We start from the raw sequence: 115,343 nt of genomic DNA, 5'->3' as shown, positions 1-115,343 counted from the left end.
ACTAGTAAGTACAAATTCAACTCCAATGCTTCTTAAATCAGTTGCCGCCAACCAATTAGAACCTAAAAAGCTAATTACGCACCGCTTTAAGCTAAATGATATTTTAGAAGCTTATGAGGTATTTGCTAATGCATCGAAGGAACGTGCGATAAAAGTGATTATTAACAATGAGTAACATGCAACACCCATAGAGCAAAAGAGGGTATACCAAGTGAATGGCTTGGACCCTTTTTTTGCGTTTACGTTCTTTTTTTAATACCCGCATCTCCAATAAAAGAAACTAAATATTATGTTAGGAATAGTATGACGGAACGATTGTGTAGACTAACCGGCAGCTTGACTGGATCCTATTTCTTGTTTAACTTGATAAGTGTAAGGTATTAGTAAATAGAGGTGATAATAATGAAGGTTACTCTTACGATAGATGCAAAGCAGCAGCTGAAAAATGTACTGGGTGAAGCGCCGACCATTAAGCTGAATGAAATCAGAACAACTGGTTGAGGTGCCACGTATGTGTACGAACTTGCTCAGGTTGAGCAGGTAAAGGATGAGGAGATTTTTCAAGTTGATGGAATTACAATCTTACTTGACCCATTGGTGATGAACCATCTAGAAGATGATATCATAATCGACCACAAACAAAATTATGGATTTATTCTTAAAAATAGCTATGAAATCTTAACCTTTGGCATGATTTTTAGGAAGCAATCTAAATAAAAGGATCTAAAAGAATTGGCTCAGTTCACTATACTGAGTGATTTCTTTTATTGATTTCTAACTTTTCCCCACCGACTTCGGGAGTTACAAACTTAAGCTAATGGGGGCATGGATCCATCTTGGATTAATGCCTCCATTTGTTTAAGAGTATCCCTTCACAACCTCGCATGTTTATTGATGCACTATTTGTTAATAACAATGGATAATTTGTAGTTCACCAAATTGCTCAAACCTGTCAAGAATTCATCTAATATTCCATTGTCTGGGAATTTACATTCGAGAAGATAACAACTTTCTCCACTGACTTTGTAGTTGTTTATGACGAATTGATCTTGTTCTTTTATAAACGACAGATAAGGTTGATGATTCGTGCTTTTCGTATAAATATGTATAATTGCGTGAACAAGATACCCCATTTTTACTTGATTCACTTTAATGGTGTACCCCTCAATAATCCCATTGTCCTGTAATTTCGCCACCCTAGCTGAAGTAGCCGGTCCAGTCAAATGGACTTTTTCTCCCAATTCTTTCATTGTAATCCGACTGTTCTTAGTTAGTTCCTTCAAAATATGCATATCTGTGTTATCTATCATTTATTTAACTCCTTTCATAAATAAAGTCAAACCGCCAAAAGACTTTACTTAATCTATGTATCTGTCATATGTCCATAGTGTAGACTATACATTGTTCTAATGAAAATTCAAAAGCTAAAGGGGTTAATATATATGAATATCCATCAAATTCGTAATGCAACAATTGTCGTTGAATATGCGGGAAAGAAGTTTTTGATCGATCCAATGTTATCAGAAAAAGGGACTTACCCGCCTTTCCCTTCATTAAGACAAAACAACTCAAATAATCCTTTAGTTAGTTTACCAATATCCATTGACGATATCATTCATAATGTTGATGCTGTTATTGTCACTCATCTACATTATGACCATTGGGATGATGCTGCGAAAGAATCGCTGCCCAAAGAGATTAAAATATTTTCCCAAAATGAAGAAGATGCGACTGAACTTCGAAATGCAGGCTTCCAAAATGTAGAGGTTTTACAAGAGAATACAGTATTTGAAGGAATCCAATTAATTAAAACAAAAGGCGAGCATGGAAGAGGAGAAATCCTAAAGGCTACTGGACTAGTGTGCGGCGTTGTCTTCAAACACTCAAATGAGAAGACTTTATATGTAGCTGGAGATACTGTTTGGTATGAAGCTGTTCAGGAAGTAATTGAAACACACAAACCAGAAATCATTGTTGTCAACGGCGGGGATGTTCAACTTTCTGAAGGTGGTTCTCTAATTATGGGGAAAGATGACATTTATGAAGTTTATAAAGCTGCTCCACATGCAAAAATCATTTCTGTCCATATGGAAGCTGTCAATCATTGGACATTATCAAAAGAAGAATTAAAAAGCTTTATAAATGAAAAAGGAATCTCCTCGAATGTTTTAGTACCTGAAGACGGAGAATCATATTCATTATAAAGAATCAAAGCAGATAGAATTTTATTTTGTGCAGTTTCTAAGCATTTATTTGTTCTGTAGTGATACAAGGAGCTCATGATTATGCAGTCGGATAATCATGAGCTCCTTAATTATTTATTGAACAAAACCTTCTAAAGCAAGTATTGAAGAGAGGTATTTCACATCAATGATTATACAGAAAGAGGTGATTATAGATGAAGAAAACAATTAAAGAACAAAAGTTGGTATTAATTATTCTTTTAAGTAATCTATTCATTGCATATCTAGGTATAGGTCTTATCGTCCCCGTTATGCCGTCTTTTATGAATATCATGCATTTATCGGGAAAAACGATGGGCTATCTTGTCGCCGTACATGCTGTGGCACAATTACTTATATCACCGCTCGCAGGACGTTGGGTTGATCATTATGGCAGAAAGAAAATCATCATAATCGGCTTGTTTCTTTTTGGTGTTTCAGAACTTATCTTTGGTTTAGGTACGAATGTATCAGTGCTTTATCTATCAAGGATTCTAGGGGGAATTAGTGCCGCCTTTATTATGCCAGGTGTTACTGCATATGTTGCAGATATTACATTTGTTCAGGAACGGTCAAAAGCGATAGGCTATATTTCTGCCGCCATTAGTACTGGCTATATTATCGGACCTGCCATGGGTGGCTTTATTGCAGAATACGGTATACGTATGCCTTTCTTCTTTGCAGCAGGCATTGCCTTTTTAGCATGCATTTCATCAATATTTATTTTAAAAGAGCCGCTAACAAAGGAACAGCTTGCAGAAACTTCTGCTAATACAAAGCAAACAAACTTTATAGGCGATTTCAAAAGATCATTTAATCCACGTTACTTTACTGCCTTTATCATTGTATTTGTACTTGCTTTCGGTTTATCAGCATATGAAACTGTTTTCAGCCTATTTTCTGATCATAAATTTGGCTTCACGCCGAAGGAGATTGCCGCTATTATTACAATCAGCTCAATCTTCGGAGTTGTAATCCAAGTATTTATGTTTGGAAAAATGGTAGATATACTTGGTGAGAAGAAACTGATCCAATTATGTTTAATTATAGGTGCAATATTGGCAGTGGCGTCTACTGTAATCTCTAGCTTTTTGGCTGTGCTGGCAGTAACTTGCTTCATCTTCCTCGCATTTGACTTGCTTCGCCCGGCATTGACGACTTTTTTATCAAAAGCTGCCGAGAAAGAGCAAGGATTTGTTGCTGGTATGAACTCAACCTATACGAGCCTAGGTAATATCGGTGGCCCAGCGATGGGTGGAATTTTATTTGACGTAAACATCGACTATCCTTATCTTTTCGCTGCTGTTATTATGGTCATTGGCTTCGGTATTACAATTATGTGGAAAGAAAACCAATTGGGAGAAAGCTTAGCAAAAAATTAGAAATGGCTTGCAAAACTGATGTCAGTTTGCAAGCCATTTTCATTGTCATTTATATGATAGGCACCTTAAAGCGGAACCCGTTACAAAAAATCGATAAGGGGATTTTTTAGCTCGTGAAAGCAATTTTTAATTGACATGTTTTTTCCTGAGGATTAAAATGTTTCCTAAGGTAAACTTTTTTAAAGTTATGACATATATATGATTAAAGTAAAATGTGGTAAAATTCCACGTTATTTTTTTAATTAAAAGTTGCGCTAAGTAAACATTTTTATACAAATGAAAACACTAGATATGAAGGAGATGATTATGAATGAATTCAGCGCTTTCAGTGAAAAGTTTGTTTGTGTCCTACCATGGAAATGAAGCGGTGAAAAATGTCAGTTTTTCAATTGAACCAGGTAAATTAGTTGGGATTATTGGTCCGAATGGAGCTGGGAAATCAACGCTATTAAAGGCATTGTTAAACCTTATCCCGAAAGATAACGGCGAAATTCAAATATACGGAAAAAGTTTTCATGAGCTAAGAAAATCCGTTGCCTATGTCCCGCAAAGGAGCAATATTGACTGGGATTTTCCAATCACTGTTTTAGATACTGTCTTACTCGGAACGTATCCAAAACTAGGTTTATTCAAAAGACCAAAAAAGTCAGAAAAAGAATGGGCGCTACAATGTTTACAAAGGGTTGGTATTGCAGAATTTAGTAAGCGTCAAATCGGAGAACTTTCAGGGGGACAGCAACAACGAGTTTTTTTAGCAAGAGCACTTGCTCAAGAATCTGAAATGCTCTTTCTGGATGAGCCTTTTGTGGGTATAGATGTATCAAGTGAAGAAACCATTATGACTATATTGAAAGAATTAAAGAATAGTGGCAAAACGATTCTGGTTGTTCATCATGATCTAAGTAAAGTCAGTGATTATTTTGACCAACTTGTTCTGTTAAATAAAGAACTTATTGGTTTTGGAGATATAACTCAGGTTTTAAATGCAGAGGTTTTGGCTAAAGCGTATTCTGGACAATTTTCGTTTCTGGATGGATTGGGGGTGAAGATTTAAATGACTTTTATTGAGGCTGTGATTCAATACGGATTTTTACAAAAAGCTCTTTTAACCTCTATAATGGTTGGAATTATTTGTGGAGTAGTGGGCTGTTTTATCATTTTAAGAGGAATGGCACTAATGGGTGACGCCATTTCTCATGCTGTTCTTCCAGGGGTGGCAATTGCTTACATGCTTGGAATCAATTTCTTTGCTGGAGCCGTTATTTCAGGTGTTTTGACCGCAATGTCAATCGGTTTTGTCAGCCAAAATAGTCGTATCAAAAATGATATTTCCATTGGAATTATGTTTACGGCTGCTTTTGCATTAGGGATTATTCTAATCACTCTTATGAAAAGTAGTACGGACCTTTATCACATCTTGTTTGGGAATGTATTAGCAGTCCGACCTTCAGATATGTGGACTACACTGGGAATAGGAATATTTGTGTTAATTTCGATTTATTTGTTCTACAAAGAACTGCTTGTGACTTCTTTTGATCCAACCATGGCAGAAGCGTACGGACTACCAATTAAAATTATCCATTATTTTTTAATGACGCTGCTGACAATGGTTACGGTTGCTTCTCTACAAACGGTGGGAATTATATTGGTAGTGGCCATGCTGATCACACCAGCAGCAACAGCCTACTTATTAACCAATCGATTATGGGTAATGATTTACCTTTCAGCAAGTTTAGGAGTAATTGCATCGGTTGTGGGGTTATACTTTAGCTTCACTTACAACTTAGCTTCAGGAGCAACCATTGTTTTAGTTTCAACAGCCCTTTTTCTATTAGCCTTTTGTTTTTCACCAAACCAAGGTATCTTATGGCGTTTCTTAAATGCACGAAGGAAAAAACAAGCCCTTTCATAAAAATTTAGGAGGAATAGCAATGAAATATATTTTACAATTAGTCATAACAAGTCTTTTGGCAATTGTCATTCTGGCAGGATGTGGTGTAAGTAAGGAGACAGGTAGTGAAGCAGGAAAAGAACCTAAAGAGGATAAGTTACAGGTGGTTACGACTTACTCCATTCTTTATGATATCGTAAAAAATATCGGTGGCGATCAAATAGAGATTCATAGTTTAGCTAAAGTAGGATCTAATCCGCATGAATATGACCCACTACCATTAGATATTCAAAAAACAACAGATGCAGATATCGTTTTTTATAATGGATTAAATCTTGAAGCGGGTAACTCTTGGTTTGAGAAACTTATCCAAACTGCGGGAAAGTCTGGTGAGGATGCGCCTGTTTTTAGACTAAGTGAAGGAGTAGATCCTAAATTTTTAACATCAGAAGGAAATGAAGGTGAAGAAGACCCACATGCATGGCTTGATATTCGAAACGGAATTAAGTATGCAGAAAATGCAAGAGATGCCCTGATTGAAATAGATTCAGAGAATGCAAATATTTACGAAAAAAACGCTAAAGAATATATTTTGAAATTAGAAAAACTTCATCAAGAAGCGTTAGAAAGCTTCAATAAAATTCCTAAGGAAAAGCGTTTTTTAGTTACAAGTGAGGGCGCTTTTAAATATTTTAGTGCTGCATACGAATTTGAGGCAGGTTACATTTGGGAAATCAATGCAGAAAATCAAGGAACACCCCAACAAGTAAAGCAAATTGTTGATTTAATTAATGAACAAGAAATTCCAGTATTATTTGTAGAAACGAGTATCGACCCTCGCAGTATGGAAATGGTTTCAACAGAAACGGGTGTTCCAATTGGCGGGACATTATTTACAGACTCTCTAGGAAAACCAGGTGAAGAAGGAGATTCTTATATTGGGATGATGGAATGGAATATCTCTGTTATATTTGAAAACTTAATGGGAAATTAGGGATATGTTTCCATTGGGACGGTTCTCAAGGATCAAAGTGCCTGGCACCATCCTATTGAAAAGAGTAAGCGAATGGTACTTGAATAGTATCATTCGCTTTTTTATTTATGGTTAAAGTTACGAATCTATTATTTTTGACAATTCGGCTTGATTTGAGTAAGGTAATTTAGTATCAAAAAACAATATGCGCAAAGAAGCTTATACTTTATAAGAATTTTCCTAAAAATGTGCGTAGTTGAGATAAAGTATACTTTCATTGATAGGAGGAATTATTGTGGCAAACTCTCAAACTTTAGAAAAACTCGAGCAGCAAATGTTCTTGGATGTTATTCGTGAACGTCGATCTGTTCGTACCTTTGATCCATCAGTGCGGATATCCCGCGAGGAAATGACCGAAATACTGGAGCTAGCAACATTGGCTCCTTCGTCATCGAACCTCCAGCCGTGGCGTTTTCTAGTCATCGATAAACCGGAGTTGAAGGAAACGCTATTGCCAATTGCGTTTAACCAACAACAAGTAGTCGAAGCTTCTGCTGTTATAGCAGTCCTTGGTGATACAAAAAGCTATGAGAAGGCTGAAAAAATTTATGGACAGGCAGTAGAAGCAGGCTTTATGCCAGCTGATACGGCTAAATCATTCATCGAACGTACGGTCGGTATGTATTCCACATTACAGCCTGAAGTGGCTCGCCAAATTGTATATACTGATGGTGGCCTTATCTCGATGCAGCTTATGCTTGTCGCGCGATCCAAAGGTTACGACACGGTTCCAATGGGTGGCTACGATAAAGCAAAGTTTGTTGAAGCTTTTGGGATTTCTGAGCAGTTAGTGCCGGTTATGCTCATTGCAATCGGAAAAGCAACAAAACCTGGACATCCTACGACACGTCTTCCGATTGAGGATGTTGCATTCTTTAACGAATTGCCAACGGAATAAGCCTGCTGGTTTCAATTTTTCAAATCAAAGGTCGAACCGTCTCCATGGTTTTTATAATAAAAATCCCCAAATCCAAAAGTGGATAAGGGGATTTTTTTTGGTATTCTGCACACGATTTGATGTTTAACGAGAAATGGTGGAGCAAAGCTTCTAAGGAAAACTTGATCAATGGTTGGAGGATTCACTTCAATCCATTTCATCGACAATTCTCAACATAAATCTGCTATAATAAAATCTAATAAAAGAAGGAGGTGAGGAAAAGTGGAAAAAACGCTTAATTTAATTTTAGCAGAACAGAAAAGACAGGGTGAGTTATTGCATCAATTAATTAACACTGTTGCCGCAACAAATGTAAAAGTTGCTGATTTAAATGGAAAAATAGTTGAAATGGATAGAAAAATAGTCGAAATAGATGGGAAAATAGTTGAAATGGATGGAAAAATAGTTGAAATGGATAGAAAAATAATCGTAATGGATGGGAAAATTTCTGAAACAAATGAAAAAGTTACTGAAATAAACGGAAGAGCGACCGCAATTGAAAAAAAACTAGATTCCGTTTTCGAGGAGGTTAAAGAAATAAAGGCGACAATGGCAACAAAACATGACCTCGAATACTATGACCAAATGATTTCAGAGCATTCTAGGGAAATCTATAAACTAAAAAATCATTAAACCTCTCCAATGAGACTCCTCAATAATATACTTAATTCAATCTAAGAAATTCCTAACCTACTTTGAGTTTATACCTTAACACAAGGCATGGCCACTATGTTCATCCAACACTTATACAAAATAACAGACAAGGCTACAACCAATTAAAAGGAAGTCCCTGCGCATTAACTAAATAGAAACCTAATATAATTCAAGCAATACCTAGTGCCAGGCACATCCCTAAAAATGAGGTTGCCTGGCACTTTTTATTCTTTTAAGTCGGTGCTCATGGTGCAAGTTAGACAAAAAGGACCGCTAGAACCGTCCCCATGGTCTACTTCCTCATTTTTGTGTAAAATAGAAGTGAAAATAAAAAAGAATAGGTGAGAACATGAGTCAATTATCTGATTTTGTATCCAAGCATCATCATCAAAATGTTGAGGAATTAAAAGAATTACTTCGTATTCCAAGCATTAGTTCCTTATCAGAGCATAAAGAGGACATGCAAAAAGCAGCTTCCTGGATCGCCAATAAGTTACAAAACATTGGAATGGAACACGTTGAAATCGTACAAACAAAAGGACATCCGATTATTTATGCAGACTGGCTTCATCAGAAAGATGCCCCGACTGTATTAGTATACGGTCATTATGACGTACAGCCCGTTGACCCGATTAACTTATGGGAAACCCCTCCGTTTGAACCAGACATCCGAGATGAAAAAATCTTTGCCAGAGGGGCAACAGACGACAAAGGGCAGACATTCTTACATATTAAAGCGGTCGAAGCACTACTGAAAGTAGAAAACAAATTACCAGTAAACCTAAAATTTTGCATCGAAGGAGAAGAAGAAATCGGTAGTCCTCATCTTCCGCAGTTTTTAGCCGAAAATAAGGAAAAATTAGCTTGTGATGTAGTGGTCATATCCGATTCTGATATGTGGGATAGAGGAGTTCCTGCGATTACATATTCTCTAAGAGGTCTTTGTGCTCTTGAGGTTTCCCTTCAAACGGCAAATACGGATTTGCATTCTGGCATGTTCGGCGGGGGAGTTCAGAACGCTAACCATTTATTAGTGCAGCTGCTTTCTACTCTTCATGATGCAAACGGAAAGGTAAATGTGGATCAGTTCTATGATGATGTTTTAGAATTGACAGAATTTGAGAAGGAACAAATTAAAGCACTAGGCTTTGATGAAGAAAAGCTAAAAAAACAGTTGGGTCTAACAGAATTAACGGGGGGAGAAACAAATTACCCATACCCTGAGAAAATCAGTTCTCGACCAACTCTAGAATTAAACGGCATATGGGGCGGATTTCAGGGGGAGGGTACAAAAACCGTCATTCCGAACGAGGCACATGCAAAAATCACCTGCCGTCTAGTTAATAATCAAAACCCAGAAAAAATCCAGGGCTCAATCAAAAAGCATTTAGAAGAAAAAGCACCAAAAGGATGCAGTGTAAAGGTAACACTTCAAGATACAGGTAATCCATTCCTAACCCCAATCGATCATCCGATGATTCAAAAAGCGGCTGAAGCCTACGAACAAGTTTATGGAAAAGCACCTGTTTATAAAAGAGAAGGGGGTTCCATTCCGATTGTATCGGATTTCAACCATACCCTAAATTCTCCTGTTGTCTTAATGGGATTCGGCTTGCCGGATGAAAATCTCCATGCTCCGAATGAACACTTTAACTTAGAAAACTTTGACAAAGGGATCTTAACAATTTGTTCATTTTTGGAATTGATCTGAATAGATAGGCAAAGAGGGATTGCATAGCATCCCTCTTTTTTGCTGTGAGTCATTAAAGGTATATATAACAATCAACTGTTGAGTGAGAAATTCCTAATCAATAGTAAATTAAATTACGATGCAAAGTATGAAAAGCGGTGTCTAAATAATCTCATTTCATTTTGTGATACAATCAGAGTAAAAATGGATAATTGAAGAACAAGAGAGTATTGAAAAAGAAATAGATTAAGATGCATTAGATGTAATCAAGCGGTTATATGACAAGACTTTTAAATCGTTGATGAAACATATTTATATATGAACTTAAGAGGGTGAGATAAATGTTAATCCAATGTACGAAAGCCTTGCTTGATCAGCTTGGAATAAAGAATAGTGAGCTGCATCCTCCAGAAGGACATGAGCAGTTTCCTAATAGCTTCATGGCATGGCACGCTAACTTTGCCACGATTGATAGAAAAAAAGTGATTGTTTTGATGAATAATGAAACAAGGTATTCAATCGTTATCTACAGACCAAGTAAAAAGGATTTTTCCAAAATAAATGAATTAATTCCTGAGGCAATCATTACGGCTTTACGTATGGAAGGTATCCGTAAAGAAGTCATTGAAGCATATATGGAAAAAGCGGGTGCTATTACATTTTCGAAAACAGCTAGTAAAAGCATAGTAGGAAAGATGAATAATGCGGTACGTGAAATTGAGTTTACGCAAGAATATTTAGATAAAAAGATAAGAATTCAACGATATATTAGCATGATAACCGGTAGATTTATCCAATTATCTGGAAACAATCCAGGGTTTTATCCGATTGAAAAAATGCTCGAATGTCTCAGCCTTATTTATGGGCAGGAAGGTCATCATGAAGTTGTGGAGGATGTTCTTGCAATCGACCTCTATCAACTGAAAATAAAAATCAAGCTAGAGTGTCATGAAATATGGCGACAAGTTTTAGTGCCTTCCACTTATTCGTTTAGACATCTACATAATATTATTCAAACCGTTTTTGATTGGCAGAACGCTCATTTACATGAATTTGTTGTGGAAAGAGCGAAAAGGAAGGACCTTAAAATTGTGATGGATGATGACCCCGAGACGATGGAATATTTGAATTTTGATGAATTTGAGATTCGTCAGGAGCGATTAGTTGCTCTTGAAGAAATCTTTCCAACCTATGGTGAAGTCGTATATGAATACGATTTTGGAGACTCCTGGGAACATACGATAACTTTGGAAAAAATCGTAAAATCAAATGAGTTTCGTGCAACATTTGTTGAAGGAATCGGCGAGAGACCTCCTGAAGATGTAGGAGGAGAAGGAGGCTATGAAGAATATCTACGAATTATGGCAGATGTAAACCATCCAGAACATGAAGATATGAAAGAATGGTCCGATAATCAAAAGGAAAGAAACATAAGGAAGGAAAAGATTAACCATAGACTTAAACAAGTAATCAAAGGCTATCATTTTTCGCATTTTTTGTGATTTTATTGATTGAAAAGGTAGTATTTTACTCACCAAACCTTTATCTTTCAAGGAAAATTGCAGTGCGGTCAAAAGAAGTGTATCCGTAATGTCAACTAAAGGATACATAAAATCTTCCTTCTGATTTGCCACACATGTCAATGTCACCAGCTTTCTAGTCAATAATCAAAAGTCTAGGAAACATAGACAAATAATCCTAATATGGTATTCTTTTGGTGTATGTAAAGATTGAAAGGTTGAATGTGATGTACAAGAAACAAGATTTAGTAAAGCATCTGAAAGAATTGGGAATCGACGAAAATGGAACATTACTTGTTCATTCATCAATGAAAAGTATTGGACAAGTAGAGGGTGGGGCCGATACTGTCCTTGATGCACTTTCAGAATATATGAAAAATGGTCTTTTGGTTTTTCCTACCCATACATGGTCGTATATTAAAGCGGAGAATCCTCGATTTGATGTCAATGACTCACCATCTTGTGTTGGATTATTAACGGAACTGTTTCGAAAACGTCCGGGTGTTGTTCGGTCATGGCATCCAACGCATTCCGTAGCAGCCCTGGGAAAAGAAGCACATGAATTTATTGCGGGTAATGAACAATTCGACACACCTTGTGCACGTGAATCGAGTTGGGGGAAATTACTCGACCAGAAGGCAGCCATCTTGTTAATAGGAGTCGATTTACGTAGATGTACATATATTCATGGAGTCGAGGAATGGCTTGATATACCAGGTCGATTGACTGCTGAGCACGAAATGCTTTACACCATATTACCGGATAAAACGGAAATTTCCATACCGCAAAGAAGACATTTTGGGCATACCTCTGAAAAATACGATCGAGTTGAAGATGTTTTTCTGAAAAATAAAGTTATGTACAAAGGACAATTTGGCGATGCAACAGTAAGGGTATGTGACACCGTAAAAATGACAGACTTGCTAGAACATTTACTAAAAGAAAAACCTGATTTATTTTCTTGACTGGTTTATTTTTAGCAGAGGAATGGGGAAACACCTATGTTAGCTTCAATTTTATGGTTAAAATGATGGTGTTTATGTAGAAGGAGAAGGCTCTATTTTCATTAAAAATTGTTATATAAAAATGCTTGGAGTCATGATATGCTCCAAGCATTTTTCCTTGAGAATTCACTTACTATATTGCCTGCCGATAGTGGAATTCCGCTCGTCCATACTTAGCATTAAAATTAAATAGAAAAATTCACTAGAATCCTATTTATGAATTAAATGAATAAGAATTATTATGAATTTTATTAAATAAACCTATTTTGAATATATTGAAAATTTGGAATATATGTGTTTAAATCGAATTATGAGTTTTTTGTCCCTTCATCTGGTACGGACATTCCGACGTTGGGATTAGCGAAATTCTAATCCGAAGGATGAAAATCTCTATCTTAAAAGAATGGATGTGAAAAAATAAAGATTGGGGTGCCAAAGGAAATTAAAAATAGCTCCATTATTCTAGCTGCTGTATCAAGACTCCACCACTTACACTCAGTCATACTCCAGCAATTGACCTCTCTTAAAAAAATTAGAGAACTTCTAATGGATTCCTACAAAACATTCTTTTCGAATTGTGCTTTGGAAGTAAATGTAAACGCATTCAAAGTTCCGACTTACTAGTATCAAAACGGAAAGACGCACACTTGGACCATCGTAATAGTTTAGAGCTAACAAGAGGAGTTTAGGTGGTTAATACTAAACTCTTCCTTTTTATTAAAAAGGAGTGATAGTAAATGAAAGTAGATCTTTTATTTAAAAATGGAAAGGTACTAACTTTGGATCACAACAATCGCCGAGCAGGATCTGTAGCGGTATCACAAGGAAAAATAGTTGGAATCTGGGAAACAGCAGAACCCCCAAAAGATGAAGTTGAAATAACTCAACAGACGAATGTGGTTGATTTAGACGGAGCAGCGTTATTACCTGGTTTTATCGATACCCATAATCATATGTTGATGTATGGTCAGACAAGGGACATGGTGAATTGCAGTACACCGCCTAATAAATCTATCAAAGACATTCTAGATACTATTGGTAAAAAAGCAAAAGAAACACAAAATGGAGAGTGGATTCAAGGATTTGGTTATGATGATACATTAATTTATGAAAAACGCCATCTAACAAGAGTAGACCTTGATCAAGTAACACCTAATAATCCAGTTTTCATCTCTCATGCTTCAGGTCATTTGGCGTACGCAAACACACTGGCTATTCAAATGGCTGGGTTGCAGGATACTATTTCAGACCCGCAAGGCGGCCATTATGGCCGGGATGAGAAAGGTCGACTAAACGGAGTGTTATATGAACCTGGTGCTCAACAACCAATTAGTAGTCTTATCCCTAAACCAACAGTTGGGGAACTGGTTCGTATCTTAGAGAAAATATCTAAAGACTATGTTGCACAGGGAATTACAACTAATTCAGATGCAGCCATCATTGGACTTGATGATTTTGAAGCACATCTTCAGGCATCAAAACTTCGTGTGAATCCAATGCGTATGCAATTAATGATGATGCACTATCTCTTAAGTGACGGAGCTCCATATGGAGGGTATACGTCTGAACAATTGGATATTGAAATCCAAGCTAGATCTGGCGGCTGGGCTAAATTAGATAGTGCCAAAATGTTCCAAGATGGTTCGATTCAAGGCTTAACTGGTGCATTACGGGAACCGTATTATCAAAATCCAGATGTTTATGGAGATTTTATACATCCACAGGAATTTTTGAATGAAGAAGTTTTAAATCTTCACCGTCGAGGTTATCGAATGACGACACATGGAAACGGTGATCGTGCGATTGGATCTATTTTAGATGCGTATGAATATGCATTGAAGCAGCATCCTCGTACCGACCACCGCCATCGGATTGAACATGTTCAATCGGCGACAACTGAAGATATCGCTAGAATGGGAGAACTTGGTGTAGCTGGCTCCTTTTTCATCAATCATGTTTATTATTGGGGAGATAGACATGAAAGGATTTTCTTAGGTCCAAAGCGTGGAAGACGAATCAGTCCATTAGCAGAAGCAGTGGAACACAATCTTTTGTTTGCCTTGCATTCGGATTGTCCTATTACTCCCATTTCACCGCTGTTCTCCGTTTGGGCAGCAGTTAATCGAATCACGAGAGAAGGTCATGTTTTGGGGCCTGAACAGCGAATTGATGTCGTCACAGCCTTAAAATCGATGACCATTTATGGAGCAAAATTTATTTTTGATGAGGATCATTCAGGAAGTATCGAAATGGGGAAGAAGGCAGATTTTGTCGTGCTAGAGGAGGATCCAACAATGATTAATCCTCTGGATATAAAAGATGTTTCCATTCAATCTACCTATATTAATGGTGAGCCTGTCTATGGGCAAAAAACAGTAAAAACTACTTAGTTTCTATTAAAACAATAAAACGAAAAGAGGAGAATTCGCATTTTGTAAATCTCCTTTTCTTTTTAGACTAAAAGCGATTCACTCGTATTAAAGTTATCGAAAGCGTTTCTGTTAGATAAAAAGGAGGAGATTTCTTTGAGCTTTATGATAGCTTTTGGGATAGCTAGTATAATGATCTGTATTGGTATGATCATTCGGACAAAGGTTCCATTTATTAGAAAAATGATAGTTCCTGCGAGTGTTATTGCTGGTCTACTAGGCTTGGTTCTCATGAATACGGGACTTATAACATCTACTGACTCAGCAATGTATGTAAATATAGTAAGTTTCTTATTTACTATTACGTTTATTTCCATTGGATTGACCAGTAATCCCAAGTCAAGCTCTTCAAGCTCTGCCGGAAAAAGTATTGCAAAAGGTTCTTTAGGTTTAGGTTTTCTTTGGAATATTTTATATGCCCTTACTCCTGCTGTTGGCGCTATTCTCATCTTGGGGATTGGCGGTTTCTTTGGGATGGATCCAGTCTACGGGTTACTCATTCCATTTGCTTTTGCACAAGGTCCAGGACAATCTGCTGTTTTTGGTGGGATTATGGAGCAACAATATGGAATTGTAAACGCTGCTACCGTGGGAATTACATTTGCAGCAATTGGATTTTTAGTTTGTTTTTTCGTTGGTGTCCCCTTAGCGAGATATGGTATAAAAAAAGGATTAGCCAAAAACTTGAGCAAATCGGGAATCGATGGTTTTGTTGAAAGAGGCTATTATGTAAAAGATGAAAAGCGTCAATCATTAGGAAATGAGACAATATTTAGCGGAAATATGGATACAATGACTTTTCATTTTGCGATTATCGGCCTCTGTTTTATGTTAGCTTTGGGTATGGCGAAGGTCATTTCATTCATTCCTGGTGTTGGCCCAACTTTTAGCAGTATGCTATTTATATTCGGAATGTTGTCTGGGTATCTGATTAAATTCATCATGAAAAAACTACGGATAGACCATATGCTCGATAATACGTTCCAATCCAAGATTACCGGATGGACAACAGATTATTTAGTGGTTGCATCATTTATGGCTGTACCACTTAGTGTGTTAAGTGAATGGATGGTTCCGATCATTATTGAGGCTATTGTGATCACGATTTTAACAGTAATTATATGCATTTATTTTGGCCAAAGACTTGGCGGAGAAAATGATTTTGAAAGAACCCTTGGTTTATACGGTACTGCCACTGGAACCGTACCAAGCGGTATTGCTCTTGTGAGAATTATTGATCCTTCTTTAAAAACTTCTACAGCAGTCGAATTAGGTTTGATGAATATTGCAATGATGCCTAGTTATGTGACAGTTGCTACGATTATGGCAATTGCTTCTGGTGCATTATCTATGAGTAATGGAATCCTTTTGCTATTAGCACCGATTCCAATTTATTTAATCATATTAAAAGTTTTTAAAGTATGGGGTAAGAAAACGTACGATTTTAAACCAGAAACTGTAAATGTAGAGAGTTTAGAAACAGTTCCTGTTGAGTAATGAAATGAAAAGGGGGAATTTATTTTTGAAGAAATAATAACTAAGATGTTATTTTCTTTGAACGCCATTTTGGTGAGATAAAAGAACTTGAAATGATTATTGACAATTGGAATGATGCTGGAAAATCACTTTCAGAAGAAAAGAATTCAATAAATCTACCGAGATCAATGCTGCTGAAATAGTATAGGGAAAATTATCATGAGGCAGCGGATAAACCGTTGTCTTATAAGAATGCTTGGAGTCATGATAGGCTCCAAGCATTTTTCCTTGAAAATTCACTTAATATATTGCCTTCTGATAGTGGAATTCCGCTCGTCCGTACTTATAGGTGAAGCAATGACATTAATAAATAATATGTAGACCGGAAACAGCAAGGCAGACCCAAAAATTAAAAGACTAAATCTAGGAAAAAGGATCACTCCTGTATTAAGAGGAACGAAGACAGTGAAAAAGTAGAATAACACAATAAAATAAGGTACCCACAGAATAAGTGTCCAATGATGGTGTTTTCTGCCTGACATCCACTTTTTTGTTATGCTAAAAAAGATAAAGGTCGCAAGAAGTAGTCCAATAACATTAATAACAGCAATGACAATGTAAACATGATCCCATTCAAAGCCATATACTTGACTAATATGAGAAACATTTATAATGAGTTCGATGGCAATAAACAGCGCTAAGGCGTATAAGGCACTGATGGTATTTAACTTTATAAAAAACTTCATCCTAACCTCCGTCATTCAGATAATTTCGTATTCCATTATACATCTTCTTAAAGGAAATGGGTCTAAATTCGAATTTGGTGTCCAGAGGGACGGTTCCTATGGTACAAGTTAGACAAAATGGACCTCTAGAACCGTCCCCATGGTCACACATTGGCATTTTTCACTTCAAATACAAGTTAGTTGGATATGCCCCGCTAAAGCAGGCGATACAGCGGCTGCTGGTGTCTGCTAAATCTACATCAACCGCCTCTAATAACCCTTCCGTACTTAAAAAAGCTAATGAATCTGCTCCGATCACTTTCCCCATTGCTTGTTCTTGTTCATGTTTATTAGCAAATAGTTCTTCTTTTGTAGGCATATCCACTCCATAAAAACAAGGATTTTTTACCATAGGGGAGCTGATTCGTACGTGGACCTCTTTGGCACCTGCTTGACGAATCAATTGAACAATGCGTTTACTTGTCGTTCCCCGAACAATTGAATCATCAACCAGCACAACTCTCTTATTCTCGAGAATTTCTCGTACTGCGCTTAATTTTAGACGAACTGCCAGGTCGCGCAATTCCTGGGTTGGTTCAATAAAGGAACGGCCCGCATAAGGGTTTTTGATGATCCCCATTTCATAAGGAATTCCTGATTGTTGTGCATACCCCATCGCTGCAGGAACACTAGATTCTGGCACGGCGACCACAACATCTGCTGGTGCTGGATGTTCTTTTGCTAGAATTTGGCCTAACTCTTTCCGGATGGTTAAGACACTTCTTCCATGAATCACGCTATCCGGTCTTGCAAAATAAACAAATTCAAAAGAACAAAGGGAAACCTCGCCTTTTTCAGCAAATCTTCCTGTTTGAACCCCCTTTTCATCAATGAGAAGCCATTCACCCGGTTCAACGTCTCTCCAGAACGTAGCATCTACCGCATTTAACGCACATGTTTCGGAAGCTGCGACAATAGATTCGCCAATTTTTCCGAGGCTAAGGGGGCGTAATCCGTGACGATCCAGGGCAACGAGCATTTGTTTTTCTGTCATAATTAGTAAAGCGAATGATCCGTCAATCCGCTTAAGAACTTCAGGTCCAGCTTGATTAAAATATTTTTTACTTGAACGAGCGATAAGGTGGGCGATAATTTCTGTATCCGTTGTTGTCTGAAAGATGGCCCCTTGTTGCTGGAGCACTTTCCGTTCGATATTGGCATTCACAAGATTCCCGTTATGGGCAACGGCCAAATCACCCTCACTGTATTTAAAGACGAGGGGCTGAGCGTTTTGTAATAAACTTGCACCAGATGTTGAATAACGGACATGGCCAATGGCCATATTTCCGGTTAATCCATCAAGGGTCTCACGGGTAAATACCTGCGTAACTAATCCCATTCCTCTGTGATGCCTGAATGATTTCCCATCAGCAGCCACAATTCCTGCACTCTCCTGTCCGCGGTGTTGAAGTGCATGAAGTCCATAATAGGTTAAATGGGCTGCTTTGGGGTGATTAAAAACACCAAATACCCCGCATTTCTCCTTCATTTCTGAATCCATTTTGTCTGCCTCCCGTGATGTTCATTTCCTTATTTTTGGCGAAAGAAAAATTTCTATCCTTTTATATTCATTTTCTAGTAGTCAGCGTGTACTGATAAAATTTTGTTAGTTAATAAAAGTAAAGGATTGACATTCAGGATAACTTAAAATCAGTAGTAAAAAAAGTTGGTCTGATTTTAGGAGGAAAGTTTGTTCGGTAAGATTGAGTAAAGGAGAATTATAATGGAAAAATTAGAAATGCTTTATGAAGGTAAAGCGAAAAAGGTATTTAAAACATCCGAGTCAGGAACGTATTGGATTGAATATAAAGATGACGCCACTGCCTTCAATGGCGAGAAAAAAGGACAAATTGCCGGAAAAGGAACGTTAAATAACGAGATTAGTGCCATTTTTCTTAGTTTGTTGAAAGAAAAAGGGTTGGACAATCATTTTATAAAAAAAATCTCATCAACCGAACAGATTGTCCAGCAAGTGGAGATTATCCCCATTGAGGTGGTGGTTCGAAACATTGCGGCAGGATCACTTGCAAAAAGGCTTGGATGGGAGGAAGGGAAGGAACTCCCTCAAACGATAATGGAATTCTACTATAAAAATGATGAACTAGGGGACCCTTTGATTAACCATGATCACATCGCCATTCTTCGCCTAGCAACAGAGGAAGAATTAGCAGACATTCGAAACCAAGCTTTGAAAATCAATGAAATCTTGAACGAATTTCTATTAAACAAAGATATTATCTTAGTTGATTTTAAATTGGAATTCGGTAAAATTCCAGCTGGAGATATCATCTTAGCGGATGAAATCTCCCCTGATACGTGTCGATTTTGGGATGCCCATACAAAGAAAAAATTAGATAAAGATCGGTTTAGACGGGATTTGGGTAATGTCGAGGAAGCATATCAGGAAATCTTACGAAGAATCGGGGGTAGTGTCAATGTTTAAAGCAACGGTGTATGTAACATTAAGAGAGAGTGTGTTAGACCCACAAGGGAATGCAGTTCACGAGTCGCTGCATTCTCTTGGCTATGATGAGGTTGGAGAGGTACGGATAGGGAAATACATGGAGCTTGTGATTAATAATGATGATCAAAAGGCAGTAGAAGAACGAGTAAGGGATATGTGTGAGAAGCTGTTAGCTAATACCGTGATTGAAGACTATAGGTTTGATCTTAACAACCAGGAAGGATAGGAGGGATTAAGTTGAATTTTGCTGTACTGGTTTTTCCGGGTTCAAACTGCGATGTGGATATGTATAAAGCAGTTTTAGATACGATTGAACAGTCTGTCGAATATGTATGGCATCTAGAAACGGATCTATCAAAATATGATGCGATTCTTGTTCCTGGAGGATTCTCCTATGGCGATTATTTGCGGCCAGGGGCTGTAGCGAGTCTGTCTCCTGCTATGGAGCAGGTGAAAATCGCAGCGGAGGAGGGGAAATTGATTCTCGGTGTCTGCAATGGATTTCAAATATTGACCGAAGCGAATCTTTTGCCAGGTGCATTAAGAAGAAATCAACGTTTGAAATTTCATTGTGACACCATTGATCTAATAGTAGAAAACAACCAAACTCCATTCACATTAGACTATCAGGAAGGCGAAATGATCCGTATCCCTATTGCCCATGGTGATGGAAATTATTATTGTGATCAAGAAACGCTGAATCAGTTAGAAAACAACAATCAAATCGTATTCAGGTATAAAGGGACGAATCCAAATGGATCGATTTCTGAAATTGCTGGGGTAATCAATGAGAGAGGCAATGTTTTAGGATTAATGCCCCACCCGGAACGTGCCGTTCATAAGTGGCTGGGAACAGATGACGGAAAACGTATGTTTTCATCGATTTTAAGCTACTGGAGGAAACAACATGGCACAGCTTAAAGAACCAACTCCTGAACAAATTGTGGAGCAGAAGGTATATCGGGAAATGGGATTGACGGACGAAGAGTTTGATAAAGTTATCGAGATTCTCGGGCGGAAACCGAATTATACCGAAACGGGTATCTTTAGTGTGATGTGGTCCGAGCATTGCAGCTATAAAAATTCGAAGGTAGTCCTCAAGCGTTTTCCGACTTCCGGCCCTCATGTTCTCCAAGGTCCTGGTGAAGGAGCGGGGATTGTCGATATTGGAGATCAACAAGCAGTCGTGTTTAAAATTGAAAGCCACAATCATCCATCGGCCATTGAACCTTATCAAGGGGCTGCTACAGGTGTTGGAGGGATTATTCGTGATGTTTTTTCCATGGGTGCGCGACCGATTGCGCTATTGAACTCATTAAGATTTGGCGAACTTGATAATCCAAAAACCAAATATATATTTGAAAATGTGGTCGCCGGTATTGCTGGATATGGGAATTGTATGGGCATTCCTACGGTTGGCGGCGAGATCTACTTTGATTCTTCTTATGAAGGAAATCCCCTTGTTAATGCTATGTGTGTGGGGTTAATCGATCATAATCAAATTCAAAAAGGCGTGGCGAAAGGGATTGGTAACCCCGTTATTTATGTTGGCGCCGCTACTGGAAGAGACGGCATTCATGGAGCGACCTTTGCATCAGAAGAGTTGAGTGAGAATTCCGAAGCAAAGCGTCCGGCTGTTCAAGTGGGCGATCCTTTTATGGAAAAATTGCTGCTGGAAGCGACTCTCGAATTGATAGCTTCTGGCCATGTGGTAGGGATACAGGATATGGGGGCAGCAGGATTAACGAGCTCCAGCTCCGAAATGGCAAGTAAAGCGGGAAATGGCGTTGAATTGGATCTTGATCTTGTTCCACAACGCGAAAAAGGAATGAGTGCCTACGAAATGATGCTCTCAGAATCACAAGAGAGAATGCTGGTGGTTGCGAAAAAAGGAAAAGAAGAAGAAGTAAAAAAGATTTTTGACAAATGGGGACTTCACTCTGCTGTGATTGGCCGGGTAACAGATGATAACCAACTTCGTTTACTTCACAAAGGAGAGGTGGTGGCGGAAATCCCGGCAGACAAGCTGGCAGAAGATGCGCCGGTCTATTGTAAGACTTCTAAAGAGGCTCCTTATTACGCACAATATTCATCATTAGACCCTGCTCAAACAATAGAAGAACCAAATGACTATAATACCGTTTTAAAGCAGCTGCTAGCATCCCCTACGATTGCCAGCAAAGAATGGGTGTATAAACAATATGACTATATGGTGAGAACCAATACAGCGGTCATACCTGGATCAGATGCTGCGGTCGTTGCCATCCGCGGCACAAGGAAAGCATTGGCGATGACGACAGATTGTAATGGAAGATATGTTTATCTTGATCCGTTCGTTGGGGGAGCGATTGCTGTTGCAGAAGCAGCCCGAAATGTCGTTTGTTCCGGTGCAGAGCCTTTAGCGATTACCGATAACTTAAACTTTGGCAGTCCGGAAAAACCGGAAATCTTCTGGCAGTTTGAAAAGGCAGCTGATGGCATAAGTGAAGCGTGCCGTCAGCTTAATACGCCAGTTATTGGCGGGAATGTCAGTCTTTATAATGAGACAAAAGGAGAAGCGATCTTTCCGACACCGACCATTGGAATGGTGGGTTTAATAAGAGATACCAATCATATAACGACTCAGGAATTTAAAAAAGAGGGAGATTTAATCTTTTTAATGGGGGAAACCAAGGAAGAGATAGGTGGTTCAGAATACCAAAAAATGGTGACAGGAAAAATGGAAGGGCGACCACCGCAGTTAAACCTAGAGTTAGAAAAGAATATTCAAGTTTTTACCCTAAAGATCATTCAAGAAGGATTGGTGGATTCCGCCCACGATACGGCCGAAGGCGGTATCGCAGTTGCTCTAGCGGAAAGCTGTATTGGTGGGAAGCTGGGAGCGGTCATTCATTTAACGGAAGAACTTCGATCAGACTTTAATCTTTTTAGTGAATCTCAATCTCGTATTATTATTTCGGTCTCACCGGAATATGGTGAAAGGATAAAGGAAATGGCGAAACAGCTCGAGGTACCAATAAAAGAAATCGGCATGGTTAAAGGGACGGAATTATCGATTACACATCATGGTAAGAACGTGATTTCTCAGCCGGTTGCTGAATTGGATAGGGCATGGAGAAATGCCATCCCAGACATTATGCGTTCGGGATTATTAAAAAAAATCAACACGCAGGAAATCTCTGCAAGTTTACCGTAAGGAGGGAAACAAATGAGCGATGCGTACCGCCAAGCAGGAGTCAATATAGATGCGGGCAATGAAGCGGTTGAAAGAATGAAAAAACATGTGAAAAAAACCTTCCGTCCTGAAGTATTAACTGGATTAGGAGGTTTTGGGGCTCTTTTTAAACCAGACTTAACGGGGATGGAAGAGCCGGTTTTTGTTTCTGGTACAGATGGTGTTGGGACCAAATTGAAAATAGCCTTTGCTATGGACAAGCACGATACCATCGGGATTGATGCAGTTGCCATGTGTGTAAATGATATCATCGTCCAAGGGGCAGAGCCGCTTTTTTTTCTAGACTATCTAGCCTGTGGTAAAATCATCCCCGAAAAAATTGAATCGATCGTGAAAGGAATAGCAGATGGCTGCCTGCAGGCAGGGTGTTCACTCATTGGCGGCGAAACAGCCGAGATGCCGGGGATGTATCAGGACGAGGAATATGATATCGCTGGTTTTACAGTTGGGATCGTCGATCAAAAACATGTGATTGATGGATCCAAAGTCAAGGAAGGTCAGGTACTGATTGGATTAGCTTCAAGTGGTATACATAGCAATGGGTTTTCACTTGTCCGAAAAGTTCTTTTGGAGGATGCTAAGCTGTCCTTAGGTGATTATTTGGATCAATTGGGAGCTGAATTGGGGGGCGTGTTACTCGAACCGACGAAAATTTACGTAAAATCGGTCCTTTCAACGGTGCGGAAATATCCTGTCTCTGGTCTGGTACATGTGACAGGCGGGGGCTTTTACGATAACATTCCACGCATTTTACCCGAAGGCTTACAGGCAGAGATAAGGGATGGATCATGGAAGATCCCACCCATTTTTTCCTTTATACAAGCAACAGGCAAAATATCCGATTATGATATGTTCCGAACTTTTAATATGGGAATCGGGATGATTCTACTCGTTGATTCTGCAGACTCACGTGAAATTTTGGAGCACCTACAATCGTTAGGTGAAGATGCGTTTGAAATTGGTACAGTCCAAAAAGGAACCGAAGAAGTCGTATTTAAAAAGGAGTAAGTATGAAGATTGCGGTTTTTGCTTCTGGTACAGGTTCTAATTTTACAGCGATTTTGGAAGCCATCCAGTCTAAAAAAATTACGAACGTTCAAGTCGCTTTACTAGTCAGTGACCGCCCTCAAGCCCTAGCAGTCCAGAAAGCAAAAGATCATTCAATCCCGGTGTTTACTTTTAATGCGAAGGATTATCCTAACAAACAAGCTTATGAAGAAGAGATTCTTGAAAAGTTAACCCAAAGGCATGTGGAGTTTATCGTGTTGGCTGGCTATATGCGACTGCTGGGTCATGTTTTACTCAATGCTTATGGTAGAAAAATCATTAACATACACCCATCCTTATTACCCGCTTTCGCAGGAAAAGATGCCATTGGCCAAGCCCTCGATTATGGGGTAAAGGTGACGGGTGTTACCGTCCATTATGTAGATGAGGGAATGGATACAGGTCCTGTTATTGCACAGCGAGCCATTACAATCGATTTAGATGAGACAAGAGAAACCTTAACAAAAAAGATTCAAGAGCAGGAGCATAGCTTGTTACCGGAAGTGATCCAAAGTCTTGCGAATAAGGAGGCAGCAAATTGAAAAGGGCCTTGATAAGTGTGTCAGATAAAACCGGAATCTTGGAATTTGCACTGGAATTACAAGCCCTTGGAGTCGAAATTATCTCAACGGGCGGTACAGCCAAAATGTTGGCTGAAAAAGGCGTGAAGGTAACAGGGATATCGGAGGTTACTGGTTTCCCGGAAATATTAGATGGACGGGTGAAAACCCTTCACCCCAATATTCATAGCGGTCTTTTAGCGATAAGGGATAAGGAAGAACATCGAAAGCAAATCGAGGAACTGGGCATTCAGCCGATTGATTTAGTTGTGGTGAATTTATATCCCTTTAGAGAAACCATCTCAAAACAAAATGTCACATATGAAGAAGCGATTGAAAACATTGATATTGGCGGTCCGACCATGCTGCGTTCATCAGCTAAAAATCATGCCTTCGTTACGGTTGTAGTAGATACTTTGGATTACCCTGCCATCTTGAATGAAATGAAAAATGGCGGTGTCACTATTGAAACGAAAAGACGCTTGGCAGCGAAGGTATTCCGTCATACTGCTGCTTATGATTCCTTAATTTCAAATTATTTAACGAAGCAAATAGGGGAAGAATGGCCGGACCAATACACCGTTACATTCGAGAAAGCCCAAGATCTGCGATACGGAGAGAACCCTCATCAAAAAGCGGCGTTTTATCGTAACCCATTAGCAAAGTCCGGAACATTGTCCACCACTGAACAATTACACGGAAAAGAATTGTCATACAATAATATCAATGATGCCGATGCGGCTTTAAAATTAGTAAAAGAATTTGATCAGCCGGCTGTGGTGGCGGTGAAACATACAAATCCATGCGGAGTGGGTATCGGAAAAACGATCTATGATGCTTATCAAAAGGCTTATGAATCTGATCCAGTTTCCATCTTCGGAGGGATCATTGCCGCTAACCGTAAAATTGATAGGCCAACAGCGGAGAAGATGAAAGAAATATTCCTTGAAATTATTATGGCACCTGATTTTGATGAAGAGGCATTGGCCGTGTTGAAGGAAAAGAAAAACCTTCGCCTACTTCGAATTGGTGATGTAAGAATAGAAACAGAACCAGAATGGCTGCTTTCTTCTGTTTCAGGAGGAGTATTAATTCAAGAAGAAGATGTAAAGCAAATTCGTTCGGAGGATCTTCGAGTGGTAACCGAAAGAAAACCTTCGGAAGAAGAGTTGGAACAGCTTCTTTTTGCATGGAAAGTAGTGAAGCATGTAAAGTCCAATGCTATTGTGCTGACAAAGGATTTTCAAACAATCGGTGTTGGTGCTGGTCAAATGAATCGGGTAGGTTCGGCGAAGATTGCCATTGAGCAAGCGGGAGCAAAAGCAGCCGGTTCTTTCCTAGCTTCTGATGCCTTCTTCCCGATGTCGGATACCGTCGAGGAAGCGGCGAAAGCAGGTATTACTGCCATCATTCAACCAGGTGGGTCAATTCGAGACGAAGATTCGATTGAAGCAGCAAATAAACATGGAATCGCCATGGTGTTTACGGGCATAAGACATTTTAAGCACTAGGAGGGTAAGACGAAATGAAGGTGTTAGTTGTAGGGGGAGGCGGCCGTGAACATGCTATTGTTTGGAAACTGTCTCAAAGTCCTAAAATAAAGAAATTGTATTGTGCTCCTGGCAATCCTGGAATTGCAGAATTAGCTGAATGCGTTTCGATTGCTGTTTCAGAAATAGAGAAATTAGCAGATTTTGCAAAAAAAGAACAAATCGATCTTACTTTTGTAGGACCAGAAGAGCCACTTTCATTGGGAATTGTAAATTATTTTAAAGAGCACAGATTAGCGGTCTATGGCCCATCAAAGGAAGCGGCACTGATTGAGGGAAGTAAGGCGTTCGCTAAGGAATTAATGATAAAGTATCAGATTCCAACTGCGAAATATGCGGCATTTACAAACTATGAAGAGGCACTAGACTATGTTCGCAGCGAAGGGGCACCCATTGTGATAAAGGCGGATGGTCTAGCTGCAGGAAAAGGTGTTGTTGTGGCAAAAAGCTTAGAAGAAGCTGAGGACGCACTTAAAAGTATGATGAAAGATGTTACGTTTGGTGCGGCAGGGGTGAGGGTGGTTATTGAGGAATTTCTCGAGGGGGAAGAGATGACCCTGCTCTCTTTTGTGAATGGGTCTACTGTGAAACCAATGGTGCCATCACAGGACCATAAGCCAGTGTATGATGGTGACAAGGGACCTAATACAGGCGGTATGGGAACGTACGCTCCTTTGTCGCATATTGATTCCTCCATAACTGAGCGGATTATTGAGACAATCGTCCAACCAACCGCCGAAGCGATGGTTGCAGAAGGAGTGCCTTATGAGGGAATTCTCTATACAGGTTTGATGCTGACAAAAGAAGGGCCAAAAGTCATTGAGTATAATGCACGGTTTGGCGATCCGGAAACCCAGGTTGTGCTTCCTTTATTAGAAACAGATTTAGTTGACATTGTGACTGCCAGCCTCACCGGGGAATTAGAAAATATAGAGGTGAAATGGAAAGACAAGGCGGCAGTTTGCGTGATTATGTCTTCCACTGGGTATCCCGGACCTTACGAAAAAGGTGAAGTCATTTATGGATTGAATCAAGTCGTTAATCCATCAATTATTTTTCATGCGGGAACCGCTGAAAAGGATGGCGAAATCATCACCAGTGGCGGCCGTGTTCTAGGAGTGACTGCTGTTGGAGAAACGCTCAAAGAAGCACGAGAATTAGCTTACCAGTCAGTAGAAAAGGTATCTTTTAATGGTGCTCATTACCGAACAGATATAGGATCAAAAGCATTCCATTGATTGGTTTGTAATCTTAAAAGGGTTTGTGAAACGGGATGTTATAGACCGAAGGTTGATGACCACCAGCTGAACTCGCTACTTCATGAAGGAACTCTAATAAACTACTTAAACCATCAGTATTGTGTTTGATACTAAAGCTCTTACGATATGGTTTGCCTTTATCTAAAAATGCTTGAACCTGACTTTCACCTTTTGAAACATCCAGACCAATGACTGGATTCATAATCAAATCTCCTCCTCTGTAGTTAACAATTGTCGGTATTCCCTAAGGCTTCTTATAATGACATAGGTTCGCTTGTTAAACGGGATCCGTGTCCCAACCAGCCTGAAACATGTTTATACAAGTAGGGGGTGAACAGTTTAGCTAACGGGATTAATTCCCACGGGTGCGACGTTCTACCCCGACTACCGTTATCATAAGACCATATGAAAAAAGGTCAACCAGAAAAATGGCTAACCTTATATTACGAACGGGTGCAATAGTAAAATGGCAGCGGAGTCCGTTGCCTTTCCATTTTTAAAAATATTTTCGATAAACATTCTCTTCTAATGCTTCCACTTAGCTGTGCATAAATCCTAGTGGTCTCACTTTTTTCGTGACCTAGTAAACTTTGAATAACATCAATAGGAGCTCCGTTGTTTAATCTGATTTATAAGAAACCAAATAGCAAGTGGAGAAAAATAGTCCGTTTTTCTCCACTTGCATATTTTAGGCACTTGTCAGGCAGCCCCTGTTAAAGTCACAAAGTTAAAGAAAAAAGCCGATCTTCCAACTACTAACCAAGGGGAGGTAAGAAGTTTTTCCACTTTCAAGAAAAGTGGGGTGTACTAAACCTTGCTCTTATTCTATTCACTTACATCATTTGATCTTGGATACGGTTATAAATTACATCAGGAACTTCCTGTAGTGAATCTACTGTTATAAAATCACTACTATGCTCAACGTTTACTTCAACCATGTTATATTTCCATTCGTTTTCTGCCGGAATGTATATGGCATGGATATCCATTTCCAGTGCTGGGACAATATCCGTTCTTAATGAATTTCCATCCATCCATGTTACATTGGGATCAGCCTTAATGGTTTTTAAAATATCGGATAAAGCTGTTGTATCTTTATGTTCCGAAATAAAAATGCGATGTTCAAAAAAAGTAGTCAATTCTAACTGGGAAATTTTTCTGCGTTGATTAGCCTCATCTCCTCCTGTGTGCAAATATAATTCATGTCCCTCTTTTTTTAAGCGTTGTAAAGTTTCATTCATGTACGGAATAGGTTCAACAGGGATCTCGAACACCTTAAAACCACACTTTCTTAAATATTGAATTTCATCTTTTTTCTTTTCCCTCCCTGTTAAGTCACAATAGTATTTATAGGTACCAACAAATGACTCGGGAAACCGCTCAGACTTTAGACCGTGCTCACTTATTGCTGCAAGATCAAGTTGAAGCTGTTTTTGTTTTATATCTTCCTCGGTAATCGAGTCAAACCACACCATCATTTGGTCAGCGAACTCGTCTATAACTAGGCTAAAATATCTATTACAGTATGATAATGTGTCATCAAGGTTAAATAAGATGTTTTGTTTTAGCATTTTTAACTCCTTCTCAAGTATATTGCTTTAACTATTGTTCCACTATGACTCAGTTAATATTTACTGAGATAAGTAAGCAGGATTTTTAACTAACGGATTGCGTTTCTGTAATATGTAGTGACGCTTTGTCACTAACTGGGAGGTTAGTGCAAAAAAGAAAAGGGAGTTGTTCTGTATATTTTTCAACATACATCAAAGAATAAAAGATGAAAGAAAAACAATGGAGGAATAGACAATGAAGGAAAGTAATCGAAATCCTGAAAATAAAATGAAAATATTTAAAAACATAAATCAATCAGCTTTAAACTACGTGCAGCCAGCTATTGAAAATGCCGCAGAGTCGTCTCGAGACGCAACTCAAAACTTAGTTAACAATACAATCAATAACCAAAAAAGGTAATAGTCTAAGTCATTAACACTTGTGATTCCTCGTAACACTATCAGAGGTAGATTATTTAGGGACTGGCAGGGTGAGGATATAATTAAGAAATAAAAGCGTAATAGACTGATTATCTTATAGAGCCAGCATTCAAACCAGCTTGATGACCCAGAAATCCAAAAAGCAAGTGGAGAAAAATGGTCCGTTTTTCACCACTTGCTTATTTTAGGCACTTATCAGACAGTCCCTATAAAAATCTTATTTATATTATTTCGTTTTTTCGTAAATCTAAATACTGAACGGTCTTTCTATCTCGATCAATCTGAACAATTAATTGGTTTTTATTAAATTAATAAATGATTTGTTCACAAGTGGCACTTTCATAGCAGCTGACGATTTTTATTTCATTCGGGTTTAGAATCATATTAGACGGAGAAATTTCGCTTAATTAGTAAATATTAGTAAAAAATAGCTTAAATAAACGGAGAGATTCCGCTTATTGACCCGAAAACATGCAAATGGAGGATTTTGCTTTGCATAACCGGAAAACCTCCCCTTATTTCCCCCGAAACAGGCTCCATTCCGCATTTAACCGGAAAGTCTCCGATTATTTCACTTTCGCTGGTTACTGGTGCTCAAATCAACAGCCTTATTTAACAGAGCCATTAAATAAATGGCGATCTCTGCTTTTTTGTATCGTACTGCGAGGCAAGTTTTATTCGTTTTTGAATAATAGGTTCCGGAGGTCAGGTTGATGCATAATGGCAGCATTTTTATTATCAAAGAAGATAACACGTTAGTGAAAATGGAGGAAACTTCTTATGACTCTGAGGAGATTCTTCAAGAACTACTAGATAGCTATCCTGATCTCCTTGCGGGTGATCAAATGAATCGGGAAAACCCGAGAAGATGGATACCGCTTGCTAGAGAGTTTGGGATACCTTCGGGAATGAATGGAACTTCCCAATGGCGCATTGATCATTTCTTCATTGATCAGGACTGTATACCCACATTTATTGAGGTAAAGCGGAGCTCGGATACCCGAATTCGAAGAGAAGTGGTGGGGCAGATGATGGATTATGCAGCAAACGCCACCAAGTACTGGCCAATTGAGTTCATCCAAAATGCTTTTACAGAAAAGTATGTAAAAGATGGGAAAGATTCGATTCAGGTTCTGAACGACTTCCTTGGCATAGAAGCAGAAGACGAGGCGGACATTGAAGAATTTTGGTCCAAGGTTCAGGAGAATCTGCGTAATGGTGTAATCCGAATGGTATTTGTAGCAGGTGAGATTCCAGAGGAATTAAGAAGAATTATTGAGTTTATGAATGACCAGATGACAAAATCGGAGGTCCTTGGTATTGAAATTAGACAATTCTTAAATGTAGACAATAATTTCAAAACACTTGTACCGCAGGTGATTGGTTTAACCACCAATGCAAAACTAACGAAGAAGCCAGCTTCAAAACACCAATGGAATGAAGAACTTTTTATGAATGAGATTAGTAATAAACTAGGCAATGAGGCAAGAGAGGTCTACCAGGATATTTTCAATCATCTTTCAAGCGGCACTTATCGTATATGGTATGGCCAGGGTCAAAAAAGTGGCTCGATTTTCTTTTTATATGAAGGTGTAAATAGTCATAACTTATTTTGTATGTGGACCTATGGTGCATTTGAACTTCAATTTCAGCATTTGAAGTTTCATCCACCGTTCTCAGAGTTGGAAAAGAGAATGGAGTTTCAATCTAAATTAAAGGAATTATTGGGTGTTGAACTCACAGATAATAGTTTAAACAAACGGCCTTCATTTTCATGGGAAAAATTAAAAACCGAGGATGCTAGAAAGAATTTCTTTGAAATATTGGATTGGGCTGTAAAAGAAATAAAGATCTATGAGAAGGGGAATCTAAAGGGGTGGGAAATTTGAAATATATTATTGTGTTGCTTTCTTTAATGTTATTAGTTGCATGTAGCGATGAAACAACATCTAAAAATCCTGAAGTAATAACCAGACTCTTCCACCAGTTTGATTACCAACAAATGGTTCTTGTTCTGGCTTTGAGGCCCTTGCTAATAAGATCGAAGTGCCAGTTGAACCAGGTGGTGCAACGACTACCCATCACTTACTGAAATTTTGTTTACACATGCAATGATTAAAGTATTTGATACATAAAGTACTTCACCCTAAATCCTCGTAGCACTAATTGATTTTTAGAATTTCCCTTAATTGTAATCTACATTCAGAGTAAAGCAGCATTCATAGACAGTTAGTTCTATTAATCATGAATGGTGATTTTGGTACAAATGTCCTGGTTAAACTTCTATTCCACGATACGAGTCCCTAGTACTATCTATCGATTTGATTCTATTAAAATCGTAAGAATTGATAGAATGATTTTAATTTTCAGTTTTTCCCCCGAGGTTAAAATGTATTGCATTCATAACTTGATAATTTATTACAAAATTTCACCCATACACCTTAAAAATATGCTATTTTTCACAGGTTTTCGTGCTTTATTGACACGTATTTAAAATATTTTTTAGATGAATGGGTCAATGGAATCGCATGGAAATCCCCCAATTGACGCTGTTTTAAGGAGTAGGTACAATGTGAATTGCAATAATTTTCAGACAGAAGGGAAGGGGATGTGATTTAGAAGAAATAATATTCTCGGGCAAGATGGCTCTAATGCCAAATTGAAAAATGTAGGAGGAATTTTGTTGAAATCAAAATTGTTAAAGCGCAATTTCTCAGTTCTATCGCTTTTTACGCTTATAATACAATAATTTCGTTACGATCTTTACAAATTCTTAGCAAGAAAGAGGGAGCCTATGAAAGAGAGAAAATATCGTTGGTATAGTAAAACATCGAAGACTTCAACTGCCATTGCTTTATCATTGGGTTTACTTTTCCTATCCGTCCAGTTTGGGAACGGACATGTTTCGGGTGCAACTGGTAAATCAGCGGAACAAATCTTAGCATCGCTCACCCCAGAACAACAAGCGGCCTTAAACCAACTCGAGATGACAGAAAACTATGGCTTGCAGGGATTTTCAGATGAAGATCTGAAATCAGACAAAGATATTTCTGTTATCGTACAATTTAAGTCCAAGCCAGGAAAAGTAGCTGTATTAGAGGCCGCTCTGAAAGGCAAAAAAGTAACCAAACATGAAGCCAACGAACAGGTAGATCAAGAACATTCCACATTCCAAAGTGATCTGGAAAAAATCTTACCTGCTGCCACTTCTTCTTCAGAAGTCAAAAGTGCAGAACCTTCTTATAAAATCACCCGTTCCTACAAAACTTCTTATAACGGGGTGGCTCTTACCCTTGCTGCGAACCAAGTAGAGGCGTTGATGAAATCGGAAGTGGTCCAATCCGTACACAAAAATATCACCTTTACGGTAGAGCCCCCTTCCATCGCACAGGAAGAATCTAATAACGCTTCGACGCAATCGGCTAGTGTTCCCTTTGTAGGAGTAGACAAGCTTCATGCGGAAGGAATCACAGGGAAAGGCGTAAAAGTAGGGGTCATCGATTCAGGGGTCGACTACAATCATCCTGATCTAAAAGATGCCTTCAAAGGTGGCTATGACTTTGTCGATAATGACAACGATCCGATGGAAACCACCTACGCAGATTGGAAAAAGTCAGTTGACCCGGAATTCAATAGCGGAATCTCCTACTACACGGAGCATGGGACTCACGTATCTGGAATCATCGTCGGTCAAGCTAAAAACGATAGTGAAGTCTCTGTCAAAGGAGTCGCTCCAGATGCTGACCTCTATGTGTACCGTGTCCTTGGACCATATGGTAGCGGTACTTCGGAAGCCGTATTGGCGGGGATCGACCGAGCCGTTGCCGATGGCATGGATGTCATTAACCTTTCCTTGGGAGCAGGAATTAACGATCCATACTTTCCAACGAGTACAGCCGTGAACTATGCGGTATTAAGTGATGTCACTGCCGTGGTGGCTGCGGGTAACTCAGGACTTAACTCTTACACTCTCGGCTCTCCTGGAACTGCTGCACTCGCTCTCACCGTTGGAGCCAGTGATGTATCCATTTCTAATTCGTCCATGAAAGGGGCGATCGGAACACTCAGTGGGCTGGAACTGCGTAACATGGCGAAATCCTTCACTGATAACCTATCTACTCTAGAAGGAAAAAGTTTAGATCTAGTAGACGTAGGTCTTGGTGGTAACGCGAATTACACGGGCAAAGATGTGAATGGCAAAATCGCTTTCGTTGCTCGGGGAACATATGCATTTACAGATAAAGTGAAGTTTGCGAAACAACATGGCGCGGCGGCTGTCTTAATGTATAACAACGTACCGGGCCATATTCCTACTTACTTGGGAGAAGATCAAAACTTTATTCCTACTTTCTCTCTTACTCAAGAGGATGGACTCAAGGTGAATGAGCAACTAACTGCAGGAAATAAATCCTTCACATTTAGTAATTTAACTGTAACCAAAACACAAGGGGACACCCTAGCTGATTTCAGTTCTCGTGGACCAGCCAAAAGAACCTATGACATCAAGCCAGAAGTCACCGCTCCTGGAGTCAGTGTGATGTCTTCTGTACCCGCTTACATCGGGAACCATGACGCACCAACCGATTACAAATATGCGTATGCTCGTTTCTCAGGTACTTCCATGGCGACGCCAAATGCGGCTGGTGTAGCAGCACTCTTATTACAAGTCAATCCAACGTTACAGCCTGAAGATGTAAAAACAATCATGATGAACACCGCTGATCCACTGAATGGTTCCTACAGTGTATTTGAAGTGGGAGCAGGACGCGTGGATCCTTATCAAGCCGTTCATACGGGGATGAAGATTCAAGTACAGGATACGACCCTAGTTCCTAACGCTGATGTAATCACTACTATCAAAGAAAAAACAGGTGGCATTGCGTTTGGCACTCATTATGCAGGTGAAGATCTTAGCGTTACCAAAAAGTTGAAATTTCAAAACCTAACTGATAAAGTAAAGAATTTCAATTTGAACGTTCAGTTCCAAGCGGTGAAAGGTAGCCTAGATGCCGTAGCCAACCAGGTACAAGTGAAATTCCACCCAACCTTAACAGTGGATCCAGCTTCTACCGAAAGTCTACATGTTACCATCGAAGTACCTAAAGCTGCTGCTGAAGGAATTTACGAAGGTTACCTCTTAGTGACCAACCAAGAGGATCAAACCGAGCAATATCGGATTCCATTTAGTGTTCGTACAGCGGAAGACAACTTCAAAACACTGGATATCGGAGATAGTAATATCTTTTCCCCAGCCTACTATCGCTATGATCACTATGGTAAATTTAATACACATTCTTTGGTTTATGCGCTAATGAACTTGAAAACACCGATGAAAACCATGGACATGATCTTAGTAGACTGGAAATCGGGGCAAGAGCTTGGTTTCGTTGGACGACACAATCTGGTTGGAAAAAACATCGATACAAACTATGCACTAGTTTTGTTTAATGGAAACTACTATCCGTTTACAGTCGATGGAATCTCCACAGAAACAGTACAAGCAAAACCGGGGCAATACCAACTGAAAACGATTACGACTACTGAGGCTGACAAAGTTCTTACCAAATCCTTCGATCTATTAGTAGATATTGATCTACCTACTTTTACAAGCTCATTGGATCAAGAGTCTCCGATCCTTGAGTACAAACCAGGTCAAACTACTTATCCATTTGAAGTGCAAATCTATGACAAAGAAATTGAAGCGGCAAAACAAGCAGGGATGGCAGTTGACCAATCCAAAAACTGGCTCGAGTGGTACCGGAACAGTCCATTACCCCACCCTGTCCGTATGGACACAGCGGGAAAATGGAAAGAAGAAATACTGATGGATGAAAAAACTCCGGTCCTAAGCTTTAAGATGGATGGATTTGATGGAGGTGGGAACATAGGTGGAATGAAAGCCTACTACTTTGTTAAAGAAGGTACTCCATTTGCTTATGGAACCAGTAAACAAAAATCGATCGCATTAGGGGAAACGATTACCACTACCCTCACACTGGACAATGTACAAAAATTAAAGTCAGCCACTTGGAATTTGTTAGACTATGACTATTATGTTCCTAAATTTGGCACTCAACTAGAAGTGGTTGAGGCAAAACCCAATGCAGCATTAAGTGAGTTTGGTGAAGGAACAGTAACCGTTACCTATACGAATGGAAAACCATCGATCAAACTAGATGTAGCATCTACGAAAGAAGTTTCTGGCAAAATCCCTGCTGTAGACGTAACTATTAGGGTGAAAGATACTGCATACACTACAGTAGCAGGATTTAATGCAAATGTTTCTTATGTGAATGAAGCGGGCACATCAACCAATCTCTTCTTTGCACCATTTTCTTGGAACGTCACCCCTACGTTCTCTGAAGCATTTGGCTATCTTACAGCAGAAGGTTTTAGAAAGTATGTATCTGGTCAAGTTATAGTCTGGGGTAAAAAAGATTGGGTTCAAGCTGGGGCTAAAGTAATCTTTTCCGATGCTATGGGTAAAGTCTACGATGCAACTATAAATAGCAGATTCCAACCAGAGTTCCTTGTGACTAAGCTTCCGTTAACCGATCAACTATTTACCAAAGAAGTACACCTACCCGGGCACTTTATTACGATACAAAAAAATCAAAAAGTTGGCTTCTTACGCAACGGTGTGTGGTATGGGCAAAATATGTACATTGACAACAAAGAAGCAGTAGCAGGTGATGTAAACCAAGACCAAGTAATCGACATTTACGATGCACTGGCGATTCAAGAAGCTTGGGGCACAAATAAACGCGAAGCAGATATTAACTTTGATGGTATTGTTAATGCAACAGACATCGGATTTGTCAAAACCAACTACTTAAAAGTAAATCCAGATGTAGAAAACACGCCAAAACCTGCAGATAATGTGAAGAGTAAAAGATTAGATGATATTTTAAGAGAACTTGGAGTTACACCTTAATTCAATTTGCTTTGGGAGTCCTGATCAGATCAGGACTCTTTTTTTTTATCATTTTAGCTCTTATTTGGACTGATAGCATGGTCCACAATAAATTCTCCATAGGCTTCAAACGTTTCATTAGACTCTAAACGTTGATTGATACAAATTATACTTATGCAGTTGGAAATGAAGGTTTAGCACCAAATGATCGAAAAACATACCAAATAATGTCTCCTTACTATGTAGATGTAAAAGGGTGTGAATACTTTATATCTGATTATGAGTAATAGAAAACTAATGTCAGAGATAAACACGAGTGTCTGAATTGGTCACTTTTTCTTGTGTGGACCACGGGAAAAAAATAAAAGCAACCCGGAGGCTGCTTATTACTTTACGTAGAAACTACTCTTGATAATAATAAATCTGAAGTATATTCTCTGTGTCAGTGACCATGTAACTCATCTCATTAAACTTGCTACCATAAAGCTCCTGAGCCTTAGCCTCCACCTTGAATTATTCAGTCCAATCCATGAAATACTCTAGGCTATAGCCTTCAAAATGGATAAGAATCATATCTCCACCTACCCAGTAATCAGGAACATACTCTACCTTAGTAACTCCTCTACTTAGAGTCTCCTCAGTAAACTTTTCAAGCTGAACCTCTGCTCCCAACGGAGGTTCAATTATAGGTGGAGGAACTTGACCTTCAATCTTCTTAACTTGTCCATATCCAGTTCCTTTACCACCATATTCTTTACCAACCGCTTTACCGTTGTTAGTTTTGTCAGATACATTAGATACGTCATATGTTGTGTTACCACTGATTTGTTGTTTTTTTGTGTCAGTTTGATTACATCCAGTAAGTGCTAAAGCTAATACAAGTACAAGTCCAAGAAGTCTCATTATTTATTAAATACTTCCACTTTAGTTAGTACTCAAATAGTTTTCTTAATTTCGTTGTTTCTATTCAATAAAGAAGGTATCTAACTATCATTTGTACATTGCGCATACTTGTATGGATTTGTAACTTATAAAATACAAAATAAACCTTTGGCTCAACATCTTTGGGATTTTAATTCAAAGGGATATATTTCCTTAATGAAATTAGGGAAAATGATATACCAGTCTCTTTTATTCAACAAGATAACGGGAGGGGAAACAAATTATCCATATCCTGAAAAAATCAGTTCTCGGCCAACATTAGAATTAAACGGCATATGGGGCGGATTTCAGGGGGAAGGTACAAAAACCGTAATTCCAAACGAGGCACATGCCAAAATCACTTGCCGTCTAGTCAATAATCAAAATCCCGAAAAAATCCAGGGCTTAATCAAAAAGCATTTAGAAGAACAAGCACCAAAAGGATGCACAGTAAAAGTAACACTTCAAGATACAGGTAATCCATTCTTAACCCCAATCGATAGTCCGATGATCCAAAAAGCGGCTGAAGCCTATGAAAAGGTTTATGGAAAAGCATCTGTTTATAAAAGAGAAGGGGGCTCCATTCCGATTGTATCGGATTTCAGCCATACCTTAAATTCTCCTGTTGTCTTAATGGGATTCGGCTTGCCAGATGAAAATCTCCATGCTCCGAATGAACATTTTAACTTAGAAAACTTTGATAAAGGGATCTTAACGATCTGTTCGTTTTTAGAATTAATCAATAGCTAGGAAAGGGAGGGATCGAATAGCATCCCACTTTTTTTCGGTACAAGTGTCAAGCTACTTCCAAATTTCGGTTGCATTTTTCTAAAAAGGACTAACCAATCGAGGTTAGTCCTTAATTTCTAGCTATATTAATTAATGCTTCGCCTTCAGTTTGGAATTCATTACCAGTATATTTATTGGAAGGTTTAGGCTTAATAAAAAAAATGAAATAAGGTGTGATTACGTTGACAAGAGAGAGTGTCAACAACTCTAACTCCGTCAGCTTCTTCAACTATCTTTACGCCTTTCGTTAATTTTACCGCTTTATCGACGCATTTTGTACCGAAACTGACAAGGGCAACCTCTCCAAAAGCGCGCCCAAACCGATTGGATTGTATCGGATTTCAACCAAGTCTTAAATTCTCCTGTTGCTAAAATAAAAACTAGATTTATTTTCATGACTGGTTTATTTTTATCAGAGGTATGAGGGAACACCTTTGTTGGCTGTCAATTTTCTGGTTAAAATGATGATTTAGAGGGAGCAAGCCTAGAATCATAAAATATGGTACTGGCTATGTTAGACGATCTCTTAAATAGTAACCAAAAATTAGCAACGGTTTTACAAGAAAAGTGCTAGGGGTATCCCTTTGATGGGCCCTTGCACCTTTTTTTCTCTTGTTATTCCCACGAATAAACAAAATCAGAAAATTGACATTTCTAATCAACGTGCTAATATTATCCATGTAGTGTAATTATTTCAAATGAATAGATGAATCAAATCCGCTAGAGGTGCCTTTTTAAAAGGCTGAGATTGAAGTGCTACTTCGGGACTCTATGAACCTGATCTGGGTTATACCAGCGTAGGGAAGTGGGAAATTCGATATTTGGAGAGCGAATGCTTTTATTTCAAATTTTTCGACCACTTTCTTACTATAGGAAGTGGTTTTTTGTTGTTTCCTTGATTTCATAGAACAGTAGAATCTTCAAATAGGAGGGACTTGTATATTAACGAGTGTTAAAGGGAACGAGTTACATATTATATCCAATGGTAAAATGGCAATCGAACAGTTAGGGGAAATTGTAAGTGATATTCATCCATATATAACGGCAATTCATATACGAGAAAAACAAAAAAGTGCTAGGGAATTATTTCAAACCGTCGAACTTTTAACAAAAAATAACATACCACTATCAAAGATCATGATTAATGACCGGGCAGATGTTGCACTCGTAACAGGGGCCAGAGGCGTTCAATTAGCCTTTCATAGTTTAGATACAGCCAGTGTAAAAGAAAACTTTCCTCAACTTAGGATAGGGAGTTCTATCCATTCCTATCAGGAAGGTCTAAAAGCAAAAGAGAAGGGTGCAGATTACGTTCTATACGGACATGTTTTCCATTCTCAATCAAAACCAGGTAAGAATCCAAAAGGTCTTGAGGAATTAAAAATGCTTTCAAATTTAGATATTGATGTGATTGCCATTGGAGGGATCACATCTGATAATACGGAGCAGGTTCTAAAGGAAGGGGCAATAGGGATTGCTGTCATGTCAGGTGTTTTAGATGCGCGTGACCCATTATTGGCAGTAAAGGCTTATCGTAAGGCATTAAATCATGGAGGTGGATAAATTGGAAAATTCATTTGATGTTGCCATAATCGGAGGAGGAATTAACGGAGCCTCGATTGCCTATCAGCTATCAAAGATAGGAAGAAAAGTAATCATAATTGAGAAGAATCAATTGGCTTGTCAAGCTTCAAGTGCAGCTGCGGGAATGCTGGCAGCACAAGCGGAGCTGGAACAAGACGGCCCCTTATTCCAGATGGCTTTAAAAAGTCAGAAGATGTTTTCTGATCTCTCTAGTGAGTTATTTGAATTCAGCGGAGTCGATATCGAGTATGTGAATAAAGGAATGTTAAAAATTGCAGAATCCGAAGAAATCGCATTAGCAGTAAAAAAACAGGTCACCTTTCAAAGAAAATGGGATCCAGCAATAAAATGGCTGGATACAAAGGAATTAAGAGAAATGGAGCCATCCCTGTCACCCAGTTTAGCTGGTGGGATGTACCTCCCAAATGATGGTCATGTGCAGCCAGCAAAGTTAACACAAGCTTTTGCAAAAGCAGCTGTCCATTTTGGGGCGGAAATACGCCAAAATACGGAGGTCCTTTCTTTTAAATTTGAAAACAGTCAGGTGAGAGGCGTTATAACCACCAATGGAATCGTAAACTGTGATCAAGTTGTCGTTGCCACTGGAGCTTGGTCTGCAAAATTAATGCGTGAATCAGGAATTGATATTAGCGTGTTTCCAGTGAAAGGCGAATGCTTTTCGGTTAGGACGGAAAAGCCGATGATCAACACAACGATTTTTTCAGATAAACGATGTTACCTCGTACCAAAACGGAATGGGGAAATTTATATCGGTGCGACCATGATTGAAAATACATATGATAGCTCCGTTACACCTAAGGGTATCGCAAGATTAATAGAAAGAGCCACTCAACTGGTTCCGGAGATTAAGGATGCTGCATGGGAGCGAGTATGGTCTGGAATTCGACCTCAGACAGGAGATGGACTTCCTTATATTGGTGAGCATCCAAGATGGAAGGGGTTATTTGTAGCTGCTGGGCATTTTAGAAATGGGATTTTATTAAGCCCTATGACAGGGAAACTAGTAGCTGATTTAGTAGCAGGCAGTTTGCTAGATGAGGATCTACTCTCAGCTTTTCACTTAGAAAGACCCAAAGAAACAATAGGAGGTATAACATGAGGGTAATATTAAATGGGGAGTTAATCCAATTACCAGAACATGTAGTATTTATTTCCGATGTTCTGAAACATTATGAAATCCATAATAGGGTCGTTATTGTGGAAGTAAACGGTGAAATCGTAAACAAGGTAGAACACCAAAGTACTAGATTATCAGATAAAGATCGAATCGAAATAGTCCATTTTGTAGGAGGCGGTTGATATGTTAAAAATCGGTTCATTATCCTTTCAATCTCGTTTGTTACTTGGAACGGGAAAGTATCCAAGCTTTGACATCCAGAAGGAAGCGGTGGAAGTTTCTGAAGCAGAAATTCTCACATTTGCGGTTAGACGAATGAATATTTTTGAAGCAAGCCAGCCGAATTTTTTAGAACAGCTGGATACCAATAAATATAGGTTGCTGCCAAATACTGCAGGAGCGAAAACAGCAGCAGAGGCTGTCCGGATCGCAAAACTAGCAAAAGCTTCAGGCCTATGCGATATGATTAAAGTGGAAGTGATCGGCTGTGATAAAACCTTACTTCCTGACCCGATTGAAACCCTAAAGGCAACGGAAGAATTGGTGAAGGAAGGCTTTATTGTCCTCCCCTATACCTCCGACGATGTAGTTTTGGCTAGGAAACTTCAAGAAGCAGGCTGTCATGCGATCATGCCAGGGGCCTCGCCGATAGGTTCTGGTCAAGGTATCATCAATCCTGTCAACCTTAGCTTTATTATTGAACAAGCGGTTGTTCCTGTTATCGTGGATGCTGGTATTGGCTCACCAGCTGATGCTGCATTGGCTATGGAAATAGGAGCCGATGGTGTGTTATTAAATACGGCTGTATCAGCAGCCAAGGATCCGGTAAAAATGGCAAAAGCAATGAAATTAGCGATTGAAGCTGGACGATTAGGCTATGAAGCCGGCCGAATCGAGAAAAAGAGATATGCTGCAGCAAGCAGTCCAAAGGAAGGAATGAGTATCGGGTGAATAATCGGTACTCACGACAAGAACTATTTTCACCTATTGGTAAAGAGGGACAACAACGAATTTTCAATAAGCATGTACTCATAATAGGAGCTGGGGCACTTGGAACAGCAAGTGCCGAAGCACTCGTCCGTGCTGGGATTGGTAAACTAACCATTGTGGATCGTGATTATGTAGAATGGTCTAATTTACAGCGGCAGCAATTATATACAGAGGATGATGCCAAAAATCGAATTCCAAAAGTAATCGCTGCTAAAAATCGCTTAACAGACATTAACTCTACTGTGGACATTGAGGCAATCATTGCGGATGCCTCAGTCGCAGAGCTTGAAACGTGGGCTGAAAATGTGAATCTTATCATTGATGCCACTGATAATTTCGAAACAAGAATGATCATAAACGATGTTTCACAAAAGGTTGGAGTCCCATGGATCTACGGTGCTTGCGTTGGAAGCTACGGAATATCCTACACCATTATTCCAGAAAAAACGCCTTGCCTATCTTGTATACTAGAAACCGTTCCGCTAGGAGGATTAACGTGTGATACAGCAGGAATTATTAATCCAGCGGTTAACATGGTTGTTTCTCTTCAAATAAGTGAAGCATTAAAAATTTTGGTTGGTGATTGGGATTCATTAAGAAACAAACTGGTTTCTTTTGATTTATGGAAAAATCATTATACTTCCATAAATGTAGATAAACTGAAAAATGAGGATTGCCCTACTTGTGGCGTAAAACGCTCTTATCCATTTTTATCCTTTGAAAATCAAACAAAGTCAGCTGTACTTTGTGGAAGAGATTCTGTCCAGATACGACCTTCCGTTCCTGTTGTACGTAATTTGGAAGCTTTAGAAAAACTATTCATGAATCAAAGGGGAACGGTACAGCGAAATCCTTACCTATTATCTTATACAGTGGATACTCACCGATTAGTCATTTTTAAAGACGGAAGGGTTTTAGTGCATGGAACAAAGGATATTACTGAAGCAAAGTCGCTATACCATAAATACTTGGGTTAATTAGCATGAACAACCGCTGACTTTTGATTCGTAGTCATAAAGGTGCCTGTCACTTCTCGAATGCGACAAATTTCGAATAGTGACAGGAATTTTTATATAGACTTCCTATATTTAATCAGGGATATTTTGTTTGAATAATTGGTGATGTAACACCGATTCTGATAGAGGAGACTTTACCTTATGGTGTCCCTATCACTGAGAAAGCTTTTAAAGGGGATGGTTTTCCTGTTGTTACACTAATAGTAGGTGTTTCAAGAAAATATGGTAGACAAGAAGCGTCTGTTAATATACTATAAAGAAAATCATATACATATTTTAAACAGGTGTTATGCATGTAAGAATGTATAGCTTAATAGGGAAGTTCGGTGAAAGTCCGACACGGTACCCGCCACTGTAATCCGGAGCGACTTGCACAATGTCACTGCTTTATTTTAAAGCGGGAAGACGCAAGGAGCATCGATGGTAAGTCAGGAGACCTGCCTGTTTAGAAAGTACGACGTGACCTACGGGATATAGGGATGTGTTTACGGAGACGGAAGTATGCTTTTTTTATGAATAAAGCAGAACATACCAGTGTTTTTTGTGAGCATTTAAACCCAACAGGTTTAAATGCTCTTTTTAGTTTGGTTACTATTTTAACGATGGAGGTAAGTTTAAAGTGAAAAAAAGATCATTATGGTTTTCATTTGTTGTACTGTTAGGTTTAACAAGCTATTTTTGGACGAATTCTTATCGTCCAGCCTATGCGATGCATATTATGGAAGGATTTCTACCATTGGGTTGGGCTGTTTTTTGGTGGGGGATCACCATTCCATTTGTTGCCGTTGGAATACGATCGATTACGAAGAAATTAAAAGAAAATCCTGAACTGAAATCAATCCTAGGTCTGTCTGGTGCATTTGCATTCGTATTATCTGCGTTGAAAATTCCTTCAGTGACAGGTAGTTGTTCCCATCCAACGGGTGTAGGATTGGGGTCAATTTTATTTGGTCCAACGGCGATGAGTGTTTTAGGAACAATAGTCCTTTTATTTCAATCACTATTGTTAGCACATGGTGGAATTACTACTTTAGGCGCGAATGCATTTTCAATGGCTGTCGTTGGACCTTTACTTTCTTACGGAATATACAAGTGTGGAAGAAAAATGAATGTATCCGTCGCCGTTTCAGTCTTTTTAGCTGCAATGTTAGGGGATTTGGGGACATATTTAGTGACATCGGTTCAATTAGCTCTAGCTTTCCCTGCTGAGATAGGTGGATTTATGGCTTCATTTGTAAAGTTTGCTAGTATCTTTGCTTTTACACAAGTACCTTTAGCGATTAGTGAAGGCTTACTTACGGTTATTGTGATGAACTTACTCCAAAAATATAATATGACAGAATTAAATCAATTACCTACACTGAAGGAGGTAAGGTAACATGAGAAATTTAGTATTATTTTTATTCGTGATTCTATTAGCAATTATTCCTTTAATTTTTTTAAAAAATGCTGAATTTGGTGGGGCAGACGGGCAAGCGGAGGAAGTGATTACCGAAGTAGCACCTGACTATGAGCCTTGGTTTAATGCCATATGGGAACCACCAAGTGGAGAGATTGAAAGTTTACTATTCTCGTTACAAGCCGCTCTCGGAGCCATCATCATCGGTTATGTCATTGGATATGGAAAAGCTAGAAAAAAGTATTCTTCATCCAAACAATAGCAGGATGAAGTGAATACTATGATAAAAATTGATGATTATGCTTATATCAGCGGATTAAAAGATGTTCATCCCGTTGAGAAGGTCAGCTTTGCGCTGATCTTTCTCTTTTTTACCATTCTTTCAAAAAATATTTCGGTGTCTTGTTTTACCTTTACTGTAATGAGTATTTTGATACTATTCAAGGCGAAAATCCCGTTTATGGCATATTTGAAACTTCTTTTCGTCCCTTTTGTTTTCTTAATGACAAGCTTGGTTGCCATAATATTTTCCATTGCACCTATTTATCTAGAAGATCTAGAGGTGCTTTGGATGGCTAAAATAGGATCATGGCAAATCTATATTAGATCAAATAGTATCCAACAATCATACGAACTAGCTACAACGATATTAGCAAGTGTGAGCTGTTTATATTTTCTTGTTTTATCAACTCCTCTTAATCAATTAATGTGGATATTAAAAAAAGTAAAACTCCCCACCGTTTTTGTAGAATTAATCGGGATTACATATCGATTTATCTTTGTTTTATTGGAAAAGATGAATGAAATTTATATTGCACAATCTAGCAGGCTAGGCTATCAAAATTATAGAAGCTGGTTTTCTAGCGTAGCACAACTTATTGTCAGCCTTTTCATAAAATCGATGCACGCAGCAAAAGAGCTTCAAATTACAATTGATAGTCGAGGTGGAGATGAACATTTGTATGATGTGGATTTATCCTTGGGCTATAGGCGAGGGCATTTTGTCATTATTTTTATTTCGTTTGTAACACTTTTCTTGATAGAAATTATGACAAAATAATGAAAGAACAATGAAAAGGAAGTATGTAGAGTGAGTGAACTAATAGTAACGTTAGAACAAGTTTCTTATCAATATGCAGATGGAACGATGGCATTGGATCAAATAAATCTTTCCATTGAAAAAGGGAAGAAGATCGCATTATTAGGGAACAATGGCGCTGGGAAATCGACACTATTTCTTCTTTTGAACGGTATTTTAAAGCCAACAAATGGCTGCATTTTATACAATGGAAAGAAGTTGACCTATAAAAAGAAAGAGATTCAGCAATTAAGGCAGCAAGTCGGTATTGTGTTCCAAAATTCTGAAACCCAGCTATTTTCATCTACTGTCTATGAAGATATTAAGTTCGGTCCAAAAAATTTAAATCTAACCACCGAAGAAGTAGAAAGACGTGTAAAGGAAGTCATCACATTAACAGAAACGGAGCCGCTTAAAGATAAGCCCCCTCACTTTTTAAGTATCGGACAGAAAAAAAGGGTAGCAATTGCAGGAATTGTTGCTATCGATCCTGAATTAATGGTTTTAGATGAACCAACAGCTGGGCTTGATCCTTACTATTCAAAAAGAATGTTGGATCTATTGGAAAAGATTCATCATCGAAACCGGACGATTCTATTGTCTACACATAATGTAGACCTAGCTTATGAGTGGGCAGATGAGGTCATCATCTTAAACAATGGGCATTTGCTAGCTCAAGGAAAACCAGTTGAGGTTTTTAATAAAAGAGAAATACTCGAAACAAGCCATTTACATAAACCTTGGATTATGGAAGTGTTTGAAAAATTACAAAGAACGAATTTATCCAATAAAAAGTATCCGAGGTCAAAAGCAGAACTGTTTGAAATGATGGAATCATGTATAAATGGGACCAGCATTCAAGTTTAAGGTGGAACTCTGATGAATGATCTCGGTTTATTGATGCGTAATTTTTTGAAAGCACCATTTCACCATAAGAAGGAGCGTTTATTAAATTTTCAAAAGAAATAGTTTGTTAACTTTCGAGATTATATGGTATAGTTATAAAAAATTTAATAAATACTTTAAATGAGTGCTCACATTTGTGAGGTAAAAGGGAAACTAGTGAAAGTCTAGTACAGCCCCCGCTACTGTAAGAGCTGATGAAATTACAATGCCACTGAGAAATCGGGAAGGTGTAAGAGTAAAAAGAAGCTTAAGTCAGGAAACCTGCTTATTTAAACGACACTTGCTTTTCGGAGGGAGAAGTATAGGCGGGACAATGATACCTATTGTTTTTGTGTTTCAGTATGCTTTTTTTATACTGCCATTTCACATGCCTGTATTCCTTTTAAAAGGAGTGCAGGCATTTTTTATTTGGAGGTAAGTCTATGAAAAAGGGAAAAATTTTTGTTGTTGGCTTCGGTCCCGGTGATCGTGAGCATATTACAAATCGAGCTGTAGTGGCATTGCAGCAAAGTGATAGTATTATTGGCTATAAAACATATGTGGAGCTAATTGAACCTTTCGTAACAGCAAAATCCATTGTCAGTACGGGTATGACAGAAGAAGTGTCACGTGCACAGGATGCAGTAAAGAAAGCTGAAGCAGGTCATATTGTCTCTGTGATTTCCAGCGGAGATTCAGGCGTTTATGGTATGGCTGGATTAGTGTATGAAGTGCTGATTGAGAAGGGCTGGACTGAAAAAGAAGGAATTGCGGTAGAAATTGTTCCAGGTATTTCAGCCATTAATTCTTGTGCAAGTTTATTGGGTGCGCCTGTCATGCATGATTCCTGCACAATAAGTCTCAGTGACCATTTAACGCCTTGGACCGTAATAGAAAAGCGCATTGAAGCAGCTGCGATGGCGGATTTCGTTATAGCTTTATATAATCCGAAAAGCGGTCGACGGACACGCCAAATTGTAGAGGCACAAAATATTCTATTAAAATATCGTTCTCCTGAAACACCGGTGGGACTTGTGAAAAGTGCCTATCGTGAAAATCAAAATGTAGTGCTGACCACACTGGCTGAAATGCTTGAACATGATATAGGAATGCTGACAACGGTTATTATCGGGAATTCTTCAACTTTCTTTTATGACAATAAAATCATTACCCCTCGAGGTTATCAGCGTAAATATACGTTAGGGGAAGAGAAGCAAAGCTTAAAACCGCATCAGCGTTTAAAAAAGGAAGCTGAACCATGGGCATTAAATCAAGAAACAGGGGAAGCACAATCTGGTTATGAGCCAATTCAAAGAATTAAACAAGAAGCCAGCTCATTAGATTTGGCCATAAAGGCTTTATCCATGGTGACTAAATCGGAAATAGACTATCCGCATTTTGTTCAGCAGCAGATCGAAAATATATTTGAATTTGCTGTTTCACCTGGTGTTGCCAATAAATTTATTAAGCCTGAGCAAATGCGCGTATTAGCAGAAACCATTGGCGAGACAGGCACCATGGAATATACACCGGATCATCGTTTTTTATTAAAGATTCCAACAGAACAGCCTGAATCGATTGTTGAAAAGCTTGAACAAAATCATTTAATCGTCATGCCTGTGGGCGATGTTTTAAATGTAAAAGCTTGTGATTTTTGCAACGGTGAAAAAGCAGAATCAATTCCATATGCAGAAGAAATAGGAGCAAAATTGGGGGGCTTAAAGCTTCCAAAAGAATTACATATTGGTTTCAACGGCTGCGGTATGGCCTGTTATCGGGCAGTATTCGATGATATTGGGATCGTTTACCGCAAGAAAAAATTTGATTTATTTATTGGCGCAAAGCCGGTTGGCCGTACAGCCCATGCTGCACAGCCAGTAGCAGAAGGAATTGAACCAGATCAACTGCTGCCGTTATTAACGAAAATTATAGAAGAGTACAAACAAAATGCCCATCCAAATGAACGCCTTTTTAAATATTTTAAACGAGTGAAAAGAATTCAGTATTTTAACTATCAGGATATGAGCTCCAAAATTGAGGTCGAGCCGGCACCATGTGGAGATTAGGAGGAACACATGATTTTATTTTTAGCAGGCACAAGTGATGCGAGAGCACTAGCCATTCAATTGCAAAATCAAGGCTATCCTTTATTAGCAACAGTAGTCACAGAATCTGCTGCCGAAAGTTTAAAAGCCCACCATATTCCTTATCAAGTGGGTCGGTTATCAGTGGAAGACATGATGGAGATTATTCAGAAGCAAATGATGACCAGTGTCATCGATGCCAGCCATCCATATGCGGAAGAAGCGTCGAAAACTGCAATGGTAGCAGCAAAAGCTTGTGATATTCCTTATATTCGTTATGAAAGGCCAGAAGAACAGTTTAGTTCTCCATTAATTAAAGAGGTTGAAAGCTATGAAGAGGCAGCCAAATTAGCTCAATCTCATAAAGGAACGATCATGTTAACAACTGGCAGCAAAACGTTAGAAATATTTACGAAATATTTAATGCGTGATGAAATCCGGCTTATTTGCAGAATGCTTCCAAATATAGGGAACATGGAAAAGTGCAATCAGTTAGGTATTAAACAAAAGGACATTATTGCGATCCAGGGCCCATTTTCGGAATCATTAAATAAGGCACTATGTGAGCAATACAATGTGACTCTAATGATTACAAAAGAAAGCGGCAAAGTGGGATCTGTAGATGAAAAAATGACAGCTGCTCTGCAATTAGGGATTCCTGTTATTTTAATAAAACGGCCAGCGATTGAATATGAAAATTTTTGTACTTCTTTTGAAGAAGTAACTCAACTATTGGGAGGTTTTATTCTTGGCAAACATGAACTTTAATACAAAATTTATACCCGTTACGGTAGATCCAGACAAGATTTATGATTACAGTTTCGCCATTATTAAAGAAGAAATGGGCGAACATTCATTTACTGATGAGCAATGGCTGGTGGTTCGGCGGGTGATTCACGCTTCAGCAGACTTTGAGTTAGGACGAAGCATGATTTTTACACCTGATGCCATTGAGGCGGGGGTTCAATCCATTTTAGCGGGCCGTCATGTAGTTGCGGATGTACAAATGATCGAAAGCGGTTCTGGACGGAAACGATTCCAAAAGCATGGCGGGGATTTACATTGTTATATTGCCGATGAAGATGTCTCAAAGGAAGCGAAGGCAGAAGGAACAACACGTGCGATTATTTCCATGCAAAAAGCAACGCGTTTACATGAAGGAGGGATCTATGCCATCGGCAATGCGCCAACCGCCTTGCTGGAGTTAATTCGTTTGATCAAAGAAGGTGTGGCAAAACCGGATTTAATTATTGGAATGCCAGTCGGCTTTGTATCAGCAGCAGAGTCGAAAGCGGAGTTAGCAGTGCTGGAAGGGATTCCATTTATTACGAACGTTGGGAGAAAGGGTGGCAGTACAGTGACAGTCGCTGCACTTAATGCCATTTCGATTATGGCGGATGAACGAGCAAAAGAAACGAAATAAAAAAGACCCTTCACAAATGCGCCACGGCTATACGACAGGAGCTTGTGCAACAGCGATGACAAAGGCAGCACTACAGGCTCTTGTCGTGGGAAAGGTACCTGATGAAGTCACGATTTACTTACCGGTTGGCCAGTATGCAACATTTAAAGTAACCGCATTTGAAGTATCAGAAGGCAGGGTAATGTGTGAAACGATTAAAGATGCCGGGGATGATCCTGATGCTACACACCAGGCACGAATTCAAAGTACCGTTGGTTATTCAAAAGAAAAAGGTATCCATTTAGATGGCGGGGTTGGTGTAGGGCGAGTGACAAAAGCGGGACTTCCTGTACCGGTAGGTCAAGCAGCGATAAACCCTGTACCGCGTAAAATGATATGTGGTGTTATACAAGAAGCAATTGAAAAATATAAATTGGATTGTGGAATTGAAGTGGTCATTTCCGTACCAGATGGTGAAGAGATTGCTGAAAAAACATTGAATGGACGTTTAGGCATTATTGGCGGAATTTCGATATTAGGTACACGGGGAACTGTGGTTCCATTTTCAAGTTCTGCTTATATGGCAAGTATCGTACAAGCAATCAATGTAGCAAAAGAATCAGGATGTGAGCATTTAGTCATTACAACGGGCGGACGCAGTGAAAAATATGCAATGCAGCAGTATCCTCATTTACCAGAAGAAGCATTTATCGAAATGGGCGATTTTGTCGGTTTTACGTTAAAGAATATTGCACGGAAGAAGATTCCGAGAGTCTCGTTAGTAGGGATGATGGGGAAGTTCTCAAAAGTAGCCCAAGGCGTTATGATGGTTCACTCAAAAAGCGCACCAATAAGCTTTGAGTTTTTAGCAGGCATTGCCAATAAAGTGGGTGTTGATGAGAAGACGCAGCGAGAAATTTTACAGGCGAATACGGCTTCACAGGTTGGTGAAATGCTTCAGGGAAACGAGGAATTTTTTGCAGCACTTTGCAAAAACTGCTGCTACTATGCATTGAATCATATGAATACTGACATGAAAGTGTCGACAACCTTGTATGCCATGAATGGTGACTGTTTAGGAAAGGCTGAGAATATTGACAAATTGGATGAAGATGATTGGTATAGGGGATAATGGCGCGGAAGGATTGCTCCCCCAATATACACAGTGGATCAATGAATGCGATGTACTTGTAGGCGGAGAGCGCCATTTGCAATTTTTCCCAGAATTTAAAAAAGAGAAAAAAGTTATCAAAGGTGGTTTGTCGGCGTTAACAGCTGAATTACAGCAAGAAACACAGAATGCCGTTATATTAGTGTCCGGTGATCCACTGTTTTATGGACTTGGCAGTGTACTTGCGAAGAAGCTGCCGTTAGAGATTTATCCTTATACCAGCTCGGTACAGCTCGCTTTTTCTAAAATGAAGGAAAGCTGGCAGGATGCGTATATTGTCAGCTTGCACGGCCGCTCCATTAAAGGGTTTGCACAAAGAATTGATGGGCGTAAGAAAATTGCTGTTTTAACCGATGAAACGAATTCACCGCAGGCAATTGCAAAATATTTAAAGCGTTTCGGCATGACAGAATATGATGCCTTTGTTGCTGAAAATTTACAAGGTAAAAACGAGCGCTGCCGCTCCTTCACATTGGACGAAATGGAGCAAACTTCCTTTTTTCCATTAAATGTTGTGATTTTAAAACAGCGTGAGTTAGTCGAACGCACCCCTCTTGGCATCCCGGATAATGCATTTTTTCAGCGAAAACCAGATAAAGGTTTAATTACTAAAAGAGAAATTCGAACTCTTTGTCTGCAGGAGTTAGGTCTTAAAGAAAATAGTATTGTTTGGGATATTGGGACTTGTACTGGTTCTGTAGCAATTGAAGCAGCAAAAATAGCTCGAGAAGGTGCCGTGTATGCAATTGAAAAAAATGAGGGTGACCTTGAAAACTGCCTGGAAAATCAATTAAAACATCGTACAGATTTTGTTGCAGTGCTGGGGAAGGCACCTGACCGTCTGGAAGAATTTCCAGATCCGCATGCGATTTTTATTGGCGGCAACGGTGGAAATATGGAGCATTTATTGCAAACATGTATTTCACGCTTACAGCCAAATGGACGCCTTGTTATGAATATTGCAACGATTGAAAATCTGGCAGAAGCGCTGCGGCATCTAAAAGCATTAGGCTGTGAAGTATCGATATTACAGGCACAAATTTCAAAGAGTAAACCAATCTTAAATTTAACGCGTTTTGAACCGTTAAATCCAATCTATATTGTGACAGCAAAGAAAGGAAATGAATAATGAGAATGGGAACCTTATTTGGACTAGGTGTTGGGCCGGGAGATCCAGAATTAATCACAGTAAAAGCATTTCGCAGATTGCAGGAAAGCCCGGTCATTGCTTATCCAAAAAAATTAAAGGGCAGTAAATCTTATGCCCATCGTATTGTTGAAGTGTATATTAACCCGGCAGAAAAAGAGATGCTTGGTTTAGTATTCCCCATGACAAAAGATGAAGATACACTAAGAGCTGAGTGGACAAAATCAGTGGAAGCTATTTATAGCTTTTTAGTTCAAGGAAAAGATGTAGCTTTTGTGACTGAAGGGGATCCAATGCTGTTCAGCACATTTATTCATTTAATGAACGTAATGAAATCGATGTACCCTGATGTCCCGATTGAAACGGTAGCGGGTATTTCTTCGTTTAATGGTTCTGTTAATCGCTTAGGGATTGCTTTGGCTGATGGTGATGACCATGTCGCCATGATTCCTGCTACAGAGGATATGGAAGAAATGCGCCGAGTAATTGAAAACCACGATGCGATCGTCTTTATCAAAGTAGCAAAAGTTATAGACGCAATGCTTGATCTACTGGAGGAAATGAATTTATTAGAAAAAGCACATGTCGTTACAAAAGTTACATCTGATGAAGAGGTCATTTGGAACATTAATGAACTTCGAGGTGCAGAATTAAATTACTTGTCATGTATGGTGGTGCGCAAATAATGAAGAAAATTTGGATTATCGGTGCAGGTCCGGGAGATCCGGATTTAATCACGGTGAAAGGTTTAAAGCTATTAAAAGAAGCGGATGTTGTGATGTATACTGATTCACTTGTAAGCGAAACGTTAGTAGCGGAAGCAAAGGAGTCGGCCGAAATTATCCGCACAGCAGGGATGCATCTTCAGGAAATGGTGGATTGTATTGTCGAGCGTGTTCATGCAGGTAAAAAGGTAGTACGTTTACATACAGGCGACCCGGCGATGTACGGGGCAACGATGGAGCAAGTGGCACTGCTGAAGCAGCATGAGATTAGCTATGAAGTTGTTCCAGGTGTAAGTTCTGTTTTTGCATCTGCAGCAGCAGTTGGAGCAGAATTGACGATTCCTGATTTAACCCAAACGCTTATCTTAACACGTGCTGAAGGACGAACACCAGTGCCTGAGCGTGAAAAATTACAGGCACTGGCAAGCCATCACTGTACGATTGCCATGTTTTTAAGTGCGACATTAACAAAGAAAATTACCAAAGAATTGCAGGATGCAGGCTGGACAGACGATACACCCGTTGCGGTTGTGCAGCGTGCTTCGTGGCCAGACCAAAAAATTGTGCGGACAACACTGGCTGAATTAGATGAAGCAATGCGTGTCAATGGTATTCGCAAGCATGCGATGATTCTTGCAGGCTGGGCATTAGACCCGCATATCCATGAAAAAAATTATCGTTCGAAGCTATATGACAAAACCTTTACTCATGGCTTCCGCAAAGGTGTGAAGGAGAATGATTAGTTTACGTGAAGGTGAAATTCCTGTGATAGAAAAGCGCAAACCATATGCTCTCGTTGCCATAACGAAACATGGGGTGGCACATGCAAGAAGCTACGCGGAAAAATTTCCGTATGCGGACCTTTATTATATGAAGAAATTCGAGCAGGGCGACGAAGACACACGCAAAATTCAGTTATTTGATGGGACGGTTCGCCTGCTATTGCCCGCTTTGTTCCAGCAGTATAAAGGAATCATTTGTATCATTTCCCTCGGTGCTGTCGTCCGTATGATTGCTCCGCTTTTGATTGATAAAATGAAAGATCCTGCAGTGTTAGTGGTGGATGATAAAGGTCAGTATGTCGTCAGCGTATTATCGGGGCATATTGGCGGTGCCAATGCCTTAACCCATGAATTTGCCAATGCGATTGGTGCTGCACCCGTTGTTACAACCGCGTCAGATGTTCAAAAAACGATTCCCGTGGATTTATTTGGCGCCCAATTTGGGTGGATGTGGGAGAGTGAAGAAAAATTAACACCTGTTAGTGCATCGGTTGTCAATGAAGAGCATGTTGCGATTGTGCAGGAAACGGGAGAAAAAAATTGGTGGATGTACGATCGCTCAATGCCAGACAATTTGAAAGTTTACCCTACCATAAATGAAGCGATCATGGCAAAGCCACAAGCGGCACTGCTTATTACAGATCGTTTAATTGAGGAACATGAAGATGTGCTGCTCGAGAACGGAGTTATGTATCGCCCAAAATCAATTGTACTTGGCATTGGCTGTAATCGTGGTACGGCAATGGCAGAGATTGAACAATTCATAGATGAAACATTAGCGGAGCTGTGTTTAAGTAAAAAAAGTGTCAAAGCAGTTGCGACCATCGATTTAAAGAAAAACGAAACAGGCCTGCTTGAATTAACGGCTAAACATAACTGGCCGTTTGTAACGTACACACCTGACGAGCTAAATGAAATACCGATGCAAAACCCATCGGAAACAGTTTTTAAATATACAGGTGCATATGGGGTCAGTGAGCCGGCCGCATTGCGTTATGCGAATGCGAAAGAGTTACTGCTGGAGAAAAAGAAAAGCGGAAATGTGACTATATCCATTGCACGTGTCAACTTTGAGGAGGAAGAACGATGAATCGATTTGTTCTAGCCGGCACTGGAAGCGGTGTTGGAAAAACAACGTTTACAATCGGCATCATGCGTGCGCTTATGAAGCGTGGTTTAACAGTCCAGGGCTTTAAATGCGGCCCAGATTATATTGACCCAACATATCATACTGCTGTTACACAACGCCCTTCTCGTAATATTGATAGTTTCATGATGTCCCATGAAACAGTTCGTGCCATTGTCGCTAGAGCGAGCCAAGATGCAGATGCCGCTATTATTGAAGGAGTCATGGGCTTTTATGATGGCAAATCGCCATTATCAAAAGAAGGATCTGCTGCTCATATTAGTGAGATTACAAAAAGCCCCGTCATTTTAATTGTCAATGCGGCAAGTATGGCAAGAAGTGCGGCTGCGATTGTCAAAGGATTTCAACTGTTAGATGAAAATTCAAATATTGTTGGTGTTATTGCCAATCAATTAGGAAGTAAAAGCCATTTTGAAATTGTCAAAGCAGCGATTGAACAAGAATGCGGAATTCCCGTCATTGGTTATTTGCCGAAAGGAGCAGTACCAATGATGCCAAGCCGTCATCTGGGTTTAGTGCCAGCCATTGAACGTGGTGATCTAGATTCCTATTTTGATAGTCTTGCAGAAGCGATCGAAGAAACAGTGGATATTGAACAGCTGCTGGAAATTACAAAAACACAATCATTGGACGTCACTGCATCTATTTTTGATGCAGAGCCGCAAAGTCAAGAAGTACATATTGCAGTTGCAAAGGATGCCGCTTTTAACTTCTATTATGAAGAAAATTTAGAATTACTCCGTGCATATGGTGCCACATTACATTATTTCTCTCCATTACAAAATGAGGAAGTTCCAGAAAAAGCGCAGGGGCTGTATATCGGCGGCGGTTTCCCGGAAGAATTTGCAGAAAGCTTGGCGAAAAATGAAGAAACGAAGCAATCAATAAGAGCCGCGCTTAAGCGAGGGCTGCCAACATTAGCGGAATGCGGCGGTTTTATGTATTTAACAGAGGAAATTGTGAATTGCCAAGGACAGGTATTCCCGATGCTCGGGATCATTCCAGGACGTGTACGGATGCAGGATAAATTAGCGGCACTTGGATACCGGGAAATTACAGGTGTTCCCGGCAATTTTCTAATCAATGAAGAGGAGCAGGCAAAAGGGCATGAGTTCCATTACTCAACGTATGAGGGGGAGCATACATCACCAGCTTATTTTAGTAAAGGCCGTTTTCGTGCTCAGCAGGAAGGTTATCTACATAAAAATATTGTTGCTGGCTATACACACTTTCATTTTGCTTCTAATCCACAGCTTGTGAAAAATTGGCTGACAGCATGTTTGGAGGTTAAAAATGAATTATTTCCCACTATTAATGAATATTGACTATAAAAAGGTTGTTATTGTTGGAGGCGGACATGTTGCACGTCAAAAGGTGGAGGCGCTGCTGCCAACAAATGCGCTGGTGACAGTGATAAGCCCAGCGGTAACCGAAAAATTGCAGCACTATATCAATGAAGGCCTTGTGACATGGAAAGAAAAAGCATTTGAACCTGCTGATTTAGATGATGCAGCACTGATTTTCGCCGTTACAAATGACGAAGAGGTAAACAATGCAGTGGAAGAAGGAGCCCAGCATTGGCAATTACTCAGCCGTGCGGATGCAAAAGGACGTGTTGATTTCATAAACCCAGCAGTCGTTCGCCGTGGTGATTTCGTTTTGACAGTATCGACGTCTGGAGCAAGTCCAGGTCTGACACGCCAAATAAAGATGGATTTAGAAGAGCAATTTGGAGTACGTTACGCGCAGTATGTTTCGTTTTTAAAGGATGCACGTCAGCGAATTTTACAGGTATCTTCGGGCGAGGCGAAAAAACAGCTATTAGCAGAGCTCCTGGATCCACAGTTGTTACAATGGATCGAGCAAGGTGAAAAACAAAAATGTGAAGCGTGGCTGCAGCAGCATATAGGAGAAAAACGGTGAGCGGATTTGTATATATTGTAGGAGCTGGTCCTGGTGACCCAAAACTATTGACGATTCGTGGATTAGAGTGCATTCAGCAAGCAGATGTGATTTTATATGACCGTCTGGTGAATGCTGATTTATTAAAACATGCGAAACCTGATGCCGAGCTGATTTATTGTGGAAAAGAACCAGGCAGGCATGGACTGATTCAAGATGAAATTCATCGTGTGCTAGTGGAACAAGCCAATCTTGGCAAGCAGGTTCTACGATTAAAAGGCGGTGACCCATTTGTCTTTGGACGTGGTGGAGAAGAAGCCGCAATTTTACGGCAAGCCGATATTCCATTTGAAATCGTGCCTGGCATTACAGCGGGGATTGCGGCACCTGCTTATGCAGGGATTCCTGTCACACATCGTGATCACGCTGCAAGCTTTGCGATCGTTACAGGTCATGGCCGCCCAGAAAAGGAGCAAGACTTTTTAAATTGGTCCGCGCTTGCTCAAATTGATACGGTGGCCTTTTATATGAGCATAGGCAATATCGCGCATATTTCAAAAAGCTTAATAACCTATGGCAAAAGTGAAACAACCCCTGTTGCCGTCATTGAATGGGGCACAACCAAAAACCAGCGTACGATTATTGGCAATCTCTCTACGATTGCCCAAGATATTCAAATACATCGTATCTCTAATCCATCAATGATTTTAGTTGGTGAAGTGGTTAGCTTACGTGATCAAATTGCCTGGTTTATAGAAAAGGAGCATGAATTATGTTAGAAGCATTAAAAAAACGCCGTGCGATTCGCCAATTTGAAGCACGCGAAGTGGAACGTGCCAAAATTGAGACGTTATTAGAAGCGGCAACGTATGCACCAAATGACCGTATGCGTGAGCCCTGGCATTTCTATGTATTACAGGGCGAGAGCTTAAAACGATATGAGCAGGTGGCACTCGATTATTTACAAAAACGATTCCCAACAAAACCACATTTAGTGGAAAGCTCAATGGAAGCTGTCACAAAGACACCGCTTATCATTGTGGTGACTTCTTCGATTGTCGAAGCTGATGAAGGTGCAACAAAAGATAATACCTTTGCAGTCAGCAGTGCGATTATGTCGATGTGGTTAATGGCCGAACATCTGGGTTTAGGCATGGTATGGCGTACACGCGGTGTGGGCTTAGTGCATGATACAGTATTACATGATTTTATTGGTGCCTCCGATGGAGAGCAATTGGTAGGGACGTTATGTATTGGTTATCCTGCAGAAGAAATCACTTCCGCGAAAAAGCGTACACCATTTGCTGAAAAAACAACTTGGCTATAAGGAGGTCTGTACATGGCACGACAGTTGAGGAAGATAGTTCAATGATAAAAGAATCACCTTTACAATTTGATTTTGAAAAGCTTTGGAAAGAAGGCATGTTAGATTGGTATGGCAAGATGCCGGAACGTATGGTCAATGATGAGCTGGAAGAAGCATTTTGGGCCCAGTCCATTAAGAAGAAAACATACAAGCAAACAGATGACTATGCGAAAAGAATTTTCGAAAAAATGAAACCGCATGTCCAGCAATATTCAACTTGTATTGAAATTGGGCCGGGATGGGGCAACTATACCTTCCAACTCAGTCAGGATGTCAAAAGTTTAACGTTAGTAGATGGTTCTGAAAGTGTGCTTGCCTACTTAAAACAATACTTTGAAAATGATGCACCAGTTCAGTTCGTTCATAGTAAATGGGAGGAAGCGCAAATTGAGCCGCATGATGTGGTTATTGGAGTGAACTGCTTTTACCGTATGTATGAAATCAATGCAGCGCTGAAAAAAATGAACAGGCTTGCCAAAAAGAGTGCCATCATTGGTTTAACAACAGGACCTATTCAGCCACATTACACTATTTTAGATGAGCAGTTTCGTTATGACATTAAATATCCGCGTCGTGATTATATTACCATTATCAATATGCTGTATCAGTTAGGGATTTATGCAAATTGTGAAATGATCAAGCTGGAACGTGAGTATCGTTATGATACATTGCAGCAATTATATGAAGCACAAAGCAAAAAAATCTTAACACCCCGATTTGATATGGCACATGTGAAAGCATCACTTGAACGCTTTATTGTAATGGAGGATGGCCATTATGTGTACCGTTACCCATTCTATGCAGCGATCATAAGTTGGGAGCCAGTGAAGTTAAATGACTAAGTTTCGTTCTATAAAGGGTTCATGATGAGGCAAAAGGGGGAGGTAACTTTATGACAACATGGAATTTAACGCAAATGCAGCGTCACTTACTCATTTGCAATGGGGCAACCTGTATGGGAGCAGGAGCTGAAGAGGTTACACAGCAAATTCGTGATGAAATCCGTAAAAACCGTTTGGATGAGCATATTCATACATCGCGAACACGCTGTAACGGCCGCTGTAAAGATAAATGCGTCGTAATTGATTACCCAAAAGGGACATGGTATTCGGTTCAACATGAAGAAACTGCACGTGATATTGTTCATGAAGCAGTTGAACAAGAGGCGATCATTTATTCAATGGAGCACGGTGTGCGGAAACGAAGCGAAAATCGAATGAAAGGAATTGATAAATACAAGAAAGGTAATGGACCAATGAAAAAAGCTGTATTATTTGTTGGGCATGGCAGCAGGGTGGAGGCAGGGAATATAGAAGTTCGCGAATTTGTCGGGCAAATGAAAGAATACATTGATCCAAACCTTTTAGTAGAAACATGTTTTTTAGAATTTGCATCACCAAATATTGAAGATGGGATTCAGCTGTGTGTTGAACAAGGAGCGGATGAAATCCATGTAATTCCTATCATCTTATTACATGCAGGACACTCAAAACTGCACATTCCTGCAGAAATTGAACATGCTAAAGAGCATTTCCCGGATGTTATATTTACCTATGGCCAAACGATAGGTGTTCATGAGGAAGTTTTTGAAATTTTAAAAACAAGACTTGCTGAAGCAGGTTTTGATGTGGATCAAAAGCATGAGGATACGGCCATTTTATTAATTGGACGAGGCGGCAGCGATCCATATGCTAATGGTGATTTTTATAAAATTAGCAGATTATTGTGGGAGAAATTAAATGTCCCTTTTGTTGAAAGTGCCTTTATGGGGGTAACGACGCCAACGGTGCAAGATGGGATGGAACGCTGTATTAAATTAGGCGCAAAAAAAATCATCATGCTGCCTTATTTTTTATTTACGGGAGTTTTAATGGAAAGAATGAATAAAATGGCCGAACAGTTTAAAGAGAATTATCCGCATGTATCAATTGATATTGCTCAGTATTTTGGCTATCATCCAAAGTTAAGAACGGTACTGCTAGAACGTATGAATCAGGCATTAAACGGTACTTCGACTGGAATGCAAGATTTAGAAAATTTCCGCAAATATGCCGAAGAACATGGGTATGAACATCATCATCAACATAATTAAAGGATAGTCAACCGGTTTTTCTTAGTATTATAGTTTACGTTTGCTAGAAAATTGGGAGTGGCATATCGGAATAACCAATCCCAAATTGTGGTCCATGGAAAACCGTATAAAAATATGGAAGCTTCATATCATTTTACAAAGGTAGTCTAATTTGAGACTACTTTTTGTTTTTTCTAAGAATTGAAATGAAGGTAACGCTACCCTTACTGGATAACGTCTGAATAATTTGTAACGAAGTCTTTACCATACCAATCATACCCACCCCTCCAAGTAAAGTCCTATCGTTGATTACTTGTCTACGTGCTACTATCAAAAGCTCGTTAATGAACTGCAATAAAATTTGGAATAAAACCTTAACTAAAAACACAAACAAATGGTGATTGATCTCTATTTGTGAGTGTTTTTTATTTTGGATAATAACTAGTTTATTCGATCGCAGGCACCTTGAAAATCCTTTGTCATAAAACGTTCACAAGTTTATGAAATCCATATGACCTTTTTCATCCTTTCTCTATATATAGTTTATGAAAACATTTTACGAGGAGAAAGGCAGTGTAGTGGATGGCAAAGTTTAGAAAAGTGCGGTTTGATTTTTGGATGGATCCAATGGTTTCAGAGGAGATGACACCAGAGGACAGGTACTTTTATTTATATCTTTTAACGAATCAGCGTACGACGCAAATTGGAATCTATCAGATTACGAAAAAGCAAATCGCTTTTGATATGGGATACTCGATTGAAAGTGTTCATTCGTTAATGGAACGATTTATCATGCATCACCAACTGATCCGCTACAATCCTGAAACGAGGGAGCTCGCGATAAAAAACTGGGGAGAAACTAACTTTGATAAAGCTGGGAAACCAATGATGGATTGTATTTTATCCGAATTAAAAGATGTCAAAGATATCTCATTGCTTCAATTTGTTTTGGAATCAATTAAAAAACAGGAATTCCGCAGCCTATATGAATCTTTTATGAAAAAAGAAGAGTTTATTTTCAACAAGCAAGATAGTGATCAAGATGAAAATCATACATATTTAGTTTCTGAAAATGAAGAGTTTGACGATACGTGTACGAATCGTAATACGATACGGGGACAAGAAGAAGAAAAAGAAAAAGAAAAAGATAAAGAAGAAGAAAAAGAAAAACAACAAGAAGTCTCTCAGCCAATAATAGAAAGGAATCCAAATGGTGATCTTTTCTTGCAGAATAACAAAAAACTTGTTGATGTTAAAGAAATTATTGAGTTTTGGGACAACAATGGATTTGGTTTTACAAACGTGAATGCAAAGGAGCAGCTGTTATCTTGGTTAGATGATTCTACCTTTTTACAGCCGAAAGCTGTGATTTTAAAGGCGTTGAATATTGCATGTGCCAATAATAAGCGCAGGCTGTCTTATGTGGTTGGAATCCTGAAGAATTGGGAAAATGAATCATTACTGACAGTGGAAGAAATTGATTACTATCAGGAGAACCAAAAGCCTCTATCAACCAAAAGGAAACCAACAGAGATTCCTAGCGGAAGATATATTCCACGTGGTTTTGACCTTGATATAACGGCAGGTGAAGATTGGTGAGTATAGCGGAAAGTGGCTGAAATGATTCGAAACAATGTATTAGGTATTTATAAGGTTCGAGTCTACTCACTAAAGATGAACCAGAAAGATTTTGTTTTTATCTTTGCACACAGCGAGGAAGAGGCAATCCAGTATTATACAAAAACATTTCTTCAAAGACCAAGAAACTGCCATGAACATTTACTAGATTTTCAGTTTTATAGAGGCAATGAGGTGATCTCGTTTCGGGACATGAGGAAGGAATGTGAGAGTTTTCCAGCAATCGCGGGATATTATTCACGGGGTGGTGAAGGTTTGATAGAAAAGAGGAGATACTCATGAAAAAACGGATGGGGGGTGTAGCCGTCATAACAGCAGCTACCTTTCTAGCTTTCGATCCATTATCGGCACTGAAAGAAGAAACGATAAAAGAGCACCGCCTTCAGGTGATGGAGAATCCAAAAAGTGAGGGTTTGAAGGGGAAGGACTTTGTTAGTCCAGATGATCAAGTACCAGTTACTTTAGTCGAAACTATCGATGGTGATACGATAAAAGTATGGGTAAACGGAAAAATAGAAAATGTCCGCTATTTATTGATCGATACACCGGAATCAAAAAATCCAAATATGTGTGTTCAACTCTATGCAAAAGTTGCCTCACTACGGAATAGCGAATTAGTAAAGAGTGGCAAGCTAACATTGGAATTTGAACAGAAAAACATAAAAGATTCCTACGGACGACTGTTAGCCTATGTTTATGTGGATGGGAAATCGGTTCAAGGAACGCTCCTAAAAGAGGGATATGCTAGAGTGGCTTATATCATGAAACCTCCCTATAAATACCTTGAACAATATAGGGAAGAGGAAAGAAAAGCAAAAAGGGAAAAAATCAATATTTGGAGCAGGTTGAACTTCGTGACGAATTGGGGATTTAATGGGTGTTTGCAATAAAACGAAAGATTAGTGCCAGGGACCTTTCAAAATGGGGGGGCGCCTGGCAGAGCGACCGAGCCTAGGTGGAGCAGCCGTCAAGGCTGTTCGATGGTCTGACCGCGCAATCGCTTTGAGCTCAAAGAGAGCAGGAGTCGATATTTTTCATATCGGAGATGCTGGATATTCTGGTATGGCATTACCTGAAAATATTCAAACCCTTTCAATTACAGTAAGGGTTAAAAGACACACTTATATTAGAATGGCCGTATCTGTCTTAAGATAACAAAGAGCAATTATCCCTTTCTATTATAAAAGTAAACGTCAAGTAGCCCCGAAATACTACATGGGTGGTGTTTTTCGGGGCTACTTGACGTTTACGGAGAACCTTGTGGTATGTATAAATAAATATAACTATTGAAGGGATGGAGGACAGGTTCACTGTCCCAGTTACTTCTATATACTACTATATTTCCATTCCTACGTCCTCAAAGGTAGGCATATTTTTCATCATAGAGCAGGCTGCTTCTATAATAGGGAAAGCCAAAGCAGCACCGGAACCTTCTCCTAAGCACATATCCATGTGTAACATTGGTTCGATTCCTAGCAATTCACTCGCTATTTTTCCACCTGGTTCTAGAGAAGCATGGGAGGTGATGAAATATTCCTTCGCTTTCGGTTCAATCCTTGCAGCAATTAAAGCAGATATGGTTGAAATATAGCCATCGATTACAACAGGAATTCTATTAGCTGCAGCCGCAAGCATAACACCTGCCATTCCCCCTATTTCTAGTCCGCCAATTTTGGCTAAAACATCGATTCCATCCTTACAATCTGGCTTGTTGATCTCAATCGCTTTCCTAATTACAGCTGCTTTATGCTCGATTCCTCCTGTACCTAACCCAGCACCTCTTCCAGTAATCTCTAAAGGATCACAATTTTTTAAGACGGACAAGATCGCTGTACTAGGAGTTGTGTTGCAAATTCCCATCTCACCTGTACCAAGTAAATTAACTCCTTTATTTATTTCTTCATGAGCAATTTCTATCCCAACCTCTATGGATTTTATCGCTTCCTCCCTCGTCATAGCAGGACCCTTTGCCATATTGTCTGTACCATTCTTTATTTTTTTAATAATGACACCCGCGTCACTTGGGATCTCTCCCTTTATTCCAACATCTACTGCAACAATCTTAGCTCCAGTAACTTTACCGATCACACATACTCCCGTTAATCCTTTTGCAAAATTTAACGTTTGTGCAAAAGTTACCTCCTGTGGATTACTTGTTACCCCTTCTTCATAAACTCCATGATCGCCCGCCATCACAATAACCGCTTTCTGATCAATCTCAGGATAGAGCTTTCCTGTAATCCCCGCTAATTGTATAGCAAGGCCTTCTAACTTTCCTAAGCTTTTAGGAGGCTTAATAAGACTGTCCACTCTGGCCCTTGCTTTTACTACCATTTCTTGATCCAATCCCTCAATTTTTTCAATCGTTTGTTGTAATAATTTCATTATTTTCTCCTTTCGTTTTAAGACCCTATTCAACTAAAAAAGTCTGTAGTTTATTTGATTAACAAATAAACTACAGACTTTTCCATTATCTATAAGAGCCAAAGCAGATAGGCAGGTCTCCTGGCTTAGGATCGTCACTTCATCAGGCCTTCCCAGAGATAACTCCAGTGGCATTTCTAATGAAACTTCCCATTACAGTGGTGGGACCGCTGAAGATTCTCACTCCATTCCCTATTCTCCCCAAAGGGCACCTACTACTTATATGTATTTTTCACTTAAACTTAACATAGCAAAGACCTCTCCTTAAGTCAATGGGAAGAGGAAAGTTTCTTAAAGATGATGACAGTTTGTTAGAAGAACTGTCCGTAACGTTAACCAGTTTCTTTTGTCGATTTCCTATATAGAGGGTAGAAAGGGTGGTGCATTTTTAATAGAGGTGCCTGGCACTTGTCGGAGGTGACTAAATTCGACTAGTGACACAGGTGCCTTTTTAAATCGCGGATACTTATTTTTCTATGATAATTTTCATAGAAAAGGGTAATCTGAAGTTCCATATAAAATTATACAATATAGGAAATCTTTACCTTATAATCCTAAAAAAAACAAATTAAAATTAAAATAAGTTAATTATTGGCTATGGTTAATGCTATGAACGAAAAAAATCAAAGGAGCTAGACGCACTCCAACGTGGAAAACCGTTGATAGATTAATATTTATAGAAGGAGGTGATTTAATGCCATAATATCAAGGATTTTGACAGTTTTTTCGGATGGGAAGCACTATACCGTATGCTTCGATCATTAAACCAATTAAGTTTTATATGTACCCACCATAGTAAATGCATGCAGTTTCTCTCAATATAGTTATTTTTTTTGGGGGTTAAATGAATATTTTTATAAAGGAGATTACATGTTGAAAAATAAAGGAAAAAGTATGTTGAGTTATTTATTGAGTTCTGCCATTGTTTTCGGCGGAATTGGGCAAACAGTGGCGGCCGAGGGTAATAACGATGCTAATCAAGGACAACAAAAGATATCTAGTGAGGAAAATGTAAAACAGTGGTTAAGTGAATATGAATTCTATGAGGATACCAGAGATGGATTAATCTATGACAAGGTTGCAATAAATGAATTAAAGCGTTTCGTAACAGTTATAAAAGAAAAGAATGCTAAGTTAGATGCTAATACACTAGATAATCTGAAGGTAGAATTGGTTAAGAACGGTGACTTAAAGCAAACAGAGATGAATGAACTTGAAATGTTTGAACAATTGATTAACCAATATGAACAAGCCGTTCAAGAAGAGTATATAAAAGAGGTGGCTCTTAAAAGTGATCTGCTCTTGGATATCAAACATAAGTTAACTATCTATCTATGGGGCTATGCAACAAATAACGATTTTAATGAACCAACGGAAGTATTACTAGCTGATATACTCTTTAATTTTTATTTAACGGGTAAAATTGTCAATAAAAATGCGATCGGCATCTTAAAAGATATCTCAGATCAATTGGATCAGAATGGAAATAAAATAAATGCTCATTTGAATAACGCTGTGAAAATGACTGAAAAAGCTAATGAGTTTCTTGATAAAGATCTAGGTATTCCTGCAGCAAAGTCCTATGAAAATGCATATAAACAAGTATTACACGGACTTGAAAAAGCAGGCTATACATTAAACACAGAATTCTTTGAATCTACTACTGACACGGACGGTGACACGATAACAGATGGAATAGAATTCCAAGAGGGAATGAATCCATATAAAAAGGATACAGATGGAGATGGATTAGAGGACAATATTGAATATGAGATAAAATCAACTATTTCCCCAACAAAATCTGATACAGATCAAAATGGCATCAGTGATGCAGATGAAGATAGTGATGGAGACGGCCTGAAGAATAAAGATGAGCAGGTTCATCAAACAACTTTGATTAAGAAAGATTCCGACCAAGATAGTTTAACGGACGGGTTTGAAGTACAACAGTTTGATTCATTACCTACTAAGGATGATTCAGATAGTGATGGATTAAGTGATGGAGATGAATTGGCCTTAAAGACCAATCCGAATGCTGCAGACAGTGATAATGACGGGGTCACGGATTCACAAGAACTCCACAAGCAAACGATTCGTCAATCCTTTAATCAGCCGGAAAAATCAGAGATTACTAGTGTAGAAGTTAGTTTTAATGCAACGAATAATGTGAATAAAACGACTAGAATTACAACAAACAAAGGCAATATGAAAACAGCTAATTTATACGGTCTCATTGGTTCTCCTGTAAGGATCAATACTCAATCAGAATTTGATAAAGCAAGCATTATCTTTACTTATGATGAAGCACAGCTTGGGGACACATCGGAACAAGATTTAGGCGTCATTTGGTATAATGAGGAGAAGGAAATGTTTGAAAGCCTTACCTCTGTGTTAGATACAAGTAAGAATACAATTAGTATAGAAACTACTCAGCTTAGTGAATATATGATTGTTGATAAGAAAAAATGGCTGGAGCTTTGGAATAAGGAAACGGACTCCTCCAATAAGCTTGATGTTAATAGAGATGATCCAGGTGATGGAGAGCTAGATTCAGATGGGGATGGCTTATCCGATACTTATGAAATAGAAGGAATGAAAACACCATACGGAATCATCTACACGAATCCTGGCATGAAAGATACTGACGGAGATGGATTATCCGATGGGCAAGAAATGGGTCCACTCAGAACATTCACTTTTGAGTTTTTTGGCATTACGATTCATTTTGAAGGATTCTTTCCAACCAGTTTACCTGACCAAAAAGATAGTGATGGAGATGGAATTTTTGATAATGAGGATCCAAGACCATTGACCACTGATTTATCCAATTTAGTCATATTTCAATCAGATAGACCAGAAGGCTATGATGAAAATGGAAATGTAGCGAATGATATGAAAACGGATGATTTTACAGGAGATGAAATGACGGACATTAGCTGGATGTTCCATCTTCAATTACTTGAATCACATTTCCCAGGTATACTATTTGATGAGTTCGAGATGATGTCAACAGACTTATTTTCTACGGGTGAAATGGAAGATGTGATCTTAGATATGATTGATCATTTTGAGGAGGGAACGGGTTCAGATTATAGTAATCAGACTTTAACGAAAAAAGCTAGTGAGCATGAAACAACAAAATCCTATGTTGAATTTGTTAAAAATGCTTTAGTTGATGAGCTAAAGAAAAATGGAGGCAATTTGGCAGCACTTCGGTTTGATAAAAGTACAAAAGCAACGAATAATTTTTATCAAAATATACAGGATAATGCTTCTTACCCAACGTTTAGCAGCTGGGATGATAGAATAGGCGGACTTACCATTACTGTAAATGATACATGGGGGAATAGAATATCGGTAAAAGATTTTTCAGTAGAGAACAATCACTTTAAAGGTGTCATGCATGTTCGTTTATATGATCACTTTGGGTTAGACAAGCCAGATGTGGAGAAAATGTATGTTAACTTAGCAGGATTTCGTGCTTGGTTTGTCTTACAGCATTATAATGAATATGATGGAGAATATAAACCCTTTGTTAGTTTAATGGAAATGGATATACCATTCGAGGGGGAATTGAGCAATTAAAGTTAATTTAAAAATACTAGTTTTGATGATTGGTACATTCTTCATTTCATTCTACATAATTGGATGTACAAAGAATGAGGAATCAAGCGGGGAAACAAAGATTTTCGAAATTGCCAATACAGAACAGGTCGTTGGTAATAAGGATGAAGAAGTGGTGACTCTTAGAAAGCATTACATGATTCTGAATCCACCAAAAGATTTAAAAGATTTGAAAGAATTAGTTGAAAAATACATTAAGAATCATCCAGTTGAAGGTGATATGAACGTAATAGAAGGAAAAAATAGGATTTTTTATATGTCCTTCTATAGGGAAAGTGACGATTTGCCAAGAGACTGGCAGCCTGATGAAAGTTACATGAATACGGACCGGATGGAACATCATAAACATGATCTTATTGCATCGATCATTTGGTCAGATGTTGAACCACAAAAAGAGTACAATGTTTATGATAAAAGTAAGGAAGGAAAGGTCATGAAGCGGATGCACTTTATTGAGGATGAGCTTGTTGAATGATACACTAACCATAGACTAACATATAAAACATAGGTGCTAAACACAGACGACCGGTACATTTGTACGTTATATAGGACATACAATAACATGAGAATATGTCATAATAACAAGTGTTTTCTACTTCGGTAGAAGGCGCTTTTTTTTCATTATTAATTCGTTGTCGTACCAGAAGGCGCTGCTGTTTTATATGCGTTGTTTGAATACGGGATAACCGTTACCGTTTACATAGCCCCTGAAATAATCGGTAAGTTCTATCGGTTGAATAATAAGAGTGTGTTTCGGTTACACAAATTAGAATGACTTTATCAATTATAAGATAAATTAATAATTATCATTATACAGGCTTCAGATAAAAAGTAACCCTGAATGCCCTCATTATATTTAGGTGGTCTCATTTTGGAATAGCAGGGTTATTATGGCGTAATGATAAAGGTAGAAAGGGGAATTGGAATATGAATAGAAAGAGAGCTTCTCGAAATAAGCTACGTATTTTTACGATTCTACTTTTAATGTTTGCCGTAATCATTGGAGTTTATGATGCAATCAAAGAAAATGATAGCGAACAGACGCCAGTTAAAGAAAGCCCAAATATAACAAAGCCATCCGATAGCACAGTGGATTCAAATCTTGAGAAATTAGTAGAAGAAACATTTACCTTATCGAAGGTAGGGAAGGTTCCGAACATTCCCTTTGTTTCCGGAAAAACAGAATGGAAGGAAGTAACCAAAGAGTGGGGAAAAGCAGACCATATTTCGGAAACTGCTAAAGGCAGGTATGAGGAATACGAAAGTCATCATTCTACAATCGGCTATGTGGATCAGACTGTAAATGATATACGATCTTATGATTCTGAACTACAAAATATTTCTTTTAATGATATTAAGAAAATTGGTGGAGAACCCGATGATATTCGATACTATAAAGATTCAACACATGACCAAATGATTCTTGTTTATCATGGAACCACTTCTACTGATTTATTATGGGTTTTACCAGTAAAAACAGAACAAGAGCCCAATCCTAAAGTTGACCATATTTCACTCTATACACCGCTTGAAAAAATACTAAATCAACAAGAAGACCAAACCATTTCAGAAGTACTATCTAAAATGAGCTTAGAAGATAAAATAGGGCAGATGATTCTTGCTGGAATTTTCGGGACCACTTTGGATACAAACGCAAAAAATTTAATAAGCCAATTCCATGTTGGAGGAATTATTTTTTACAAAAATAATTTTGAAACTCCGGAACAAACCGTTCAACTTGTGAATCAACTGAAGGCTGGAAATAGCTCGAACCTACCGCTTTTTTTAAGCGTTGACCAAGAAGGAGGAAAAGTAACAAGATTGCCAGGAGGTCTTGTAAACTTTCCTCCAAATAATCAGATTGGAGACGTAAATGATCCTGAGTTTTCTTATAAAGTCGGATCACTTTTAGGCTATGAATTAAAAGAATTTGGATTAAATCTCAATTTTGCACCTGTACTTGATATTAACAGCAATCCAAATAACCCTGTTATTGGGGATCGATCATTTGGGAACAATTCGGAAATTGTAAGTACACTTGGCATTCAAACGATGAAAGGGATTCAGTCGCAAAATGTCATCCCTACAATCAAGCATTTTCCTGGACATGGAGGTACATCGGTTGATTCTCATCTGGAACTCCCAATTGTAAATAAAAGCCTTAAGGAACTGAAAGAACTAGAGTTAATTCCGTTTAAACGTGCGATTGATGACGGTGCAGATGTTGTGATGGTCGCACATATCTTATTGCCTGAATTGGATAAAATCAATCCAGCGTCCATGTCAAAAGCTGTTATGACGGACATTCTTAGAAAACAACTTAATTTCACAGGAGTAATCATAACGGACGATATGACAATGGGAGCCATTGTAGAACATTTTGATATTGGCAAAGCAGCGGTAGAATCAGTAAAGGCAGGAAGCGATATTATTTTAATAGGACATGACTATAATAAGGTTGTAAAGATTATTTCCTCTTTAAAAACGGCTGTTGAAAATGGTGAAATTTCCGAACAAAGATTAAATGAAAGTGTTGAAAGAATTATTCAACTAAAAAGGAAATATAGCTTGAACGATAATAAAGTAGAAAATCCTAACATCAGTGAAATCAATCAATCCATCAATAGTCTTCTGAATCATTATTTACATGAATGATTCAAATATCTTTGTTGTAGGTTAAAAGTTTAAATGTAAAGCCTAGTTTATTTGGACTAGGCTATTTTTTATTTTGGAAAAATCAAAACATACAGCGGTCTATATTATAAGAAGTATAAAACAAGCCATTTCAATGATGAAACGGCTTAATGGAGTTGGTGGACTTTAATCTTTGGCCAAATCGATTTCCAATTCTTTTTTATTATTCGCTCGTTGTAAATGGCACCGAGTTCTTTTGTTTCAGTAAAATAGGGAGTCGGTTTCACCTCTAAATGGATGACATCCTCTAATCCCCAGGGAGCAGTAAGAACTAAATGATTCTCCTTGTCGAGTTTCACTCCTAGAGCTGTCGCAGTTTCTGGAAACCTTGAAATAGCATCCTCAGAAGAAGTGTAGGGAGGGAGATTATTAATGATGTGCATTCTTGCTTGATTTTTCACGGACCAAGGGATAGTAGGCATCATGCTTACAAGCTTATTTTCTAGTTCCTTTTCAACATGCTCATCCATGTTGTTATGATCAAAATAGATGACATCGACATCTGGGGTCGCAGTTCTTTCATTAAAGCCATGCAGGGTGTCCCATATTTTTGAACGCACAAAACCTGCACAAATCCACCAGTCAGGTAAATTCAGTGTGCTTGCAACCTTAATAATTTCCATCATTTTACCATCGATTCGGATTAGTTTTATTACATCTTCTTTATTCTTTAACATCTAATTTTACCCCCCTTGCTCCAGAACGTATATTCCTATCCTAACTCGTTATAGTGTTAGGATAGGAATATTCCACTAAAAATTCCTATTATTCTACGAATATAAAAATAAAATTTTCAGAATTTTAATTGTTTTTGTTACAACATACAATATCTAGATGGCACCTGGCACCTTGTTCATGAAGTATAAATAGGAAGTGTTATTCTTATCGTTGTTCCTTTATTTAAAACACTATTTATCTTAATTTTCCCATGCATTGTCTCTATTGTTTTTACAACAACCATTGAACCTAATCCAGTCCCCTTTTCTTTAGTGCTGTAATAAGGTTCGCCAAAACGGTTTATTTGTTCTTTGGTCATTCCAACACCGTTATCGCTTATCTCGATAATGATATCGAATTTACTTACGAGTGTAACTAAACTAAGCTCCCCACCGTTTGGCATAGCCTCTATACTATTTTTAATCAGGTTTAAAAAACATTGCTTGAAATGTTGAATATTTCCGCGTGTAATTCCTGGCACTAACTCTTCTGATATCTTCACCGATTTCATATTAGCCAATGGTTTCGTCATTTCAATAATACTTCTTATTTCACGATCTATTAAAATAATACCTATATCTTCGGTTGCAGGTTTTGCATATGCTAAGTATTCACTAATAATTGTCTCTGCAGATTTAAGCTCTCTAACCACATGTTGAAAGTACTGTTCTCTAACTTCTTGAGAAAGGTTAGGGGCTTTTAGGAGATCAATAAACCCCTTTACAACTGTTAAAGGATTTCTAACTTCGTGGGAAATACTCGCTGCTAACTGGCTAACAACTTCCATCTTTTCTAGCTTTGCTATTTTTGACTTTATACTAATTGCGTCACTTAATATTTCTATTATATATACAACGAAAAACATGACTACTGGAGGAAGGAAAATAAAATAAAACATATAAGCTTCAGTCACCCTAAATGAATCAGATATGATAACAGCAATAGAAGTTGTTAGTATTCCAAGACACAAAGATAACAGAACTGAGAAAATAAGCTTATTTTTTCTGTTGAACATGCTGAACTTTTTTGAAAGTAGTGCCGTTATAATAAAGATCACGATATAAACAATAAGAGTTAGAGAATTGAATCCATAAATAAAAAATCTAATCGCCAACGAAATTATCAACAAGGCAGCCCCGACAGGCCATCCGCCATAAAGTATACCAATTAAAAAAGGAATTTGCCTTAAATCATGAACACAATATTCATCAATATAAATAGGGAATTTCATACATAAAATACTTGGTAAACTCATGCATGCTGTAATAAGGGTTTTTTGATAATTTTTAAGCGTTTTAAAATTATCAATTAAAACGAAGAAAACAAAAATACTTACTAAAATGTAAAACAAGTTATCTAAAACATTTTGATTAATATAAATGAAGTCCATAGTAAATATCCTTTGTCAAAATTTATTAACATATTTAATTATAAGGGATAAGTCCAATAAAAGAGAGATTTTTTTATTTAAGTGAAAAACTCCCAAAAATGGATATCTTTATAGAAATAGATCTGAGTTTTTTTCTTATTAATTGAAGGAACATGCGAGAATGGTGTTGGTGCTAACTAGATCTTGAGCCTCCGTCAAATTATATTTGATATTCATATTTATTAATCTGAACCATTAGTTCCCCTAAAAAATATTGATTTCGAAAAATATTTTATTAATAGATTTGGATATTTGCGACCACGGATTTCAAAGAAACATATGATGAGGGATCCTTGTTCATTATTGAAGTAAAGAGACAGGATAATGAAATAAAAAGGGAAAATTCCCCCAAATTACAGAAATTGTTTGTTTAAGTATATAAAAAATGAAAGAAATATTAAGCCAGTACTTGAGTCAGGATGGATTGCTACGACAATACCTATTATAAGGAGGTTCTAGAATGGTATTTTTTAAAGTGTTAAAAGCTATTTTTGGAAAACAAGGAAATAATAATAATGTGATAAATGAAAAAGAAAAATTTGTAATAGATTTCCTTAGAATGAATCAAGAGGTAACATTAAATATATATATAAGAGCTAGGTACAGTCGGATTAACAATCGGCTTGATTCAGCAAAAGCTCTTAATTTCCTAGATACTAACTTGAGTGCAGGCACTTTTAATCCGTTCAAAGAAACTCTCTCCCTTTTTCAGAGCCCTTTGTCTATTTTATTCATATTTTTTGAGTCAAATAGAATTAAAAAAATAAAAAAGAATAGGTGAGAACATGAGTCAATTATCCGAATTTGTATCCAAGCATCATCATCAAAATGTTGAGGAATTAAAAGAATTACTTCGTATTCCAAGCATTAGTTCCTTATCTGAGCATAAAGAGGATATTCAAAAAGCAACTTCCTAGATCGCCAATAAGTTAGAAAACATTGGAATGGAACACTTGAAGCTAAAAGCTTTGAGTGTTTTTATTTACTAAAAAATAAATCAACCTGTCCTTTTCCATCTTTTAATCCAATCCTGCAGTATTTCATAATTGTAAAAATAGTCCAAATTTTATATAGTTTATCTGAAGGTCATTTTCTTATTATCCAGGGAGGTATGTTTTCGATGAAGTACAGACGTTTAGGGAATAGTGGGTTAAAGGTAAGTGAAATTAGTTTAGGAAGCTGGTTAACCTACGGGAAAACGGTTGAAGATAACACTGCTGAGAAAACAATACATAAAGCATATGAACTAGGGATTAACTTCTTTGATTCTGCCAATGTTTACGAGCGTGGTGAAGGTGAACGGGTTATGGCTGGGGCTTTAAAGGAATATCCACGTGAATCCTATGTCATTACGACAAAAGCGTTCTGGCCAATGGGTGAAGGTCCGAATGATCGCGGTTTATCGAGGAAGCATGTGATTGAACAAGCCAATGCGAGCTTGAAGCGAATGAACTTAGATTATGTTGATATTTTTTACTGTCACCGCTATGATCAAGAAACGCCAGTTGAAGAAACGTTGAGAGCCATTGATGATTTAATCCGTCAAGGAAAGATTCTTTATGCTGGTGTAAGTGAATGGAGTGCGGCTCAGATTGAAGAGGCAGTCCGTGTGGCTGATAAATTCCTTTTAGATCGAATTGTTGTGAACCAGCCTGTATATAACATGTTAAACCGCTATATTGAAAAGGAAGTTATTCCGGTGAGTTCAAAGCATGGGATTGGACAAGTTGTCTTTTCTCCTCTTGCTCAGGGGATTTTAACAGGAAAATATAAAGGAAATACCATTCCAGAAGATAGCCGTGCCTCAAACGCAGAAATCAACAACTTCATGAAGGGGATGTTGACTGAGACTACCTTTACTAAGGTGGACCAGTTAGAGAAAATCGCCAAGGAATTAGAAATCACTCTACCTAGCCTTGCGTTAGCATGGATTTTACGTCAGCCAAATGTTTCAAGCGCATTAATTGGTGCAAGTAGACCAAGCCAAGTAGAAGAAAATGTCAAAGCCGTTGAAATTGAACTTACGAGTGAGGTTATTGAAAAAATTGAGGGGATATTGGCTTAAACCAATTTTAGATCGGACTTTTGAAAAGTAAGTAGTTCAATTTTTGAGGAAAAATAACATACCATTATAAATAGAGTGCTAAAGCTTTTAAGGTTTTAGCACTCTATTTTTGTTGATTTATTAATATTATACAAGAATAAGCAGAATTATCGATGTTTCTAGAAATAGAATTACCAAATTAATAGAAGAAAAAAATGATTTGAATAACGTGACAGAAGAGTTGAACAAGAGACATTGATCCTAAAAAAATCATTGAACGAATTTTTTAACTCTAAAATATGTTATGATAGGAATGCATGTTCGTTTTTTTATAAAGCATACATATTAGGGGAAGTAAATAATGGAGAAAAAAATCTATCCGAAAGTTTGGAATCTAGATAAGGTTTTTATGGGTGGAGGAAAATCAAGTGAATTTTTAGATCATATCAATCGATTAGAAGCTCTTGTTCTTGACCTAGAAGGTAGAGTTCATTCATTAATTACTCCACTTTCAACAAACGAAGTAATGAAAGTGGTAGATTTAATAGAAAACGTCGGTAACATTCGCTTGTATGTATCGCAAGCTACTTCGTTTATCACTTGTCTCCTTGCACAAAATCCAAAGGATCAAGATGCAGCTATTTTACGAGGCAAGATTGCTCAAAAAGAATCTCGTTATGAAAAAGAATTATCGAAAGTAAAGAAGATATTAACATATACAAAGGAAGATGTTTGGGAAAGTTTACTAGAGACCGAAGAATTAAAAGAATATAGATTTATTCTAAACGAATGGCGTGAAAATGCAGATAAGAATTTGTCTGAAGAGGAGCTAAATTTAATCTCGGATCTCATGGTTGATGGGTACCATGCTTGGGGACAATTCTATAATGATCTAGTAAGTGGTATTAGCGTAAAGATTCTTATTAATGGAAAAGAAGAAAATCTATCAGTTGGACAAGCCATTAACTTGCGGTCGCATCCTATTGAAGAAGTCCGTAGGGAAGCTCATTATGTATTAGAATCTATATGGAAAGAGAAAGAAGAATTATTCAGTAAAATAATCAATCACATTGCTGGCTTTCGTATACAAGTAAATAGCCAACGGGGGATAAAAAGTGCCATAGAAGATCCTTTGAAAAAGAACAGAATGAAGGAAGAAACGCTGAATACGATGTGGGCAGTGATTAGTAAATATAAACAACCTTTCTCGAATTACTTGAAGCGAAAAGCTGAAATGATAAGCGGATCTAGTATGAAGGCTTATAACTTTTGGGCTCCCGTTACAAAAAGTAATCAAGAGATAAAATTCGAGGAAGCTGCTACACTGATTACGGAACATTTTAGTCAGTTTGGAACCGAATTGGAAGGCTTCGTGAAGCAAGCTTTCTATGAAGGTTGGATAGAGGCAGAAAATCGTCCAAATAAGTCCGCTATTCCGTTTTGTGCTGGCTTTCCACTCACAGGTAAATCAAGAGTTTTTATGACATTTAGCGGCACTTTTTTAAATGTGTTAACGCTTGTGCATGAACTTGGGCATGCTTTCCATAATCATGCCATGAAGTCTGTTAATGCGTTGAATAAGCGTTATCCGTTAAGTATTGCTGAAACCGCTTCAACCTTTGCCGAAATGATTATTTTTGATGCAGCTATGAAAAAGGCAAATTCAAAAGAAGAAAAACTATTTATACTCGATGAAAAATTAAAACGCAGTGTAATGAACTTTATGAATATTCATTCGAGGTTCTTATTCGAACAGAGATTTTACAAGGAACGTAATGGAGGTATTGTTTCAGCCCATCGACTAAATCAGTTAATGGAAGAATCAATAAAAGAGGCGTATGCTGATTCCCTAGAACAACCTTCCATTTATTCTTGGGTTTGGACACCACACTACTATATTACTCAATCGCCTTTTTATAATTTCCCATATACTTTTGGATATTTATTTGCATTGGGCATTTACGTAAAGGCAAAGGAAAAAGGAAAAGAATTTGAAAAAGATTATTTAGCCTTACTTCGCGATTCAGGAAGTATGACTGTGGAAGATTTAGTTATGAAGCATTTAGGAGAAGATATTACTTCAGAGGAATTCTGGGAAAAAGGGATGGAATTATGCGTACAAGATGCAGAAGAATTCATTAAATTAACATCTTCTTAGATTGTTGGATTAGCAGGATTCTGTATGTACCTATCAATCTTAGAAATATGGAAATACCCCAAAAATGGCTTGGAGATTGCCTCCAAGCCATTTTGCTTTGAGGTTAACAAAGTCGATCGAAAGTGTCCATTTGTCACCGATTGATTCATGTAACCACCATAAATAAATTCGCTTCAATTCTGAAACAAGTGTTGACAAGTGTTTACTTGAAATTAAGGGGTGAGGCATACCTCACTGACTCAATTTATTCTAGAGGTGAGAGGTTATATTCAGCAAGGAAATACCTGGACACGATACATTTACGATTCGTTGTACGATACGTGGACAAGAAGAAGAAAAAGAAGAAAGAAAAAGAAAAAGAAAAACAACAAGAAGTTTTTCAGCCAATAATTGATCGTAATCAAAAAGGGATCATCCGTCGCAGAACACAGAGGAACTTGTTGTTGTTAAAGAAATTATTGAGTTTTGGAGATCACTGGATTCGGTTATATTGAATTTTTTGTTTCCCATTTCCCTATTAGCTACTTCCTCCCCATGTATCACATATAAATGTTTGTTATGTTCCAATCCCCAAAAGCGCACGGACCCTTAAGGTTGTATGAGTACCTTTCTATATTCATTCTGGTACTTTTTGATTGCCAACAAATTTTTTTACAGATTTTAAGCGTGTTAGAGACCCTTTCTTATCAAAAGTTTTAAAAATAGACCAATAGAACCGTCCCCATGGTCTTCCCATGGTCTTTTTTTGAAATGACCCTGTCCTTTTTCTACTTTTTTCAATATATAGAGGGTGAAGGTATTTTATGAGATGAAGGGTTGTGTTGTGGATGGGTAAGTTTAGAAAGGTGCGCTGTGATTTTTGGATGGATCCGATTGTTTCTGAGGAGATGACGCCGGAGGATCGATATTTTTATTTATATCTTTTAACAAATTCACGTACTACTCAAATTGGAATCTATCAGATTACGAAGAAACAAATGGCTTTTGATATGGGCTATTCCATTGAAAGTGTTCATTCGTTAATGGAACGATTCATCACGCACCACCAGTTGATTCGCTACAATCCTGAAACGAGAGAGCTTGCGATTAAAACATGGGGCGACACTAACTTTGATAAAGCCGGGAAACCCATGATGGATTGTATTTTATCTGAATTAAAAAACGTGAGAGATTCCTCATTGATACCATTTGTTCTGGAATCGGTCCAAAAAATGGAATTCCGTAATCTATATGAATCATTTTGTAATAAAGAAGAGTTTACCTCCAGCAAGGAAGTTAATGAACTAGATGAAAATAATACATACATAGCACCACAATGGAAAGTTCCAGAAGCTGCCTTTTCTAATGGTCCTTCGATAGATAGACAAGAAGATAAGGAAGAAGAAAACCAACAAGTAGATGTTAAAGAAATTATCGAGTTCTGGGATAAAAATGGATTTGGCTATACAAACGTGAATGCTAAAGAGCAGCTGTTATCCTGGTTAGATGATTCTGGCTTTTTACATCCGAAAGCCGTGATTCTAAAGGCGTTGAATATTGCAAGTGCCAATAACAAACGAAGGCTGAGTTATGTAGTTGGGATTCTGAAAAACTGGCAAAATGAATCTTTACTATCGGTAGAAGAAATTGATGACTATCAAGAGAACCAAAAGACTGTATCAAAGTATAAGAAAGCAACGGAATCGGTTCCTGGCGGGAGATATATTCCACGTGGATTTGACCTTGATATTACGGATGGTGAAGATTGGTGAGTATCGCGGAAAAAGCGTTTTTAGGAAGTTTGATCAAGGCAGAGTACTTACTAAAGGATACCGTGATTCAGCCTGAACAGCTGGAAAGTACACGGCATCAAGAATTAATGCGGAGAATGCTGGAATTCACCCGGTCAGGCAGAAATATTGATTTAATCTCTTTGAGCACCTTGCCTGACCTTGAATACTTCGGTGGAATGTCCTATCTAGCTGAGTTGCAATCGTATGGTGATCTCGAGAAATTCGAGAATATGGAGAAACTCATTCTTACTCAATGGAAGGATCGGGAAAAAAGAAACATTTTAACACGGGCGGTTGTGAATGATTGGGATATTGCTAAGGTTACTACACAATTGGATAAAATCAACCAATCGAAAATGGAGGATCACACCTCCTTAAAACAGGCTTTGGCAGATGTGTATGAGGCACCCTGGGAGGACCCAATCCTCCTGAATACGGCTACAACAGGCATCCAAAAGCTTGATACCATGACCGGAGGCTTTCAGAATGGCGAAGTAACGATTCTAGCTGCGAGACCATCGATGGGGAAAACCGACGCAATGCTTCATTTTGCCAAAATGTCGGGTTTGGCTGGATTTCTGCCGCTCGTATTTTCTTTGGAGATGCCTGAAAAACTGATCACTTCTCGTCTTATTGCAGCCGCGGGGAATTTTAACCGTAGAAAAATGCGAGATCCGAAAAGAATGCTTAACCAAGACCAGAAGAATATCTGGTCAGATGTGATTGGTCATCTAGCTGAAACCAATATGCAACTATTTGATGGAGCAGGACAAACGGTGGCCGAAATGAGAGCGAAAACCCGAAAAATGATGCATCAATACCCACACAATAAACCGGTCATTTTTATCGATTACTTAACATTGATCCGCTCCAGTCAAGGTTACGGAGGGAATTCCCATCAACAAGTAACGGAAATATCTAAATCACTTAAAACAATGGCGAAGGATTTTGATTGCCCTGTCATTTGTTTGGCACAGCTTAATCGATCGGTTGAATCAAGGGCAGACAAACGGCCAATGATGTCTGATATTCGGGAATCAGGCAGTGTGGAACAGGATGCCGATGTCATTATGTTCCTGTATCGTGAATCCTATTATGACAAGGAAACAAACAATGATTCGCTCGAAATCATTGTATCGAAAAACAGGAATGGACCGGTTGGATCCACATTTGTGAATTACAACCAGAGTACGGGAGGAATAGAGGAAGAAAAGGAAGGGAGTATGCCAAGTGCATAATCTTCTATTAGCCATCTAAGAACGTAGAGCAGATAGGTTGAAAAATTCATTGAATAGGGTGGAAGGACATGTTAATAAAGGACGCTTACCAGGACAGTTTTCTATATGAAGAATCTTCATTGGCCCATTACATTCACTATTTACTGACAGAGAAGATCATTTCATTAGATGATGACATTTCCAAACTAGATTTTGATCAAGCCAATCACCAGAAAGTGGCGGAAATGATTCGAAACAATGAATTATGCTTTAATAAAATTCGAGTCTACTCACTAAAAGTGAACCAAAGGGATTTTGTCTTTATCTTTGCCTTTAGTGAGGAAGAGGCTATCAAGTTTTATGTAAAAACATTCCATCAAAATCCAATGAATTGTCATGAATCTTTACTAGATTTCGAGTTTTATAGAGGAAATGAAGTAATTTCATTTCGAGACATGAGGAGGGAATTCGAGAGTTTTCCGGAGATAGCGGGATATTTTTCGCGGGAGTGCTGAATGTAGGAAGGGAGGGATTAGCCATGAGAAAAGAAACGAGAGGCATTGCCATGATCGCAGCAGCTGCTTGTTTAGCATTTTATTCATACCCAATAGAGAAAGAAGAACATGTGGTAGAGAACGCCCTTCCCGTAACCGAAAATCAAGTAAGAAAAGTCCCCATAAGGTTAGTAGAAATCATCGATGGAGATACCATTAGAGGAATGGTTAACGGTAAACTGGAAACAGTCCGATATTTATTGATTGATACACCGGAATCGAAAAATCCCAAAACATGTGTACAATTCTATGCTAAGGAAGCGTTTCTTCGGAATCAGGAGTTAGCTAATAGTGGAGAAATAACAATAGAGTTAGAAGAAGGAAACACAAGAGATGCTTACGGAAGATTGCTAGCCTATGTGTATGTGGACGGAGAATCCATTCAAGGGACACTGCTGAGAGAAGGCTATGCACGAGTAGCTTATATCATGAATCCACCCTATAAATACCTTGAACACTTAAGGAAAGAGGAGAATATAGCAATAAGAAAAAATATTAATATCTGGAGCAGGTTGAATTTTGTGAGCAACCGGGGATTTAATGGATGTTTGTATAACCCCCAAATGTAGAGCAAGCGTGTTGCGATTCTATTGAAGAGTTAGAAAAAATCGAGTCTGACTATAAAGAAAAGTGTAAGTGGAATGACAAAATTGAGCAGTTAGAAGTACAGATTGTCGAACTGGGTAACGGTCAAATGCTGGATGACCTGTTGGTAGAGGCGGGTCTTGCAAATAAGGATACGCTTGATATTGATCTTGAAGAAGTTCTAGAAGAATTGGAAAAATTGGATAAAGCTCGATCTGAAATGGAACAAGCACATGGTGTTGTAAAAAATGAGTACACCGAAAAAATTGAAGGGACAAACTATGCAACGGTAAAAGCAGTGGAAAAAAACAAAGTAAGCTAGCAGCCATTGCAGAGTACACCGATGAATACATCAATTATAAGTTAGCTTCAGTCTTGTTACAAAAAGGGATAGAATACTATCGCGAAAACAATCAAAGCACCATCCTAAATCGGGCAAGCGAAATTTTTAATCGACTAACATTAGGATCCTTTGATGGATTAACCGTCGACTATGACAAAAAAGACCAACCCATTATCATGGGGGTTCGCAATCAGGATGAAAAGGTAGAAGTTTCAGGTATGATTGATGGTACAACCGATCAGTTATACCTCGCCCTACGAATTGCAAGCATCGAACAGTATGTAAAAGACAATGAACCAATCCCTTTCATATTGGATGACATTCTCGTCCACTTTGATGACGAAAGGTCCAAGGAAACATTAAAAGTACTACTGGAACTATCCAAACACACACAAATCGTATTCTTCACGCATCATTACAGTTTGATTGAACTAATAAATGCAGTTACAACTGAAAGTACTTCCTATCAGTTAAAAGAACTCAATACTATAACGGTATAGTGTGTAAATTATTATAGCATCAATTTCCTACATGGTAGCATCTGGCATTTTGCAGGTGCTACCATGTCTTTATTTTTCTACACATTGGAAATGAACATTTTTGAATCATCTTTAGTTTAGGAACTCCAGAGGGACGGTTCGAGAATAATGATTTAATCTCCTTGGCATCTTTGCTTGACCTTGAGTTCTTTGGTGGAATGTCCTATCTGTCTGAACTGTTATCATACGCGAATCTTGAGAAATTCGAGTCTACGGAGGAGCTCATTCTTTCTTCGTGGAAGGAGCGAGAAAAAAGGAATATCTTAACAGTGGCAGCAGTGAGCGATTGGGAGATTTCGAAAATTACCACCGAACTGGATAAAATTAATCAATGTAAAATGAAGGATCATACCTCCTTAACACAGGCATTGGCAGATATGTATGAGGCACCTTGGGAAGACCCAATCGTTCTGAATACAGCCACAACAGGGATCCTAAAGCTCGATGTGATGACCGGGGGTTTTCAGAATGGAGAAGTAACCATTCTGGCAGCAAGACCCTCCATGGGAAAAACGGATGTTATGCTTCATTTCGCCAAAATGTCGGGCTGGGCCGGGTTCCTACCGTTGCTATTTTCTTTGGAAATGCCGGAAAAGCTGATAACCTCTCGACTCATTGCTTCGACTGGAAACATTAACCGAAGAAAAATGCGAGATTTGAAAAGGATGCTGAATCAAGACCAAAAGAATTCCTGGTCCGATGTTCTCGGTCAACTAGCTAAAACCAATATACAAATTTTTGATGGAGCTGGGCAAAGTATTGCCGAAATTAGAGCGAAAACGAGGAAAATGATCCACCAATTTCCATTCAAGAAACCGGTCATTTTTATTGATTACTTAACATTGATCTCTTCAAGTCAAGTGTACGGAGGGAATTCCCATCAACAAGTAACGGAAATATCCAAATCACTTAAAACAATGGCAAAAGACTTTGATTGCCCCGTAATATGTTTGGCACAGCTTAATCGATCGGTAGAATCGAGAGCAGATAAAAAGCCGATGATGTCTGATATTCGGGAATCAGGTAGTGTGGAACAGGATGCCGATGTCATTTTGTTTCTGTATCGTGAATCCTATTATGACAAGGAAACTAAGAATCCTTCCCTTGAGATCATTGTATCGAAAAATCGAAATGGTCCAGTGGGGTCAGCGTTTGTGGATTACAACGAGCATACAGGAAAAATCGAGGACCCAAAGGATAAAAACAGAGAATAGGGTGGTAGATGGTGTTAATAAATGACGCTTACTTTGATTGTTTTCTATATGAAGATTCTTCATTGGCCCATTATATTCACCATTTACAAGAAGAGAAGAAAGTTTCTTTAGAGGATGACATTTCCAAATTAAATTTTGATCTAGCAAACCACCAGCAAGTGGCAGAAATGATTCGAACCAATGTATTAGGAATCAATAAGGTTCGAGTTTACTCATTAAAGATGAACCAGAGGGATTTTGTCTTTATCTTTGCCCTTAGTGAGGAGGAAGCCATTCAATTTTATGAAAAAACCTTTCATCAAAAGCCGTTGAACTGTCATGAATCTTTACTAGACTTCGAGTTTTATAGAGGAATGGAGGTGGTCTCGTTTCGTGACATGAAGAAGGATTCCGGGGGTATCCCAGCAATAGCGGGATATTTTTCGCGTGAGAGGTGAATGTACCATGGGATGGTTCTCACTGTTCAAATTAATAAAAAGTAGTTCAGTAGAAGCGTCTCCAAGGTCCATGATAAAGGGATCTTAATGATCTGTTCGTTTTTAGAATTAATCTGAATAGATAGGCAAGGGAGGGATTGCATAGCATCCACTTTCATACAGATAAAAGTGCCAGGTACCTTCCGAATTTTGGAAGGCACCGGCACTTTTTTATGTGGGAGGAGTGGGTGAAATGACTATCTTAACGGTTTTTCTAAAATCTTTTCCAGCATTCATTAATGGCCTCTGCACTAAAGACCAATCTGAAAGAAAAGATGTGTTGATGAGTGATAGTGAGCCAAGGTTGCTGTAATATCACTAGGGACATAATAGTGGAATATAGCAGACTAGATAGGGTAATTGTGGACAGCTACTATATTATTAAATGAATTTAAACATATAACCAAAGTAGCAAAAGCTTGTGACTACTAGAACAAATTTAGTATAAGTCAAAGGAACTATCACCAAAAATGGGTCTTCCTAGATTTCTTTGTTTGACTAAGAGCTACCAAAAAATCAGAAGAAATCTTGTATCATGTAAATGAACAAAGATGCTCTTCTGTGTGTTTGTAGTAGTAATCAAAAATAGAACTGTTATGATGATTGACCAAGTAGATGCATTTCTCCAGAGGGAGGAATGCTCGTTTTTTTTAGGAGTCACTTCAGAAATGGGCTAAAAGCCATAACGAAACTATTTAAAGATATTAAAATCAAGCGATTGGGAGGATAATTGTCCTATCTTAGCGAATATTGTAAGTATATTTCCAGAATTTCAATATAAGTGACTAAAGGTTGAGCTAAGACAGCACTTTATTTAGGAGTGATTTTATATGAAGTTATTAACTGAAGACAGTACCCTAAAATCAATGAATGAAACGTTTACTGCACAGATACCAAATTTCAGTTTAATCGGTGACTTACCCCTATCAAAAGAAGATTTCAAGCATCTTGCATCATTGATCACAGTATTATATGAGAATAATGTAAGTCAACAGATATTTGATAGATACAGGGAATCTCTCGCAGTATTCCTTGTTTTTTGTGCGGTGTATGAGTATGATAACCGAAAATTCTGGCAGCCTATTGAAAAATATACTGGAGATTTATCCTACCACAGAAGAATGGAACTTTATTATGCATTTTCAAGGGTAGTAGATAAATACAACTTAAATAAATTTGAAAATGAAGGTGAAGAAGGGTTTGCATATGTTACACCAATTTTGTGTCATGCTGGTATTCCGATAAATGCATATGATAGTTATTTTGCAGCCATTAGTAATACTGTGAATGATACATTTTATGATGATTTTGACGTGGATGATTATTTATACTATTTGAGAAATAAATCTGAAATGCCTGTCAAACGATATATTAAGTTATCAAATAAAAGGGATTCATACAGTTTTATTCAGAATACTAGAAAACTAATTCTGAGTGATTTTATTGATAGTGATGAGGAGTTGGAAAGCGGAAACTATCTCCGAATGATAGAAAACATATCGTTATGGAAGGAAAAGCCAAAGAATAAGAAAAATATCCAGGCTAGAAGTAATGTTCAAATAACTGCACCTAAAATAAAAATAGACTTAGACGGAGTAGGTATATATTGTGAATTACCAAGAATCATTGCTAAGGATTGTTATGATTCTTATATAATGTGGGAAATCTCAAGTGATGAAACAATAAATCACGTAAAAGCGGATTTTTTTAAGAGAAGTGGTGTCTTGGTATCTGAGGAAAAAATTGTGACATTACGACCAGCAAAAACATACACCATAACTCTAAAAATTGATGACAATCAAATTTCTAAATGGGAGTTTAATGGAGTTACACATAACTATATTGCCTTTTTTCAAAACGGTAATGGTATCAAATCAGATACCTTACCTAATCATCCAGTCATTCTCTTATTGGATAGCAACATTCGGATAACTGGAATAGAAGCTTTATCAATTATCGAACTTCCAAAGATTCCGTCTTGGACCTCTTATAACGTTTATAAAGTTGATTTATCGACTGTGAAAGCACTTGAGTGCACTGGATTTACCATTCGCGTAAATACGGAAAATAAGCCTACTATTGCCGGAGGAGAAACTTTATTTAATCAGGAAAACTCTAGAGCTTATATTAAACTACCATATATTAAAGTACCGAAGAATGTTGAAGGAGGGTGGCATTTAGAAATAATGCATAAGTCAGCTATCGGTGTTATTAGTAAATCGAATCAATTAGTTCCATCTAATGATGAAGTAATTCTACTTTGCTCATATATAACAAAAGATGGCTATGGTGAATATGATATTAAACTATCAAGCCGATCAGGAATGAATGGAAGGTTTATTATAGAATATGTCCCTTACGGAAGGTTTCAAGTAGATAAGTATGAGTATTGGCCATCCCAGTACAAGGGTTACGAAAATACGATTCAAACATTAATGACCAGTAAAAAAGTGGAACTGGAGATCTACAACGCAGATAAAGTATCAGAAATCCAGTATGAAGAGTACCTAGTTCATCGATTTAAGGTAAACGAAAAAGATCGTTTCCTAATCGGTGAATATAGATATACTTTCAATGAACATATTTTTTCCACATCCATAAAAAAGAGCATTTACCCTGTTTCGTGGGGGATCATTGGGTTAGAGAATGAAATAATCGAATTATCAAGTAAAGTTTATAACCTGACTCTGCTGGATTTTAATAATGCGACGGATCCTTATTTATTGTTTGCCTTTGATTTTGGTCCTTATTATGATATTGCAAATTTTAAAGTAGATTTAATTGGACCAGATAAGGAAGTTGTTCTTAGTAATACCATACCAATCAAAAACAAGGATGGATTGAGGGTTCCTTTGAATTCTTATCTATTTGAAATTCAACAATCGGCTGTGGAGATAGATTATCAGATTCAAATAACATTAGTTGATTCAGATGATGTAATCGTATCAAGCTTCATGGTAGCACGTTTTCAAGATGAAGTGGTGATAAAGAATGCTCACCACACGCAGGATGAGAACGGTATTTTGCTCTCATGGAGTGAGAAGGGAACACGTCGCGGGCGAGAAATCGTGATGTTAAACTTTTTAAAACCTTGGTTAAAACCATATCATTTCATTATTGAAGATAAAAGTTGTCAGATGCATATTGATACAAAGGAACTTGAAGATGGTGTTTATAAATATCTAATCCAGAAAGAATCTGATGATTTATTTTCAGAAGAAGATGAGTCGGAAGTATGTTCATTAAGAGATTTTCAAAAAAGGAAGTTTGAGGTCAAGGGAGAGCGCGATTTTTCCTGTGATATGGAGAGGATATTGTATCAAATTTTGAGAAGTAGATTTATGAAAAAAGAGTTAATCCCTAAAAGATTAACTAAAATTGAAGCAGAGATTAGAAGTATCCAAGTAAGAGTACCAGAAGATATCAATCTTTTGGCACATGCTTATATCTTACATGACAGATTCTTTTCAGAGGAAGAAGATGCTTCTAGAGTAAACGAAATGTTTGCTTCCCTTTTTGAATTGTTTTCAAGCTTTGGAAAAGAAGCAATGAAATATATTCTAGAAAGCGAGTTCACAAATAAATATAAGAAAGAATTACTTCATAAATTTTACTGCAATAATTTAACATCCACGACAAGATTAAATGAACATCAATTAATGCTGCTTGGGGACATCGATGAAGATATGGCTGGATTCATCAATCTCATTCAATCCGATAACAAAGCAAGGGGACTTAATTGGGCAGGTATTTCAGGGATTGAAGTCTTGAGGGAAGAGGAAGATCTATTTGGTGAAGGTGACTCAGATGCTACTTTTCTAACCGATGAAAATCTAGGAAAGAGCACTTATATTGCGGATTATTTTCAGTATGTATCTAATTGTTTGCAACGCCCCAAAAATATGATGAAAAACACCGCTGATTTTCTAAGAGAGTTTCAACGTGAACATGTTGTTCAGGAGACAAAGATCTTTGGAAAAACCAGGATTCAATTGCTTGTTGAATGGAAGGATCAAACAAGGACCTCTACGCAAATACAAGGAAAACTGGAATATGTAATCAATTTGCCTTGTAACAGAGAATTAAAGGAACAATTTATTAATGCCTTCGAGGCTATAGCTAAACGTAGGAACGACGATGAATTAGGTTATTATATAGGCCAAATTGCCTTATATGCTTCTTTCATTAGAAACGGTTTAATGCAAGATAATGAAGAGTTTAGTAAATTATTACAATACACCATTGAAAAATGCGGAAAATTATACTATAGAGATGCAATCATCATTGAATTATATATGCAAGTAGAAAGGGGATTCTCATGGGTTTAAATCCAATTACTACAACGAAGAAAATAAAACAAGAGTATGTGGAATATTTAAGTTCAATGTTTTTCTTTCAAGATAAAGATTTAATGAGTCAGGCTAGGAATCAGCTTTCGGAAGAAGGTAAGTTTGTTAAAGGACCATTTATTGAAATCACACAGCCTTTTATTACTGGAAAAAGCTTGAGAGGTCTAATGGACGAAGGCATAGTGTCAAAAGAGTTTCATGCATTGAAAAAGTACTTTCCGCTTGATAGAACACTTTATATCCACCAGGAAACCGCAATTAAAAAGGTAGTTGAAGGAAACAATATCATCGTGGCTACAGGTACGGGCAGCGGTAAAACAGAGTGTTTTTTACTGCCAATCATCAATGAGTTAATGAGAGAAAAAGAGGCTGGAAAATTAACTAATGGTATAAGGGCGTTGTTATTATATCCAATGAATGCCCTTGCCAATGATCAGATAGCAAGATTAAGAGGGATTTTAAAAGATTATCCAGATATTACATTTGGAAGGTATACGGGTGAAACGGAAGAAACGCAAAAGAAAGCGGAGGAGCTATTTGCCAAAACGAATCCGGACATTGAACCGATTCCAAATGAATTGATTTCTCGGGAAAAAATGAGAGAAACGCCACCGCATATATTATTGACTAATTATGCAATGCTAGAGTACTTGCTTTTGCGTCCGAATGATAATGTGTTTTTTGACCAAAGATATGCAGAAAATTGGAAGTTTATCGTGTTAGATGAGGCCCACACCTATAATGGTGCAAAAGGCACAGAGATTTCGATGCTTTTACAAAAATTAAAGGAAAGAATTTCAAAAAATCAAAAACAAAAATTAACCTGTATTGCCACCAGTGCTACCTTAGGTGGTGGTAAAGATGCATTTAAAGAAGTTGCCAAATTTGCATCCGATTTATTTCACGAACCATTTTATCCAGAAGATATTATTGAATCTAAGAGAGTCAATCTAACACAACGAAAAATTCATGGTGTAAAAAGAAAAAGCTTTGAATACTTACAGTTAGGAAAAAACAAAAGCAATACAGAATTATTTGATCTGCTAAAAGATGATATAAATGTCATGCAACTCCAAGAAATTCTCCAAAAAAAGCCGCAGTTGCTAAGCGATGTAACCAATTTATTTTTTCAGGATGAGAATCTATCAAAATCAGAAAAGTTAGGAGCGATTGTAGAAATTGTAAATTTATGTGCGATGGCCAAAGAAGATGATGATTCAATGCCATTATTACCAGCAAGATATCATGTGTTTGCAAAAGCCTTGGAAGGTGCCTATGTATCGCTTTACAAGAATAGAAGACTGTTCTTGGACAGGAAGAAAACACATCGATTAAAAGACGGGCACACAGTGGCCACCTTTGAGCTTGCAAACTGTCAAAGATGTGGTCAAGAGTATGTCACTGGACGGACAGAAAACGAAACACTCATTCATGCAGATGCTGATGTGGATATTGAGGGTTTAGTGAAAAGAAAACAGGAATATTACATGCTAAATACAGCGGAAGAGGAGATTGATGTTACATCAATAGATGGTGATGAATCTATTGTTGAAGGCGGAGGTATTTCAATCGACAGTGATGAATATATTTTATGCACTGCTTGTGGTCATATCGAACCGGATGGAAAAGTGAAGCGATCTCATTGCTGCGATTTTCCAAAAGAAAAATTCATAAAAATACTGAAAATAAAAATGCCTGAGTACACAGTCAATACTTGCTTGAAGTGTGGTAACCATTCAAAGAATATTGTAAAACAATTTAGAACGGCTGATGATCCAGCAACAGAAGTTTTGACTAGGTCTTTATATCAATGTATTCCACCAAATAAACAGCAGGTACCGGAAGATGATTTGTTTGGAGAAAGTGAAGAAATCGATGAAGATTTATTGGGTCGTAAGCTGTTAGTTTTTTCAGATAGCCGACAAGAGGCCGCTTTTTTTGCCTCATTTCTCCAGACGAAGTATAGCAATATTTTATGGAGAAATGCGATTATCCATGAACTAGGAAATCTTCAAGAGTACGATGATATTCGAATTGATAGTTTGGCCAATGCTGTTGTAAAGTATGGGAAACAAAAGGGGCTATTTGAAAACGGCCTAGACGATATTGAGAAACAAAAACAAATCCAGACTGTACTCATTAAAGAATTCATGAACACAGAACGTCAGATCGGTCTAGAAGGTTTGGGATTAATTTCTTTTGTCCCGGAAAAGCCGGATAAATGGTCAAAATTGAATATGAACAGTCTAGGGATTAATGCAGATTTAGGTCTTACCAATGATGAATTATGGGAATTGTATAAGACTTTATTTAATTCGTTAAGAGACTTGAATGCTATTACTTTCCCAGATTTAGTTTCTATAACAGATCAAACCTTTGCACCAAGAAACAAGGAAGTATATTTTAAATTGGAATCAGAAAAAAGTGTACAAGGTAATAATATTGTCGGTTGGTTACCGAGGGAAAAACTAAACAATAAAAGACTTGATTTCATTCAAAAAATGTTTAGGGCGAAGGGATACTCAAAGGTGGAAGCATCTGAAAAAGCGAGGAGTCTGTTAAAAGAACTTCTCACTGGAAAACTATATAAAGGTTTCTGGGTTAAAGATGGATATATTTCTGAAACACCACTTGCAAAAGAAGGAACAGTTTTAAAACTGAATTATAAAAAATGGCAAGTGCTAAAACCAGAGAATTTATATATTTGCAATAAATGCGGAAGCATTCATTCAAATAATTTGAGAGGTATTTGCCCAACATTCCGGTGTGAAGGAACATTAGTTGAACATAACGACGAAATGAGCAGGTTTACTTATTTTAAAGATCTTTATACAAAGATGAAACCATTGCCTCTCATTGCAAATGAACATACTGCACAGTTAACAAGTGAATTTGCCTCTAGATTACAGAATCGTTTTGAACGGGGAGAAGTGAATGTTTTAAGCTGCTCTACTACATTTGAAATGGGTGTGGATGTTGGACAGCTTGAAGCAGTATTTATGCGGAATGTGCCACCGGAAACGGCAAATTATATACAGAGGGCAGGACGTGCGGGTAGAAGGACTGAATCAACTGCATTTTCATTGACTTATGCTAAACGACGTTCACATGACCTTACCTACTACCAATTCCCTGAAAATATTATTGGCGGGATGATTAAGGCACCTTATATTGGAATGAACAATGAAAAAATCGTGCTGCGGCACGTGTTCTCCGTTGTGTTTGCTTGGTTTTTTAGAAAGTATCAAACATATTATGGGAAGGTTGATAATTTTCTTAATATTTCTGGCGAAGGTGGAAAGAGTGCAGTTCAATTATTAAAAGAATTGTTAAGTCAACAACCAGAAGACCTGAAAATTGCATTAGAATATATCGTTCCTAAATCAAAATCTTTGCAGGCTTTTGTTGATCTTGAAAATTGGAAATGGGTTGACTATCTTCTTAAGGATGAAGAGGGAGCCTTAATTATTGCGGAATCGAATGTGAAAGAAATTATTGATGAACTGGAAGAATTGAAAAAAAGACTAGATTTGGAACGGAAACCAAGTGACAATATCTTAAAAATACAAAATACGTATCTGAAGAAGGATGTTTTGAGCTTTTTGTCTTCCAGTAATGTATTGCCTAAATATGGATTCCCAGTGGATGTGGTAAATTTAGATATTCTTCATAATGGGGAAAATGCCAAAGTCATCAATATTTCGCGAGATTTAAAACTAGCAATATCAGAATTTGCACCTGGCTCAGAAATCGTAGCTAATAAGAAGGTTTGGAAACCTTATGCCTTGAACATGAATAAGATGAAAAGCTGGCCTGTACAACAGTATGCCATTTGTAAGGGTTGCGGCCGCTTATATGCTTATCATGTCGATTTGGGTACATCGTATGAGGACAAAGAAATAGAATGCTGCCATGAACCATTAAACTATTATTATTACCTCCAGCCTGTATTTGGATTTTCTACAAAGGCAGACGATTTGCCTGGAAATCCTGGAGAAAGACGTAAAGCGAAACCATTACCTTCTCGAGTCAAGTTTGATAATTATGTGGATGAAGAATTAGAACTAACCGAGTCGACACAGGAAGTTATCAAAATAGGAACACATAAGTTCGAAGTTAAATATTCTTCTAGAGGCAAATTGGTCATCGTAAATAATGGCGGGGGATTGGGGTATTCACTTTGTAGCGATGCGGCTATATTACCCAAACGAAATTGACCAAGACTAAGAAGTCGAATGAGAAGAAAGTGGAACATAAAAACAAGCTTGGTAAAACGTGTGAAAACACCTATCTGCATAATATTCACTTAGGCCATGATTTTATCACTGATGTTGTAGAGATTAGGTTGCCCTTACTGTCTCAAACATTTAATCAGAAAAGCTTCTGGCCATCTCTACTTTATGCAGTAATGGAGGGTGCCAGCATTGAATTAGGTGTTGCAAGAAGCGAAATCGGCGGCTGCTTATATCGAGCAGATGGAGTAGATGTAACGAATACCTCTATTATCTTGTACGATGATGTACCAGGTGGTGCTGGGCATGCTAAGAAAATATCTCAGAATCTACGTGGTGTGTTAGAAAATGCTAAATTGAAAGTGGTAGGGACATGTGGATGCGGTGAAGATACAAGCTGTTATGGCTGTTTAAGAGGATTTGAGAATCAGTTTTATCATGAGATATTACAGAGGGGTATAGCACATGAATATTTATCAAAGTTATTGAAGTCTAGTTATTCCAAAATGGATATGAATAGTCATGAACTAATTAAGTAAGGTAAATTTAGAATTCTAAGTTAAAACAAATTAAGAAGCCTGGTGCTGCCGAGGCTTCTTAATTTTTATATTGAAGTGGAAGTAATAGAAATAAACAGACTTGCTTGAAAAATTAATATGGTGTAAATCTATCTATAGCAGACAGAAAGGGACTTGAAATAAGGTGGATTTGTCCATTCTATAATAAAGGAATAGTATGGTCAAAGGGTTGTGAAACATTTTTTGTAACAAGATTATTCGGGGTGTGACAGGCACGTTTTCTATCATGATACTTAAAGACCAGGGGAAGGTTTCTTTACTTGGGTTGCTACTAAAATGGGGTATGCAAACTTACCTGGATCTGAATGGGAGAGTTTCTTGAAGAACAATTAGAAAAAGTATTTGAATTTGATCAAAGAGATGAGTTTTTGTCCAATTATCAACGGGGGTGGGTATATGTAATCTCTTGAATAAAAGATTACATTGGAATAAATATCTCAAAGCTTTTGACAATAGGATTACTGCAACAAATATCGAAAATTCTCTTTAATTATTATTCAAATGTAATGTTTTCAGTGCTATAATTAAGAAATAATACATTTTTATAGGGGGGTGTTGGTGTGACTGTAGAGCCTATCAAAGATAAAAAAAAGATAAATGTTTTTTTGACTTACCTCAAAGGAAAATCAGGGCGTGACTTCCTTTTAGCAAAATTTCAACTGAATACTGGTCTAAGAATTTCAGATGTAGTAGGAGTAAGGGTAAGAGATATCTTCACTGATAGATTGAACTTTAAGGACTACTTTATTCTTAGAGAGAGGAAAACTGGAAAGGAAAAGAAGATCAAGCTTAATCAAGAAATAAAGAAGGTTTTAAAGCCCTATGTAAAAAATGAAAAATTATCTAATGATGATTTTTTGTTTCAAAGTAAAAAGGGTGAGAATCAGGCCATTAGTGTTACTCAGGCTTATAGAGTTTTAAAAGAAGCTGCTAATGCTACAGGAATAGAGAACTTTGGCACCCATAGCCTAAGGAAGAGCTGGGGGTTTTGGACCTATAAGGCTAGTAGATATAATATAGGCTTAATTATGGATGTTTTCAATCATAGCTCACAGAAAATTACTTTAAGATACATAGGTGTTGATCAGGAATCTAAGGATGAGTTGTATTCCTTGGTGCAGTTTTGATCATAGTGAATAAGGTATACTGATTTTTGAATGAACTAGTTATATGAAATAGCATACTTATATTAATAGATTATGTGGCAGATTTGACAGTAACTTTGAAGAAAAAGTAAGGAATGAGAATATTCTCATTTATTTTGTGCGCTGAGCACAGCAAAAGGAATGATAGTTATTATGAGTACTAATAAAAAAATGGAGCAAGTAAATATTGTATTAGAAGACGATCAATTGGTTTGCATTCTCACAGATGAAATCAAAAAAGTTAAAGCACAAGAAACTAACCTTCAGTCGGTTATTCTTATGCTCAATGAAGAGTATGGTTTTGACCTAGGAGATATGGAAAGAGATTTTAAGATTGAATACATCGATCCTGATACAGGAAAGTCTAAAAAACAAAGAGTAGAGCTGGTGGTTTTCGAAAAAGGTAAATTACATGAACAGGAACATATCATACGGATCTGTATTGTTCAGGATGATAAAGTAAAAGAAACTGACAAGAAAAAGGGATTGGCAGCAACTCTAGAAAATGCAATGGGTGCTGTGGAAAGTTGTGTATTTGGATTGTGGACAAATGGTCATAGTTTTTTTTATTTACAAAAAGAGGATGATGCACTGGGCTATGACTACGAATTTGTTGATTTAGCCGACTTCCCAGGGCAAGGTGAAACTATTGAAGATTTAGACAGGCCTGATCGATCTTCTGGTAGGGTCGCAGCAGGTGATTCACTTATTAAGGTATTTAAACGTTCCCACGATTACATATATGGGAACGAAGGGCGTAAGAAGGATGCATTTTGGCAATTATTAAACCTTATTTTCTGTAAGCTTTATGATGAAAAAAGAAGATTTATATGTGGTGAAAAAGGTGAAAGCTATCGCAGAAAGTTTTGGGTGGGTGTAAAAGAACAAAATACCGAAGAAGGCAGAAAAGCCGTAGCCCTTAGAATCAAAGGCTTGTTTGAAGAACTTAAAACCGATGAAGTCTTTTCGGAAGTATTTGACGGTAACGAAGCAATTGGACTTACAGATAAAGGATTAGCATTTATAGCTGGTGAACTAGCAAAGTATTCATTCCTAGATGCTTCTGTGGATGTGAAAGGAATGGCCTATGAAACAATTGTAAGCAATACCCTTAAACAGGAAGCTGGGCAATTTTTCACCCCAAGGAACATTGTGAAAGCTATGGTGGAAATCCTTAATCCGTCAGAAAATGACCGTGTTTTGGATCCAGCATGTGGTTCGGGCGGGTTCTTGGTGATGGTGCTAGATCATGTTCGAAAGCAAATTACACAGGGACTATATCCTGGTTTAGAAGGACCACTTTTGGAAGAAAAATTTAACTCATTTGAGGTAAATGAAAGAGTAAGGAAATATGCCGAGTGTAGCATCTTTGGCTTTGACTTTGATCCAGACCTGAAAAAGGCAGCAAGAATGAATATGGTAATGGCAGGTGACGGCCACGCCAATATTTTTCATGTGAATTCTCTAGCCTATCCTAACTGGGATTACCCCGAAGAAATTGAAAAGATTAACGTTTCCATTAACAAAAGTTTGGAGTCAATTAAAGATCTAGAAAATGCTTATGGTAGCGATGCCCGCGGGAAGTTTGATATGGTATTTACTAACCCTCCATTTGGAGCTAAAGTAAAGGTGGATAAAAGTACAATATACAGAGAAGATGGAACTTTAATTTATCAACTTGGAGCTTATAGCGATGCTCCAGAAATATTGTTTATTGAAGCTTGTTACAATTTCTTAAAAGAAGGCGGTAAAATGGCCATAGTATTGCCAGATGGAATTCTGAGTAACCCTAATACTTTACCAGTAAGAGAATGGATATTAGATAAATTTAAGGTAATGGCTTCAATAGATTTAGCTGTAGAAGCATTTTTGCCTCAGGTAGGCGTACAAGCCTCATTGTTGTTCTTACAAAAAAAGACTGAAGTAGAACGGCAGTTAGCACAAGGCGGTGTAGAGGATTACGATATATTTATGGCAATTGCTGAAAAACTGGGTAAAGACCGAAGAGGAAATCCTATTTACATGCGTGATGAAGATGGAGCTGAATTGCTTTTTAATGAAGAAACGCCATACTTGGTATATAAAAAAGACGGAAAAGCAGAATTAAAGGTAAGAAGAGAAAAGCTAAAGCAACTTGACGATGATCTTCCAAAGATCACGGAAGCTTATAAAAAATTTTTAACTGGTGATAAAATATGAAAACTCTTAAACTAGAGTTCAAAGAGATCGGTTCAAGTATGAGATTTGACAGCAGTTATCATTTATCTATAGGAACAATATATCTCAAGAAGTTGAGAAAAATGCCTTATTATAATCTTGGTGACATTACGGAAAAGATTTTTACAGCAGGAAGAAGCAAGAGAATTTATACTAAAGATAAATATGGATACCCATACCTAAGTAATACGGATATAGTAAAACAAAATCCATTTAATGGATGTAAGTACAATTCAAAACGGTTTGGCTATGATGGACCTTCTTTTTTAAAAAAAGGAATGATTGTAACTGGACGTGTTGGAGCAATAGGACAAACGGCATATATTAATTCAGAGTTTGAAAAACTTGACGCAATGGGCTCGGACAATATTATCCGTATTGTCCCCAAGGACTTGGATATTTCAGGATATATCTATGCTTTTTTGTCTTCAAAATATGGGGAAAGTCTACTATGGAGATTAGCGGCTGGTGGAGTTCAACCTTATATTTCAGAGGATATGCTTAGTGATTTACCGATCCCCAACTTACCCGAAACAATACAAAAAGAAATTCACAACTTGATTTTAGAGGCTTCCAACTTAAGGGTGGAGGCTAATAATTTGTTTGATAAGGCTCAAACTGATATAAAGACTGACTCTGGATTAGATGATTTAACTACATTGGATTATGAGTATTTTGGAAACCATAGCAGTGAAAGGCCAATAGCAGTCTTTAAAAGAAGCTTACATGAAATTTCGACACTGTCATTAAATGCTTTTAATTATTCAAAAAGAGTAGAAAATTTAGAGAACAGAGTTAAGAAGGGAAATTGGTTAACGCTATCTGAATGTTTAGACGAAAAACAGTTTTTTTCCTCAGGTTCTTTTAAGAGACTAGAGTTAAATAGTCCTAATGCAATTAAACTAATTAACCAATCTGATATTTTTGATATTAGAAAGAAAGGAAAATTACTTGCTCCTAAATTTGTGAAGGCAGATAGTTTAGTCGAATATGGTGAGGTAATTATTGCAGGGGTTGGAACTCTTGGAGAAGGTGAGACTTTTTGTAGAGTAGTTTTTGGGAATGAGGAACTGGAAGGCCAACTAATCTCTGGAGAGTTTATAAGGATGAAAACCAACGGGAAAGTTCCTTCGGGATATTTGTTTTGTTGGCTATCTACAGATTACGGGTTCAGACTTATAAGAAAAACACAATCTGGAACAAAGCTTTGTCGGCCTATACAAGAATTATTAAAAAAACTACCTGTTCCAGTCCTTTCGGGAAGTCGTATGGACCAAATTGACAAATCGGTTAAGCAGTCTCAGACTATGATGTTTGAAGCTTTATGTAAAGAAAACCAAGCAATTGACTTAGTTGAAAAGGAGGTTGAATCATGGCTAAAATAGTTAAACCACCTTACTTTGAAGCAGTTGTAAATGCAGGGGAAGTACGTTTGCTAGAATATTTGGAAGCGAATCTACCGGACAATTATTATCTTATACCTAATGTGGAAATTGCTTCTACAAATCCACGTAACAGCAGAACACAATATTGGGAATATGACTTGATTGTAGTGGCTCCCCATGCCATTTATAATATAGAAAACAAAGATTGGAAAGGTAGAATTGAAGGAGATGACAGCTATTGGTATTTGAATGATAGGAGAAAACCCAACCCCTTAAAAAACGGCCGTCAAAAAACAGCAATACTTGCCTCTAAACTTAAAGATAATGAATTTGAATGGGGTAAAGCCTGGGTGCAAAATATGGTCACCTTGTCTTTTCCCAATACCTATACACCTTCGCTTTGGCAAGAAGCAGGAAAACTGACTTTTCAGCTCAACGAGAAGTTGGTTGAATTCATTACTAACCCTTGTAAGGTTGGCAAGGTGGACGGTGCCATAGCTGATATTCGGAAAGACATTGTGGAGTTTTTAATAGGTAAACAAAGCAAGAAGGCTCCAAACGAAAAACGTGAAGTAGAAGGTTATGAAATTATAGAAGTACTTCAACAAGAACCGAATTTTACTGAGTATTTAGTAAAGCCTAAGGGAGTTACTACTTCTATTCGTAAAAGAGTAAAAGAGTTTTCATTACAGGTTTCAGGATTATCTCCTGATGAACTTCTCAAAAGAGAAGAAATCATAAAAAATCAATACAAAGCTTTACATAAAATCAAGGCAAAGCCGTTCATCTTAAATGTAGAGTTTAAAATAGATGAAGAAAATCATCTATTTTATGAGATTTCAGATTTTCTAGACGAAAATTCCCTACGAGCAGAAGCACGTTCGAAGACGTTCACATTTCAGGAAAAAATCAGCATTATTCGGAATTTAATGGCAGCACTAGAAGAAGCCCATAAAGAAAACATTTACCATAGGGATATAAACCCAGATAATGTATACATGAGCAGCGGTTATGCTTACTTGGGTAATTTTGGAAAGTCTTATTTTACCGATCATTACAAGCAGGGCTATACTGTTATGGCAACCATCAACGAGATCAATGCCACTCCGTATCATCCGTTAGAGCTTACGGAGGGTGATGCATCTCGCTCTTCTGATATTTATTCTCTTGGGGTGTTAATCTATTGGTTATTTACTGGCGAAGAGCCATTTAATACACCTTACGATCTAGATAAACTTGGAGGGCGAATCCCTGATTATAAATTACCAAGTAATATTAACAATGCTTTACCGAAATGGTTAGATGAATTGTGCCATAAGACCATATTAACAGACGACCTAAAACGCATTGACAACATTGGAGAATTAGCACAATTCATCAACGAAGCTGTCAATGGATCACAAACTGGCCTTAAAGTAACTGAAAAGAATACTGAAAGACCTAACGTGAAAGATGTTCATGATTTGAAAGAAGGAGACCGTGTTGGGGCTTACGTTATACATGAAATATTGGGCAAGGGAGGTTATTCTAAAGTATTTAAAGTAAAGCATAGTATACAGGAAAAATACTTTGCAATGAAGCTCTTCCATGAAAGTGTAAATGCACAATCGGTGAAAGACGAATACAATGCCCTAAAAGACCTAAATCATAATAACATTGTCAAGTTTGTTTGGAATGATGTTTTACCGACTGGGCAATTCTTTACGGTCATGGAATATCTAGATGGCGAAAACCTCAGCATGTATACTCGTACTGATGCACGCCTTCCCATTTACCGTGTATATCAAGTAGCAAAAGATATACTAAGTGCATTGGTTTCCATGCAAAATATGCCCAAACCAATATTGCATAGAGACATTAAACCTCATAATATTATCTGGGATAATCAGGAACGTTTTGTATTAATTGACTTCAACGTAGCCTCATTTGCTGAAGACAATAAGGATTTTGTTGGAACAAACCCTTTTCTTGCTCCTGATTTAATAACTGATAATTACAAAGTAGACTGGGATAGGTCAGCCGATACATTTGCTTTAGGCATTACACTTTATGAGCTAATCTGTAAGCAACACCCTTGGGCTCCAGGTAAATTACCTTTAATTAGCAAAGACCCTCTACCTCCGAGAACCATAGAAGATCGTCTATCTGAGGAATTTGAAGCGTTTATTATGAAAGCGATTAGCTCTAGAGGAGATAATAGATTCAAGGATGCAAAAGAAATGTTAGATGCCCTTCTTTCCATTGGGGAAGAAGGTGTTTTGGAGAAGAAAGCAGAGAAAGAAAAACCAATAGTGGAAATTGAGAAGCAAGTTGATGTGGTAAATTATATTAATTCTTTGTATAGTCAGTCTAAGTATGGAAATTCTGGAACCAGGGCAAGTTTTTCGAGTAACGTTCTTGATGAATCAACTTATACACCAACTAAGCTTGATAAACATTTACTTCCTGCTATTTTAGATGGAAAGTATAAATTAGTTATTATAACAGGAAATGCGGGCGATGGCAAAACTGCTTTTATACGAAAGATTGAAGAAGATAAAAACATCTCTAACCTAAAACGCTTTAACAACAAAAATGGTGCTCGCTTTGAAATTAACAGTACTGTATTTGAAAGTAACTATGACGGTTCACAAGATGAAGAGGATTGTGCTAACAATGAAGTATTGGAACGCTTTTTCCGACCATTCGAAAACATGGTTAATTATAGCAATGCTAAAGAAGGTAGAATTATTGCTATTAATGAAGGGCGCTTGGTTGAATTCCTAAAAACTACAAAACAACACAAAAGACTTAACCACCATATTGAAGACTATTTTTATAATGAAGGGCATTATGAGCTTCCAGAAGGGTTAATGATTATTAATCTTAACTTGCGGTCAGTAGTAGCTGAAAGTGATGGTATTCATAGTTTGTTTAGACAACAAGTAAAAGCCTTAACTAGCAAGGAATTATGGGGTAAATGTGAAGAGTGTCCGGTAGCACACAAATGCTTTATTAAATACAATGTGGATTCATTTAATGATACCGCTTGCGGTGAAGAAGTAATAACTCGAATGGAGTGGCTTTTGAAAACGGCAAGTCTCAAAAGAGAGCTTCATATTACAATAAGAGACCTGCGTTCGTTTATAGCCTACACCATAACTCGTGACCATGTCTGTAATGATATAGAGTCGCTGTATACACAAAATAGCAATGCTCCTGAAAATTACTGGCAGTATTACTATTTTAATATTACGAATCGACTAGTTGAAGATTCTGGCAATCAAGATAGGCTTATCAAGTTACTAAGAGAAACAGATATAGGGGAAGTGGCTGTTCCTGATCTGGATAGGGATTTGTTCTTTGGCAAGCATCTAACGAAACATTATTTAGAGTTTGCTGAAAGAGAAATTTCCTTATTAGATGACTTTAACTCTACTGAAAGAATAAAGCCTGCTTATGAACAAAATGACAATGAAGTTGCACGGATAATAATGATTCAAAAGAGTTTTATTCGTCATCAATACTTTGAAGGAAAAGCAGAGCTTCTAAGCGTTCAAAATGGGGATGTCAAAGACAACAGTCAGGAAGAAACTTCGCAACTACCTTCCTACTTACTTCGCTTACCTTATCATTCGGTATTCAAACTTGCGAAAGTGCTGGACGATGGCGATATAGACAATCATACCAAAATAAGTATTTCAAGAGCGATATCGTTAAATGAGGGTTGTGATAATCCAGGGATTTACAAAGAATACCTAGTTTTATCCTCAACAGAAATTAAAGATCCATTAAGTAAATCATTCCGTTTATTTAATTTGAATGACTTTGAACTCTTTGTCAATAGATCAAAGCACTTGCTGAATTACCTTGAGTATGAACCAGATAGCCTGATATTCAGACATAAAAAAGAAAAACATATAAAACTTACTATATCACTTGATTTATATGAGATGCTATTCTTCATACAACAGGGGTTTAGTCCATCACTAAATGATCTTAGAGGGAAATTTGTTGAATTAATCATCTTCAAAAACCTTCTGAAGAATTTAAGTTACAGTGAGGTGGTTGTTACTAAGGATAACATAGAATTCTTTAGAATAAGTGTGGGCGGGCAAAACTATGTTCAAATTCAGAAAATGGAGGTGTAACTATGGCCATAAAATTAAACAAAGAAGAAAGCCTTTTTAGAAATGAACTGATCTTTGCGGCGGACGCAAAGGCAGTAAATATAGATAATACCTTAGTAAACTTATTTATGCTTTTGAAACATAATGGGATTAGACCTAAGCAGCGAGCTCGTGCAGGTAGCAAATCGTTCATTGATATCGATAACCTGAAAAGCGTATTTCGAAAGCTTGAAAGCGAAGGCTCTATCAAAGGATATAGTGACTACCCTGAAGCTGTAGAGCTTTGGATAAGAAGTAACCTTGTTAATATGGTATTTAGAGGGAATGCAGACAAAGAAAAAATATCTTCATTAAGACCTATTCATCTTGAAAGTTATCGAGTAAGAAACGCTGCGAATACCCGGGATTATAATACTGCTGACCAGGTTTATTTGATGCTTGGAGCCAATCCGACAGTAAAGGAAGATTTAAAGAGTTTCTTAATGGAAGGCTGGGATCAGACTACTAATAAGATTGACTTTGGTAATGGATTGGATGTAGATAGCTCAGGTATATTAAACATTGTTAAAGAGGTGAAACCGGGGTTTTTACAGAGTAAATCATCTTTGAATCAGATTCGTCCGATACTTCAAAAACAAGCTGAACTGTTTTGCGATGACGTACGAAGACTTCTTGCATATAAAAGATTAATTCCTAGAAATGTTTTGATCGACTACTTAAAGACTATTATTTCATTTAATCTCTCTTTGTATATCCAAAAACTTATACATTTTTTGCCTAGGATTATAGAAAATGGAACTACAGAAATTGAAGATGATTGGCACATAGTTTTGGATACAACCGATAACTACGAAAGCAAGGTGGCTAAAATAGCTTCTGATGATGCGGAAAGTCTAAATAACAAGATTTATGACTATGTAAAATCTACTTTTCAAATTAATGCTGTACTTCGTAGATTAAAGTTGGACAAGAATAATTCTGACAACCTGTTCAAGGCATTAAAGGTTTTACAGGAGAAGCCTGCTGATTTTGACGTATATTTTGAAACTCATTGGGACAATTTCTATAACTCACTTGAAGAAGACAAATTCCTTATTGAAGACATGGTGAAATATGAAGACACCTACTTCGACAAATACATAGAAGTGATTTTAAAAGTAAGGGGAGTATATCAATACAAATATCACATTCAGTTGATTGATAATCTTTCCCAAAAAAATAATGAAAGAGGTTTTATGGCTCAAACTAGAAGCCGCAAAAACCCCAGAAGGTTTGTGCTTGGAACTCGTCTTTTGGAGACGCTTGTTCAAATACTGGTATTGGAATCAAAAGGTAGTGAATTTCAAACAAGAAGTCTATCAATTGAAGAATTAATTTCGAGAATTCGTGAAAGATATGGCTTGGTGATTAATGGTTTAAGTGAAAGTAGGTTTGAGAATTCTGATTTACAGACTCATTTGGCATTCAAAGAAAACATGGAAACGTTCAAAATGAAGCTAAGGCAAATCGGATTCTATAACGATCAGAGCGATGCTTATATTCTTCAAAGAATTAGGCCGCGTTATGAATTCAAAATATAGTAAAGTGTGGGTGGTAGAAGATGAATACTTACTATAAAAGAATTATTCAGATGATTATTAAGCTATATAAAAGCGACTTCGAAAGTGCTAGGCCAGGACATTGTATGAAAATTACAGGTCTAGGTGTAACTGAATTAGAATTTCTATGGGATATTCTCCATGATAAATATCCCACAATTCATACATTCATTATTTCTGAAAAGAATAATGGAAGCAATAAGTATATTTCAGCCACAAAACTTATAGAGTTAAGGAACAAGCAGGAAGCTCCACTATTAGTTTTAATACCTTCTAATAGTCGAACAGCAGCCGAAGATTCCTATGGCAATGCAACATTTAAAGAGATTTCCCTAGAAGGTATTGAGCATAAGTTAAAAGAGGAACTAATTGCTAGTATTCCAGGTGAGTATACACATCTAATAAAACATGAGATCTTGCAATATCTTGACTCAATACAAATAACAATGGTTTCTATCATTAAATATTTATTGGCTTTAGAAGAGGAAGGGTATTCAAGGCAGGCAGTTGGTAACAACATTTATTTGCTCAATCTAATACCTGATGAACACCTTATTGTAGAAGAAGAGAAAATTCGTTCGAGGTTAAATTTTAACCTTAAAAGCATATCACTGCTTAGCTCTTTCAGCAAACCACTTTATGATAGAATAGCGGAGCTACCATTGGAACCGAATACACTTCAAAAAGAATTGGTAGATTTTATTAAGAAAGAAAAAGAAGCAAGGAATACAGATATAATATGTCTTTTGATTTTTAAGAAATATCCAAACTTAAATTTTATGCATTGGAAAATACCAGAATTAGATTTCTCTCGTATAAAGCTATTTACCGAGGATATTAGGTCAAAGAACTTTAAGGTTGAAGAAGGTCGTAAGGTTCTGTTTGTTGAAGAAAATAAGACAGCTAAAGTCACAATAAGATTTAGTACTAACCCTAATCCTAAAGACATATCAGACTTACAATACTTCAAAGTTATCCTTATGTCTGTTGATGGTGGTGCTGGTGAAGAGATATCTGTGCTGCGGAAGTTAAAAAACTCTACATCAAATAGAACATATAGAGAAGCAACTGTGGACTTAAATTCAAATATGATTGAAGAAGGTTCCTATTTTTTCAAAATAATAGCTGAAGATGGACATGGAAATGTTTTAAATGACGATGATGATTTTAAAGATACAAATATTCAAAATACATGGAAAGAAGCTCTAAATGAGGATAAAAAAACACCGAAAAGCAATTTCCCGTATAAAATCACTTGTGACTCAGAAGACTTTGATTATATTGTGGAGGAAGTGGTAGACCAAGATAATAATCAAAGAAGGGACAAGTTAAATAATGTTCTACAAGCTTACTTTAAATATCGCATCGAAAAAATAAAAGCAGATGCAGAATCAGATATTCCAGTTCCTTCTGACACATCTAATCTATGGTTAAGTGATATTTCAAAGCACACATCTACCTTTTACATTAACTATTCCCAAAGCCACAATTACCAGGTAAACCTGTCTTCTAAGCTTAGAATAATTGAGAATATATTCCTTGAAAACAGCAGTTCATTAGGTTATGTAAAAGGTTCTCTGATAAATAATTCAGTAGCAATAGGATTTGATAAGATTAGTTTTGTTAAAAGTGACTTAACAAGCATAGCTCCCAATTCAATTCTCAAACTAAGAAGGGAAATCTTTACTGCGATTCAAGGGTCAAATGAAGACAATAATGGAGTTTTTGAAACAGCTGACTTATTTAGGCACTATTCTATAATAAAAGAGTACCTTGAAAAACTTACGGAGTGGACTTCTGTCCTGAGAAAGCAAGCTTCTAGTGATGAATTAAGTGGCGAAGAGAAAACTAGGATTCAACGTTTTCTTACCCAATTGCAGTTTTTAGATATTGTCCGTATTAAAACAGAGTTACCAGGTGGTCAACCTACCGAAGCAGTATTGTTGACTCCATTGCACCCATTAAGATTAGCTTGGACATTAGAGTTATTGGAGGTTTTTAATGAGTGGGAGCAAAAGACTAGTGAACATCCTAGTTATAAAGGGGCTTGGACGAAAAACCTTGAAATATTTTTTGAGGGACAATTATCACCAGAGAACAATCCATTAGTTTTAGTGGAACCATTTTCCTTTAAAAGTTATTATTATTCTGGTGAGTTAGCATACGGTTGGGGCTTATATTTAAACTTAGTTGAGGAACTTAACAACCGAATAACTTCTGTTTCAAGGCAATTGAAGCATTATTTTCGGCAATTATTTAATGTTACAAAGGATAATTATGTTGAGACAGATATAAGTCAAAAATTAGTTGTTCGACATATCAAAAATTATTTGGCTCAACATCCTTATACCGATAAACTTATTATCAACCTTATTAATGCTGGAGATGCATATGTGTTTGCTGATGCTCTTGTTGAATTAGAAGAAGATCAGTCTCTAAAAGAAGTAAAGTATGAGATAAGAGTTTTTAAGGGCGATGACAGAATTATAGAGCATGGTGAGGCATTGCATAACTTACTTAATCCTGAATTCAACGTATCAGAGAAGGCGGAAGTTTTTTCTCAGCCATCGCAAAACAGGCTGTTTCCAAAACTACGATTCTCAATTAACAATATTTCAGATTACATGAGATGGCCTTCTAAGTTTACGGCACATTTAAGTTTCTTGGTTAGTCCATTTCCTATAACCATTGAACTAGTGAAACCATATAAAAACGAACGGAATTTTTATTTAAATGGTCTGATTACTGAATCAACCATTACTATGTATGAAAAAGGAAATGAGGTTAAATGGAACAGGTTTATTTGTGGTAATGAATTGCCAATTGGATACTCAGGCTCAGGTAAACTTGGTATAGCACTTTTTGATAATATCCAATCCTTCATTGCAGGTGCTTTAGCAGCAAAAAATACGGAATCCATACCATCAGTTCAAATAAGACTTAGTGATAGCGATAAGGTATTACTTACACATTTACATGATTATTCAGATTGGGTAATAACATTTGATAAATATTTAGGGCCACAAATATTTGATCAGCCATCAAAGAATGGTAGAATTCCATTTTTGCTAGACTATGTACCAGGAGAAGAACTTTTAGGAATATCATCTTATCTGACAACAAGACCTACATCAGAAATTTTAGGGTTGCTTGGTCCTCATTTTGAGGAGTTTAATCTAGACATACACAATTCACAAGATGTAAAGAAAATTAAAATTTTACTTGAAGATTTAAGGGCTGTAAGTAGCTCGCTTGTTCTTCAATTAAACTCATCTAAGAATAAAGCTTTTGAAGTAATTGGTTCTGCTTTTACGAAACGCGTATTGCAAAAGAAACGCTTATTAGAAGAAGCTTTCTTAATACCTATAGATTTGCATCAAAACCTTTTTGAAAGCTTACCAAGTCAAAGCAAAAGTAGAGCAGACAATCTATTGGTTTCAATTAACCCAGGTAAAAAAGAGATTACCATTACTGTTATTGAAGTTAAATGCAGAAAATCTCTTGGTGAAACTGAAAGTGAAGATTTGAAGATTAAAATGCGTGACCAGATTGAAAATACAATCGAAGCGTTAAGAGTGCACTTTGATTCCGACTATCATCTTTCAGCTGACAGACTGGACAGGGAAATTAAGAATAAAGAGCTTAAATCTCTTTTGAGTTTTTATATTCAAAGAGCTTATAGGTATGAATATTTAAATGAAAATGCTTACGAAAGCTATATAGATTTCTTACAGCATTTGGATGAAGGATTTAAACTTAAATTTAAGCAACTTGGTTTAATATACAACTTTGCTGCAAAACGAAAGCACCACAAAGAAGAGGTAGATCCTGATTTGACCTTTTTTACTATTGGAGGCAAGCTAATCGAAGAAATACTGGACCCAGATTCGGACTTGAACACGAGAAGGTTGATGGATAATGAATTTGATGCAGACCTTAGTTCTGCTGTTGGCAAGAACTCATCCTTAGATTCTTTTACACAGAAGATTATAACTAAAGTATCAGTAGCTACTGAGGATAAAGAAGACCCTAAATCGGAGAATGACAAAGTTTCAAGTTCCGAGGAGGTTGGTAGTAAAACAAATACTAATTCTGAGGCATATGTTAAGAAAAAGGAAGAAACTCCAATAATTTATGAAAGATCAGAAGGTGAAGAGCTTCCTGGTGTTTCACACACGACTCCTTCTTATGACACTTTGATTGGCAAAAGCACTCCTAGTGAACAGTACGGAATATTAGGAGAAAGTCTTCGCGGTAATAAAATTGCAATTGACTTAAGTGAAACGAATACAATAAGCTTATTTGGGGTGCAAGGTTATGGCAAAAGTTATACTATTGGTACTATTTCAGAGATGGTTTTAAAACAGTTTAGCAATGTTAATGAATTACCGGCTCCACTTTCTGGTGTTATTTTTCATTACAGTGAAAGTATGGACTATGCTCCAGAGTTCACTTCCATGATTTATCCAAACAATAAAAATGCTGAACTAAGAAAACTAAAGGAGAGATATGGAGCAGACCCGAATAACATAGAAGATATAATTATCCTTACTCCGCAGGATAAAGTTGCTGAACGAAAAGCAGAGTATCCTTCGATAGAAGTATTACCCATAGCTTTTAATTCCAAAGAACTAAATGTTCAGGATTGGCTGTTCATTCTTGGGGCTGTAGGCAATGATTCAGCTTATATAAAGCAATTAAAGGCTATAATGAAGGAGCATAGAAAAAATATTACTATTGATGGAATAGCTGAAAGTGTGGAGGCATCTGAGCTATTAACTAATTCTCAGAAAGCTTTATCACGCCAAAAACTAAGTTTTGCAAGAGAGTATATTGATGATAGTTTTATGCTTAGAGATTGTCTCAAGCCTGGACGACTAATTGTTGTTGATTTAAGAGATGAGTTCATAGTAAAGGATGAAGCTCTAGGTTTATTTGTTATTATGCTAAATATCTTTTCGGCTGTTAAAAGAGTAAATGGAACTCATTTTAACAAGTTCATTGTATTTGATGAAGCGCACAAGTACATGGACAATAAAGACCTAACAGGAAACATTGTAACAGCAATTCGAGAGATGAGACATAAAGGAGTAAGCATAATGATTGCTAGTCAGGATCCTCCAAGTTTACCAAACGAAATTATTGAGTTAAGCTCTATTGTGTTGCTACATAAGTTTAACAGTCCTCAATGGTTAAAGCATGTTCAAAAGTCGATTACACAACTATCAAACCTTAAGCCTGCTGATATGAGTGCTTTAACTCCTGGTGAAGGATTTTTGTGGGCGACCAGAGCAACTGAAAAAAGTATAACAACTAGACCACTTAAAATTTCTACTAGGCCAAGAGTAACGAAACATGGTGGAGAAACAATTCAGGCTACTAGAGGGACAAATGAAGAATAGTGGTCTTATGTCAAGAATTCGGGCAAGTTAAATATAGAAATTTTCTAGTTGAATAATAATTTTGAAATGACCTATCTTGATCATGCTATTCTCAGCTTCGGTTAATTGCGAAACGTAATACCAATGTGCTGCCGTTGTCCCTATCCCCTATCATTAAGAAGAGCTACCATGTTCTTGGAGAACCTAACAAGGGTAATTATGCTAAGCTTTGCATAATTACCCTTTACAGATTTCACAAGAAAGTGGAGATTCTCTTGAAGTTAGGGAGGGAGAAGGCGACAATAAAGTGGCTCTCTCTTTGTCATTAGTGGCTTAAAAAGACGGAAAGGCTGTTCCTATTCCATGGCAATAGTCAAGATTTAAAGCTGTTAAAATTACTTACTAGTTTATCCTCTCATGGATATAAACCGTTTTATCTAATCATATTTAGAATGAAAGAATTCAAATATGGTAATTCAACTGTATTCATTTACTCTAAATTTGCCTTAATGACGAAACAAGAGCAAAGAGAATGGTACAAAAAAGAATGGGAAAACAATAATCCCTATACTAAAAAGAATTGTTGAAGCTGTATTGAACAGCCATTTAAGTAGTACAAAGTTAAAAAATAAATGAAATGAATTTAATTGTTATTAATGCAACAGTACGAGTTAATAAATGCATTTGTGGTTTTAAATATTTTTTAGTAATGAATATTGATGACCAAGGGGGTCTCAAAAGGGTAACGCAATCCCGAAAAAAGGCATAAATAGTCATGAAAGATGTTACTCTCAAAGTTCCCGAAAATCCTTATATAACGCTACTTTATCTAATTATGTAAAAGATGTTACATCTTATAGGATTTATGGGCGGCTTGATGTAAGATAACATAAAGCATTTTAAGACTTTTACACACCCAAAACATTATACACAAATTTTACACACCACCCTTACAAAACCTTATAAACTCAATAACTTTTATCCTATATCGACCCCGACCACCGGGATCGAACAGTATTCTAGAAAACAGCAGAGTATCTTAAAAAAGAACTCTGCTGTTTATATTTCAACATTATAAAACATAACAATTTCCAAGAATGTAAATAATTATCCGTTTCGTCATAATAAGGGTATATACAAGCAAAATGGAGGAAACGTTAAATGCCTATTTATAACAAATTAGTAAGAGATCGTATTCCTGAGATTATTGAAAAGACAGAAAAAAAATTCACTACAAGAATTTTAGAGAATGAAGAATACATAAAAGAATTAAAAACAAAATGCTTTGAGGAGCTTAATGAATACATACATTCAGAAAATGATAAGGATGCGGTTGAAGAGTTAGCCGACCTTTTGGAAATTATCCATGCTCTTGCAAAATGTCATGGAACGAACATTGAACAGCTGGAACAGGTTCGGCAGGAAAAGGCAGAGAAGCGTGGTGGATTTAAAGATAAAATCTTTTTAATTGAGGTTGAGGATGAGTAAGGTACAGCTGATTACAAGAGACCTTGGATCACATTTAAATGACAAAATAAAAGGGGCGGATACAGTCTGTATTTTGTCCTCATTTGTCATGAAATCTGGAGTCAAATTTATTAAAGAGGCCTTGAAGAAAGCTGTACAAAATGGTGCGGATATTAAGGTTTGTACAGGTGATTATTTGTACATTACTCAACCAGAGGCTCTTGAAGAACTGCTTTCACTTGATGAACGTAGCAGCATACGACTATGGAAAAGTAATGGTGTTTCATTTCATCCAAAAGCATATCTTTTTCAATCGAATGAACATGATGTTCTTTTTATCGGTTCTTCCAATCTTTCAAGTTCTGCTTTGAATCAAGGCATCGAATGGAATATTTCTGTGAGTAATGAAAAAGAAGTTTTCGATGAAGCGCTAAAGGAATTTCTTGATATTTTCTACTCGGATCAAACCGTCCCTTTAAATAAAGAAACCCTTGAGGAGTACCGAACTAATTATGATAAGTATCATCTTAAACATCCAAATCTAGTTCGAAAATGGACGGAACTTGAGGAACAAGAATTAATGCTTCCTGCAAAAAAGAATAGTCCTGAAAAGCCTGAAGTCGTATTAGAACCTACGGCTACTTATGGAGAGATACTGCCTCGATTTGCGCAAATTGAGGCACTTGAAGAGTTAAATAAAACATTAGAAGAAGAATACAATAAAGCTCTTGTTGTGATGGCTACTGGACTGGGAAAAACCTATTTGGCTGGATTTTTTGCACAAAACTTTAAAAAGATTCTTTCTATTGCTCATCGTGAGGAGATTCTCAATCAAGCAAGAGATTCTTTTAAAAGAATTATGCCTGAAAAGCAATATGGCATATACAATGGCAAGATAAAAGAAGGTGGAGCAGATGCGATATTTGCTTCAATCTATACATTGAGTATTAAGAAGCATCTTGAGCGGTTTAGAGCGGATGAATTTGATTTAATTATTGTGGATGAATTCCATCATGCTGCAGCGGATTCATATAAACGTGCCTTAGATTATTTTCAACCTAAATTTTTACTAGGGATAACAGCGACACCTGATCGCAATGACAATAAGGATGTATATGCGCTTTGTGATGGAAACGTTGCATTCAGATTAGATTTCTTGGAAGCGATTAACCGGCATTGGTTAGCACCCTTTACCTATTACGGGGTCTATGATGACACAGACTATAGTCAAATAACGTGGCTGGGAAATCGGTATGCAGAAGAGGAATTACTGCAAGTTCAATTAAGAGAAGACCTAGCCCAAGAGATACTAAAAGCGTGGGAAGATAAAAAGCAGAACAGAACACTGGGATTTTGTTCGTCCATTAAACAAGCTGACTATTTATCAAACTATTTTAATAAACATGGCTATCATACGGTTAGTCTCCATTCTCAACAGACTGGAATCAGTAGAAATCTGGCCATTTCGCAGCTGGCAAAAGGTGAATTGGATATTATTTTCACGGTTGACCTTTTCAATGAAGGCGTCGATATTCCAGCCGTAGACACGCTTTTATTTGTCAGACCGACGGAATCATTGACCGTTTTTACTCAACAAGTTGGCCGTGGACTTCGACTGCATTCAAATAAGGAAAAGTGCGTCATCATAGACTTAATTGGAAACTACCGCAATGCTGATATAAAATTAAGCTTATTTGATACACAAACGAGTGAAGGTAAAGCTAGAAACATTCAACCAACATTACCTAGTTTTTATGAGATTGATTTAGATGTAAATGTTATAGACCTTCTTAAAGAAATGATCAGAAAGAGACAACCTAGAAGAGAAAAGTTATTCAATGACTACGTGGATTTAAAAAGGGAACTGGGAAGAAGACCTACTTATCTAGAATTACATTTAAAGGGTGCGTCAGAGTCTAAACATTATAAACAAGAATTTAATTCCTATGTAGGTTTCCTTAAATGGGCTGAAGAATTACTTGTATACGAGATTGAACTATTTGACCGTTATGAAAATTGGTTTGTAGAAGTTGAAAAGACAAGTATGACAAAAAGTTATAAGATGGTCGTTTTACTCTCTATGCTTGAACGTGGTAAGTCAAAGTGGTATGGTCCCATTTCATCAAGAGAAACAGCACCGTTCTTTCATCATTATCTAATGGAAAAAGAACATCGAAAAAGAATTGATTTTTCCGATAAAAGTGCAAAAAAATTATGGAATTATGATGAAAACGGTGTCAGTAAACTAATAGCTACGATGCCAATGACAAAATGGAGTGGCAGCTCAAAAGGATTAACTTCCTTTGAAAATGGAGAATTTCAAGTAAATCTTGATGTAAACAAAGAACATGAAGCAACTTTATTCCAATGGACAAGAGAAATATGTGAATACAGACTTCATGTACACTTTGAACGGAAGGCTAGAGCATCAGGAAATCATTAATACAATAGATGAATCATACAATGGGCAGCTTATTCTAAGTAGCCCTTTTTTATTGAGAAAAACAATCACTAGAGATGTTAATAAGCTATTTGCTTTTTATCCTCGTGGTAAACTGAAAATCAAAAAGTGTTTGACAAAAGATAACATGGTATAATTTAGTAAAAGAATTTAAAAAAGGATGACTGGCATGAATAAGACACTTAATGCGGAAGAAATGCCGCTCTACAAAGTTTTCTCTGATGATTTTTTATTTACTATTCCTACAGTTCAACGGCCATATTCATGGACGACTGACGAGGCTGGTGATTTATTAGATGACCTACTTGACTTTATAGAACACCACGCAATTACCGAAGATACAATTTCAAGGGTAGAAGAACCGTATTTCCTAGGTAGTATTGTATTAGTTAAAAAAGAAAGAAATAACTCTGAAGTTCTAGATGGACAACAAAGATTAACAACTTTAACTATTTTATTATCAGTTTTGCGTGATTATTTAGGTGAGGAATATGCTAAAAATATAAAAATAATGATCGCTCAAGAAGGTAACCGTTTGTTACAAACAAAGGATCAATTTAGGATAGAACTTAGAAAAAGAGATCAGCCATTTTTTCAGAATTTTATTCAAGAAGACGGAGGTACAACAAAACTTAGAGAAGATACTGGAACAAAAACTGACAGTCAAAAATGTATACGAGATAATGTTATGTATTTTATCGATAGATTTAACAACTTGGATCCATCAATAGTTAAGACTCTGCCTGGTGTTATAGCTGGACTATGCTATATTGTAGTTGTTTCAACACCAAATTTTGACTCTGCATTCCGTATATTTACAGTGTTAAATGATCGTGGATTGGATTTAATGTCTAGTGACATCATTAAAGCCCGTGCAATTGGTGATTTACCTGAAGGAAAACAAGATGATTATTCCATGAAATGGGAAGAGGTAGAAGTCGCCCTAGGGCGTGATCGTTTTAATAAACTTTTTGAACATATTCGAATGATTATCCAAATGCGTAAAGGTGGTGCAAACTTAAAGGATGAATATGATGAAATTTTTTCGAAAATTAACGGAAAAAATTTCATTGATGATTATTTGATTCCATATAGTGAAATTTATTTAAATATTGTTGACTACCAAACTCATTACCATAACAATCCAAAAGTGTTAAAGTTATTAAGCTTAATGAATCGAATTGACAATGTAGACTGGGTGCCAATAGCTATGTGGTACCATCGTCATAAGGTTGAAAATATTGAGGAATTCCTTGGCCGCCTGGAGGCCTTTGCTGCAACAAGTATGATTCTGCGAAGAAATTACAATTGGAGAATGTCAAAATATGCATCGATTTTAAAAGAAATGGATCGTGATGTAGACGTTTTTTCAGAGATGTCAACTTTAGAAATTTCACCAGACGACCGAAAAGAAGTATTAGATCTATTAAATGGTGATGTCTATATTAATTTAAAGGATACGGCAAAAAGGTACATATTATTGCGTTTGGATTCACTATTAACTGACGGACAACCATTTTATAATCACGCTGTTATTACAGTGGAGCATGTATTGCCACAAACCCCAAAAGAGGGTAGTAACTGGTTAATGTCCTTTGATAAACCAGAAGAGTATGTTCATAAGCTTGGAAACCTAGTCTTGCTAACAAGGTCAAAAAATTCTCAGGCTAGAAATTACGATTTTGAAAAGAAAAAGATATCTTATTTTCAATCATCCGGTGGTGTCACTTCATTTGCATTAACTTCTCAAGTAGTCCAAATGAATGAATGGACTCCTAAGGTAGTAGAAAGAAGACAAAAACAATTAATTGATTTATTAATGAAGACATGGAATCTGAATAAAAAAACAATTGAAGAAAGTGTTGAACAGCACTTTTATATTGAAACATTAAAAGGGGTTTTTGCTTCTGGACAGCCAATAGAGAATGGTTTCATGGTAATGAAAGGAGCTAAATGTTCAACAGAGGTTTCAAATTCTTTCAGCGTGGGTTATACAGAATTAAGAAGTAAGCTTTTAAATCAGAAAATATTGGTTATGCATGGAAACTATCTTGTTCTGACAGAGGATTATGAATTTACTAGCGCTTCAACTGCTTCATCTATTGTTCTTGGTAGAAGTTCAAATGGACTAACTTCATGGAAATTACCTAATGGAAAAACATTAAAAGAGATTAATTGCTAAATTTTTATTTGTGCGAATAGTTTCAGAGACTATTCGCTAATTTCTTTTGACATAAAATAAATAGTATAAGGTGTTTACATTATGAATATTGAATTGTTTATTGAGATTTTAAAAAATCATAGTTGGGGTATTTATGTCATTTTAGTTATTCTAGTTGCAAAATTCACAATAGACAGTATGGACGTTACTTTAGTTGAAAAAAAGCTACTAGCGAAAAGTAAAACACTTTTAATTGATATTAGTAATCTATTTGGGATGTCATTCATTTTTGGCATTGGATTTACCGTATACTTTCTATTTCCGAACATTCTTTTATTTTCAAATGACCTCTTAATAAATAAAAAGTCATTTCTATTATCTATTGTAGGTTTACTTGTGTATATTGTATTTATTTTATTCATCATTTTAATAGTTATATATGTATTGATAAAATATTTAGTTGGAAAATTTGCTATTAAGAAAACGTTTTATGTCACGCTTGAAAACGAAAAGTGGGAAATTATGAGGGTTACTGATAATAATTATGTACTCTTAACTGCTCTAGAAGATAGTACATCAGTAGAGGAAGTTTACATGTATTATGAACTGGAATCCTTAAAAAGAGAAAAAATTACTAAAAGGTTCTTAAATGTTCATCCGAATCTTTATGGGCTGAATATGAAAATATCACATCTTAACGTGATTTCAATATTAAGTATATTGGTTACTTTCATTACATTCTCTTTTTATCAGTTTGTTAATAATTTTGTTGCATTTATTCTAATTTTTCTCAGTTTAGTTATCTATTTAGTTTGTTTAATCTGGAAGGAAAATCATAAAGTGTTTCGCTCAGATAGTTAGTTTTGAGTGGTACGGTACTCTAGTTCTTTATTTCAGAATGTAAAAACACGGATCAAATAGATTGGTAGTAATGAGACCTGTGAAAGCTACAAGGCACTCTTTTCTCTTACCAAATATTTAGGTCAAAAGGGCAGCTGGTAATTTAGCTGTCCTTTTATGCATTCTTATACATTCAGTATCAAGATGTATTATTACCAAGTAATTTGTCTATTATTGTATATTGTTGAATGATATAACAAGAAGATAGTCCTATTCTGTTTTTGCCAACCATAAATTACCGATAGTTGACGGTATTGCCTGTCCGGATGTAGACGAGTATAATGTCCACGTAT

The 115,343-nt window shown here is 37.4% G+C and carries 89 protein-coding genes, 3 pseudogenes and 4 riboswitches (1 of these 96 running past the window's edge); of the genes and pseudogenes, 81 read left to right on the top strand and 11 right to left on the bottom strand.

All coding sequences use genetic code 11. From position 1 onward, the window contains the following. Both MLOOGBEN_RS22030 and MLOOGBEN_RS22025 read left to right on the top strand, forming a co-directional pair. On the top strand, nt 1-175 hold the 3' end of the coding sequence (locus tag MLOOGBEN_RS22030; protein WP_179160474.1) for a zinc-dependent alcohol dehydrogenase family protein. 866 nt of this gene lie to the left of the window's left edge; the window shows 175 of its 1,041 coding nt (coding positions 867-1,041); its start codon lies beyond the left edge, outside the window; the stop codon is at nt 173-175. A gap of 338 nt (nt 176-513) precedes the next feature. Further along, nucleotides 514-717, top strand: coding sequence for a hypothetical protein (locus MLOOGBEN_RS22025; protein ID WP_179160421.1), 204 nt, complete (start codon nt 514-516; stop codon nt 715-717). Nucleotides 718-899: 182 nt separating this feature from the next. On the opposite strand, the gene MLOOGBEN_RS22020 is transcribed toward MLOOGBEN_RS22025, so the two are convergent. Next, on the bottom strand, nt 900-1,310 hold the full coding sequence (locus MLOOGBEN_RS22020) for an Lrp/AsnC family transcriptional regulator (protein WP_179160420.1): 411 nt from the start codon (nt 1,308-1,310) through the stop codon (nt 900-902). Nucleotides 1,311-1,442: 132 nt separating this feature from the next. Between MLOOGBEN_RS22020 and MLOOGBEN_RS22015 the strand changes: the two genes are divergently transcribed. The 12 genes from MLOOGBEN_RS22015 (at nt 1,443) to MLOOGBEN_RS21960 (ending at nt 16,259) form a co-directional block, all read left to right on the top strand. After that, on the top strand, nt 1,443-2,204 hold the full coding sequence (locus tag MLOOGBEN_RS22015; RefSeq protein ID WP_179160419.1) for an MBL fold metallo-hydrolase: 762 nt from the start codon (nt 1,443-1,445) through the stop codon (nt 2,202-2,204). Between the two features lie 194 nt (nt 2,205-2,398). Next, nucleotides 2,399-3,604: an MFS transporter gene (locus tag MLOOGBEN_RS22010; RefSeq protein ID WP_179160418.1), complete on the top strand. Its 1,206-nt coding sequence runs from the start codon at nt 2,399-2,401 to the stop codon at nt 3,602-3,604. Between the two features lie 310 nt (nt 3,605-3,914). Then, nucleotides 3,915-4,658 (top strand): metal ABC transporter ATP-binding protein, encoded by a 744-nt coding sequence (locus MLOOGBEN_RS22005; protein ID WP_179160417.1) that lies wholly within the window; start codon nt 3,915-3,917, stop codon nt 4,656-4,658. Next, the gene (locus tag MLOOGBEN_RS22000) at nt 4,659-5,516 is read left to right on the top strand and encodes a metal ABC transporter permease (protein ID WP_179160416.1); all 858 of its coding nucleotides are present in this window, start codon (nt 4,659-4,661) and stop codon (nt 5,514-5,516) included. A gap of 19 nt (nt 5,517-5,535) precedes the next feature. Then, nucleotides 5,536-6,489 (top strand): metal ABC transporter substrate-binding protein, encoded by a 954-nt coding sequence (locus MLOOGBEN_RS21995; RefSeq protein ID WP_179160415.1) that lies wholly within the window; start codon nt 5,536-5,538, stop codon nt 6,487-6,489. A 313-nt stretch (nt 6,490-6,802) separates the two neighbouring features. After that, nucleotides 6,803-7,426: a nitroreductase family protein gene (locus tag MLOOGBEN_RS21990; protein WP_179160473.1), complete on the top strand. Its 624-nt coding sequence runs from the start codon at nt 6,803-6,805 to the stop codon at nt 7,424-7,426. 261 nt (nt 7,427-7,687) lie between these two features. Beyond that, nucleotides 7,688-8,098, top strand: a complete 411-nt coding sequence (locus tag MLOOGBEN_RS21985; protein ID WP_179160414.1) for a hypothetical protein — start codon at nt 7,688-7,690, stop codon at nt 8,096-8,098. A gap of 370 nt (nt 8,099-8,468) precedes the next feature. After that, complete coding sequence (locus MLOOGBEN_RS21980) at nt 8,469-9,830, top strand: dipeptidase (protein WP_179160413.1); 1,362 nt, start codon at nt 8,469-8,471, stop codon at nt 9,828-9,830. A 320-nt stretch (nt 9,831-10,150) separates the two neighbouring features. Beyond that, a complete protein-coding gene (locus MLOOGBEN_RS21975; RefSeq protein WP_179160412.1) occupies nt 10,151-11,311 on the top strand; it encodes a plasmid pRiA4b ORF-3 family protein in 1,161 nt (386 codons plus the stop codon). Nucleotides 11,312-11,556: 245 nt separating this feature from the next. Further along, nucleotides 11,557-12,294, top strand: coding sequence for an AAC(3) family N-acetyltransferase (locus MLOOGBEN_RS21970; protein ID WP_179160411.1), 738 nt, complete (start codon nt 11,557-11,559; stop codon nt 12,292-12,294). Nucleotides 12,295-13,070: 776 nt separating this feature from the next. Next, nucleotides 13,071-14,723, top strand: coding sequence for an amidohydrolase (locus MLOOGBEN_RS21965; protein WP_179160410.1), 1,653 nt, complete (start codon nt 13,071-13,073; stop codon nt 14,721-14,723). 144 nt (nt 14,724-14,867) lie between these two features. Beyond that, nucleotides 14,868-16,259: a sodium/glutamate symporter gene (locus MLOOGBEN_RS21960; protein ID WP_179160472.1), complete on the top strand. Its 1,392-nt coding sequence runs from the start codon at nt 14,868-14,870 to the stop codon at nt 16,257-16,259. A 275-nt stretch (nt 16,260-16,534) separates the two neighbouring features. Here MLOOGBEN_RS21960 and MLOOGBEN_RS21955 read toward each other — a convergent pair whose 3' ends face one another. Both MLOOGBEN_RS21955 and purF read right to left on the bottom strand, forming a co-directional pair. Continuing rightward, nucleotides 16,535-16,984, bottom strand: coding sequence for a hypothetical protein (locus MLOOGBEN_RS21955; protein ID WP_179160409.1), 450 nt, complete (start codon nt 16,982-16,984; stop codon nt 16,535-16,537). A 160-nt stretch (nt 16,985-17,144) separates the two neighbouring features. After that, entirely contained in the window at nt 17,145-18,524 is a 1,380-nt protein-coding gene (gene purF, locus MLOOGBEN_RS21950; protein ID WP_179160408.1) for an amidophosphoribosyltransferase, read from the bottom strand. Between the two features lie 222 nt (nt 18,525-18,746). Between purF and purC the strand changes: the two genes are divergently transcribed. The 8 genes from purC to purD are packed head-to-tail and all read left to right on the top strand — an operon-like array spanning nt 18,747 to nt 27,117. Next, on the top strand, nt 18,747-19,466 hold the full coding sequence (gene purC, locus MLOOGBEN_RS21945) for a phosphoribosylaminoimidazolesuccinocarboxamide synthase (RefSeq protein WP_179160407.1): 720 nt from the start codon (nt 18,747-18,749) through the stop codon (nt 19,464-19,466). Beyond that, nucleotides 19,459-19,713 carry a phosphoribosylformylglycinamidine synthase subunit PurS gene (gene purS, locus MLOOGBEN_RS21940; RefSeq protein ID WP_179160406.1) on the top strand — a complete coding sequence of 85 codons (255 nt, stop codon included), beginning with the start codon at nt 19,459-19,461 and terminating at the stop codon, nt 19,711-19,713. The genes purC and purS overlap by 8 nt, the downstream gene beginning before the upstream one ends. An 11-nt stretch (nt 19,714-19,724) precedes the next feature. Further along, a complete protein-coding gene (gene purQ, locus MLOOGBEN_RS21935) occupies nt 19,725-20,408 on the top strand; it encodes a phosphoribosylformylglycinamidine synthase subunit PurQ (RefSeq protein ID WP_179160405.1) in 684 nt (227 codons plus the stop codon). Then, complete coding sequence (gene purL / locus MLOOGBEN_RS21930; RefSeq protein ID WP_179160404.1) at nt 20,395-22,683, top strand: phosphoribosylformylglycinamidine synthase subunit PurL; 2,289 nt, start codon at nt 20,395-20,397, stop codon at nt 22,681-22,683. The genes purQ and purL overlap by 14 nt, the downstream gene beginning before the upstream one ends. A gap of 12 nt (nt 22,684-22,695) precedes the next feature. After that, nucleotides 22,696-23,730, top strand: a complete 1,035-nt coding sequence (gene purM / locus MLOOGBEN_RS21925; protein WP_179160403.1) for a phosphoribosylformylglycinamidine cyclo-ligase — start codon at nt 22,696-22,698, stop codon at nt 23,728-23,730. A gap of 2 nt (nt 23,731-23,732) precedes the next feature. Then, nucleotides 23,733-24,311 (top strand): phosphoribosylglycinamide formyltransferase, encoded by a 579-nt coding sequence (gene purN / locus MLOOGBEN_RS21920; protein WP_179160402.1) that lies wholly within the window; start codon nt 23,733-23,735, stop codon nt 24,309-24,311. Next, on the top strand, nt 24,308-25,840 hold the full coding sequence (gene purH / locus MLOOGBEN_RS21915; protein WP_179160401.1) for a bifunctional phosphoribosylaminoimidazolecarboxamide formyltransferase/IMP cyclohydrolase: 1,533 nt from the start codon (nt 24,308-24,310) through the stop codon (nt 25,838-25,840). The genes purN and purH overlap by 4 nt, the downstream gene beginning before the upstream one ends. A gap of 14 nt (nt 25,841-25,854) precedes the next feature. Further along, nucleotides 25,855-27,117, top strand: coding sequence for a phosphoribosylamine--glycine ligase (purD, locus tag MLOOGBEN_RS21910; protein WP_179160400.1), 1,263 nt, complete (start codon nt 25,855-25,857; stop codon nt 27,115-27,117). A gap of 43 nt (nt 27,118-27,160) precedes the next feature. On the opposite strand, the pseudogene MLOOGBEN_RS21905 reads toward purD, so the two are convergent. The 3 genes and pseudogenes from MLOOGBEN_RS21905 to MLOOGBEN_RS21895 all read right to left on the bottom strand — a co-directional run. Then, nucleotides 27,161-27,340: pseudogene (locus tag MLOOGBEN_RS21905) on the bottom strand (IS110 family transposase); the annotation flags it as partial. 241 nt (nt 27,341-27,581) lie between these two features. Beyond that, the gene (locus MLOOGBEN_RS21900; RefSeq protein WP_368737815.1) at nt 27,582-27,767 is read right to left on the bottom strand and encodes a tyrosine-type recombinase/integrase; all 186 of its coding nucleotides are present in this window, start codon (nt 27,765-27,767) and stop codon (nt 27,582-27,584) included. A 204-nt stretch (nt 27,768-27,971) separates the two neighbouring features. Next, complete coding sequence (locus tag MLOOGBEN_RS21895) at nt 27,972-28,709, bottom strand: HAD family hydrolase (RefSeq protein WP_179160399.1); 738 nt, start codon at nt 28,707-28,709, stop codon at nt 27,972-27,974. Between the two features lie 235 nt (nt 28,710-28,944). Between MLOOGBEN_RS21895 and MLOOGBEN_RS21890 the strand changes: the two genes are divergently transcribed. Beyond that, a complete protein-coding gene (locus MLOOGBEN_RS21890) occupies nt 28,945-29,109 on the top strand; it encodes a hypothetical protein (RefSeq protein ID WP_179160398.1) in 165 nt (54 codons plus the stop codon). 733 nt (nt 29,110-29,842) lie between these two features. Continuing rightward, nucleotides 29,843-31,018 carry a hypothetical protein gene (locus MLOOGBEN_RS21885; protein WP_179160397.1) on the top strand — a complete coding sequence of 392 codons (1,176 nt, stop codon included), beginning with the start codon at nt 29,843-29,845 and terminating at the stop codon, nt 31,016-31,018. Between the two features lie 72 nt (nt 31,019-31,090). On the opposite strand, the pseudogene MLOOGBEN_RS21880 reads toward MLOOGBEN_RS21885, so the two are convergent. Then, nucleotides 31,091-31,210: pseudogene (locus MLOOGBEN_RS21880) on the bottom strand (VOC family protein); the annotation flags it as partial. 713 nt (nt 31,211-31,923) lie between these two features. Between MLOOGBEN_RS21880 and MLOOGBEN_RS21875 the strand changes: the two are divergent. Beyond that, nucleotides 31,924-36,063: a S8 family serine peptidase gene (locus tag MLOOGBEN_RS21875; RefSeq protein WP_179160396.1), complete on the top strand. Its 4,140-nt coding sequence runs from the start codon at nt 31,924-31,926 to the stop codon at nt 36,061-36,063. A gap of 492 nt (nt 36,064-36,555) precedes the next feature. Here the strand turns inward: MLOOGBEN_RS21875 and MLOOGBEN_RS21870 are convergent, their stop codons facing one another. Then, nucleotides 36,556-36,945: a hypothetical protein gene (locus tag MLOOGBEN_RS21870; RefSeq protein ID WP_179160395.1), complete on the bottom strand. Its 390-nt coding sequence runs from the start codon at nt 36,943-36,945 to the stop codon at nt 36,556-36,558. A gap of 210 nt (nt 36,946-37,155) precedes the next feature. Here MLOOGBEN_RS21870 and MLOOGBEN_RS21865 point away from each other — a divergent pair, with 210 nt between their 5' ends. The 27 genes and pseudogenes from MLOOGBEN_RS21865 to MLOOGBEN_RS21735 all read left to right on the top strand — a co-directional run. Then, the gene (locus tag MLOOGBEN_RS21865; protein WP_306430760.1) at nt 37,156-37,713 is read left to right on the top strand and encodes a M20/M25/M40 family metallo-hydrolase; all 558 of its coding nucleotides are present in this window, start codon (nt 37,156-37,158) and stop codon (nt 37,711-37,713) included. A 751-nt stretch (nt 37,714-38,464) separates the two neighbouring features. Further along, nucleotides 38,465-38,573: riboswitch (TPP riboswitch) on the top strand. 169 nt (nt 38,574-38,742) lie between these two features. Continuing rightward, the gene (locus MLOOGBEN_RS21860; protein ID WP_179160394.1) at nt 38,743-39,315 is read left to right on the top strand and encodes a thiamine phosphate synthase; all 573 of its coding nucleotides are present in this window, start codon (nt 38,743-38,745) and stop codon (nt 39,313-39,315) included. A gap of 1 nt (nt 39,316) precedes the next feature. Further along, complete coding sequence (gene thiO / locus MLOOGBEN_RS21855; RefSeq protein WP_179160393.1) at nt 39,317-40,456, top strand: glycine oxidase ThiO; 1,140 nt, start codon at nt 39,317-39,319, stop codon at nt 40,454-40,456. Beyond that, on the top strand, nt 40,453-40,656 hold the full coding sequence (thiS, locus tag MLOOGBEN_RS21850) for a sulfur carrier protein ThiS (RefSeq protein ID WP_179160392.1): 204 nt from the start codon (nt 40,453-40,455) through the stop codon (nt 40,654-40,656). Before thiO ends, thiS begins: the two co-directional genes overlap by 4 nt. A 1-nt stretch (nt 40,657) precedes the next feature. After that, entirely contained in the window at nt 40,658-41,425 is a 768-nt protein-coding gene (locus MLOOGBEN_RS21845; protein WP_179160391.1) for a thiazole synthase, read from the top strand. Then, nucleotides 41,422-42,441, top strand: a complete 1,020-nt coding sequence (locus tag MLOOGBEN_RS21840; RefSeq protein ID WP_179160390.1) for a thiazole biosynthesis adenylyltransferase ThiF — start codon at nt 41,422-41,424, stop codon at nt 42,439-42,441. Before MLOOGBEN_RS21845 ends, MLOOGBEN_RS21840 begins: the two co-directional genes overlap by 4 nt. Nucleotides 42,442-42,745: 304 nt before the next feature. After that, nucleotides 42,746-42,939, top strand: a riboswitch (cobalamin riboswitch). Between the two features lie 250 nt (nt 42,940-43,189). Continuing rightward, nucleotides 43,190-43,858 (top strand): energy-coupling factor ABC transporter permease, encoded by a 669-nt coding sequence (locus tag MLOOGBEN_RS21835; protein WP_179160471.1) that lies wholly within the window; start codon nt 43,190-43,192, stop codon nt 43,856-43,858. A gap of 1 nt (nt 43,859) precedes the next feature. After that, nucleotides 43,860-44,141, top strand: coding sequence for an energy-coupling factor ABC transporter substrate-binding protein (locus MLOOGBEN_RS21830; RefSeq protein WP_179160389.1), 282 nt, complete (start codon nt 43,860-43,862; stop codon nt 44,139-44,141). 18 nt (nt 44,142-44,159) lie between these two features. Then, nucleotides 44,160-44,939, top strand: coding sequence for a cobalt ECF transporter T component CbiQ (gene cbiQ / locus MLOOGBEN_RS21825; protein ID WP_179160388.1), 780 nt, complete (start codon nt 44,160-44,162; stop codon nt 44,937-44,939). Between the two features lie 30 nt (nt 44,940-44,969). Then, nucleotides 44,970-45,824 (top strand): energy-coupling factor ABC transporter ATP-binding protein, encoded by an 855-nt coding sequence (locus tag MLOOGBEN_RS21820; RefSeq protein ID WP_368737813.1) that lies wholly within the window; start codon nt 44,970-44,972, stop codon nt 45,822-45,824. Nucleotides 45,825-45,968: 144 nt separating this feature from the next. Further along, a riboswitch (cobalamin riboswitch) is annotated at nt 45,969-46,146 on the top strand. 139 nt (nt 46,147-46,285) lie between these two features. Continuing rightward, nucleotides 46,286-47,908 (top strand): precorrin-3B C(17)-methyltransferase, encoded by a 1,623-nt coding sequence (cobJ, locus tag MLOOGBEN_RS21815; RefSeq protein WP_179160387.1) that lies wholly within the window; start codon nt 46,286-46,288, stop codon nt 47,906-47,908. Nucleotides 47,909-47,917: 9 nt separating this feature from the next. Further along, the gene (gene cobK, locus MLOOGBEN_RS21810; RefSeq protein WP_179160386.1) at nt 47,918-48,694 is read left to right on the top strand and encodes a precorrin-6A reductase; all 777 of its coding nucleotides are present in this window, start codon (nt 47,918-47,920) and stop codon (nt 48,692-48,694) included. Further along, nucleotides 48,684-49,349, top strand: coding sequence for a precorrin-8X methylmutase (locus tag MLOOGBEN_RS21805; RefSeq protein WP_179160469.1), 666 nt, complete (start codon nt 48,684-48,686; stop codon nt 49,347-49,349). The genes cobK and MLOOGBEN_RS21805 overlap by 11 nt, the downstream gene beginning before the upstream one ends. Then, nucleotides 49,324-50,460, top strand: coding sequence for a cobalt-precorrin-5B (C(1))-methyltransferase (locus MLOOGBEN_RS21800; RefSeq protein ID WP_179160467.1), 1,137 nt, complete (start codon nt 49,324-49,326; stop codon nt 50,458-50,460). The genes MLOOGBEN_RS21805 and MLOOGBEN_RS21800 overlap by 26 nt, the downstream gene beginning before the upstream one ends. Further along, a complete protein-coding gene (cbiE, locus tag MLOOGBEN_RS21795) occupies nt 50,435-51,628 on the top strand; it encodes a precorrin-6y C5,15-methyltransferase (decarboxylating) subunit CbiE (RefSeq protein ID WP_179160468.1) in 1,194 nt (397 codons plus the stop codon). Before MLOOGBEN_RS21800 ends, cbiE begins: the two co-directional genes overlap by 26 nt. Beyond that, nucleotides 51,628-52,332: a precorrin-2 C(20)-methyltransferase gene (cobI, locus tag MLOOGBEN_RS21790; RefSeq protein ID WP_179160385.1), complete on the top strand. Its 705-nt coding sequence runs from the start codon at nt 51,628-51,630 to the stop codon at nt 52,330-52,332. Before cbiE ends, cobI begins: the two co-directional genes overlap by 1 nt. After that, entirely contained in the window at nt 52,332-53,114 is a 783-nt protein-coding gene (cobM, locus tag MLOOGBEN_RS21785; protein ID WP_179160384.1) for a precorrin-4 C(11)-methyltransferase, read from the top strand. The genes cobI and cobM overlap by 1 nt, the downstream gene beginning before the upstream one ends. After that, nucleotides 53,107-54,243: a cobalt-precorrin 5A hydrolase gene (locus tag MLOOGBEN_RS21780; RefSeq protein ID WP_179160383.1), complete on the top strand. Its 1,137-nt coding sequence runs from the start codon at nt 53,107-53,109 to the stop codon at nt 54,241-54,243. Before cobM ends, MLOOGBEN_RS21780 begins: the two co-directional genes overlap by 8 nt. Continuing rightward, nucleotides 54,240-55,625 carry a cobyrinic acid a,c-diamide synthase CobB gene (locus MLOOGBEN_RS21775; RefSeq protein ID WP_179160382.1) on the top strand — a complete coding sequence of 462 codons (1,386 nt, stop codon included), beginning with the start codon at nt 54,240-54,242 and terminating at the stop codon, nt 55,623-55,625. The genes MLOOGBEN_RS21780 and MLOOGBEN_RS21775 overlap by 4 nt, the downstream gene beginning before the upstream one ends. Further along, the gene (locus MLOOGBEN_RS21770) at nt 55,594-56,223 is read left to right on the top strand and encodes a precorrin-2 dehydrogenase/sirohydrochlorin ferrochelatase family protein (protein WP_179160381.1); all 630 of its coding nucleotides are present in this window, start codon (nt 55,594-55,596) and stop codon (nt 56,221-56,223) included. The genes MLOOGBEN_RS21775 and MLOOGBEN_RS21770 overlap by 32 nt, the downstream gene beginning before the upstream one ends. Further along, nucleotides 56,220-56,981, top strand: a complete 762-nt coding sequence (gene cobA / locus MLOOGBEN_RS21765; protein ID WP_179160380.1) for a uroporphyrinogen-III C-methyltransferase — start codon at nt 56,220-56,222, stop codon at nt 56,979-56,981. Before MLOOGBEN_RS21770 ends, cobA begins: the two co-directional genes overlap by 4 nt. Further along, nucleotides 56,975-57,529, top strand: coding sequence for a nitroreductase family protein (locus MLOOGBEN_RS21760; protein ID WP_179160379.1), 555 nt, complete (start codon nt 56,975-56,977; stop codon nt 57,527-57,529). Before cobA ends, MLOOGBEN_RS21760 begins: the two co-directional genes overlap by 7 nt. Nucleotides 57,530-57,570: 41 nt before the next feature. Further along, on the top strand, nt 57,571-58,410 hold the full coding sequence (locus MLOOGBEN_RS21755; RefSeq protein WP_179160378.1) for a class I SAM-dependent methyltransferase: 840 nt from the start codon (nt 57,571-57,573) through the stop codon (nt 58,408-58,410). Between the two features lie 50 nt (nt 58,411-58,460). Further along, nucleotides 58,461-59,660 (top strand): CbiX/SirB N-terminal domain-containing protein, encoded by a 1,200-nt coding sequence (locus MLOOGBEN_RS21750; protein WP_179160377.1) that lies wholly within the window; start codon nt 58,461-58,463, stop codon nt 59,658-59,660. A 561-nt stretch (nt 59,661-60,221) separates the two neighbouring features. After that, nucleotides 60,222-61,238, top strand: coding sequence for a DnaD domain protein (locus tag MLOOGBEN_RS21745; protein WP_179160376.1), 1,017 nt, complete (start codon nt 60,222-60,224; stop codon nt 61,236-61,238). 317 nt (nt 61,239-61,555) lie between these two features. Beyond that, complete coding sequence (locus MLOOGBEN_RS21740) at nt 61,556-62,167, top strand: thermonuclease family protein (protein WP_179160375.1); 612 nt, start codon at nt 61,556-61,558, stop codon at nt 62,165-62,167. A gap of 100 nt (nt 62,168-62,267) precedes the next feature. Beyond that, nucleotides 62,268-62,432: pseudogene (locus MLOOGBEN_RS21735) on the top strand (DUF7916 family protein); the annotation flags it as partial. A gap of 180 nt (nt 62,433-62,612) precedes the next feature. Here MLOOGBEN_RS21735 and cobT read toward each other — a convergent pair. Further along, a complete protein-coding gene (gene cobT / locus MLOOGBEN_RS21730; RefSeq protein WP_179160374.1) occupies nt 62,613-63,662 on the bottom strand; it encodes a nicotinate-nucleotide--dimethylbenzimidazole phosphoribosyltransferase in 1,050 nt (349 codons plus the stop codon). A gap of 93 nt (nt 63,663-63,755) precedes the next feature. Continuing rightward, nucleotides 63,756-63,932: riboswitch (cobalamin riboswitch) on the bottom strand. A gap of 642 nt (nt 63,933-64,574) precedes the next feature. On the opposite strand from cobT, the gene MLOOGBEN_RS21725 reads away from it, so the two are divergent. From MLOOGBEN_RS21725 to nagZ, 3 genes are all read left to right on the top strand, one after another. Next, nucleotides 64,575-67,286 (top strand): DUF3289 family protein, encoded by a 2,712-nt coding sequence (locus MLOOGBEN_RS21725; protein ID WP_179160373.1) that lies wholly within the window; start codon nt 64,575-64,577, stop codon nt 67,284-67,286. Between the two features lie 22 nt (nt 67,287-67,308). Next, nucleotides 67,309-67,800, top strand: a complete 492-nt coding sequence (locus tag MLOOGBEN_RS21720; RefSeq protein WP_179160372.1) for a hypothetical protein — start codon at nt 67,309-67,311, stop codon at nt 67,798-67,800. A gap of 452 nt (nt 67,801-68,252) precedes the next feature. After that, nucleotides 68,253-69,980, top strand: a complete 1,728-nt coding sequence (gene nagZ, locus MLOOGBEN_RS21715; protein WP_179160371.1) for a beta-N-acetylhexosaminidase — start codon at nt 68,253-68,255, stop codon at nt 69,978-69,980. Between the two features lie 146 nt (nt 69,981-70,126). On the opposite strand, the gene MLOOGBEN_RS21710 is transcribed toward nagZ, so the two are convergent. Both MLOOGBEN_RS21710 and MLOOGBEN_RS21705 read right to left on the bottom strand, forming a co-directional pair. Beyond that, the gene (locus MLOOGBEN_RS21710) at nt 70,127-70,696 is read right to left on the bottom strand and encodes a nucleotidyltransferase family protein (protein ID WP_179160370.1); all 570 of its coding nucleotides are present in this window, start codon (nt 70,694-70,696) and stop codon (nt 70,127-70,129) included. A 176-nt stretch (nt 70,697-70,872) separates the two neighbouring features. Further along, the gene (locus MLOOGBEN_RS21705) at nt 70,873-72,126 is read right to left on the bottom strand and encodes a sensor histidine kinase (protein ID WP_179160369.1); all 1,254 of its coding nucleotides are present in this window, start codon (nt 72,124-72,126) and stop codon (nt 70,873-70,875) included. Nucleotides 72,127-72,625: 499 nt separating this feature from the next. Between MLOOGBEN_RS21705 and MLOOGBEN_RS21700 the strand changes: the two genes are divergently transcribed. The 26 genes from MLOOGBEN_RS21700 (at nt 72,626) to MLOOGBEN_RS21585 (ending at nt 115,011) form a co-directional block, all read left to right on the top strand. Further along, a complete protein-coding gene (locus MLOOGBEN_RS21700) occupies nt 72,626-72,946 on the top strand; it encodes a hypothetical protein (RefSeq protein ID WP_179160368.1) in 321 nt (106 codons plus the stop codon). A 4-nt stretch (nt 72,947-72,950) separates the two neighbouring features. Next, nucleotides 72,951-73,082, top strand: coding sequence for a hypothetical protein (locus MLOOGBEN_RS29445; protein ID WP_256989214.1), 132 nt, complete (start codon nt 72,951-72,953; stop codon nt 73,080-73,082). Nucleotides 73,083-73,285: 203 nt separating this feature from the next. Beyond that, complete coding sequence (locus tag MLOOGBEN_RS21695; RefSeq protein ID WP_179160367.1) at nt 73,286-74,230, top strand: aldo/keto reductase family protein; 945 nt, start codon at nt 73,286-73,288, stop codon at nt 74,228-74,230. Nucleotides 74,231-74,570: 340 nt separating this feature from the next. Then, nucleotides 74,571-76,367 (top strand): M3 family oligoendopeptidase, encoded by a 1,797-nt coding sequence (locus MLOOGBEN_RS21690; protein ID WP_179160366.1) that lies wholly within the window; start codon nt 74,571-74,573, stop codon nt 76,365-76,367. A gap of 320 nt (nt 76,368-76,687) precedes the next feature. After that, nucleotides 76,688-76,861, top strand: a complete 174-nt coding sequence (locus tag MLOOGBEN_RS28980; protein ID WP_218781286.1) for a hypothetical protein — start codon at nt 76,688-76,690, stop codon at nt 76,859-76,861. A gap of 333 nt (nt 76,862-77,194) precedes the next feature. After that, nucleotides 77,195-78,118, top strand: a complete 924-nt coding sequence (locus MLOOGBEN_RS21685; RefSeq protein ID WP_179160365.1) for a DnaD domain-containing protein — start codon at nt 77,195-77,197, stop codon at nt 78,116-78,118. Continuing rightward, nucleotides 78,115-79,377, top strand: a complete 1,263-nt coding sequence (locus MLOOGBEN_RS21680; protein WP_179160364.1) for a replicative DNA helicase — start codon at nt 78,115-78,117, stop codon at nt 79,375-79,377. Before MLOOGBEN_RS21685 ends, MLOOGBEN_RS21680 begins: the two co-directional genes overlap by 4 nt. 68 nt (nt 79,378-79,445) lie before the next feature. Continuing rightward, the gene (locus MLOOGBEN_RS21675) at nt 79,446-79,871 is read left to right on the top strand and encodes a hypothetical protein (RefSeq protein ID WP_179160363.1); all 426 of its coding nucleotides are present in this window, start codon (nt 79,446-79,448) and stop codon (nt 79,869-79,871) included. 23 nt (nt 79,872-79,894) lie between these two features. After that, entirely contained in the window at nt 79,895-80,479 is a 585-nt protein-coding gene (locus tag MLOOGBEN_RS21670; RefSeq protein ID WP_179160362.1) for a thermonuclease family protein, read from the top strand. A 125-nt stretch (nt 80,480-80,604) separates the two neighbouring features. Beyond that, the gene (locus tag MLOOGBEN_RS21665; RefSeq protein WP_179160361.1) at nt 80,605-80,817 is read left to right on the top strand and encodes a hypothetical protein; all 213 of its coding nucleotides are present in this window, start codon (nt 80,605-80,607) and stop codon (nt 80,815-80,817) included. Nucleotides 80,818-80,870: 53 nt separating this feature from the next. After that, nucleotides 80,871-81,338, top strand: a complete 468-nt coding sequence (locus MLOOGBEN_RS21660; protein WP_179160360.1) for an ATP-binding protein — start codon at nt 80,871-80,873, stop codon at nt 81,336-81,338. Between the two features lie 161 nt (nt 81,339-81,499). Beyond that, entirely contained in the window at nt 81,500-82,591 is a 1,092-nt protein-coding gene (locus tag MLOOGBEN_RS21655; protein WP_256989213.1) for a DnaB helicase C-terminal domain-containing protein, read from the top strand. Between the two features lie 11 nt (nt 82,592-82,602). After that, nucleotides 82,603-83,028, top strand: coding sequence for a hypothetical protein (locus tag MLOOGBEN_RS21650; protein ID WP_179160359.1), 426 nt, complete (start codon nt 82,603-82,605; stop codon nt 83,026-83,028). Between the two features lie 869 nt (nt 83,029-83,897). Beyond that, nucleotides 83,898-87,395 carry a hypothetical protein gene (locus MLOOGBEN_RS21645; RefSeq protein ID WP_179160358.1) on the top strand — a complete coding sequence of 1,166 codons (3,498 nt, stop codon included), beginning with the start codon at nt 83,898-83,900 and terminating at the stop codon, nt 87,393-87,395. Next, nucleotides 87,386-91,633 (top strand): DEAD/DEAH box helicase, encoded by a 4,248-nt coding sequence (locus MLOOGBEN_RS21640; RefSeq protein ID WP_179160357.1) that lies wholly within the window; start codon nt 87,386-87,388, stop codon nt 91,631-91,633. Before MLOOGBEN_RS21645 ends, MLOOGBEN_RS21640 begins: the two co-directional genes overlap by 10 nt. Next, the gene (locus MLOOGBEN_RS21635) at nt 91,630-92,187 is read left to right on the top strand and encodes a DUF1998 domain-containing protein (RefSeq protein WP_218781283.1); all 558 of its coding nucleotides are present in this window, start codon (nt 91,630-91,632) and stop codon (nt 92,185-92,187) included. The genes MLOOGBEN_RS21640 and MLOOGBEN_RS21635 overlap by 4 nt, the downstream gene beginning before the upstream one ends. Before the next feature lie 599 nt (nt 92,188-92,786). Beyond that, nucleotides 92,787-93,353, top strand: coding sequence for a tyrosine-type recombinase/integrase (locus MLOOGBEN_RS21630; protein WP_179160355.1), 567 nt, complete (start codon nt 92,787-92,789; stop codon nt 93,351-93,353). A 189-nt stretch (nt 93,354-93,542) separates the two neighbouring features. Beyond that, entirely contained in the window at nt 93,543-95,570 is a 2,028-nt protein-coding gene (mads2, locus tag MLOOGBEN_RS21625; protein WP_218781282.1) for a methylation-associated defense system DNA methyltransferase MAD2, read from the top strand. Further along, on the top strand, nt 95,567-96,973 hold the full coding sequence (gene mads5, locus MLOOGBEN_RS21620; RefSeq protein ID WP_179160353.1) for a methylation-associated defense system restriction endonuclease subunit S MAD5: 1,407 nt from the start codon (nt 95,567-95,569) through the stop codon (nt 96,971-96,973). The genes mads2 and mads5 overlap by 4 nt, the downstream gene beginning before the upstream one ends. Further along, entirely contained in the window at nt 96,961-101,103 is a 4,143-nt protein-coding gene (gene mads6, locus MLOOGBEN_RS21615; protein WP_179160352.1) for a methylation-associated defense system protein kinase MAD6, read from the top strand. The genes mads5 and mads6 overlap by 13 nt, the downstream gene beginning before the upstream one ends. A gap of 2 nt (nt 101,104-101,105) precedes the next feature. Beyond that, on the top strand, nt 101,106-102,662 hold the full coding sequence (mads7, locus tag MLOOGBEN_RS21610; protein ID WP_179160351.1) for a methylation-associated defense system protein MAD7: 1,557 nt from the start codon (nt 101,106-101,108) through the stop codon (nt 102,660-102,662). Nucleotides 102,663-102,682: 20 nt separating this feature from the next. Beyond that, a complete protein-coding gene (gene mads8 / locus MLOOGBEN_RS21605) occupies nt 102,683-108,082 on the top strand; it encodes a methylation-associated defense system ATP-binding protein MAD8 (RefSeq protein ID WP_179160350.1) in 5,400 nt (1,799 codons plus the stop codon). Between the two features lie 1,140 nt (nt 108,083-109,222). After that, nucleotides 109,223-109,549, top strand: a complete 327-nt coding sequence (locus MLOOGBEN_RS21600) for a nucleoside triphosphate pyrophosphohydrolase (protein ID WP_179160349.1) — start codon at nt 109,223-109,225, stop codon at nt 109,547-109,549. Then, nucleotides 109,542-111,971, top strand: coding sequence for a DEAD/DEAH box helicase family protein (locus tag MLOOGBEN_RS21595; RefSeq protein ID WP_179160348.1), 2,430 nt, complete (start codon nt 109,542-109,544; stop codon nt 111,969-111,971). The genes MLOOGBEN_RS21600 and MLOOGBEN_RS21595 overlap by 8 nt, the downstream gene beginning before the upstream one ends. 187 nt (nt 111,972-112,158) lie before the next feature. After that, complete coding sequence (locus tag MLOOGBEN_RS21590) at nt 112,159-114,171, top strand: DUF4357 domain-containing protein (RefSeq protein ID WP_179160347.1); 2,013 nt, start codon at nt 112,159-112,161, stop codon at nt 114,169-114,171. Nucleotides 114,172-114,252: 81 nt separating this feature from the next. Next, a complete protein-coding gene (locus tag MLOOGBEN_RS21585) occupies nt 114,253-115,011 on the top strand; it encodes a hypothetical protein (RefSeq protein ID WP_179160346.1) in 759 nt (252 codons plus the stop codon). Nucleotides 115,012-115,343 lie beyond the last annotated feature (332 nt).

It is taken from the genome of Bacillus sp. EB106-08-02-XG196, assembly GCF_013396335.1.
Classification (GTDB): Bacteria; Bacillota; Bacilli; order Bacillales; family Cytobacillaceae; genus Neobacillus.
The sequence above is the reverse complement of the archived record's forward strand: the minus strand, read 5'-3'. Positions and strand labels throughout refer to the sequence as shown.

What these genes read in the sequence shown, in the direction of transcription:
- MLOOGBEN_RS22020 (WP_179160420.1), bottom strand. Translation starts at nt 1,310, where the DNA reads ATGATAGATAACACAGATATGCATATTTTGAAGGAACTAACTAAGAAC.
- MLOOGBEN_RS22015 (WP_179160419.1), top strand. Translation starts at nt 1,443, where the DNA reads ATGAATATCCATCAAATTCGTAATGCAACAATTGTCGTTGAATATGCG.
- MLOOGBEN_RS22010 (WP_179160418.1), top strand. Translation starts at nt 2,399, where the DNA reads ATGAAGAAAACAATTAAAGAACAAAAGTTGGTATTAATTATTCTTTTA.
- MLOOGBEN_RS22005 (WP_179160417.1), top strand. Translation starts at nt 3,915, where the DNA reads ATGAATTCAGCGCTTTCAGTGAAAAGTTTGTTTGTGTCCTACCATGGA.
- MLOOGBEN_RS22000 (WP_179160416.1), top strand. Translation starts at nt 4,659, where the DNA reads ATGACTTTTATTGAGGCTGTGATTCAATACGGATTTTTACAAAAAGCT.
- MLOOGBEN_RS21995 (WP_179160415.1), top strand. Translation starts at nt 5,536, where the DNA reads ATGAAATATATTTTACAATTAGTCATAACAAGTCTTTTGGCAATTGTC.
- MLOOGBEN_RS21990 (WP_179160473.1), top strand. Translation starts at nt 6,803, where the DNA reads ATGTTCTTGGATGTTATTCGTGAACGTCGATCTGTTCGTACCTTTGAT.
- MLOOGBEN_RS21980 (WP_179160413.1), top strand. Translation starts at nt 8,469, where the DNA reads ATGAGTCAATTATCTGATTTTGTATCCAAGCATCATCATCAAAATGTT.
- MLOOGBEN_RS21975 (WP_179160412.1), top strand. Translation starts at nt 10,151, where the DNA reads ATGTTAATCCAATGTACGAAAGCCTTGCTTGATCAGCTTGGAATAAAG.
- MLOOGBEN_RS21970 (WP_179160411.1), top strand. Translation starts at nt 11,557, where the DNA reads ATGTACAAGAAACAAGATTTAGTAAAGCATCTGAAAGAATTGGGAATC.
- MLOOGBEN_RS21965 (WP_179160410.1), top strand. Translation starts at nt 13,071, where the DNA reads ATGAAAGTAGATCTTTTATTTAAAAATGGAAAGGTACTAACTTTGGAT.
- MLOOGBEN_RS21960 (WP_179160472.1), top strand. Translation starts at nt 14,868, where the DNA reads ATGATAGCTTTTGGGATAGCTAGTATAATGATCTGTATTGGTATGATC.
- MLOOGBEN_RS21955 (WP_179160409.1), bottom strand. Translation starts at nt 16,984, where the DNA reads ATGAAGTTTTTTATAAAGTTAAATACCATCAGTGCCTTATACGCCTTA.
- purF (WP_179160408.1), bottom strand. Translation starts at nt 18,524, where the DNA reads ATGGATTCAGAAATGAAGGAGAAATGCGGGGTATTTGGTGTTTTTAAT.
- purC (WP_179160407.1), top strand. Translation starts at nt 18,747, where the DNA reads ATGGAAAAATTAGAAATGCTTTATGAAGGTAAAGCGAAAAAGGTATTT.
- purS (WP_179160406.1), top strand. Translation starts at nt 19,459, where the DNA reads ATGTTTAAAGCAACGGTGTATGTAACATTAAGAGAGAGTGTGTTAGAC.
- purL (WP_179160404.1), top strand. Translation starts at nt 20,395, where the DNA reads ATGGCACAGCTTAAAGAACCAACTCCTGAACAAATTGTGGAGCAGAAG.
- purM (WP_179160403.1), top strand. Translation starts at nt 22,696, where the DNA reads ATGAGCGATGCGTACCGCCAAGCAGGAGTCAATATAGATGCGGGCAAT.
- purN (WP_179160402.1), top strand. Translation starts at nt 23,733, where the DNA reads ATGAAGATTGCGGTTTTTGCTTCTGGTACAGGTTCTAATTTTACAGCG.
- purD (WP_179160400.1), top strand. Translation starts at nt 25,855, where the DNA reads ATGAAGGTGTTAGTTGTAGGGGGAGGCGGCCGTGAACATGCTATTGTT.
- MLOOGBEN_RS21895 (WP_179160399.1), bottom strand. Translation starts at nt 28,709, where the DNA reads ATGCTAAAACAAAACATCTTATTTAACCTTGATGACACATTATCATAC.
- MLOOGBEN_RS21890 (WP_179160398.1), top strand. Translation starts at nt 28,945, where the DNA reads ATGAAGGAAAGTAATCGAAATCCTGAAAATAAAATGAAAATATTTAAA.
- MLOOGBEN_RS21885 (WP_179160397.1), top strand. Translation starts at nt 29,843, where the DNA reads ATGCATAATGGCAGCATTTTTATTATCAAAGAAGATAACACGTTAGTG.
- MLOOGBEN_RS21875 (WP_179160396.1), top strand. Translation starts at nt 31,924, where the DNA reads ATGAAAGAGAGAAAATATCGTTGGTATAGTAAAACATCGAAGACTTCA.
- MLOOGBEN_RS21870 (WP_179160395.1), bottom strand. Translation starts at nt 36,945, where the DNA reads ATGAGACTTCTTGGACTTGTACTTGTATTAGCTTTAGCACTTACTGGA.
- MLOOGBEN_RS21865 (WP_306430760.1), top strand. Translation starts at nt 37,156, where the DNA reads ATGATATACCAGTCTCTTTTATTCAACAAGATAACGGGAGGGGAAACA.
- MLOOGBEN_RS21860 (WP_179160394.1), top strand. Translation starts at nt 38,743, where the DNA reads ATGGCAATCGAACAGTTAGGGGAAATTGTAAGTGATATTCATCCATAT.
- thiS (WP_179160392.1), top strand. Translation starts at nt 40,453, where the DNA reads ATGAGGGTAATATTAAATGGGGAGTTAATCCAATTACCAGAACATGTA.
- MLOOGBEN_RS21845 (WP_179160391.1), top strand. Translation starts at nt 40,658, where the DNA reads ATGTTAAAAATCGGTTCATTATCCTTTCAATCTCGTTTGTTACTTGGA.
- MLOOGBEN_RS21835 (WP_179160471.1), top strand. Translation starts at nt 43,190, where the DNA reads ATGCATATTATGGAAGGATTTCTACCATTGGGTTGGGCTGTTTTTTGG.
- MLOOGBEN_RS21830 (WP_179160389.1), top strand. Translation starts at nt 43,860, where the DNA reads ATGAGAAATTTAGTATTATTTTTATTCGTGATTCTATTAGCAATTATT.
- cbiQ (WP_179160388.1), top strand. Translation starts at nt 44,160, where the DNA reads ATGATAAAAATTGATGATTATGCTTATATCAGCGGATTAAAAGATGTT.
- cobJ (WP_179160387.1), top strand. Translation starts at nt 46,286, where the DNA reads ATGAAAAAGGGAAAAATTTTTGTTGTTGGCTTCGGTCCCGGTGATCGT.
- cobK (WP_179160386.1), top strand. Translation starts at nt 47,918, where the DNA reads ATGATTTTATTTTTAGCAGGCACAAGTGATGCGAGAGCACTAGCCATT.
- MLOOGBEN_RS21805 (WP_179160469.1), top strand. Translation starts at nt 48,684, where the DNA reads ATGAACTTTAATACAAAATTTATACCCGTTACGGTAGATCCAGACAAG.
- MLOOGBEN_RS21800 (WP_179160467.1), top strand. Translation starts at nt 49,324, where the DNA reads ATGAACGAGCAAAAGAAACGAAATAAAAAAGACCCTTCACAAATGCGC.
- cbiE (WP_179160468.1), top strand. Translation starts at nt 50,435, where the DNA reads ATGAAGATGATTGGTATAGGGGATAATGGCGCGGAAGGATTGCTCCCC.
- cobI (WP_179160385.1), top strand. Translation starts at nt 51,628, where the DNA reads ATGAGAATGGGAACCTTATTTGGACTAGGTGTTGGGCCGGGAGATCCA.
- cobM (WP_179160384.1), top strand. Translation starts at nt 52,332, where the DNA reads ATGAAGAAAATTTGGATTATCGGTGCAGGTCCGGGAGATCCGGATTTA.
- MLOOGBEN_RS21780 (WP_179160383.1), top strand. Translation starts at nt 53,107, where the DNA reads ATGATTAGTTTACGTGAAGGTGAAATTCCTGTGATAGAAAAGCGCAAA.
- MLOOGBEN_RS21775 (WP_179160382.1), top strand. Translation starts at nt 54,240, where the DNA reads ATGAATCGATTTGTTCTAGCCGGCACTGGAAGCGGTGTTGGAAAAACA.
- MLOOGBEN_RS21770 (WP_179160381.1), top strand. Translation starts at nt 55,594, where the DNA reads ATGAATTATTTCCCACTATTAATGAATATTGACTATAAAAAGGTTGTT.
- MLOOGBEN_RS21760 (WP_179160379.1), top strand. Translation starts at nt 56,975, where the DNA reads ATGTTAGAAGCATTAAAAAAACGCCGTGCGATTCGCCAATTTGAAGCA.
- MLOOGBEN_RS21755 (WP_179160378.1), top strand. Translation starts at nt 57,571, where the DNA reads ATGATAAAAGAATCACCTTTACAATTTGATTTTGAAAAGCTTTGGAAA.
- MLOOGBEN_RS21750 (WP_179160377.1), top strand. Translation starts at nt 58,461, where the DNA reads ATGACAACATGGAATTTAACGCAAATGCAGCGTCACTTACTCATTTGC.
- MLOOGBEN_RS21745 (WP_179160376.1), top strand. Translation starts at nt 60,222, where the DNA reads ATGGCAAAGTTTAGAAAAGTGCGGTTTGATTTTTGGATGGATCCAATG.
- MLOOGBEN_RS21740 (WP_179160375.1), top strand. Translation starts at nt 61,556, where the DNA reads ATGAAAAAACGGATGGGGGGTGTAGCCGTCATAACAGCAGCTACCTTT.
- cobT (WP_179160374.1), bottom strand. Translation starts at nt 63,662, where the DNA reads ATGAAATTATTACAACAAACGATTGAAAAAATTGAGGGATTGGATCAA.
- nagZ (WP_179160371.1), top strand. Translation starts at nt 68,253, where the DNA reads ATGAATAGAAAGAGAGCTTCTCGAAATAAGCTACGTATTTTTACGATT.
- MLOOGBEN_RS21710 (WP_179160370.1), bottom strand. Translation starts at nt 70,696, where the DNA reads ATGTTAAAGAATAAAGAAGATGTAATAAAACTAATCCGAATCGATGGT.
- MLOOGBEN_RS21705 (WP_179160369.1), bottom strand. Translation starts at nt 72,126, where the DNA reads ATGGACTTCATTTATATTAATCAAAATGTTTTAGATAACTTGTTTTAC.
- MLOOGBEN_RS21700 (WP_179160368.1), top strand. Translation starts at nt 72,626, where the DNA reads ATGGTATTTTTTAAAGTGTTAAAAGCTATTTTTGGAAAACAAGGAAAT.
- MLOOGBEN_RS29445 (WP_256989214.1), top strand. Translation starts at nt 72,951, where the DNA reads ATGAGTCAATTATCCGAATTTGTATCCAAGCATCATCATCAAAATGTT.
- MLOOGBEN_RS21695 (WP_179160367.1), top strand. Translation starts at nt 73,286, where the DNA reads ATGAAGTACAGACGTTTAGGGAATAGTGGGTTAAAGGTAAGTGAAATT.
- MLOOGBEN_RS21690 (WP_179160366.1), top strand. Translation starts at nt 74,571, where the DNA reads ATGGAGAAAAAAATCTATCCGAAAGTTTGGAATCTAGATAAGGTTTTT.
- MLOOGBEN_RS21685 (WP_179160365.1), top strand. Translation starts at nt 77,195, where the DNA reads ATGGGTAAGTTTAGAAAGGTGCGCTGTGATTTTTGGATGGATCCGATT.
- MLOOGBEN_RS21675 (WP_179160363.1), top strand. Translation starts at nt 79,446, where the DNA reads ATGTTAATAAAGGACGCTTACCAGGACAGTTTTCTATATGAAGAATCT.
- MLOOGBEN_RS21670 (WP_179160362.1), top strand. Translation starts at nt 79,895, where the DNA reads ATGAGAAAAGAAACGAGAGGCATTGCCATGATCGCAGCAGCTGCTTGT.
- MLOOGBEN_RS21665 (WP_179160361.1), top strand. Translation starts at nt 80,605, where the DNA reads ATGCTGGATGACCTGTTGGTAGAGGCGGGTCTTGCAAATAAGGATACG.
- MLOOGBEN_RS21645 (WP_179160358.1), top strand. Translation starts at nt 83,898, where the DNA reads ATGAAGTTATTAACTGAAGACAGTACCCTAAAATCAATGAATGAAACG.
- MLOOGBEN_RS21640 (WP_179160357.1), top strand. Translation starts at nt 87,386, where the DNA reads ATGGGTTTAAATCCAATTACTACAACGAAGAAAATAAAACAAGAGTAT.
- mads2 (WP_218781282.1), top strand. Translation starts at nt 93,543, where the DNA reads ATGGAGCAAGTAAATATTGTATTAGAAGACGATCAATTGGTTTGCATT.
- mads5 (WP_179160353.1), top strand. Translation starts at nt 95,567, where the DNA reads ATGAAAACTCTTAAACTAGAGTTCAAAGAGATCGGTTCAAGTATGAGA.
- mads6 (WP_179160352.1), top strand. Translation starts at nt 96,961, where the DNA reads ATGGCTAAAATAGTTAAACCACCTTACTTTGAAGCAGTTGTAAATGCA.
- mads7 (WP_179160351.1), top strand. Translation starts at nt 101,106, where the DNA reads ATGGCCATAAAATTAAACAAAGAAGAAAGCCTTTTTAGAAATGAACTG.
- mads8 (WP_179160350.1), top strand. Translation starts at nt 102,683, where the DNA reads ATGAATACTTACTATAAAAGAATTATTCAGATGATTATTAAGCTATAT.
- MLOOGBEN_RS21600 (WP_179160349.1), top strand. Translation starts at nt 109,223, where the DNA reads ATGCCTATTTATAACAAATTAGTAAGAGATCGTATTCCTGAGATTATT.
- MLOOGBEN_RS21595 (WP_179160348.1), top strand. Translation starts at nt 109,542, where the DNA reads ATGAGTAAGGTACAGCTGATTACAAGAGACCTTGGATCACATTTAAAT.
- MLOOGBEN_RS21590 (WP_179160347.1), top strand. Translation starts at nt 112,159, where the DNA reads ATGAATAAGACACTTAATGCGGAAGAAATGCCGCTCTACAAAGTTTTC.
- MLOOGBEN_RS21585 (WP_179160346.1), top strand. Translation starts at nt 114,253, where the DNA reads ATGAATATTGAATTGTTTATTGAGATTTTAAAAAATCATAGTTGGGGT.